The sequence below is a fragment of the Paracoccus sp. J56 genome, from assembly GCF_019633685.1.
Taxonomy (GTDB): domain Bacteria; phylum Pseudomonadota; class Alphaproteobacteria; order Rhodobacterales; family Rhodobacteraceae; genus Paracoccus; species Paracoccus kondratievae.
On record NZ_JAFL01000001.1, the window covers coordinates 1 to 115,343 of the forward strand.

Sequence of the window (115,343 nt, forward strand, 5' to 3'; positions counted from 1 at the left end):
CAGAACATATGTCCTGACCGTCGCTATAACACTCATCGTCGCAGGGCTCGCACTGCTCGAAAAAAAACACAAAAAATTACTCGAACGCTAAAGAAAAAGCGGTATATCCGCTCCAGACCGGCGGAATGCCGCAAGGGCTGTGGATTGACCCTAGACCTTCGCTCATCTTGCTGACATGAGCCATGGCGCACAGCAGGAAATCGGGAAAAGACAATGAAGATACTCCTTGTGGGCGCAGGTCTGTCTGGCGCAGTGATCGGACGTCAATTGGCCGAAGCAGGCCATGATTGCCGCATCATCGACAGCCGTTCGCATATCGGCGGCAACTGCCATACCGAACGGGACAGCGAAACCGGCGTCATGCTGCACGTCTATGGGCCGCATATCTTCCATACCGACGACGAAGGCGTCTGGAACTATGTCAACCGCTTTGCCGAGTTCATGCCGTTCCAGAACCGGGTCAAGACCACCTCACAGGATGCGGTCTATTCCCTGCCGGTGAACCTGCACACCATCAACCAGTTCTTCGGCAAGACCCTGCGCCCGGACGAGGCGCGCGCCTTTATCGAAAGCAAGGCCGACAGCTCGATCACCGATCCGCAGACATTCGAGGAACAGGCGCTGCGCTTTGTCGGTCGCGAACTCTATGAGGCGTTTTTCAAGGGCTATACCGAAAAACAATGGGGCTGCTCGCCTCAGGATCTGCCTGCGAGCATCCTCAAGCGCTTGCCGGTTCGCTTTAACTATGACGACAACTATTTCTTCCACCGTTTCCAGGGCATGCCGCGCGAAGGCTATACGGCGCTGATCGCCGGGATTCTTGACCATCCGCGCATCACAGTCGAGCTTGAGACCACCTTTACGCCTGCTATGGCCGAAGAGGCCGACCACGTCTTCTGGTCGGGGCCGCTTGACGGTTATTTCGACTATAGCCTTGGCCGGCTGGGCTATCGCACGCTGGACTTTGAGCGTTTCACCTATCAGGGCGACTATCAGGGCTGCGCAGTGATGAACTATGGCGACCGAGAGGTGCCATGGACCCGTATCACCGAGCACAAGCACTTCTCGCCTTGGGAAAGCCACGTGGGCAGCACCTGCTACCGCGAATATTCGCGTGCAGCTGAGCCAGAAGACATCCCCTATTACCCGATCCGGCTGGTCGAAGAGAAATCGCTGCTGGAAGAGTATGTAAGGCTGGCCGAGGCCCAGAAGAGCGTAACCTTTGTGGGCCGACTTGGCACCTATCGCTATCTCGATATGGATGTGACCATCCGCGAGGCGCTGGACACGGCCGAGACATTCCTTACCTCAGCGCAGACGGGGCAGCAGATGCCAACCTTTGCCAAGTCTCCGCTGTAAATCGCTGCAAATCATAAGGTGCGGCTGAAAAGCCGCGCCCTTTTCAAGCTGAGCCGCCCCTCATTGCGCGCAATCCTGCCCAGGCATCCAGCCAGATTGTGCCTTGCTGAACCTCGCGCCCCAGTTCAGCGGCCCCCCCTATTGTACTTGGCTTGGTGGGGTACTCCTACCTCGGGTGATGCGGCTACCCGCATTGCGTAAGCTGACGAATATCGCTCTGGAGTTCAGATCCCGGAATCACGGCCCGGGCACGGAGATGGTGGGACACGATCGCCTACGGGCGAGCAGGAAGTCTCTGTCTTGGGCCGCCCACGCCATGTCGGAACGAACAGGGAGCAAAGAATGAAGGTGGGACGCCGATTCTACCGGGGGGATCAGAGACCGCGACCAGCCGCAGAAAGTCAAGCGATCTCAATTGGTACCCGAGGTCGGACTCGAACCGACATGCCTTGCGGCGGCGGATTTTGAATCCGCTGCGTCTACCATTCCGCCACTCGGGCAAACTATTGCCTGTCGGGGATTTAGAACAGAACCCGTATCCGGCGCAAGGGGCGCTCTCAATATGTCTCTCAACATTCTTGCTCTGTGCGTGTTCCGTTCCACGCCCCACCGCCAAAGATCATGGCCTGCGTGATCAGGTTCTCGCAGAGCGGTTATAAATGATCCAACCCGATGTCGGTCATTTAACGCAAATAAGCCACCAACCACGGGATGCCATCGTGCCAGTTTACGGCGCACACATCAGGCACCTGAAACCGGCCCTATAATAGCGTCGGGAAACCGTCCTCGCCGCCGCAGCCCAAGAAAAACCACCATAGCAATCCGTCACCGGAAAGGCTCAGAAAGACGTCGCCCGGACGCGCAGCAGCGAGACCGGGGCGACGCGTCATTCACAGATTCGCGCTTAGGCGTTGCTGAATTTGGCCAGCCGCGCATCGCGCAGCTGCGCGAAATCGTCACCGGCATGATAGGACGAACGGGTCAGCGGCGTGGCCGAAACCATCAGGAAACCTTTGCCGTAAGCCGCCTTTTCATAGCTTTTGAACTCGTCGGGCGTAACGAACCGGTCCACCCGATGGTGCTTGGAGGTCGGCTGCAGATACTGGCCGATGGTAATGAAATCGACATCGGCAGCGCGCATATCATCCATAACCTGCAGCACAGCCTGGCGATCCTCACCCAGCCCCACCATGATCCCCGATTTGGTGAACATGGTCGGATCAAGCTCTTTCACCCGCTGCAACAGGCGCAGACTGTGGAAATAGCGTGCGCCGGGCCGGACCGAGGGGTAAAGCCCCGGCACAGTCTCAAGATTGTGGTTAAAGACGTCGGGCCGTGCTGCGACCACGGTCTCAAGCGCACCCGGTTTCGACTTCAGAAAGTCAGGCGTCAGTACCTCGATCGTCGAATTGGGCGAGCGATGACGGATGGCCCGGATGGTCTGGGCGAAATGCTCGGCCCCGCCATCATCCAGATCGTCACGGTCGACCGAGGTAATGACGACGTGCTTCAGCCCCAGCTTCTGCACGGCATGGGCAACGCGGCCAGGCTCAAACGCGTCCAGCGCATTCGGCTTGCCGGTCATCACATTGCAGAAGGAACAGCCACGGGTGCAGATCTCGCCCATGATCATCATGGTGGCGTGACCCTGGCTCCAACATTCGCCGACGTTCGGACAGCCGGCCTCTTCGCAGACGGTCGAAAGGCGGTTGTTGCGCAGGATGTCACGGGTATCCTTGTAACCCTGACTGGTCGGTGCCTTGACCCGGATCCAGTCCGGTTTCTTCGGCTGGGGCTGGTCGGGACGGTGGGCCTTTTCGGGGTGGCGCAGAACCGGGGGCATATCCGCCATGTCGGCATCCTTTGCTGTAGGTCAGCCAAACTTACGGTTTTTTCAGCCCTTGATCAACGCCAATACAGGGTGCATCTATACGCCCCGATGCCGCATCGCAGCATCACAGAATAAGAGGGAGGAGCCGATGACGAAAGGACGAAAGGACAAAAGATGAAACCAGGCGATCAGCTTCCCCAAGTGACCTTCAGGACCCGGGTACGCGACGAATCCGTCGGCGGGCCGAACCCCTATCGCTGGCAGGACATGACCACCGACGATTACTTCAAGGGTAAGCGCGTGGTGCTGTTCTCGTTGCCCGGGGCCTTTACGCCCACCTGCTCAACCTACCAGCTGCCGGGCTTTGAGAAAGCCGCTGCCGAGATGGCCGAACTGGGGATCGAGGCGATCTATTGCCTGTCGGTCAATGACAGCTTTGTCATGAACCAATGGGCCAAGGCGCAGGACCTGAAAAACGTCAAGGTCATCCCCGATGGCTCGGGCGAGTTCACCGAAAAAGTCGGCATGCTGGTGCGCAAGGATAACCTTGGCTTCGGCGCCCGTAGCTGGCGCTATGCCGCAGTCGTCAACAACGGCCAGATCGAAGCCTGGTTCGAAGAGCCCGGCCGCATGGACGATTGCCCCGAGGATCCCTATGGTGTCAGTTCGCCGGAAACGGTTCTCGACTGGCTGCGCGCCAATCCGGCCAAAGTTGCCGCCTGAACGCACCACCTCATTTCAGCACGTGAAAAGGGCGCCATTACGGCGCCCTTTTTCCCCCTGCGGTCCATACCTGCCATCCCCGGCCCAATGATCAGCCGATCAGCGGTGCTCCGGGACCGTATGTTTCGCGGTAGTGACGTTCGAGCCGCATCAGGGCAAGCCGCAGCACGATCTTGCCTGACCGGGCCGACCAGCCAAGCCGCCGCTCGGTCATCTCGATCCCTTCGAGAAAGCAGCAGACACGCAGGCACATATCGCCCAGCCCCGGCCCAAGTTCACGCAAGGCTGCCGCAACGCGGTTGCGCGCGCCCTCCGATCCGCCGCTATACCCCACGGACTGGCGCGAGACATCAGCCCCGGCAGTCAGAAAGCGATCCCAGTTCTGGGTAACTCGCGGCCCCATCTGCGCAAGCTCAAAGTCCTCACGCAGACGCTCGCCCGCTGCGACCTGTTCAGAGGACAGAAAGGGTAGCCCATCAGAACCGCGCCGGCGTGCCAGCACTAACAGCGGGCTGTCGGCGATATTGATCCGGGTCCGGCGACGGCGGCCATCCTCGGGATCGGTGATCTCTCGTTCTTCCCACTGCCGATGTTGATCGGCATGGCTGGAATCGGCCTCTGTCGCAGGACGAACCGGGGTCGCCAGCACGAAATCCTCACCCGTCGGCAAAGCGGTGCCGCGCCGTGCCGAGACGATGGCCCGCAGAACCTCGCGCCCCTCGGCAGAGAGGACATAACGGTTGACCCTGCCCTGCCCCTGCAACTGGACCCATGCGCGGATCGCCATATGCTCGGCCAGTTCGCGGTCAAGGATCGCTGTACGGATATCGTCACGAATAACAATGGCCTTGTCCATGCCCTCGGCCACCACCAGTTGCGCACCCGGCTCGGCAAGCCGGCGCAGAATGCGCGCGATCTGCCGCATGCCTGTCCTGCCCGGCGCAACCATAGGCCTGCCCTCAGGGCCCGCCGCCACCCGCTCGACCGCACGATCAACCAAGGGATCATCCCTTCGCGCCTCGAAACGACGGATGCGGCGCAGGATGGTCGAGGCATGGCAGCCTGCCTCGCGCGCCAGTGATCGGATCGTCTCCCCCCCTTCGACATGGCGCAGATATAGCTGCAGATCAGCGTCTTTGGCCGGTTGGCCATGTTGGGGTTCGGACGGATTTCGAGCCGTGGCGTCGACGCCGGCGGGTATGGCGGCAACCAAGGCGTCCGGGGCGAAATCTCCCGTCACAATCGTCATGGTCATTCCTTCGCTTCCTGCAGACAAGCGGGCATCTGCTCATCCATGGGTTGTTTTCTCATCCCTGTCCCTTGGAACCGGGTCAGGCGGAGATGCGGCAATATTTGCTAATAATTCCTAAAGAATTCTTGCCGCTGCGTGCGCACGACAGCACCCAACCGCAACACGCGTCAAAATTGCAGATGATCACGGCGAGTTTGACGGGCCGAGGGAAACCCCATGACAATGATGAGCAATGTGATCGCTTTTGTGCCGCGCCGCGAGACGCCGACCTTGCGTCGGCCACGCCCCCTCGTGCGGGCAGCGCAAGCCGGGCTTAAGAGCTGGAACCGAAGACGCGATCTGCGGCGCCTTCTGAAATGCGACAACCTGCCGTCGCCGGGCACCGCCATGACCCGTTTACTGGCCGAAGAGAACCGGATCGACCAGTTTCGCCGCACGGGGCAGGCAGGATATGACCCGCATCGCCATATCCTGCTGCTGATTGCCATTCTGGCTGAATGCGCTGAGGCCGCACCGCGTCCCCTGGCGCAAGCACTCATTTGCCCCTGAAAAGGCTCCCCAGAACCCCGCGCACCAATGCCTGGCCGGTCTTGGTGCCCAATTGCCGCGCAAGGCTTTTGCCAAAGGTCACGGCAATCGAGTCGCTGTTCGATCTGGAACCAGAGCTTGCGCGGGGCCGGGGTTTGTCGGGGATCTGAAGGCCGGGGTTATAGCGACGCCCGCGATTATGTTCGCGGCCCATCTGCCACAGATCATCATCGTCGCTGCGGCCCGCACCAGCGGTAGCCCCTGCCCCTGCGCTATCCACAGCCGCAGCCTCGGCGCGTTTAGCCAGCAGTTCGGCCGCTGATTCCCGGTCAAGCGATTTACCGTATTTCAGCGCCATTGGCGATTGAGTGTTGATCGCAGCGCGCTCGGCATCTTCGATCGGGCCAAGCTGCGACAGAGGCGGGCGGATCAGGGTGCGCTGGACAATGCCGGGCACGCCCTTGGCCTCAAGAAACGAGGTCACGGCCTCGCCCGTCCCGACAGATTGGATCGCCTCGGAAGTATCGAATTCAGGGTTTGGGCGATAGTTCTGGGCAGCCAGCCGCAAAGCCTTCTGATCCTTTGCGGTAAAGGCACGCAAGGCGTGCTGCACCCGGTTGCCCAGTTGGCCCAGCACCGATTCGGGCAGGTCAGCGGGATTCTGACTGATGAACCACAGGCTGACCCCCTTGGAGCGGATCAGCCGCGCCACCTGCTCGATCTTGTCGATCAGCGCGGGCGGGGCATCGTCAAACAGCAGATGCGCCTCATCAAAGAAAAAGGCAATGCGCGGTTTGTCGGGGTCGCCCACTTCCGGCAACTGCTCGAACAGTTCGGACATCAGCCACAAAAGGAACGTCGCATACAGACGCGGCGCATTCATCAGCCTTTCAGCCGAAAGAATATTGATCATCCCCTTGCCCGAGGCATCGGGCCGCATCAGATCGGCCAGTTCAAGCGCCGGCTCTCCGAACAGCAGATCGCCGCCTTCGTTCTGCAAAACCATCAGAGCGCGTTGAATCGCCCCAACCGAGGCGGTCGAGACATTGCCGTATTTCAGGCTCAGCTCTTTGGCGTTCTGGCCTACCCAGACCAGCATCGCCTGCAGGTCCTTCATGTCGAGAAGCGCCAGCCCCTCTTCATCGGCGACACGAAAGGCGATGTTCATCACCCCCTCTTGCGCGTCGGTCAGCCCCATCAGCCGCGACAAAAGCAGGGGGCCCATCTCGGCCGGAGTGGTGCGGACCGGGTGACCACGTTTGCCCCAGATATCCCAGAATGTGACCGGGAATTCCTGATAATCCAGCTCGACCCCGATCTGTTCGGCACGTTTCTGGAAACTTTCGTGCAGCTTGCCTTCCGCCCGGCCAGGTTTGGCAATACCGGCAAGGTCGCCTTTTACGTCCGCAAGAAACACCGGTACCCCGGCACGGGAAAAGGATTCGGCCAGGGTTTGCAGCGTCACCGTCTTTCCGGTCCCGGTCGCCCCCGCAATCAGCCCGTGGCGATTGGCGTATTTCAACAGCAGCTGTTGCGGCTCGGCATGATTCGCGCCACCACCGCCCACGAATACCGTTCCGGCCTCCAGATCGACGATTTCGGTCATTCTTCCTCCATGTGGATCGGCAGAAAAGTGCAACACACGACGAAAGGACAATACCTTGCCGACGATTTTGTGCCAGTCTGTTCCTTGCCGGACCATGCAAATGCGCATGATCCGGCTTCCTCCCTGTTGGACTGCCGCGCCTTAGGGCGCGGCTTTTTTCATCGCCGTTGCCTGCGATTTTGCCAGATAATGCCCCCGTCATAACTCTGTCACAGCTTGTCTATTAGGATAGTTGACGCCATTGCGCGCGCCCTCTAGCTTTCCGCACAATGATGACCGGCCAGTCCGGCAGGGAAGGTAAGTATCGGGACCCCGGAATGCAGGGATGACCTGCGTTCCGGGGTCCTTGCCTTCCCGGGTCTGTCTGCGAAACCTCCTGCAAATCCAGCATTTCTGGCATTGCCAACGCAAAGGTGACGTGACGGGATGCGATGTGCCCTGACAATCCCGGACACAAATGCTAGGAGCAAGTCCGATGCATGGACCAAAGGAAGAGAACATGGTCAACAGGACATCCGCGACCCTGACCGCCGCCCTTCTTGCCATGGCGGTTTCCGCCTCTGGCGTGATGGCGCAAGACGCGAGCACCGAGACCCCGGCCCAGCCCGCTGCCGAAGCCCCCGCGGCCGAAGCACCCGCCCCTGCCGCCTCTGGCTCGGAAACGCCTGCCGCTGAGGCCCCTGCCGCAGCTCCGGCTGCTGAGGCTCCTGCCGCGCAGGCGCCCACACTGGCCGAACCGCCGACTGAAGAGAATGCTCAGGTCGGCCAGCCCTATGCCAAATCGACCCATGGCGACTGGACGCTGCGCTGCATGAAGACGCAAGAGGGCAAGGATCCCTGCGAGCTTTACCAACTGCTCAAGGATCAGGAAGGCGCCCCGGTGGCGGAGGCGTCGATCATTCCGATGACCGGCAATGTCCAGGCCGTGATCACCTTTATCGCGCCGCTGGAGACCGACCTGCAGGCGGGTCTGGGAATGCAGATCGATGCCGGCAAAGAGGCGCGCTATCCCTTCATGCTGTGCGCCCGCGTCGGCTGCATCTCGCGTATCGGTCTGGCCGATGGCGAGCTTGCTCCGATGAAACGCGGCAAGGCGGCGACCATCAGCGTCCTGCCCTTTGGCGCCCCGAAAGAACAGCTGGTCAAGCTGCCCATGTCGCTTTCGGGCTTTACCGCTGGCATGACCGCTCTGGCCGAAGCGAACAAGGATATCGCCGCGCCGGCCGCCGCGCCTCAGCAGTAATCCGAATAAGGAAAGGGGCGCCAGAACGGCGCCCCTTTTTGCAATGGGCCGGGGATTTCCCGGCCCTTTTTCATATGCTTATTCCACCGGCAGGGCGACAAAGCGCGGCTCACCCGCACGACGCACCATGACGAGGATCGACTTGCGACCGGCCTCGCGCGCCTCTTTGATGCGCGCCTCAAGATCAGCAAGCGCAGCGACAGGCTGCTGACCGGCCTCGGTGATCACATCGCCCGCGACCAGCCCCTTATCGGCGGCTGCGCCCGAAGGATCGACCGATTGCACAACCAGCCCTTTCATGTCACGCGACATGCCAAGCTCGGCGGCGATCTCCGGCGTCAGCGGTGCCAGCGTCATGCCCATCACATCGCTGGTCGCCTCGGCCGCGCTGTCCACCTTGCCACTGCCTGTGCCTTCGGCCAGCTCACGACGGCCAAGGGTCACCTTCAGATCAACGGGTTCGCCACCACGCTGAACGACGACATCAACCGCTTCTCCGACCGGGGCGTCGGCAACGCGGCGCACCAGATCACGCGGATCCTTGACCTCGCCACCGTCAAAGCTGGTGATCACATCGCCCGCCTTCATGCCCGCATCTGCTGCCGGGCCGGGCGGCACATCGGTCACCATCGCGCCCTTGGCCTCGGACAGGCCCAGCGATTCGGCGATGTCATCGGTCACCGGCTGAATCTTGACGCCCAGCCAGCCGCGACGGGTCTCGCCGAACTCTTCAAGCTGCTCCACGACCTTGCTGACCACATTCGACGCCATCGAGAAGCCGATCCCGATCGAGCCCCCGTTCGGAGACAGGATCGCGGTGTTCACCCCGATCACCTCGCCAGCCATATTGAACAGCGGCCCACCCGAGTTGCCGCGGTTGATAGCGGCGTCGGTCTGGATAAAGTCGTCATAGGTGCCCGACAGCGCGCGATTGCGGGCCGAGACGATCCCGGTCGAGGCCGAGAACCCCTGCCCCAGCGGATTGCCAAGCGCCAGCACCCAGTCACCGACCCGCATCTTGTCGCTATCGCCGAACTTGACGAAGGGCAGCGGCTCCGGGCTTTCAACCTTGAGGACGGCGATATCGGTCTTGTCGTCCTTGCCGATCACCTTGGCCGGCAGGGTCTTGCCCGAGAAGAATTCGACTTCGATCTCATCCGCGCCGTCGATGACGTGGTTGTTGGTAACGATCAGCCCCTCGGACGAGACGACAAAACCCGAACCAAGCGCGTTCGAGCGCTGCTCGGTCTGCGGGCCGCCGTCAAAGGGGCTTTCACCCTGCGGGAAACCGGGAAAGCCGAATTCGCGGAACAGGTCGCGGAAGGGGCTGCCTTCGGGCAGTTGCAGCCCGCGGCCAAGCGGCGCCGAAACTGTTGCGGTCGTGGTGATATTCACCACCGCAGGGCTGACCTGTTCGACCAGATCGGCAAAGCTTTCCGGCATGACCCGGTCCTTGCGGGCCTGGCTGTCGGGCGCGGTCAGCGGCTGGTTTTCATTGGCGGCCTGCTGCGCAGCCTCTGCCCCGGGGGTCGCGGCCTCCTGCGCGAATGCCGGCGACAATGCCATGATCAGCGCAAGGCCGGATGCAGTCAGGAAATGGCGGGAAAAGGGTCTGTTCATCTGGATCATCTCCATTCCGTGCCGGGACGGCACATCAGGCGCCCTGGCAATATGTTCATGTTCAAGGGGATTTTCGCTCCCGGTGCAAATGAACCACGCTCGCAAAGAATGAACTGATCGTGACTTGCCCGCAATGGCAGGCGCAGACACCCGAATAAAAAAGGTTCCGCGCCCAAAAGACGCGGAACAGGTGCCATCGCAGCGATGATTCCTAGTTCAGCAGCGGCGCTTCGCCCGCGCAAAGCAGGGTTACGGTCGTCGAATTGCCGTGCATTTCAATTTCCGTCACCTCTAACGGGCGCAGGTCCATTCCGCAGCCCAGCATCTCGACCTGGGCCGGACCCTGAAAGGTCAGGTCCAGGAGCGCGAGCAGCGCATCGGCCCGCAGATCGGCCTGAAACCCGCCCGCGATGCGCCGCACGGCGGTCGGTGCGACGCGGCGGGTACCGAAGATCAGCTCAATCCCGGAAGCCGCGCCCGGTGACAGCGGACCTTTGCGGACAGGCCCGGCAGCGGATGACAGGGATACGATACGCGCCATCAGCTGCACCCGCTTGTCGCGCCGCAGGTGTTGCACTTCATGCAGGTCCCGTTGCGGACCAGCGTATAATTGCCACACTCGCCGCAGGGATCGCCCTCATAGCCCTGCATCCGCGCCTTGGTCCGCGCATCCATCGTGGCGACCCCGGCCGAGGCAATCGCCACGCCCTCGGCCGCCGTCACCGCCGTGACCGAAACACCGCTTTGCAGCATCATCAGATCCTGCGGCAGGCGCTTGCGCAGATAACCAGTCGAGCTGATCTGCTTGAGCATCTCAAGCGAGCGCGAAGCGCCTTCGCTGACCGGGGTGACGTTCGGCTGGCTTTCCGCCTCACCGCTGCCCAGATCATCAAAGCGCGCGCCCTGCGGCTTTACATGCGCCAGATCGGTACGGTCGAGATAGCTGATCGCCAGTTCGCGGAACACATAGTCAAGGATCGAGGTCGCGTTCTTGATGCTGTCATTGCCCTGCACCATCCCTGCCGGCTCGAACCGGGTAAAGGTAAAGGCGTCGACAAACTCTTCCAGCGGCACGCCATATTGCAGGCCGACCGACACGGCGATGGCGAAATTGTTCATCATCGCCCGGAAGCCCGCACCTTCCTTGTGCATGTCGATGAAGATCTCGCCCAGCTTGCCGTCGTCATATTCGCCGGTGCGCAGATAGACCTTATGCCCGCCGACAGTCGCCTTCTGGGTATAGCCCTTGCGGCGATGGGGCAGCTTTTCACGATGGCTTCGCACGGCCTCTTTGACGATGATCTTTTCGACCACCTTTTCAGCCAGAACGGCGGCCTTTTCCTGCGGATTGCCCGAGGCCAGGACCTCTTCAGCCTCCTCATCATCCTCGACCAGCGCCGAGGCCAGCGGCTGCGACAGTTTCGAACCGTCACGGTAAAGCGCATTGGCCTTGATGCCCAGGGACCAGCTCAGCTCATAGGCGGCCAGCGCATCGGCGATCGTAGCGTTGTTCGGCATGTTGATGGTCTTGGAGATCGCGCCCGAGATAAAGCTCTGCGCCGCCGCCATCATGCGGATATGGCTTTCCACCGAAAGATAACGCTGCCCCTTCTTGCCGCAGGGGTTGGCGCAGTCGAAGACCGGGTAATGTTCGGGCTTCAGATGCGGCGCACCTTCCAGCGTCATGGTGCCGCAGACATGGTCATTGGCGGCCTCGATCTGCGCACGGGTAAAGCCAAGGTGGCGCAGCAGATCAAATGTCGGATCGTTCAGCTTTTCGGCCGGAATACCCAGCGTCTCGCGGCAGAAATCCTCGCCCAGCGTCCATTGGTTAAAGACAAAGCGGATATCAAAGGCCGAGGCCAGCGCCGCGTCGATCTTTTCCAGTTCGCGCGGGCCAAAACCATGGCCGACAAGGCTGGCATGATTGATGCCGGGGCAATTGCCAAGGCTGGCATGGCCGACGGCATAGGCGATGATCTCTTCGATCTGGGCCGAGCTGTAGCCAAGCCCGTCAAGCGCCGCAGGGACCGAGCGGTTGATGATCTTGAAGTAACCGCCGCCGGCCAGCTTCTTGAACTTTACCAGCGCGAAATCGGGCTCGATGCCGGTGGTGTCGCAATCCATCACCAGACCGATGGTTCCTGTCGGGGCGATAACGGTGGCCTGCGCGTTGCGATAGCCATGGGCCTCGCCCAGGGTCAGCGCCTCATCCCAGGCACCCTGCGCCAGCGCGACCAGGCGCTGATCAGGGCAGTTCGCGGCGTCAAGTTCGACCGGGCGAACATTCACGCCGTCATAGCTGCCGGTGCCATAGGCCGCAGCGCGGTGGTTGCGGATCACCCGCAGCATGGCCGCCGAGTTCTTCTTATAGCGCGGGAACGGGCCCAGCTCTGCCGCCATCTCGGCCGAGGTGGCATAGGCTACACCGGTCATGATCGCACTCAGCGCCCCGCACAGCGCGCGGCCCTGATCGCTGTCATAGCCAAGGCCCATGTTCATCAGCAGCCCGCCGATATTGGCATAGCCAAGCCCAAGGGTGCGATAGTCATAGCTGCGCTGCGCAATCTCCTTGCTGGGGAACTGCGCCATCAGGACCGAAATTTCCAGCGTGACGGTCCACAGCCGGCTGGCATGAACATAGCCATCTGCGTCGAACTCTTTGCCGGTCCAGAAGCTCAGCAGGTTCATCGACGCCAGGTTGCAGGCCGTGTCATCCAGGAACATGTATTCGCTGCACGGGTTCGAGGCGCGGATCTGACCATCCTCGGGGCAGGTGTGCCAGGCGTTGATCGTGTCATGAAACTGCACGCCCGGATCGGCGCAGGCCCAGGCAGCATGGCCGATCTGGTCCCACAGCTCGCGCGCCGAGACGGTCTTGGCCACCTTGCCGTCGGTCCTGCGGACCAGCTCCCACGGCAGATCCTCCCGGACCGCGCGCAGGAACGCGTCAGTCACGCGCACCGAGTTGTTCGAGTTCTGGCCCGAGACGCTGATATAAGCCTCAGAGTCCCAGTCGGTGTCGTAGGTCGGAAACTCGATCGAATCAAAGCCTTGGCGGGCATATTGAAGAACCCGGTTGATATAGGTCTCCGGGATCATCACGCGCTTGGCTGAACGGATCGCCGTCTTCAGCGCGGCGTTGCGGACCGGGTCGGTCGCGTCCTCGACGCTGCCGTCCCATTCCCGGATCGCGGCAAAGATGGCGTTCAGCTTTTGCTCATGCATCTTGGAGCCAGCCACCAGAGAGGCGACCTTCTGCTCTTCGATAACCTTCCAGTTGATGAACTGCTCGATGTCGGGGTGATCCATGTCGCAGATCACCATCTTTGCCGCGCGCCGGGTCGTCCCGCCCGATTTGATTGCGCCGGCTGCGCGGTCCCCGATCTTCAGAAAGCCCATAAGCCCCGAAGATTTCCCGCCGCCCGACAGTTTCTCGCCCTCCCCTCGCAGGGACGAAAAATTGGTGCCCGTACCCGAGCCGTATTTGAACAGCCGCGCCTCGCGGACCCACAGGTCCATGATGCCGCCCTCATTCACCAGATCGTCGGCGACGGACTGGATAAAGCAGGCATGGGGCTGAGGATGTTCATAGGCGCTGTCCGACCGGACCAGCTTACCCGTCTTGTAATCAACATAGAAATGGCCCTGACCGGGACCGTCGATCCCATATGCCCAATGCAGCCCGGTGTTGAACCACTGCGGGCTGTTCGGCGCGCCCATCTGGGTCGCCAGCATATAGCGCATCTCGTCGTAATAGGCGCGTGCGTCTTCCTCGGTCGAGAAATAGCCGCCCTTCCAGCCCCAATAAGCCCAGGCACCTGCCAGACGGTCAAAGACCTGACGGGCGCTCGTCTCACCGCCAAAGCGTTCCTCGGCAGGCAGTTTCGCCAGCGCCTCTTCGTCAGGGACCGAGCGCCAAAGGAATTCCGGTACGCCCTTTTCCTTGACGCGCTTAAGCCGCGCCGGCACCCCGGCCTTGCGGAAATATTTCTGGGCGATGACGTCCGAGGCGACCTGGCTCCAGCCCTGAGGCACCTCGACCGACTCATTGCGGAAGACGACCTTGCCGTCGGGGTTGCGGATTTCGCTGGTGGTGGTGGTAAACGAAAGCGCGCCGTAAGCTCCGCTCTCGGCCGTGGTAAAGCGCCGTTCGATCCGCATGCCCTGACTGTCCCCTCGTTTCTTCGGGGATGCACGCGCGACCCTCCCATCCGGCGCGACAGCGCACCGGTCAGGCGGCCGGATCGTCCGACACCCCGAAAGTTTTGTTTCTGATCACTGTCGCTTGCGCCGAAACCCCGATTACAGGCCACAAAAGGACACTAGATCTGGTGGCGCGACCAGCTTCGAACACAAGATGACCCGAGATGCGACTCAATTCAATCAATTTTTTCTGTGGACACCGGGCCGTTTTTAGGCCTGCCCCAACGAGTCGAATCCTGCTGCGATTGCAATGTTAACAAAGGGCGGAAAACCCGTGTGACCGGTAAATTCCGAAGGAAGCTAGAGGCTTCCCGCAATCGGTTCACCTGTTTTCCACAGGGTTTTCCCCAGCAGTGCCCCCTCAGGATTACGATTTTGTTCCGTCAGGATTGACCTGTGAATTTTGCGGCTGCGGCAGAATGACACCCTGATCCGTGACGATCATATCCAGCGACTGATCGGTAGGCTCGACTGGGATCGAGCGAATCTCCTGCACCGCATAGGCCAGACCGATGGCGACCACCGGGCCGGAAGTCCGCAGAATCTCCAGCGTCCGATCATAAAATCCGCCGCCATATCCCAGCCGATGACCTTCGCGGTCAAATCCTGCCAGAGGGACGATCAGCACCTGGGGCTGCATAACAGGCGAATCAGCTGGCGGATGGCTGGTGCCAAAGGATCCGGCCTCTAACCGGCCGTCGAACGCGCGAAACTCCAATGGACGCGCCGGGCCGGTGACCACAGGCAGACAGACAGGACCGTCATGAGCCGAGATCGCAGGGCGCGGATCGGCCTCGTCCCGCATCGGCCAATAGCCAGCCAGCACTTTCCCACGGTGGGGGACCAGCACCTCTAGCAGATGACGCGTCACCGCCTCATCATCGCCACCCTGCCCGCGCGCGGCCAGCGCCTGCTGGCGCAACTGCTTTTTCAAACCAGAAACCATGAGGCCAGCCCCAGAAATGCAAAGAAACCCATCATATCGGTCATGGTGGTGACGAAAGTCCCCGAAGCCAGTGCCGGATCAAGCCCCAGCCTGCTAAGCCCCAATGGCACCAGCACACCGCCCATGGCCGCCACGATCTGGTTGGCGATCATCGCCGCACCCAGAACCAGTCCGATCTCCAGACTGCCCAAAAAGAACACGCCGGCCATGATCAGGATCACCGCAAGGCCGACACCGTTAAGCAGCCCCGCCCCCAATTCGCGGAGGATGACGCGCCGCGCATTTGCGCTGGTCAGTTCGCGCGTGGCAAGCGCCCGCACCGCCACGGCCAGGGACTGCGTTCCCGCAATCCCTCCGGTCGAGGCGACGATCGGCATCAGCGCCGCCAGAATGACCAGCTGGGCCAGCGTCGATTCAAAGCGCGAGATGACCAGCGCCGAAAGCGATGCGGTACAGAGGTTGATCACCAGCCACGGCAGGCGCTGACGCACGGTCTGGAAAGGCCCGTCTGAAACGTGGCTCTCGTCCGAGACGCGGGCCATGCGCAGAAAGTCCTCTTCATGCTCTTCGTCCAGCACCGACATGGCGTCGTCGATGGTGATGACACCAACCAGACGATCATCGTCATCGACCACCGGTGCCGAGATCAGGTGATATTTGTTGAAAGCATAGGCGACGTCACCTTCGTCCTGACGGGCCGAGATGGTGCGGAAACTATCCTCGGTAATGTCGCGCAAGGGCGTGGCCCGGCGAGAGGCCAACAGCTTACCCAGCGTGACATAACCCGTCGGATGACGGCGTGGATCGACCAGCACGACATGATAGAACTGGTCGGGCAGCCATTCTTCAGCGCGCAGAAAGTCGATGGCCTCGCCCACGGTCCAATGTTCGGGCGCAGTCACGACCTCGGATTGCATCAGACGACCGGCCGAATATTCGGGCCAGGTCAGCGAACGCTCGACTGCGGCACGGTCGGAATCGTCCAGCGCAGCAAGGATGGCCTGCTGTTCGGGCGCCTCCATGTCCTCGATCAGGTCAACGACGTCGTCGCTGTCCATTTCGCGCACGGCTTCGGTCAGTACCTCATGGGGCAGCTGCTCGATCACCTCTTCGCGGATCGATTCATCGATCTCGGACAGGATCTCGCCGTCAATCTCGCCTGAATAGAGCTGCAGGAACGCGCGCCGGCGCGCCGGCGTCAGTTGCTCAATCAGGTCGGCAACGTCGGCGGCGTGCATCGACTCAAGCAACTCGTCCAGCGCCTGCCCGTCCTGCTCATCTATCGCCCGGTTGATCGGGTCGAGATTCTGCCGGCTCAGCTGGAATTCGGCTTCCGAGGTATCGGTCTCGGTCTCGCGCGGCTCGGTCATCGGCAGACGGCCTCCTTGCTGGACTTTCGTGTGGTGACGAGGATTGGGGTCTGGTGCTGTCGGACAGCGCTATCAGTCGGCGGCACCATAGGGGCCTTGCGGCGGGGGCTCAATCACCCTTTAGAAGGGTCAGCGCCTCGGCGTGCAATTCTGCCGATCCGGCGGCAAGGATCGTGCCGCCGTTATGGGCAGGCCCACCCTGCCAATCGGTCACCACACCCCCTGCGGCCCGTATCACGGCAATCGGCGCAACAACGTCATATGGCTGAAGCCCGGCCTCGATCACCAGATCGACGTGACCGGCGGCAAGCAGCGCATAGGCGTAGCAATCAAGCCCATAGCGAACCAGACGCGCCCGCGAGGCAACGCGGGAAAATGCAGCATGTTCGGCGGGACTTCCGACCTCGGGATAGGTGCTCATCAGCGTTGCCTGCGCCAGGGCGACCCCCCGGCGCGCGCCAAGCGGGACCGAACCCGCGCGCGATATCAGTTGGGCGCGGCCAAAACCGCCCTCGAAACGCTCATCAAGATGGGGCTGATCAACAATGCCATAAATCGGCCCCCGCGCATCGCTGACGCCGATCAGGACGCCCCAGCTAGGCGCCCCGGCCATAAAGGCGCGGGTGCCATCTATGGGGTCCAGCACCCAGGTCAGACCGCTTTGCCCGCTTTGCCCGCCATATTCTTCGCCCAAAATGCCATCTTCTGGACACTCGGCGGCCAGAATGGCACGCATGGCACGCTCGCTTGCGCGGTCAGCCTGGGTCACCGGATCAAAGCCGGTGGTGGATTTATTGTCAGGTCGCAGCAACGGGCTGCGAAACAGGCTCAGCGTCTCGGTCCGGGCAGCATCGGCAAGACGATGCGCCAAGGCCATGATCCGTTCAGCCCGCTCAGGAGTGATCTCGTTCGCACTCGTCATGGCCTGCCCCCGTGGTAATGCCTTGGGCGCAGGTTTAGCCGCAGAGTTCTTTGAACGAAAGCCTTGGAGCTACGACCTGCCGTTGTCAGGCCGCGTCCGACAGGACACGGGCGAGTTCAAAGATCTGGCGACGCTGCGCTTCGGGCATGGCGTAATATGCACGCACCAGTTGCAGCGCCTCTTTATCGGCCAGAATATCCCCCTCGATCGTGCTGTGGGTGTGGCCATCTTCGAGACCCTCGAAGAAAAAGCTGACCGGCACCTCTACCGCCTGCGCGATATCCCAAAGCCGGGACGCCGAAACACGGTTCATCCCGGTTTCATATTTTTGAATTTGTTGAAACTTGATACCAACTTTTTCAGCAAGCTGTTGCTGCGTCATACCGATCATCCAACGGCGATGGCGGATGCGCTTACCAACGTGAACGTCTACATTATGCTTCATAGTAACAACCTCACTCAATCTGAACGGGCGCTACAACAGATTGTCGTATTTTTCGAGTTCCATGTTATCCACTTGTCCAAAAAGACAATCGTTTGCAGTGGGCAATAATCACTCGAAGACAGCCCTCATGATCAACAGAAAAAACGCGCGCAATGACATGATGCAATTGGGAGGAAATGTGCAAAAACGCTGGAAAACAATGCAAATCAAGAAAATACCCGGCACCCCCGTTCCTGCCGATGTGACACTTGCGCCACCAGGTCCGGGTGATGTGCTGGTAAGGCTGCGGGCCGCAGCGCTGAATTTCGCCGATTTGCTTATGACGCAAGGTCACTATCAGGAAACGCCCTCTCCGCCCTTCATTCCGGGCCTCGAAGGCGCCGGAGAGGTGATTGCGACCGGCCCGGATGTATTGATTCCCCCCGGTACCCGCGTTGCGGTATTGAGCCAGGGCACTGTAGCGCAGGCGAACCTGTTTCCCGCCGCAAGCTGCCACCCGATCCCCAATGGGATGAGCTTTGAAGAGGCCGCCGGTTTTCTGATCGCCTATGGCACCAGCCATTTTGCCCTGACCCGGCGTGCCGGGTTGCGGCAGGGTGAAACGCTGGCGGTTCTGGGCGCGGCAGGCGGTGTCGGACTAACTGCTGTCGAAATCGGCGCGGCCCTTGGGGCGCGAGTCATTGCCGTGGCGCGGGGCGAGGACAAACTTACTGTCGCCCGGGCGGCCGGGGCCACCGATTGCATCGACAGTGCCGCCTGCCCTGATCTCAGGGCCGCACTGCGTGAGCTGGGCGGTGCCGATATCGTCTATGACCCGGTCGGCGACAAACCGGGCGAGGCTGCCTTTGGCGCGCTGAGACCGGGCGGACGCTTTCTCATCATCGGCTTCGCGGGGGGCCGGCCTCCGGCGTTGCCGCTGAACCACGCGCTGGTCAAGAACATCGCAATCCACGGGTTCTACTGGGGGGGTTATCAGAAGCTCGACCCCGCGCTTTTGCGCCAGGATATCGCCGCCCTTTTTGCACTATATGACCAAGGCAGGCTGCGCCCACATGTCGGCGCCACCCTTCCGCTGGAGCGGCTGGACGAAGGATATGAGCTGTTGCGCAGCCGCCGCTCGACCGGGAAAGTCATCATCAGTTTATGAAATTTATGTCAGATTGGCGAGAAACCGTTCGCTTTGCATTGAAAAAACCTCAGTTATCGCCAATATCTTCCCCGATGGTGGGCCGTCCGGGCCGCACCGCGATTTCTGACCGGGGAGAACTTATGGCAGATCACTATTCTATCCGCACGGCCGGGACCGCGACGCGCTCGGCTGCCGTGGATGAGGGCCTGCGCGCCTATATGAACAAGGTCTATGGCCTGATGGCCGTGGGCATGCTGGTGACCGCTGGCGCTGCCTGGGGTATGGCCGGGCTGACCCTGTCCGACACCCCCACGCAATGGATGCTGGGCAACGGCAAATACCTGACCGATCTTGGCAAGACCCTGTATCTGTCGCCGGTGAAATGGGCAGTAACCTTTGCGCCGCTGCTGATGGTGTTTGCCTTTGGCGCCGCGCTGAATCGCCTGTCGGTGCAGGGTGCGACGACGCTGTTCTACGCCTTCGCCGCGGTGATGGGCGTATCAATCAGCTGGATTTTTGCCGCCTACACCTCTTTCTCGATCGTGCAGACCTTCCTGATCACCGCGATCGCCTTTGCCGGGCTGTCGCTCTGGGGCTACACCACCAAGCGTAACCTCTCGGGGATGGGCACTTTCCTGATGATGGGCCTGATCGGCCTGATCGTCGCGTCGATCGTGAACATTTTCCTGAAATCCGGCGCCATGCAATTCGCCATCTCGGCGATCGGCGTGCTGATCTTTGCCGGGCTGACTGCCTTTGACACGCAGAACATCAAGAACACCTATCTGCAACTGGCAGAGTCGGATCAGGAATTCCTGGGCAAATCCGCGATCATGGGTGCGCTGCAGCTGTATCTGGACTTCCTGAACCTGTTCATGTTCCTGCTGCAGTTCCTTGGCAACCGCGAGTGATCGCTCAATAACCAAGGCAAACACAAAGGGCCGGGCCATTCGCCCGGCCCTTTCGTTTTTCCGATCAGTCAGACCGGCAGGATTGGCTGTCTGAGAGTTGATTATCGAATGGCTCACGGCGATTTTTCGCAGACATCACAATCGATCCGGGCATTTCGCTCTTTCATGTGATGCAATAGGCGTCTGCTTTGTTGCACCCGGATATTCCGGGAATATCTGCCGCCAATTCGCCGCCGTGGCAGGCGCCATAGCAGCATCCGAATCATTTGGGTTTTTGTCGGGTTGATCCGGGCTTTACGACACAAGAAAAGCCCAGAAACACCACACAACTATTCGTCAGTACCGATCTGCACTGCGGCTTGCCATCGCAGTAACCAGGATGCCCGGAATCAGCTTAACACATTGAATTCATTGGCGGGCCCGGAAGGGCTCGAACCCTCAACCTTGGACTTAGAAGGTCCCTGCTCTATCCAGTTGAGCTACGGGCCCGCACGGCCGCAGTCATGGCGCAGGATTGCGGCTGAATCAACCGTTCAATCCCGATCTGAAAGCGCAATTGTCATGAAGACACTGTTCGGATCGGGCTGGTAGTCGCCAAAGGGCAGGCATTCGACGAAACCCGCCCGCGCATAAAGCCCGCGCGCAGCGATAAAGGTCGGCTGTACCCCGGTCTCAAGGCTGAGCCGCGCCATGCCCTCTGCCCGGGCGTAGGCAATCAGCGCCTCAAGCATGCGCCGCGAATGGCCACGGCCACGCGCCTCGGTCAGCACATGCATGGATTTGATTTCGCCATGATCTGGACCGATGCGCTTGACCGCACCCATGGCCAGCGGCACCCCCCCTTCGCGCAGCACAAAAAAGGCGATCTCTGGCCGCTCAAGCTCGGCGCGGGGCAACATATGGATCGATTCCGGCGGGGTATCAGCGTGCATATCCGCGGTGTGCCGCTCAAAAAGCAGCGCCAGATCTTCGCCCAACGGGCTTTCCTGACCGATCACCGGATCGCCGACACTCATGGTTTTGCTTCCCTTTTGCACTGCGCGGCGGGCTTAGCAGCACCTGTGCAGGTTGCAAAGCGTCGGTGCAGCAGGCCGCATGAAAAATAAGGAAGAATGCGCTTGGCAGCAGGCCAGAGGCCGGATGCTTTCCGCCCGCAGGCGACAGGACGGGAACCAATGAGCTTTGGCCCCGGCAGGCGTGGGAAAACGTTCGCGACAGCCCAAGGTGTCAAGGGCTTGCGCCGCTTGTCCGGTCCCCAGCCGACCGCTACCTCTGCTTTTGAAACGGAGGCGCCCATGTCCATCGTCATCGAGCACATGACCAAAAGCTTCGACGGCACATCGGTGCTGCGGGGCATCGACCTGACCATCGAATCGGGCGAGCTGGTGGCATTGCTGGGCCCCTCGGGGTCGGGCAAGACGACGCTGCTAAAGATCATCGCCGGGCTTGACTGGCCCGATGCCGGGGGCTTGCGCGTTCATGGTGCCGACTGGCTGCATCTGGCGGCACAGGACCGCCGCATCGGCTTTGTCTTTCAGCATTATGCGCTGTTTCCGCACATGACCGTGCGCGACAACATCGCTTTTGGCCTGACCGTGCGCCCGCGGGCCGAACGACCGGGCAAGGCGGTGATTGCAGCCAAGGTGAACCAGCTGCTTGAGTTCCTGCAGATCGGCCACCTGGGCGACCGCTATCCGACACAGCTGTCGGGCGGACAGCGCCAGCGTGTCGCACTTGGCCGGGCGTTGGCCATTGAACCGACGGTGCTGCTGCTTGATGAGCCCTTTGGCGCGCTCGACGCTGCGGTGCGCCGCGACCTGCGCGCCTGGCTGCGCGAGGTGCATGACGAAACCGGCTCGACCACCATCTTTGTCACCCACGATCAGGAAGAGGCTTTCGAGCTTGCAGATCGCGTCGTGGTGATGGGCGAAGGCCGGATTGAACAGATCGGCAATGCCGACCAGATCCACGACCATCCTGCCAGTCCCTTTGTCGCCCGGTTCATGGGCGCGACGATCGAGCTGCCGGTAATGCTGAACGCCGGCCGGACCGAGGCACAGGGACTCGACGCCAGTCGTCTGCAGCGCCGCGCCCTGCCCGACGGGCCCGGAACCCTGTTTCTGCGCCCTGCCGATGTCACGCCGCTCGCCGATCCCTCGGGACGCTGGCAGATCGTACGGCGCACCAGCAATGGTGCGCTGTTGCGGCTTGAGCTGACAGATGGAGCGCAGCACTTTGGCATCGACCTGCCCCGACGTGCACCCGAGGCACAGGGTCTCTCCCCCGGTGCGCGCGTGAACCTGCGCCCCGAGGCAGGCACGATCTTTCCCGGCCCCCGCACCAGCCAGCCGCAGACCGCCACAACCGAATTCCCCCGCAAGGAGAAAAGCCTATGATTATCCGCAAGCTTCACGTCGCCGCATTGGCGCTGCTTCTGGGCGCAGGCCCGGCGCTGGCTCAGGACAAGATCCTGAACGTCAGCTATGATATCGCCCGCGAACTGTTCGAGGCGCTGAACCCCGAGTTTCAGGCCTACTGGAAGGACAAAACCGGCCGCGACGTGACTGTCGACCAAAGCCACGGCGGTTCATCGAAACAGGCCCGCGCCATTCTTGAAGGGCTGCCGGCGGATGTGGTGACCTTCAACCAGGAAACCGATGTGGACGTGCTGGCCAAGAACGGCCTCGTGGCCGAGGACTGGCGCGAGGCGCTGCCGAACGGCGCGTCGCCCTATTACTCGCTGCCCGCCTTCCTGGTGCGCAAGGGCAACCCGAAAGGCATCAAGGACTGGTCCGATCTTGCCCGGGACGACGTGCAGGCGGTGTTCCCTAACCCCAAGACCAGCGGCAATGGCCGTTATACCTATCTGGCCGCCTATGCCTATGCGCTGACCCAAGAGGGCGGCTCGCCCGAAAAGGCGCAGGAATTCGTCGGCAAGATCTTTGCCAATGTGCCGGTCTTTGACACCGGTGGCCGCGCAGCCACCCAGACCTTTGCCGAACGCGGCATCGGCGATGTGCTGATCACCTTTGAGGCTGAAACCAAGGGTATCGCCCGCCAATATGAGGCGGAGGGTTTTGAGGCCGTGACCCCGGCAACCAGCCTGTTTGCCGCCTTCCCGGTGGCGGTGGTCACCGAAAACGCCGAAAAGAACGGCTCGACCGAGGTTTCGACCGAATACCTCAAGTGGCTTTACACGCCCGAGGCCCAGGAAACCCTGGCCGGGAACCACTATCGCGTCACCGATCAAGAGGTCGCGGCCAAACACGCCGCCGACTTCCCCGAGGTCAAGTTGCTGACCGTGGACGAAGTCTTTGGCGGCTGGGACAAGATCAATACCGAGCATCTGGCCGAGGGCGGGATTCTCGACAAGGTCTTTGTTAACCAATGACGGCGGCTGCGGCCATCAAGCCGAAACGGGTTCTGCCGGGGTTCTCTCTGAGCCTCGGCACGACCCTGCTTTATGTCGCCCTGGTGATCCTGATCCCGGTGATTGCACTGATCCTCAAAGGGGCCGAGATCGGCCCCGCACGGTTCTGGGCCATCATCGCCGCGCCGCGTACGCTGGCGGCGCTGCGGGTGACGCTGACCGCTGCGGCACTGGCCACCGTATTCAACGCTTTCTACGGGTTGCTCATGGCATGGGTCCTGACCCGCTATGACTTTCCGGGCAAGCGCATTCTTGATGCGCTGATGGATATTCCCTTTGCGCTGCCGACGGCGGTGGCCGGTATCTCGCTGACCGCGCTTTATTCGGCGAACGGCTGGTTCGGCGCACCCCTGACCGGTGCGGGGATCAATGTCGTCTATACGCTGGGCGGCGTGATCCTTGCCATGACCTTCACCTCGATCCCTTTCGTGGTGCGCGCGATCCAGCCGGTGCTGGAGGATCTGGACCCGGCGATGGAGCAGGCCGCGATGACACTGGGGGCGCGGCCCTTTGCGATCTTCCGCCGGGTCGTCCTGCCCGCGATCCTGCCTGCATGGCTTGCCGGCTCGACGGTCGCCTTTGCCCGCTCTTTGGGTGAGTTCGGGGCAGTGGTGTTCATCGCCGGCAACCTGCCGTTCAAGACCGAAATCGCGGCACTGCTCGCCTTTATCCGGCTTGAGGAATACGATTATCAGGGCGCAGCCGCCATTGCGCTGGTGCTGTTGCTGTTCGCGCTGATCCTGCTCATGATCTCAAACCTGATCCAGTTCCGCGCCGCCCGCCATCTGGAGGCCCGGTAATGTCCACGCTCGCGCTTTCCCATGCACCCGGCCAAAGCCGCCGCATGCCGCAGTTGTTGATCGGGCTTGCCTTTGTGCTGACGGCGATTTTTGTCGTGGCACCGCTGGCCTTTATCTTCTGGCGCGCCTTTGCCGGGGGCTGGGCGGTTTACCTGGCCAATATCACCGACCCGCTGGTCCTGCATGCGATCTGGCTGACGACGCTGGTCGCAGTGATTGTTGTGCCGGTGAACGTCGCTTTTGGAATCGCCGCCGCCTGGGCCATTGCCCGGTTTCGCTTTCCCGGGCGCAAGCTGCTGATGGTGCTGATCGAGATTCCCTTTTCGATCTCGCCGATCATCGCGGGGATCTGCTATCTGCTGCTCTATGGTCGGCAAGGCCTGCTGGGACCGTGGCTTGCCGCGCATGATCTGAAAATCATGTTCGCCCTGCCCGGTATTCTGCTTGTCACCATGTTCGTGACCGCACCTTTCGTCGCGCGTGAGGTTCTGCCGCTGATGCAGGCGCAGGGCTCGGAACAAGAGCAGGCGGCAGTCACGCTGGGCGCGCGCGGCTGGCAGGTCTTTTCCCGCGTCACGCTGCCGAATATCCGCTGGGCGCTGCTTTACGGCGCAGTGCTGTGCACCGCACGTGCGGTCGGGGAATTCGGCGGGGTTTCGGTCGTTTCAGGTTCGATCCGGGGCCAAACGAACACCTTGCCCCTGCAAATCGAGCTGATGTTCAACGATCTTAACACCACAGGCGCATTCGCCGCAGCCTCGACCCTGACCGTTATCGCGCTGGTCGTGCTGGTCATCAAGGCCGTGTTGGAAAGCCGCAGGTAACACATTGTAACTGGCAGGAATGTCAGTGGACTTGGGCTCTCGCCCCCCATAGGCTGCAGGCCATGGAAGCCGCGATCAAAGATCAGAAACACTGCTGCCCCGAACTGCCAAAGCCGCGCAGCTTTTGGCAGCGCATCGCCGACCGGCTGGCGGCGCTGGTCGCCACACACCGACCGGCGACCCCACCCGAGAAATCGGTTGCTTTCACCATCGCGGTGATCGCGCTGGGGGCGAAACTTGCCAAGGCCGACGGCACGGTCGCGCGATCCGAAGTGGCGGCCTTTCGTCGCGTCTTTATCATTCCGCGATCCGAGGAAAAGAACGCCGCCCGGGTCTTTGATCTTGCGCGACAGGATGTGGCCGGGTTCGACGCCTGGGCACGGCGGATCGCCCGCATGTTCCCGCCCGGTGACCCGGTGCTGGCCGATGTGGTCGAGGGGCTGTTCATCATCGCCGTCGCCGATACCGACCTGCACGAGGCCGAAATCGTCTTTATTGACGAGGTCGCGCGTATCTTTGGCCTGCCGCCCGAACAGGTGGCGACAATCCGTGCCCGCCACGACCGCAGGCAGGGTTGCCCCTCTTGCGAAGTGCTGGGGATCACGCCCGACACGCCTTTGCCCGAGGCACGGCGGCGATGGCGCGAGCTGGTGCGCGAAAATCACCCGGATCGCGCCCTGGCCCGCGGCCTGCCGCCCGAGGCGATCCGTCTGGCCGAGGCCCGCACCCGCGCACTGAACGAGGCTTGGGATAATTTTCGCAATATGCACAAGGCGTACCCGGCCTGATGGAACCCGGGCGCCGCCCTTCCCGTTTTCTTTCAGAACAGCCAAAGGACCGGGCCATGCGCATCATTATTATTCCCTCGATCATGTGGATGCTGGCCGCACCCGTTGCCCTTGCGCAGGGTTACGAGCCCCCGCTGGCTGACAACCCAGCACCCGAGACCACGCCAGAAGAGGCCCCCCGCACGCTGGAGGAGGGGCTGGAAAACTTTATGCGCAACATGCTGAACGACGCTGAGCCGCTGCTGGATCAGCTGGGCCGGGATATGGGCGATACGTTAAGTGCGGTCACCCCGGTTCTGAAAGATATCGGCAAGCTGATGGATGACGTGCGCAACTATCAGGCCCCCGAACGGCTTGAGAATGGCGATATTCTGATCCGCCGCCGCGCTGATGCGCCGCCGCCTCCGCCAGTTGGCGACGCCCTGCGCGACATGCTGCGCCCCGCGCCCGAAAACGATCCGCGCCTGAACCCGCGCGGCGATGATCCCTTGCGCGCGCCCGAGGTTCCGCCTTTTCCCGAACTGAACCCCGACAGCGAAATCTCGCTTTAAGGCGCGAAGCTCTCGACCCAGTCGATCAGTGCCGGCAGGCTGTGGCGGTGCAGGTCGTAGCCTTGCAAGATCGTCTTGCGCGCCGCTATCTTCAGCCGTTCTGCCTCGGGGTCACCGGCAAGACCGCGGATCAGCGCCGCCTCAAGCGCGGGTTGATCAAAGAAGGGCACCAATCGGCCATTCTCGCCATCACGGATCAGTTCACGCACCGGTTCGGTATCCGAACCGACGATATAACAGCCCGCCGACATCGCTTCGGTCAACGACCAGCTAAGCACAAAGGGATAGGTCAGGTAGCAATGTACCCGGCTGACCTGCAACAGCGCCAGATATTGCAGATAGGGCACGCGGCCAAGAAAATGGATGCGGCTAAGATCAAGCTGGCCATCAAGCTCGGCCAGCAGCTTTTCCTTCCACCCGGGCGCGTCCTTGGGCAGGCCACCGTAGCTGACACCATCCCCACCGACCAGCAGCACCTGCGCCTCGGGGCGCGCGCGCATCACCTCGGGCAGCGTCCGCATAAAGCGGTGAAAGCCACGATACGGCTCAAGCGAGCGGGACACATAGGTCAGCACCTCGTCACCCGCCCGCAGTTCGCGCCCATCAGGCAGCCGGAATTTCGCCTGCGGATCGGGGCGAACCTTCTCCGTGTTGATACCGTCGTGGATCACCTGCAATTTCTGGCGCAGCTCGGGCGGGAATGAGTTGGCCTGATATTCGGTCGGCGACAGCCCCGCATCCGCCTGCACCAACCCCTGAATCAGATGGGCAGAGCGCGCAATCGTGGTCACCCGGCCTTCATCGCTGCCTGGGCTGATTTCAGGATCAAAGCCGACATCATGGCCACGGGTGCGATACAACAGCTCGGCATAGACAAGCAGTTTGGTTTCGGGCCAGATCTCACGCAGAAACAACGTCTCACCCCAACCGCTGTGGCCGAATATCACATCGGGGGTATAGTGGTGCTGATCCCGCAGCGCCCGGCAGGCGCGCGCGGTCAGCCAGCCGCGATCGGCCATCTCACTGAAGGTCCGGCCCAGCATGGGGGGCAATTTCAAGTCGGCCGGCGCCTTGTAGCGCACAACCTTGACCGGAGAAGCTCGCTGGTTCTTTTCATCCGTCAGGGCCAGCACATGATGGCCACGCGCCGCCAGCGCCGGCGCAAGGTGCAAAAACTGGCCCGGAAAGTTCTGATGGATGAACAGGATTTTCATGCAAGCGCTCTCAGAAAGGCGGCATCAATCAGACGGCGCGTATACTCGTTATGCGGGTTATCAAACACCGCCTCGGTCGTACCCTGTTCGATCACCTCACCGGCGCGCATGACCATGATCTGATGGGACATCGCACGCACAACACGCAAATCATGACTGATAAACAGGTAAGCAAGCCCATGCTTGCGCTGAAGACGGCGCAAAAGCTCGACGATCTGCACCTGCACGGTCATGTCCAGCGCGCTGGTCGGCTCGTCCAGCACCACAAGCTTGGGATTGAGGATCATGGCGCGGGCAATCGCAATCCGCTGACGCTGCCCGCCGCTGAATTCATGCGGATAGCGATGCATGGTCGCGGGGTCCAGCCCGACCTCTCGCATGATGGCGTCCACCATCTCGCGCCTGTCGCGGCCCGGCTCGATTCCGTGAACGCCCAGCCCCTCAGAGATGATCTGCTCGATCGTCATCCGGGGCGAAAGACTGCCAAAGGGATCCTGGAACACGATCTGCATGTCGCGACGCAGGCCCCGCAGCGCCCGGCCCGGTAAGGCAGAAATATCGCGCCCCATGTAAAGGATCGGCCCATCGCTTTCGATCAGCCGCATGATTGCCAGCGCAAGCGTGGTCTTGCCGCTGCCCGATTCACCGACGATCCCCAGCGTTTCGCCCGCACGAACCGACAGGGTAGCACCGTTCACCGCCTTCACGTGCCCGACGGTGCGGCGCAGGAAACCACGCTGGATCGGGAACCAGACCTTAAGATCACGGGTCGCCACCACCTCGGGCGGGTCCCCGACCAAAGGCTCGGCCCGGCCCTGAGGCTCGGCCGCAAGCAGCATGCGGGTATATTCGTGCTGGGGATTGGCAAAGATTTCCTCGACCGGCCCCTGCTCGACAATCTCGCCGCCCTTCATCACGCAAACCCGGTCAGCGATGCGGCGCACAAGGCCGAGATCATGGCTGATGAACAGCATCGACAGCCCTTCGGCCGCCTTGAGCTCGGCCAACAGCTCCATGATCTGGGCCTGGATCGTCACGTCCAGCGCCGTGGTCGGTTCATCAGCTATCAAAAGTTCGGGGCCATTCGCCAAGGCCATGGCGATCATCACCCGCTGACGTTGCCCACCTGAAAGCTGATGCGGATAATCGGCAAGCCGGGTTTCGGGGTCACGAATGCCAACCCGGGTCAAAAGCTCGATGATCCGCGCGCGCGCTTCGGCCCCTTTCAGGCTCTGGTGCAGCGCCAGACTTTCTCCAAGCTGCCGCTCAAGCGTATGCAGCGGGTTCAGCGAGGTCATCGGCTCTTGGAAAACAAAGCTGATGTCATTGCCCCGCACCCGGCGCAGCTCAGCCTCAGAAGCGCCCAGCAGCTCGCGTCCCTCATAACGGACCGAACCCGCGACCTCGGCCGCGTCACCAAGCAACCGCACCGTCGAAAGCGCTGTCACCGACTTGCCCGAACCGGATTCGCCGACCAGCGCGACCGTCTCGCCCCGGTTGACGGTAAAGCTCACGCCCTTGACGGCGGGGGTCAGTTGCCCGTCCTGCCGGAATCCCACCCGCAGATCTGTGACTTCCAGAACCGGGGTCATCGGAAGGTCTTTCTTGGGTCAAAGGCGTCGCGCACGCCCTCAAAGATGAACACCAGCAGCGAAAGCATGATCGCAAAGCTGAAAAAGGCGGTAAAACCCAGCCACGGCGCCTGCAGGTTCTGTTTGGCCTGCAAGGCCAGTTCGCCCAGTGAGGGGGCGGAAGTCGGCAGCCCGTAGCCAAGATAGTCGAGCGCGGCCAGAGACGAGATCGTACCAGTGACGACAAAGGGCATCATCGTCAGCGTCGCCACCATGGCATTGGGCAGGATATGGCGGAACATGATCGTGCGGTCATTGACCCCCAACGCCCGCGCCGCCCGGACATATTCAAAGTTGCGCGCCCGCAGAAACTCGGCCCGGACCACGCCGACCAACGCCGGCCAGCCAAACAGGATCGAGACAAAAACCAAAAGCCAGAAGCTGCGCCCAAGGATCGCAAACAGAATAATAATCACGTAAAGCGAAGGCGTTGAACTCCATATTTCAAGTAATCTCTGAAATACGAGGTCCGTACGCCCACCAAAATATCCCTGCACCGCCCCCGCAGCGATTCCCAAAAGTGAGGCGACGACGGTCACGATCATCGTGAACAGGATCGACAGGCGGAAACCATATATGACCCGCGCCAGGACATCGCGCGAGGTGTCATCCGTACCAAGCCAATGCTCGGCATCGGGCGCGCTTGGGGCGGTGCCGACATTGTTGATGGTGCGGTAATGATAGGGGATCAGCGGCCACAACATCCAGCCACGTTCGATCGCCTCACCGGCAACTTGCCCGGTTTCGCGGGCCTCTTTCTCGGTCGCCTCGGGATCGTCCCAGCACTCTTGTCGCCCACCGGTCCGGATCAGGCATTGCACCCCCGGATCGGTATAGATCGCTTCGGTCCCGAAATCGCCGCCAAAAGCGGTCTCGGGGTAAAAGCGATAGACCGGGAAATACAGCCCGCCCTTGTAGCTGACGAGGATCGGCTTGTCGTTGGCGATAAGCTCAGCAAAAAGCGAGGCCACAAACAGCACTGTAAAGATGATCAGCGACCAGAAAGCGCGTGAATTGCGGCGGAAATTGCGCAGGCGGCGACGGGTCAGTTCAGTCATTGCCATCAGCCGGCCCTCCGCTCGAAGTCGATACGCGGATCAACCAGCACATACATCAGGTCCGACAGGATACCGACCAGAAGGCCCAGCATGCCAAAGACATAAAGCGTGCCAAAGATCACCGGATAATCGCGTTGCACAGCAGCCTCGAACCCCAGCCGCCCGAGCCCATCGAGCGAGAAGATCGTCTCGATCAGGATTGAAGAGCCAAAGAACACACCCAGAAACATCGCGGGAAAGCCGGCGATCACGATCAGCATGGCATTGCGAAAGACATGGCCGTAAAGAACGCGCCCCTCGGTCAGGCCCTTGGCACGGGCGGTCATCACATATTGCTTGTTGATCTCATCCAGAAAGCTGTTCTTGGTCAGCAGCGTCAGCGTGGCAAAGCTTGAGATCGTCGTTGCCGTCACCGGTAGCGCGATGTGCCACAGGTAATCCTTGACCTTGCCCCACAAGCTCAGATCCGCCCAGTTGTCCGAGGTCAGCCCGCGCAGAGGGAATATCTGCCAGTAGCTGCCGCCCGCGAACAGGACCATCAACAACACTGCGAACAAAAAGGCCGGGATGGCATAGCCGACGATGATCGCGCCCGATGTCCATGTGTCGAAAGGCGTGCCGTTGCGGACCGCCTTGCGGATACCCAGCGGGATCGAGATCAGATAGGCGATCAGCGTCGACCATAGCCCCAGCGTGATCGAGACCGGCATTTTTTCCAGCACCAGATCAATCACCGAGATTGAGCGGAAAAAACTGGTCCCGAAATCAAACCGGACATAATTGCCCATCATCACCAGAAAGCGTTCGGCCGCCCCGATCTTTTCTTTGCTGCATTCGGGGGATTTCAGATCCGGTTCGCCCTGATGGGCCGGCGAGCAGGTGATACGGGCAAAGCCCATCTGAACCTCAAGCTGGTCCAAAAGCTCGGGCGGGATACCGCGGGCACCAGCATATTCGCTGCTTTGCGCTGCCTCACCCCCGCCGCCGGTAATGTTGCGCAGCGCATCGCCCTCGCCCTGAACGCGGGCAATGATCTGTTCGATCGGGCCGCCCGGAACGAATTGCGTCAGGGTAAAGTTGACCAGCATGATGCCGATCAGCGTGGGTATGATCAGCAACAAGCGCCGCAGGATATAGGCTGCCATCCGTCCCCTTGCTCCGCCTGATCCGCGCCAGCCCTTGCGGGCCCTAGCGCAGCACGCCGGATTGTTTCAGCTTTGCTGCCTTATCCGCGTCATACCACCAGAAATCAAGCTCACCCAACGCATGGGGCGGCAGGGTGTCGGGGTGACCAAAGATATCATAATAGGCGACGGTATGGGCAGCCTTGTACCATTGCGGCACCCAAAAGCGCAACGCGCGCAGGCTGCGGTCCAGCGCATGGGCGACGGTGATCATCTCGTCCTGCGTGGTCGCCTCGATCCCTTTCTGGATCAGCGTATCTATGGCCGGGTTGGCCAGCCCCATCAGGTTGAACACATCGCCCACGTTTTCCGAACCAAAGGTCTGCTCGGTATCGCCGCTAAGAAAATAGCCCTGCGCCATATGGGTGGTCGCAAGGTCAAAGTCATGGCTGCGGGTACGCGCCGTCAGCTGGGCGTCATCAACACGCAGGTTCACCGCATCAATGCCGATGGCGCGCAGGTTCCGGACATAGGGGTTGATCACGCGGTCAAAGGTGGCGCTGTCGTTCAGGAACTCAAGCCGCAGCACCTCGCCCTTGGCATTGCGTCGCATTCCGTCGCTGCCGACCGTCCAGCCAGCCTCATCCAGCAGCTTTGCCGCCTGCCGCATGTTCCTGCGGTCAAGCTGGGTCTTACCCGAAACCGGCTGGACCACCGCATCATCGGTCAGCACGCCAGGCGGCAGGTCCTTGGCCAGTGGCTCAAGCAGCGCCAGTTCGGCAGGAGCAGGCTTGCCCTGCGCCATCAATGGGCTGTTGTCCCAAGGCGAGTTCACCCGCGTGTAAAGCCCGTAGAACAGCGTCTCATTCGACCATTCAAAATTGAACATCAGCGCGATGGCCTCACGCACGCGGATGTCCTGAAACTTGGGTCGACGCAGGTTAAAGACCCACCCCTGACCGTTGGAGATATCGCCGTTCGCCAGTTCTTCCTTTTTGACAGCCCCGGACTGAAAGTTCGGAAAATCATAGCGCGTCGCCCAGTGGATCGAGCTTGCCTCGTTGCGGAAAGTATAGACCCCGGCCTTGAATGCCTCAAAGGCGCTGTCGTAATCGCTGAAGTATTCGATGCGGATGCGGTCAAAGTTGTGCCGCCCGACATTGATCGGCAGGTCTTTGCCCCAATAGTCAGGATTGCGCCTGAAGGTGATTGAGCGCCCCATATCCGCCCGGTCGAACATATAGGGGCCCGAGCCGACAAAGGGGATGGTGCTCGACTGTTCGATGTCGCGCTTGTTCTTGCGGAAATCCTCGCGCGAAAAGACGATCTGACCGCCGACCGACTGGATCACGTCACGGCGCGGATAGCCGGGCTGAAAGATGAACTTGATCGTGTGATCGTCAATCACCTCGGCCTTGGCGACGATCTTGGCGATGACCGTGCGATAAGATGACAGGCCCTTGTCGCGCAACAGTTCGAACGAAAACAGCACGTCATGGGCGGTCAAAGGCGTACCGTCGGAAAATTTGGCCTCGGGTCGCAGATGAAAGATCACCCAGTCGCGGCTTTCGGGATATTCGATCGTCTCGCAAAGCAGGCAATAGGCGGTGCCGATCTCATCCGCCACGCCCTCCATCAACGGCTCCAGCATGGCGTTCGACAAAAGCGCCGCCCGGCCGCGATGGGTATAGGGGTTGTAACTGTCAAACCCGCCCGAGAACCATTCCGAGATCTCGCCCCCCTTGGGCGCATCCGGGTTCACATAACGCAGATGCTTGAAATCGGCAGGAAGCTCGGGCTCACCGAAAACCGAAATGCCGTGCGAAACGATGGTTCCAGAGGCCTGCGGCTCTTGGGCAAGGGACCAGCCGGGCATCAGCGCCAGGGCCAGTGCAACCATCGGGGCATGTCGCAGAATGGGCATTTTCATCGGGTCTTGGTGATCCTTGTTTTGGCTTGCTCGGGCATGTCGCCACCTTTGCACCAAGGCTAGCAGTCCGCGTGCACGGTTCAACATGCAAATGCGTGAGCGGGCGACCATATGCCGCAACAGGCAAGCAAAAAGGGCGCCCCGCGGGACGCCCTGCACTGTGATCCAGCTTGTCTGACGCTTACTGCTGGGACTGCAGATAGGCAATCAGGTTGGCGCGATCCTGAACCTTGGGCAGACCGGCGAAAGCCATCTTGGTGCCTTTGACTACCGATTTGGGGTTGGTCAGGAATTCCTGCAACGCCTCGGGGGTCCAGTCCCCGCCATGCGCCTTCATCCCGTCCGAATAGTTAAAGCCCGAGATGCTGGCCACCGCACGACCAACCACACCGTTCAGGTGCGGGCCGGTGCCATCGGTGCCGTCGAGCTTGTGGCAGGCCTTGCATTTGCCAAAGACCTTTTCACCAGCCGCAGCATCGGCCGAGGCCAGAACGGTTGCGAAATCGGGACCTTCCTCGGCTGCCGGCTCGGATTCGCCGCCGGTCTCTTCAACGGGGATAGTATAGGCCTGAGCGTGCTCCCCTTCACCACCGTGACCCGAGGACGCGATGTTATAGATGCTCGAAGCCGCCCAGTTCATCAGCAAAAGGAACAGAAGAGCGCCGATGAGCGCACCGGCGGCCTTGGTGACGGTCATGGTATCGAACATGTCTGCGGATCCCTTGGGTCTGTCCGTGGATTTGGGCGTATCTACCCGCTTTTGTTTCGCCGGTTCAAGGTATAGTTGTCGCTTGCGCAGCACAAATCAGGCGGAATGACCGCCCGGACACAGGGTCCACGCGACGGCCCTGCAAGCGAAGGTGTGACAGATGACCCAGGCAACAACCCAGAACGTAATCGCATTCCAGGGCGAGCCGGGCGCCTATAGCCATCAGGCTTGCCGCCATTATCGCCCGCAGATGGAGGCACTTCCCTGCCGCACCTTTGAGGACACGATCGAGGCGGTACGCAGCGGCCGCGCCGAACTGGCGATGCTGCCGGTCGAGAACTCGACCTATGGCCGGGTCGCAGACATCCATCACCTGCTGCCCGAAAGCGGGCTGCATATCATCGACGAAGGCTTTGTTCGGGTGCAGATCAGCCTGCTGGCGGTGCCGGGCACGAAGCTTGCCCAGGTCACCGATGCGATGAGCCATCCGGTTCTGCTGGGCCAATGCCGTGGATTTCTGCGTCGTCACAGCATCCATGGTGTGGTCGGCGCTGATACCGCAGGCTCGGCCCATGAGGTCGCGCGCCGGGGAGAGCCCTCGCTTGCCGCGCTCGCCTCGCCGCTCGCAGGCGAAATCTACGGGCTTGAAGAGCTGGCCTCGGGAATCGAAGACCGCCAGAACAACACCACCCGCTTTCTGATCATGTCGCGCTCACCCGATTTCTCCCGCCGCGCGAACAGCCAGGGCGGGACAACCATGGTCACCAGCTTTGTCTTTCGGGTGCGCAACATCCCCGCCGCGCTTTACAAAGCTCTTGGCGGCTTTGCGACCAACGGCGTCAACATGACCAAGCTGGAAAGCTATATGGTGGACGGCATTTTCACCGCCACCCAGTTCTACGCAGATATCGAAGGGCACCCCGAGGATCCGCCTGTCGCCCGCGCGCTGGAAGAGCTTGATTATTTTACCTCCAGCCTGAACATCCTTGGGGTCTATCCTGCCGATCCGTTGCGCGCGACACAGACTCAAGCGGCTGAGTGACCGCGCCTAAGCGAGCCCAAAGCAGGGCCGGCAGATTCAGCCGACCCTAGGTATTCGCGATCAGATAGGTGACCAGATCGCCCACATGACGGGCGAATTTGCGATCCAGCTGAGACTTGCCCAGCTTGGCGGTTTGCAACAGGATGCGCGCCTTCATGCCACGCGGCTGGGCCTCGGTTTCAAACAGCAGCCGTGACTTTGTCCGGGTCAACGCCACGACTGTCATGCGGATGGACAGGTTGAACTGATCCGAGCTCCCCTCAAGTGTCAGCGCTTCAGGCGGATCAAACTGCGTCAGTTCAAGCACCATCTCGCGGTGATGGGCGCGCCAGTCGAACCCCAGTTGCCAGCGCATGCCAACAGCCGTCCCGGCAAGCCTGTCCTGCCGACGCAGATCAACGCCACGACGAACCAAAAGCCGCTCGATGGCCTTGAAGTTGCTGACGGCGCGAAACAGATCCTCCGCAGCAAGGTCCATGTCTTGTCGGGTAGAAAATTTCATTGGCGATCCGGTCAGGCAGCTGGAATGTTGCTAACAGATTCATTCCATGCTGCGCCATGGCATGCAAGACCACCCAATGGGACATCCGTTTAAATTTATTACAATCTTAGGTTGTATTAATTTGATATTGTCTACATCCATGCGGCATGACGCGCCACAGCCCCCCACCCGATCCACCGCCTGCCACCGGTACCATATCCGTGCGCGTGATGGCGACGACGGATCTGCATATGCACCTGTTCGGATACGATTATTTAGCTGATCGTCCCTCGGGCAAGATCGGGCTTTCCCGGGTTGCGGCGCTGATCTGGCAAGCTCGGCGTGAAGCGGCCAATTGTCTGCTTTTCGACAATGGCGACAGCCTGCAAGGTAACCCGCTGGGCGATTATCTGGCCGAGACCGGAACGATCAGCCCACGTCACCTTCACCCTGCTATCGAAACGCTCAATGCGCTGCAATATGACGCGGCGACACTTGGCAATCACGACTTCGCCTTTGGCACCGATTTCCTGCGCCGCGTGCTTGAGGGCGCCAGTTTCCCCTTTGTCGCCAGCAATATGCGGGCGAGGCGAGCCCTGCCGATTCTCCCCCACCTTTTGCTGAACCGCAGCTTTCGCGATGACTTGGGCAAGCTGCACCAACTGCGCATAGGGGTCCTGGGCTTTCTGCCACCGCAAACCGTCGCATGGGAACCGGCGCTGCAATCGGAAATCACTGTCGAGGATATCCTGACAGCAGCCCAATCGGGCACTGCCGTGCTGCAGCAGCAAGGCGCGGATCTGATCGTGGCGCTGGCGCACAGCGGTATCGGCGCGCTGGCACCAAATCCGATGATGGAGAATGCGGCCACCGCACTCGCTGCCATGCCAGGAATAGATGTGGTGATCGCGGGGCATACGCATCGCGTTTTTCCCTCACCCGATCATCCGCAGGGGCCGGGGATCGATAGCGTCAGGGGCACGCTTGCCGGAAAGCCTGCTGTCATGCCGGGCTTTTGGGGTTCGCATCTGGGGCTGATTGATTTGCGGCTGAAACGCTGTGATCAGGGCTGGCACATCGCCGATTTCACCTGCCACGCCCAGCCGGTCGGACCAGAGGATGATCATCACTCTGTCACTGCGCCTGCACTGTCGGCCCATCACCAGACCCTGCGCCACCTGCACCGCCGCATCGGCCGCACCAGCCAACCGCTCAGCAGCTACTTTGCCCTGATCGGAGAGGACCCCGGCCTGCGTCTTGTCACCATGGCACAGCGCTGGCATGTGCGCCGTGCGCTTGCCGGTACGCCATGGCAGGATCTGCCGATCCTGTCAGCGGCCGCACCCTTTCGCGCCGGTGGTCGGGGCGGGCCACAGCATTACACCGATGTTCCGGCAGGACAGCTGACCCTGCGCAGCATTGCTGATCTATATCTGTTTCCGAATCGGATCTGCGCGCTCAGGCTGACCGGGGCCGAACTTATCGACTGGCTGGAACGTTCGGCGAGCCTTTTCCTGCAGGTCCAGCCGGGATTGCCGGACCAGCCACTGATCGACCCTGATTTCCCTAGCTATAATTTCGATGTCGTCGACGGGCTCGACTGGCAGATCGATCTGAGCCAGCCGCCTCGCTACGCGCCGGACGGCCGGCTTGCCCATCCCGATTCGCAGCGCATCTCGGGGCTGCGTCATCGTGGCCAGCCGGTTGCGCCCGACCAGCCGTTCATTCTGGCGACGAACAGCTTTCGACTGTCGGATTGCGGGCTTTTCGCCGGGGTGGCAGCGGGACGGCCGGTGTTGCTGGACAGCGGCGCACGCACCCGCGAGGTGCTGCGCCGCTATGTCGCGCTGCAAAAGGTGCTGACGCTTGACCCGCAAAACGGGTGGAGCTTTCGCGCCCTGCCCGGCACCTCGGTCCTGTTCGAGACAGGCCCCGCTGCCGCGCAACATCTGGACGGACTGTCACGGCAGGTCGAGATTGTGGGATTGGGTCCTGATGGTTTCCTGCAGCTGCGCCTGCACCTTTGACTGGCAAGCCGCTTGCATCCCGCCGCGCCCGCGCCTATCTAGGCGGCGAGAGGTTGGCGCGGGCGAGCGCCTCGCCAACCCGGTCAGGTCCGGAAGGAAGCAGCCGTAACGAGTCCCGCTTGGGTCGCTGTCCAGCCTCTCACCCTCTTTCCCCTTCCCCCGCAAGTCGTTAGCTTCCGCCGCGCAACTGTCCGAAGGCCGGCCCATGACCATCCCCCCCCGCATTCTTTGCCTCGGCGCGATGCTGTGGGATGTGATCGGCCATAGTGCCACCAGAATTGAGCCGGGCGACGACCTGCCCGGCCGGATCACCCGACAGCCGGGCGGCGTGGCGCTGAATGTGGCGCTGGCGCTGGCGCGGCAAGGGCTAGCCCCCGCCATGCTGGCCGCCATCGGCCGGGATGCGCCCGGCGATGCACTGATCGTTGAGGCACAAGAGCGCGGTGTCGACACACGCTGGCTTTACCGCGATGATGGCTTTGAAACCGATAGCTATATCGCCATTGAAAGCCCCGACGGGCTGGTCGCGGCGATTGCCGATGCCCGCGCGCTTGAGACTGCGGGCGGTGCTATTCTTGCCCCTCTGCGCGATGGCCGGCTGGGCGATGTCGCACGGCCATGGCAGGGAACATTGGTCATTGACGGCAATCTGACTGCCGAGATTCTGGCCGGGATCGCAGATGATCGCTGCCTCGCCGGGGCCGATCTGCGCATCGTGCCAGCAAGCCCCGACAAAGCCCCAAGATTGCAACAGCTGATCACCCATCCGCGTGTCACCTTCCATCTGAACCGCGCCGAAGCCGAGATGCTGGCCGGACGTACCTTTGACCATGCACTGGATGCAGCCGAAGCCGTCGTCGCGCTGGGTGCGCGTCGCGTGCTCGTCACCGATGGCCCCCGTCCCGCCGCCGATGCCACTCGCGGGGAACCGGGTCTTAGCAAGGCCCCGCCCCCGCTTGCCACCCGCCGCGTTACCGGCGCAGGCGACACATTTCTTGCCGCCCATCTGGCCGCTGAATTGCGCGGCGCCGACCGGGCCAAAGCCCTGGAGTGCGCGCTATCCGCCGCCTCTGCCCATGTTTCAGGAAAGGACCTGCCATGAAGTCGCTGATCGCGCTTTCTCCCGAAGTTTCGCAAGCTCTGGCCGACAACCGCCCGATCGTCGCGCTGGAATCGACCATCATCACCCATGGCATGCCCTATCCGCAAAACCTTGAGGTCGCGCAGAAGGTCGAGGCCGTGGTGCGCGAATCGGGCGCCGTACCCGCCACCATCGCAGTGATGGGCGGGCGCATCCGCATCGGACTGGATGCCGAGGCGCTGGAGGCGCTGGCCTCGACCCCGTCGGCCGATGTGATGAAACTGTCCCGCGCTGATCTGGCCGCCTGCCTTGCGCTGGGACGGACCGGTGCGACCACCGTGGCCGCGACGATGATCTGCGCCCATCTTGCAGGAATTCGCGTCTTTGCCACCGGCGGCATCGGCGGGGTCCATCGCGGTGCCGAAAGCAGCTTTGACATCTCGGCAGACCTGCAAGAACTGGCGCAAAGCCCGGTCACAGTCGTCGCCGCAGGGGCAAAGGCCATCCTTGATCTGCCCAAAACGCTGGAGGTTCTTGAAACCCTGGGCGTGCCGGTCATCGCTTATGGCCAAGATCAGCTTCCAGCGTTCTGGTCGCGCGAATCGGGACTGGCTGCACCACTGCGCATCGACGACCCCGCCCAGATCGCCGCGGCCGCCCGTCTGCGCGGTGAACTGGGCCTTGACGGCGGTCAGCTGGTCGTGAACCCGATCCCTGCCGAAGCAGAGATCCCGCGCGCCGAAATGATTCCCGTCGTCGAACAGGCCCTTGCCGAAGCCGAGACCCAGGGCATCGCCGCCAAAGAGGTCACGCCCTTCCTGCTGCAACGCATTTTTGAGCTGACCGATGGCCGGTCGCTTGACGCAAATATTGCGCTGGTGCTGAATAACGCGCGGCTGGCCTCGCAAATCGCCGCGGCCATGGCCGGCTAACGGCGACCGAAAATCTGAGACAGATCGTAAGAGTCGCGCTCGCCAATACAGGCCGCATCGCTGGCAAGAAAGCGATCGGCCGCCTGAACCCCGGCGTCATGCAATTGCTGCAAGAGGCCGGGCTGCGGGATCAGCTTGGTACTCGCGGACAGCGAATTCATCAGCTCTTCGTCCATGATGCTATGCAACAGGACGTTCTTCATCGGGCGTCCGGTCAGCCGGTCCTCAGCGAACAGACGCTTGACGAAGTTGATCGCGCGCAGCTCGGCCAATAGCGAGGCGTTAAAGCTGATCTCGTTCACACGGTCCTGAATCTCGGCAGGTGTCTTGGGGATCGCATCACGCAGCATGGGATTGATATTAACGATGACAATGTCGCGCGGCAGGTCCGGGCGATAAAGCGGGAACAGCGCCGGATTACCCGAATAGCCGCCGTCCCAATAGGCTTCGCGCCGGCCAGTAGCGGGGTCGTCAATCTCGACCGCGCGGAACAGTTCAGGCAGACAGGCCGAGGCCAAAATCGTCTGCACCGTCACCTCGGCCCCGCCAAAGACCCGCACCAGACCCGTGCGCACATTGGTGGCGGTGACAAAGAACGCGGGGCCCTCTTCGCGTCCCAGACGGGGGTGGGGCATGCCGCACAGGATGGATTCAAGCGGGTTGGAATAGAACGGCCCGCTGTCATAGGGGCTGAATACCCGTGTCAGAGACTCAAGCCAGGCGATGGGCGAGAAAAGCTCGGTCAGCCGCTGCCATGCACGCGGGACGGGGAACATCGAATAAAGCCAGCGCACCATCGAGTTGTCGCTGACCTGCGCGACCTGCGACCAGACATAGGCAAGGTTTTGCCGCGCCGCCTCGCGTCCGCGTTTGCCCGGACCACAGGACAGCCCCGCAGCCAGCGCCGCACCGTTCAGCGCCCCGGCCGAAGTGCCGCTGATGCCACGAATCTCGATCCCCGGCTCATCCAGTAGCCGGTCGAGTACGCCCCAGGAAAAAGCACCGTGTGCGCCGCCACCCTGTAGCGCAAGATTAATCCGCTTAACGTCCATCTTTACCCCACATTCCATGCCCGCAGCAGATCATGCCGCAGCGCAGCACCAGACTGCGGCATTTCCGGGCAGAAAGAAAGCCTGGGGCGTGGAGCGCGGGAATGCGCGGCTTGCAGGTGGTTATCGGGCCAGGCCGGGCGGGTCAGTCGTCAGCCTGAGCCTGAGCCCGCGATTTACCCGCCACATCCAGCGCCAGCGTAGCCGCCATGAAGGCGTCCAGATCACCGTCAAGCACCCCTTGCGTATCCGAGGTCTCGTAACTGGTGCGCAGATCTTTCACCATCTGATAGGGATGCAGCACATAAGAGCGGATCTGGTTGCCCCAGCCCGCATCCCCCTTTGCCTCGTGCTGGGCGTTGATCGCGGCGTTGCGCTTATCAAGTTCAAGCTGATACAGCCGCGCCTTCAGGGCCGCCATGGCATTGGCGCGGTTCTGGTGTTGCGACTTTTCCGAGCTGGTCACAACGATGCCCGTCGGCAGGTGGGTGATACGCACCGCCGAATCGGTGGTGTTGACGTGCTGACCACCGGCCCCGGAGGACCGATAGGTGTCGATGCGGATTTCGTTATCGGGAATCACGATCTCGATATTGTCATCGACTACCGGATAAACCCAGACCGAGCTGAACGAGGTATGCCGCCGTGCCGCCGAATCATAGGGCGAAATGCGCACAAGCCGGTGCACACCCGATTCCGACTTGAGCCAGCCATAGGCATTCGGTCCTGAGATCTTATAAGCAGCCGAACGAATGCCCGCCTCTTCGCCAGGCGTTTCGGACAAAAGCTCGACGTTATAGCCTTTCTTCTCGGCCCAGCGGACATACATCCGTGCCAGCATCGAGGCCCAGTCCGCGCTCTCGGTGCCGCCTGCCCCGGCGTTGATTTCCAGGAAGGTATCGTTGCCGTCAGCCTCACCGTTCAGCAGCGCCTCAAGTTCTTTCTGCTGGGCCAGTTCGACCAGCTCTTTCAGCGCGGTTTCGGCGTCCGTGACAACCTCGGTATCGCCCTCGGCCTCGCCAAGTTCGATCAGTTCGATGTTGTCCTTAAGCTCGGTCTCGATACAGCGATAGGTCTCGACCGCGTCAGACAGCATCTGGCGGTCACGCATGAGCTTTTGCGCACGGGCGGGGTCGGACCAGATATCGCCCGCCTCGATCATGGCGTTCAGCTCTTCCAGCCGATGTGGCGCGGTCTCCCAGTCCATACGCTGACCTAGCAGTTTCAGCGATTTGCGGATCGCCTCGATGGTGGCTTGGGTTTCGGCGCGCATCAGCACTCTCTGGGTTCGGTTTTCAGGTCAGGGCAGGACAAATAACGCGGGCAGCGTCCGGCGGCAAGCACCGGACCTAATAGAGCCCGCCCGAGGACAGCGTGCCGAAATCGGCTTTTTTCGGGATCACCTTTTTCTTGCCGGTCGAGGTGGTCACCGCCTGCCCGCTGTCGCGGCCAGAGGTAAAGAGCGGCAGCGTGGCCGGGTCGGCGCGACCAAAGCCGCCGTCGATCATGGCGATGCCGGTCAGGTCCTGACCATCGCGGAAATATTCGGCAATCACGTTGTCGCCCTTGGCATCCGGGCCAAGGATCGCACCGGTGAAGCGGTCGATGTTGACGAAGTGGCCGCCCGGAGGAACCTTGAAGGCGGTGCCGCCAAATTCCTTGACCGCCTCTTTCATGAACTCGTTGAAGACTGGCACGCAAAGCGTACCGCCATAGGCATTCGAACCCAGCGTACGCGGCTGGTCATAGCCAAGGTAGCAGCCGGCAACGATGTTCGAGGTAAAGCCAATAAACCACACATCCTTGGCGTCATTGGTGGTCCCGGTCTTGCCCGCAACCGGCACCGGCAGGCTGACGCCACGCCCCGAACCGCGCTTGACGACGCCTTCCAGCATCGAGGTCAGCTGATAGGCGGTAATCGCGTCCATCACCCGTTCGCGGTTCGACCGGATCTCGGGCGCCGCACCCGGAGGCAGGTTCGGCTGGCCACAGGTCACGCATTCGCGGTGATCATGGCGATAAATCGTGCGACCGCGACGGTCCTGCACACGGTCGACCAGCGTCGGCTCCACCCGCTCACCACCGTTAGCGAACATGGCATAGGCGGCAACCATCTTGAACAGAGTCGTTTCCTGCGCGCCAAGGCTGTTGGCAAGAAAATGACCAAGGTGGTCATAGACCCCGAATTTCTCGGCATATTTCGCCACCGTATCCATCCCGATATCCTGGGCGATACGGATGGTCATCAGGTTGCGCGACTGTTCGATCCCGGTGCGCATCGGCGTCGGGCCATAGAACCTGCCACTGGCGTTCTTGGGCGTCCACAGACCTTGCGGCGTGTTCACGGTGATCGGCTCGTCCACGACGATGGTCGCGGGGTTGAACCCCGAATCCAGCGCCGCCGCATAGACAAAAGGCTTAAAGCTTGACCCCGGCTGGCGCAGTGCCTGCGTGGCACGGTTAAAGACCGAACTTTGATAGCTGAAGCCACCCTGCATCGCGATAACGCGGCCGGTATTGACGTCCATGGCCATGAAACCGCCCTGCACCTCGGGCACCTGCCGCAGGGTCCAGCGGATAAAGCTGCCATCGCTGTCGCTGGTCATCTGGCGGACCAGCACCACATCGCCAACCTCAAGCAGGTCCGAGGCGACCCGCGCCTTTGGCCCCAGCTTGCCGTCCGCCAGCCGCTTGCGCGCCCATTGGACGTCCTTGGCGGGAATGGTGGCCGTGCCCTCGTGATCCTCGATGCCGATCGTGGCGTCGGTATCGCCCAAAGACAGGACAACGGCGGGGAACCAGCCCTCAATATCGCGCGGCACGCGGGCATCACCCAAAGCCTCGCGCCATTGCTGTTCGCTGCCCAACTGCCCGGCCGGGATCCTGACGCGGGTGCCGCGCCAGACGCCGCGGCCACGGTCGTATTTCTCAAGCGCCTGCTGCAGCGCACGTGCAGCTACCTTTTGCAGCCTGGGATCGACGGTTGCCCGGATGGCCAGACCGCCGCCAAAAAACTCATCCTCACCGAATTGCGCAGAAAGCTGGCGGCGAATCTCGTCGGTGAAATAATCCCGCGACGGCAATTGCTGCTGGAAGGCCGGGAAATCACCGTTCTGAACCGAGCGCAACGGCAGTTTCGATTCCGATTCGTAAGTCGCTTGATCTATATAGCCGTTCTGCCACATCTCGCGCAGGACATAGTTGCGCCGCTCGGTAAGCGCCTCTTTGGCACGGACAGGATGATAGCGTCCGGGCGCCTTGGGCATAGCAGCAAGCGTCGCCGCCTCATGCGGGGCAAGCTCGGTAAGGGGCTTGTTGAAATAGCTTTGCGCCGCCGCCGCGACACCAAAGCTGTTCTGGCCCAGAAAGATCTCGTTCAGATAAAGCTCAAGGATCTGGTCCTTGGTCAGCGTCGATTCCAGCCGCGTGGCGAGAATCAGCTCCTTGATCTTGCGCTCGACGCTGCGGTCGCTGGAAAGCAGAAAGTTCTTCATCACCTGCTGGGTGATGGTCGAGGCGCCGCGCAGGTTGCGCCCGCCCGAGCTGATCGCATCCAGCAAAGCCTTGCCCATCCCCATCGGGTCAAAGCCGTGATGGCTATAGAAATGTTTGTCCTCGGCACTGATGAAGGCCTGCTTCACCAGCGACGGAATCTCGTCAATCGGCACAAAGATGCGGCGTTCTTCGGCGAATTCGTCGATCAGCCTGCCCTCGGCGGAATAAATCCGGCTGATGGTCTTGGGCGCATATTGCGCCAATTGCTCATGACTCGGCAGGTCGCGGGAATACATCCAGAACACCGCCCCGACAGTCAGGGCGATGAAGAAAACGGCGGTCACGAGCCAGGAAAAGATCGCACCGATAAAAGACAGCAGGAAGCGCAGCAATGGGCAAGCCTCTGGGGATAACGAGCGTCTCTATAGACAGGCGGGCCGCGCCCGTCAAAGCAACCTTGCGCTATTGACGCGACAGCGCGGCACGGGCGGCATCATCTTGCGCCCACAGCCCGACCGCGCGGGCCAAAGCCTGCGCCGTGCGCGCACGCCAGTCCGGGTCAAACAGATTGGCACGGTCACCCGCATCGGTCAGAAACCCCAGTTCGACCAGAACCGAGGGAATATCGGGTGATTTCAGTACCGAAAATGCCGCCCCCCGCACCGGACGGCGGTGCATGGCGATGCCCGCGCGGTTCAGTTCCGAGACAGCGAATTTCGCAAAAGCTTCTGATCGCGGATGGGTTTCGGTCCGCGCCAGATCCATCAGCACAGCGGCAACCTGATCATCGGTCCCAGCCAGATCCAGCCCCGCCAGCAGATCGGTGCGGTCATGCCGCATCGCCAATTCGCGCGATGCGCGATCATCGGCCTGCGGGTTCCAGGTATAAATCGACAGCCCCGCCGCCTCGCCCGCCGGCAGCGCATCGGCATGAAGCGAGATGAACAGATCGGCCTGTGCCGCCCGGGCCAGCGTCATGCGCCTCTCCAGCGGAATGAAACTGTCGTCCTGCCGCGTAGCGACCACCTCAAATCCGGCACGGGTCAGGATCTCGGTCAGTTCGCGCGCAAAGCTCAGCATCAGAGCCGCCTCGCTGATCGCACCGACCTGAGCGCCGGGGTCATGGCCGCCGTGGCCGGGATCAAGCGCCACCCGCAACGGCTTGTCGCCCGTCCGGCGCGGTGGCAGCGGCGTCACCGCAGCGGGGGCAGGCAAGTCCCAAAGTGCGGAAAGCGCGTTGCCACGAGTGACGAAATCCTTTTGTCCGACCGGTTCGATGCGCAATTGAACCAACGCACCCCTGGCCCCACCCTCGGCCGGGCGCTGAATGGCAGTGCGCAGCGCGTAGGGGCCGGGCAGTTCCATCACCAGCCGCGACCAGCCCGGGCGAAAACGCCCCCAGCGCAGCGCAGGCACCAGTTCACGCCCCGGCAGATCCCCGGCCCGGGTGCCGGAAAAGTCGATCTCGCGAAAATCAACTACCAGTCGCGGCGGCCCGTCGAGAAAATAGACCCGATAAGGCACCGGCTGGCTGATGGTCAGCCTCAGGTCCATGGGTCGCGGTCGCCCGCGATCCCGCCCTTCGGCCGACAGCGCGGAATGTGCCAGATCGACCGTGGCCAGCGCCGAACGCTGACCGTCTTCGGCCAGTGCCGGCAGTGCCAGCAGAAACAGCAAAAGGACCCAAAGCCGTCTCATCGTGCCGCCATAAAGGCCGCCAGCCGGTCCAGCCCCTCAGCGATCTCGGCCGTTGAGGCGGCATAGCTAAACCGCAGGGTCTGCGCCCCGCGATGGGGGTCGAAATCAAGCCCCGGCGTTACCGCAACGCCAGCTTTTTCAAGAATTTCCGCCGCAAAGTTCAGGCTGTTTCCAGTTAATTCAGAGACGTCGGCATAGATATAAAACGCCCCTTCGGGCGGTGCGATACGGTCAAACCCGATCCTGGGCAGCCGTTCAAGCATCAGCCGGCGGTTCTCGGCATAGACGGCAAGATTGGCCTCGGCCTCATCGACACAATCAAGCGCCGCCAGAGCCGCAACCTGGCTTGCGTGCGGGGGGCAGATGAACATGTTCTGCGCGATCCGCTCGACAGTGCGAATCATATCCTCGGGCACCACCATCCAGCCAACGCGCCAGCCGGTCATGCTGAAATATTTCGAGAAGCTGTTGATGACAAAGACATCATCCGTCACCTCCAGCGCCGAATGGAACCCGGCACCGTAGTCTAACCCGTGATAGATCTCGTCCGAGATGACGTTCATACCCAGTTCGGCAGCCTTTGCCGTCAACCCAGCCAGTTCCTCACGCCGCAAAACGGTACCTGACGGGTTGCCGGGCGAGGCAAGGATCAACCCCTGCGCATCGGCTGGCAGATCCTGCGGGCGGGGCTGATAGCGATCATCGACCCGGGTCTGGATGCCAACCGGCGTCAGCGACATCGCACGCAGGATCTGGCGATAGCTGGGATAGCCCGGCTCGCCCAAAGCGACGCGGTCTCCTGCGTCAAACAGAGCTGAAAAAGCCAGGATAAAGGCCCCTGACGAGCCCGGCGTCACCACCACCCGAGCAGGATCAAGGTCGATACCGTACCAGCGCTGATAAAGCGCGGCGATGCCCTGACGCAGCTCGGGCAGTCCCAGCGCCACGGTATAGCCCAGCGGCCGGTCCAGAGCGGCCGCAAGCGCCCGGCGCGCGCCCTCGGGTGCGGGGGTCGAGGGTTGACCGACCTCCATATGGATGATGTGCCACCCCTTCGCTTCTGCCTTGCGGGCGGCCTCCATGACGTCCATCACGATGAAGGGATCGACCTGCCCACGGCGGGATTGTCTCATGTCTGCCTGCCTCATGGTTATGGCCGGGGTATCACGCCTGTGGCGGGGCCGGTCAAGCCCACGTGAGACGGGGGCCGATAGCTTGCAACGGCTGGCGAGACGGGCCAAGCTGCCTGCAACTGGAAAGGACCCCTGTATGAAAGCCCTTCTGACCGCCGCCGTCCTGACGGCGACCGCCCTGCCCGCCGCCCCGGTCCTTGCCTTTGACCTGGCCAATATGACCGAGGACGAAAAGGCTGCCTTCGGCGAGGCTGTCCGCGAATATCTGATGGAAAATCCCGAGGTTCTGATCGAATCGATCAACGTCCTTGAGGAACGCCGCGCCGCCGATGAGGTCAAGAACGACCAGTTGCTGGTCGAGAATAACCGCGAGGCTATCTTCAACGACGGCCACAGCTGGATCGGCGGCAACCCCGAAGGCGACGTCACGCTGGTCGAATTCATCGACTATCGCTGCGGCGTCTGCAAACGCGTCAACCCGGATCTGGAAAAGCTGATCTCGGCTGACGGCAACATCCGCTGGATCCTCAAAGAATTCCCGATTCTGACGCAGGAAAGCGATATGGCCGCGCGCTTTGCCATCTCGGTCCAGCAGATCGCGGGGGCCGATGCCTATAAAAAGGCCCATGACATACTGATGGAATCGCGCGGCCCGGTCAATCTGGAAAGCCTGACCAAGCTTGCCGGTGATCTGGGTGTTGACAGTGAACAGGTCATCACCCGCATGAACACCGAGGAGGTGTCGTCCGTGCTGCGCAAAAACCAGCAGCTGGCCGAACAGATGCGCATCATGGGCACGCCCACCTTTATCATCAACGGCGAGATGCTGCGGGGCGTACCCGCTGATGGGCTAGAGGGTGCAGTCGCCCGCGCCCGCGCCGCCAAGGGCTAAAGCCAGCGCCCGCAACGCGGCGATGGTCGGCGTTGCGGGCTTATTCTGCGGCAGAGGGCGTAGCCTCGATCTCGGCCGCGCGCTTTTCGACCAGTTCGACGATATGGTCGATCATCTGATCATTCGACATCTTATGATTCTGCTTGCCAGCCAGATAGACCATCCCGGACCCGGCACCGCCGCCGGTAAAGCCGATATCGGTCATCAGCGCCTCACCCGGACCATTCACCACACAGCCGATGATCGACAGGCTCATCGGGGTCTTGATGTGCTCAAGCCGCTTTTCAAGGATCTCGACCGTCTTGATGACGTCAAAGCCCTGACGCGCGCAGCTGGGGCATGAGATGATCTGTACGCCACGGGTGCGCAGGCCCAGAGACTTGAGTATCTCGAATCCGACCTTCACCTCCTCGACCGGATCGGCCGAGAGGCTGACGCGGATCGTGTCGCCGATCCCCATCCATAATAGGTTGCCAAGGCCGATAGCGGATTTGACCGTGCCAGACATCAGCCCGCCGGCCTCGGTAATGCCCAGATGGATCGGCGCATCGGTCGCCTCGGCCAGTTGCTGATAGGCGGCAGCAGCCAGAAAGACGTCGCTGGCCTTTACGCTGATCTTGAATTCGTGAAAATCGTTGTCCTGAAGGATGCGGATGTGATCCAGCCCGGATTCCACCATCGCATCGGGACAAGGTTCACCATATTTCTCAAGCAAATGCTTCTCAAGGCTGCCTGCGTTCACACCGATACGGATCGAACATCCGTGATCGCGCGCAGCCTTGATAACCTCGCGCACGCGATTGGCATCACCGATGTTGCCGGGGTTGATGCGCAGGCATGCTGCCCCTGCCTCGGCCGCTTCAATGGCGCGGCGATAGTGGAAATGGATATCTGCCACGATCGGCACCGGACTTTCCCGGCAGATTTCGCGCAGCGCCCGGGTCGAGGCCTCGTCCGGGGTCGAGACGCGCACGATATCAGCACCGACATCCGCCGCACGGATGATCTGGTCCAGCGTCGCGCGCACGTCCGAAGTGTCCGTATTGGTCATGGTCTGGACGCTGATCGGTGCATCACCCCCGACCGGCACATTCCCAACCATGATCCGGCGCGACTTACGCCGGTCAATATTGCGCCACGGGCGAATCGGATTATGCGACATGGCTAAAGCCTTTTCCTGCGCAGAGGGCGGATTGACCCGTCACAGATAGGCCGATGCGGCCGGACGGACAAGCCGTCCGCCCCCTGCCCGGTCCAAGATGCCGGATCCGTGACCGGCATCCTGCGTCTGGGTTACTCCTGTTCAGCGGGTTTTTCTGGCTGATCAGCCGAAGCCAAAGATACCATTTCGGCCAGCCTCGGATCCTTGGCCAGATCGGCTGCGGCGAATTTGGCTGTTACCGCCGTCGGCGACAGCTCGACATTCTTGACCACCTTGGCACCCGGCGCGGCGGGGCCATAGGTGCGGCCGTTAACTGCGAAATAGACCGCGCCAGAGTTGCCCGCGCGCAAGATCGGCGGGGCCTCAAGCTTAGGCAGCGCGAAACGTTCGCCCGCGTCCATGATCTTTTCAAGCAGCACCGTACCGTCAGCCGAGGTGACGCGCACCCAGGCCGGCTGGGTAACAAGGATCTCGACCTCGGGCGCATCGGGTGCAACGGTGCGTACCGCTGCCTGCTCTTGCGGCATGGGGGGGCCATAGACCTGCTGATCCTGAACCGATGCGGTGCGCACAACAGCCTCGCCATCGTCGGGCTGCATCGCCGGCGCATCCAGACCCGGATCAATCGCGGCAATCGGCCCGTCACGGGCAACCAGCACCGGCACCTCCAGCGCCTGCGGGCGATAGGTACGGTCCAGCCCTTCGGGCCGCGGCAGGTTAACCTGAGCCGATTCAATCGTCTCAGGCTCGGCCGCTTCCTGCACCGGATCAAGCGCCGCGATCACGCCCGGCGCCTGATCGCCGGGCGTCAGGTTGACCTTTTGCACCTCCTGCAGCACCGCCCAGCCACCGTAGCCGAGGCCACAGGCCAGGACGATCATCACAAAGAGCGAACCGATGGCGCGCGGCTCGAACGAACTCCAGATGCTTTCCTGCTTGGGCAGAAAGATCGGATGCGGATTAGCCAGAGCCTCGGCCGGATCCGCAGGCCGCCGCTGAGGCTTTGGCCCCGAGGCGGCGGGTGCCATGCCATGCGGGGGCTGAAAGCCCGACTCAAGACAAAAACGGCGGAAGGTCCATTCCGGGTCCATACCCAGATAACGGGCATAAGAGCGCACATAGCCAGCGATAAAGCTGGGCGTATCAAAAGCAGAGGTATCGCAATTCTCGATCGCCGCAACGTAAGATGCGCGAATGCGCAACTCGCGCTGAACATCCAGCAGCGACTTGCCCAGCGTGGCGCGTTCGCCCCGCATCAGGTCGCCAAGACGAATGTCCGGATCGTCAAAGCCCGGCGGCAAAGCCACCGGCTCATCATGCGACGGAGGATTCCCCCTCAGCCCGATCATCGCGCCTGCCTCATTCTTGCTGCTCGCCCTCCCGAATCGGAAGAAACTACAAATTGATTAAAGCAAGGTTATCACGGGTGCGAGAGGTCTTCACCCCGAAACCGTTCAGGCAGCAGAAGTAGAACGGTTCAGTTTACATTGCGACCACAGGTTATCCATGGCGCGCACGAGGTGATCAATCTGCCGGGAATCATGCACCGGAGAAGGGGTAAAGCGCAGCCGCTCGGTCCCACGCGGAACGGTGGGGAAGTTAATCGGCTGCACATAGATGCCAAAGTCGCGCAGCAACATATCCGACAAGGCCTTGCAATGTACGGGATTTCCGACATGCACGGGCACGATATGGCTGCCGTGATCCATGATCGGCATGCCCAGGCCGCGCAGGCGCATCTTAAGGATACGGGCATTGAGCTGCTGACGGTCGCGCAGCAACTGCCCCTCGGCCGTCTTCAGGAAGGCAATCGAGGCAGCCGCCCCTGCCGCCACCGCAGGCGGCAGCGAGGTGGTGAAAATAAAGCCTGGCGCATACGAGCGAATCGCATCCACCATCTTGGCAGTCGCAGCGATATAGCCGCCAAAGACACCAAAGGCTTTGCCAAGCGTGCCGTTAAAGATGTCGATGCGATCCATCAGCCCGTCGCGCTCAGCGACACCGCCGCCGCGGGGACCGTACATGCCAACCGCATGAACCTCATCAAGGTAGGTCAGCGCATTGAATTCATCGGCCAGATCACAAATCGCGGCGATGGGGCCAAAATCGCCATCCATCGAATAGATTGATTCAAAGGCGATCAGTTTCGGGGCGGAGGGATCGTCAGCCTCAAGCAATTCGCGCAGATGCGCGACATCATTGTGGCGGAAAATGCGCTTGGCACCGTCGAAACGCTTGATCCCCTCGATCATCGAGGCGTGGTTCAGTTGATCCGAATAGATGATCAGCCCCGGAAACAGCTTGCGCAGGGTCGAAAGCGTCGCGTCATTGGCGATATAGGCGCTGGAAAAAACCAGTGCCGCCTCTTTGCCGTGCAGATCGGCCAGCTCGACCTCAAGCTGTTTGTGATAGATCGTGGTGCCCGAGATATTGCGCGTGCCGCCTGAACCGGCACCGGTCGCATCCAGCGCCTCATGCATCGCGGCCAGGACGACGGGATGCTGCCCCATGCCAAGATAGTCGTTGCCGCACCAGACGGTGATCTCGGTCTCGCTGCCATCGGGACGGGTCCAGACCGCCTGCGGATAGGCCCCCTTGCGGCGTTCGATGTCGATGAAGGTCCGATAACGGCCTTCCTCGTGCAGCTTGCCGATGGCCTGATCGAGGGCGGCTGAATAGTCCATTACAGATCCCTTGCCTTGCTTGAACTTGCTCGCTTGGGGGATCATGTTGCGATCCCGCGGGTGACCCTTTGATAAGTGCCGGAACCGGGAAAATACAGCGTAAAAATGTCGCACCACTACTAAGATAGCAGGGATTTTCTCTGAGGAAATCAATCAGGAAAGGCGAAAAATGGCGGACAATTCCAAAATCGACGAAGTACTTTCAACCCTTGATGAAAATCTGCCGCAATCGCTGGACCGGCTGATGGAATTCCTGCGCATTCCGTCGATTTCGACCGACCCGGCCTATAAAGACCGCGTCCGGCAGGCGGCGGACTGGCTGTGCGCGGAACTGGCATCTTTGGGCTTCGAAGCCTCGGTGCGCGACACGCCCAGCCATCCTATGGTTGTGGCTCATTCGCAAAAAGGCGACCGCCGACCGGCGCTGTTTTACGGACATTACGACGTTCAACCCGTCGATCCGCTGGAGCTGTGGGATCGCCCGCCCTTTGAACCCGAAATTCAGGACACGCCTAATGGCAAGGTGATCCGCGGTCGCGGTTCGTCCGACGACAAGGGCCAGCTTATGACCTTTGTCGAGGCAGCACGCGCCTGGAAAGAGATCCATGGCAGCCTGCCCTCGGATCTGGTGCTGCTGTTTGAGGGTGAAGAGGAATCCGGTTCTCCGAGCTTGCGTCCCTTTCTGCGTGAAAATGCCGCAGAGCTGCGCGCCGGGATCGCGATGATCTGCGACACCAGCCTGTATGCCGATGGCCGCCCGGCCATCACCACCCAGCTGCGCGGCCTGTACGGGGATGAGATCATCCTGCGCGGCGCGGACCGCGACCTGCATTCGGGCGGCTTTGGCGGGCTTGCGGCCAACCCGCTGCAAGTGCTGGTCGATATCCTGTCGGGCATCAAGGACGCTGATGGGCGTATCACCCTGCCCGGCTTTTACGACGGGGTCGAGGAACTGACCGAAGGGCTGCGCGCCGATTGGGAGGCGCTTGGCTTCGACGCCGGCGAATTCCTCTCGCGCGTTGGGCTGAAACATCCGATCGGAGAGCGTGGACGTACCGGGCTTGAGATGGTCTGGAACCGCCCCACCTTCGAGATCAATGGCATCACCGGCGGCTATACCGGCGAAGGCTTCAAAACCGTTCTGCCGGCCGAGGCCCGCGCCAAAGTCAGCTTTCGCCTGACCGGCGCCCAGAACCCCGGAAAAATCCGCGACAGCTTCCGCGCCTATGTGCGCGCCCGTGTGCCTGCCGATTGCGCGGTCGAGTTCCAGGATCACGGCGCAAGTCCCGCAAGCCGCATGGATATCTCGGACCCGGCTTTTGCAGCAGCCAAGGCGGCCCTGACAGAGGAATGGGGGCGCGAGGCGGCCTATATCGGTGCCGGAGGCTCGATTCCGATCGCCGGGGATTTCAAAGAAATCCTGGGCATGGATACCATGCTGATCGGCTTTGCCCGCGATGACGACCGCATCCACTCCCCGAACGAGAAATATGACCTGGAAAGCTTTGCCAAAGGGGCGCGCAGTTGGGTGCGCATCCTTGCCGCACTGTCATAAGGCCAGCGCCGGGCGGCAGTGCTGCCCGGCACGCTTTGGCGGAAATGAAAAAGGGCGCCCGGTCGGGCGCCCTTTTTCATGACATATGCTTGCGCTTAGGCTGCGCGGGCAGTCAGGACCGCATCGACCTTTTTCTGCGCGCCTGCTTCGTCCATGCCGCTGACGGCGGCGACTTCGCGGGTCAGACGGTCCAGAGCGGCTTCGTAAAGCTGACGCTCGGAATAGGATTGCTCGCGCTGATCGTCGTTGCGATGCAGGTCGCGAACCACTTCGGCAATCGACATCAGATCGCCCGAGTTGATCTTTTGCTCATATTCCTGCGCACGGCGCGACCACATCGCGCGCTTGACGCGGGCCTTGCCCTTAAGAGTGTCCAAAGCACGCTCGACCAGGTCGGGGGTCGAAAGGCCCCTCATGCCAATCTCGGTCGCACGGGCGGTCGGCACACGCAGGGTCATCTTGTCCTTTTCAAAGGAGATGACGAACATTTCGAGTCGCAGCCCTGCGACTTCCTGCTCTTCAATTGATACGATCCGACCCACGCCGTGAGTCGGATACACCACAAAATCATCGGGGCGGAATTCGGTCTTCTTGGCTTTCGACATTGGGCTTCCTTCGCAGTTGCGCCACGGCGCGGCACAAAAGGCCCAAAAGGAGGGAGAGTCCCTCCTTACAGGCCGGGATTATTATTCTTGCGCTTCCGATCGGGCAGACGATCAGGACAGGCAGCGGCGCCGGACGGGCTACGAAAAGCAACCCATCCGGCGCGGGATGGCCGCACCATAACACATAATTCGCCTTGTTTCAAAGGCTCGCTGCAAAGCAGCGTCCGACCTGTTCGATGCGAAAAAACCTTGGAAACTCAGATACTCGCAACCCAACACACCAAAAGGGCCGGGACATGATCCAAGACGAATCATCTGCGCCCATCACGAGACTGAACTAGCCCTTCGACCTGGATGTTGCCAGCACGACACAGGTGAAAAGCCCCATTGGTGCATAATGATCACAGTCGCCAAGCACCGCAAACGGACAACATGCCCCAAAAAACGGGCATCAATCGCCTTCGCCAGGGGCTTCCGAAAAATATTTTTCCAGCTTGCCGGCCTGACCATCCATTTCCTGATAGCCGGGCATCGGGTCTTTCTTGCGGGTAATCACCGGCCAGAGTTCGGCATATTTGCGGTTGAACTCGACCCAGGTTTCCATCCCCGGCTCGGTATCGGGGCGGATGGCGTCGGCCGGGCATTCAGGTTCGCAAACACCGCAGTCGATGCATTCGTCGGGATGGATGACCAGCGTATTTTCGCCCTCATAGAAACAGTCTACCGGGCAAACCTCGACGCAGTCGGTGTATTTGCACATGATGCAGTTTTCGGTAACGACATAGGTCATGGCGCGATATTCCTGTTTCCTGATCGGCTAGTTACGCCCGCGGCCGGCATCAATCAAGGCCGGGACTAAGGAAAAGACGGGGATACAGCCCGGGACCGGCCGGCACGGGATGTCATTCCGTCACGGGCCGCAGGGGCAGAACCGGGTTCCTGACCGCCCCACCCCAAGGCAAACGGCTAGGATTCGATTTCCTCATATAACAGCGCGGCCTCGCTTGCCGGGCCGCGCCGCTCACCCAAAAGCAGGACCCGCAGCACCCGCACCCGCCCATGGGCCGAGACGGTGACAGTGTCACCGCCCCGCACCACCTGCGCCGGTTTACGGCAAGGCTGGCCATTCACCCGGATGCCGCCCGCGCCGATTGCATCGGCAGCGAGCGTCCGGGTACGAAACAGCCGCGCATGGTGCAGCCAACGGTCAAGCCGGATTGCTCCGCTGTCGCCTGCGCTCACGTTTTATTCTTGAGCGCGGCCAGAATGGCGAAGGGGCTGTCGGGATCGGCCTGCTTTTCAGCGCGCGGAGGACGCGCCTCAAAATTCTTGGGCCCATCGTGGCGCGGCTTGCCCCGAGGCTTACCCTTGGGTCCACGTTCACCCGACTCGCCGCGACGCTTACCCTCAAAGGGCTTACCCTCACGCTTGCCACCCTCGGCCCCGTTCTCACGGTCACGGCGCGGGCCACGCTCACCTTGCGGACGGCCCTGCCCTTGCTGACCCTGCGGCCGCTCACCCCGCTCAGGGCGGCGATTGCGCGGACGCGGAGCCCAGGTGAAGGTATAAAACACCTCAACCTCAGCCTCTTCGCCAGAAGCAGCAGGTTCAGCCCCTTCAGCGCCCGAGGCTGCCTCTTCCTCGGCCTTGCGGGCGGCCTGCTCGGCCTCCCACTGCGCGCGGGTTTCAGCTGCGAGAACGCTTTCCTCTTCGGTCAGCGGGTTGGCATGCTCTCCGGCCTCGGGCGCGGGATCAGCCACCGGCTCGGCCGCAGCGCGAACCTTGGGACGTTCACCACGCTCGGCGCGATAGCCCAAACCACGCATCAGGCCCGAGAACTGCTCTAGCGTCATGCCGGTGATCGACAGCATGTCCGGCGTCGCCTCAAAACCGCCACGGCTGTCCTGAGTGCGCAGCATATCAGCCAGCCGTTCGAGCATGTCGATACGGATCGCCCGTTCGCCCGCCGGATGATAGCCCGAAAGCGTGTAATAGCCCTTGGGCACATCGGGCAGGTTCGGAATGGTCACAAGGCCCGGAGGCGGGTTTTCAGGAAATTCGCTCAGCCCCTGATCAAGGCCCCAGAGCACCAGCCGCAGCCGCGTAGGCGCCGGTTTCAGCAGGGCTGGCTGGAAGATGGTGAACTGGCCAAAGCGCACGCCATGTTTGCGCAACATCCCGCGCGCGTCCTGGTCAAGCTCCTTGACCTCAGATGCGACGCCTTCGCGCGGCAGAACGCCCAGTGCCTCGACAAGGCGGAAGGCAAAGCCGCGGGCAAGGCCCGACAGCGTTTCGTCATTACGCAACGCCAGCAGCGGCTCAAACAGCGTCGCGATCTTGCGGTCGATGAAATGCTGCAGACGGCGGCGCACCTTTTCGGTGATCTCGGGGCCTGCTTCTTCGTCAACGAAGGCTTCGACTCCCGGTTTCAGCGCCTCGCCCCCCTTGACGAGCTTGCCCACCGCCGAGCTGCCCCACATCAGGCCGCCCTGTTCGGTGAAGTCCAGCTCGGTATCCGGCGCGTTGTAGAACCGGTCGGCGCGCAGATGGAACTCGGGCCGCAGCGCCTCATAGGCAGCACGCTGCAGCATCCGCGCCTCGTCTCCGGTCGCGTTTGGATCGGCGTGGAAGCGGAAGCCCTCCAGACGGCCGGCAAATTCGCCCTCAACCGTCACTTCGCCCTTGTCATTCACCTCGGCCAAAAGGCTCTCCTTCTGTTTGAGCCGGCGCAGCAGCACTGATGTGCGCCGGTCCACGAATCTTTGTGTCAGGGCCGCGTGTAACGCGTCCGACAATCGATCTTCTACCGCGCGCGTCTCGGCACGCCAATGACTTTCATCCGAAACCCAGCCGGATCGTTGGGCAACATAAGTCCAGGTCCGGATATATGCCAAGCGTTTCGACAATGTGTCGATATCGCCTTGTGCGCGATCTATGCGCCGGATCTGGCCGGCCAGCCAGTCCCCGGGCACGCCACCTTCACGCAGGAAACCAAAGATGCGCGCCAGCAAGGTCGCATGCTCTGCCGGAGAAATGGCGCGAAAATCGGGAATACGACAGACGTCCCACAATAGCCGCACATCGCGGGGATGCGTCACCTTGTCGCGAATCTCGGGCATCGCGGAAAGCGCCTTCAGCGCCCGCAGGTCGTCAGCTTCGCGCCCCCGCACCAGCCATTCCGATTGCGAGGATGCCTCAAGGCTTTGCTGCAACCGCTCGACCGAACCATATTCAAGCGCCCCGTTGCGCCAGCTTAGCCTTTGAATCGGGGCGAACCGGTGGTTCTCGATAGCCTCGATCAACCCTTCTTCCAAAGGGGCGGCATCGCCGGTGACGCCAAAAGTCCCCGGCTCGGTATGGCGACCGGCGCGGCCAGCGATCTGGCCAAGCTCATGGGGGAAAAGCTGGCGAAAGCGGCGGCCGTCGAATTTCTCGGTCGCTGAAAAGGCGATATGGCGGATGTCGAGGTTCAGCCCCATACCGATGGCATCGGTGGCGACCAGATAATCCACCTCGCCATTCTGATACATGGCGACCTGAGCGTTGCGGGTGCGCGGGCTCAAGGCCCCCATGACCACTGCGCAGCCGCCCTTTTGACGGCGGATCAGTTCAGCCGTGGCATAAACCTCATCGACCGAGAAACAGACGATAGCCGAGCGTGGCGGCATACGGCTGATCTTTTTCGAGCCAGCCCAGGACAGGGTCGAGAATCGTTCACGCCGCATGAACTGTGTCTGCGGCACCAGCGCGGCAATCGCCGGACGCATGGTGTCACTGCCTAAAAGCAGCGTCTCGTGCAGGCCGCGCATGTGCAAAAGCCGGTCGGTAAAGACATGCCCACGCTCAGGGTCGGCACAAAGCTGGATCTCGTCGATGGCAACGAAATCAGCCCCGACCTCGGGCATGGCCTCGGTGGTGGCGACCCAATATTGCACCCGCTCGGGCACGATGCGCTCTTCGCCCGTGACCAGCGCCACGACCGAAGGACCCCGCGCCTTGACGATGCGGTCATAGACCTCGCGCGCAAGCAGCCGCAGCGGCAGGCCGATGACCCCCGTGCGATGTGCGAGCATCCGTTCTATGGCGTAATGGGTCTTGCCGGTATTAGTCGGGCCAAGGACGGCCGTGACCCGGGATTTATCGTTCATCAGGCGTCCATGCCTTGCAATTTCTGTTCAAGCCGCCGGACCGCGTCCTGCGCATCCTGCTGATGGGGGTGGATCTGCAGGCTGCGGCGATAGGCGGCGAGCGCCTTTCCGTCATCGCCCAGCTCTTCCAGAATCGTGCCAAGCTGGGTCAGAGCGTTGAAATGGCGCGGTTCAAGGCGCAGCACCTGCTCAAGATCGGCAAGGGCAGGCCCGAAATCCGCATCAAGATAAAGCGCGACCGAACGCAGATACCAGCCCGCGGCGAAATCCGGTGCGTGATCGGTCAGCGCCGTCAGGTGGCCGATAGCGGTGACCGTGTCGCCTGCGTCCAGCGCCGCCTCACCGCGCTTGTAAAGCAAATCCATCGCTGCCGAGCCCGAACGGGACCATATCCGCAGGATATCGGTTTCTGCGCGCGCCCAGGTCTCGCCCTCGGGCTGGGCCAGTTCGACGAAAAGCAGGTCCAGATCCTCACGCTCGCGCAAGCGTGCCTCGGATGTGGGCTCGGCTGGTGCAGCGGGTTCGGACAGTGGCTCCGCAGCACCCGAATCGCTTTCATTTTCAGGAGAATTTTCTTGCGGGGCCACTCCCTGTACGGGTATCTGATGAACCGGCAACCCTGGGGCCTGCCAGGCATACGAACTGCCCGCCAGCCCCAGAAGAAGCACTGTCGCTACGGCACGGTGGAAATGAGGGACTGGCGCAAGCATACTCACCATGTAACTTTCCCTACCGTCTAATTCCAGACACGAGAACAGGAGATCGAGAATGAGCAAAGTGGTCGATGCTGCCGTGGCCGCACTGGACGAAAAGGCCAAAGGCTTCGACGGCACCGCGAAATTCGTCATCGAGGGCGAAGGCTCGGTCTATATCGACACCAATGGCGCCCGCGCCGCCGATGACGAAGCCGATGTGACACTGACCGCCAGCCGCGAAACCTTTGAAGGGCTGCTTGCGGGCGATGTGAACCCAACCACCGCCTTTATGACCGGCAAGCTGCGGGTCGATGGCTCGATGGGCACGGCGATGAAACTGGGGGCCCTGCTCTCCTGAAACATGAAGCCTGCGCCCTTTAACACCCTGCCCGGCGATCCCCTTCCCACGGCCCGCCCCTTCTGGGTCCGCGCCGAGGATGGGGTACGCCTCAGACTGGCACATTGGGCAGCGGGCAACGCCCTGGGAACAGTGCTGCTGTTCCCGGGCCGCACCGAATATATCGAGAAATATGCCGAAGTTGCCGCTGATCTGAATGCGGCAGGCTTTGACGTACTGGCCATAGACTGGCGCGGACAGGGCATGTCCGACCGGCTGCAGCCAGACAAACGGCCCGGCCATATCGAGGATTTCGCCGATTACCAGCGCGACGTGGTCGAAATGGTTGTCGCCGCGCAGGAACTGGACCTGCCGCAGCCCTGGCATCTGTTGGCTCACTCCATGGGCGGCACCATCGGCCTTGCCGCACTTGAAGCCGGGCTGCCGGTGCAAACAGTGGTCTTCTCGGCCCCGATGTGGGGTATCAATCTGCGCCGCGTGCCGGAGCCTTTGGCGCTGGCGCTTGCCGGCCTTGCCCGCCGTCTGGGCCGCGGCGAACGCCCGGCCCCTGCCACAGGTGGTGACGAAAACTTCGTCCTTCTCGATTCCTTCCGCCGCAATCTGCTGACCGGGGACGGACGCCGCTGGGGCCGGCTGGTCGCCGAAGCCGCGACCTGGCCTGATATCGCTATCGGCGGGCCAAGCTACAGCTGGCTGCGCGCAGCAATCCTGGAATGCCGCCGCCTTGCCGCCCGACCTTTGCCGGCGCTGCCCGCGCTGATCGCGCTTGGCGCCCGCGAAGGGATCGTTTCGCCCCGCGCCATCCGCAGCCGCACCGCCGATTGGCCCGGAGCCACCCTGCTGGAACTGACCGACAGCCTCCACGAACCGATGATGGAGCGTGACGCCATCCGCAATCGTTTTCTTGGGGCAGCCATCGCCCATTTCCACGCCGCCGCCACAGTTTGACACCGGTGGAATTGATGCGGGACGGGTTGCAGCCCGGCCATTCAGAGGTCACATCTTGGTCATACGAAAGGACCGAAAATGATGATATCAGCCTGCACCTTCGTGAACCGTATCCTGCCGCGTGACGAGAATGCCCTGCCTGTCGCAGCCGAGGCCCCTGACCTGGGCAAGCTGCCGGAATGGGACCTGAGCGACCTCTACCCCGCTCCGGACTCACCCGAACTCGCCCGCGATCTTGAGACGGTGGAACAGGCCTGCAGCGACTTTGCCCACGATTACGAAGGCAAGCTGGCCTCGCTTGATGCCGAAAAGATGCTTGACTGTATCGAACGGTATCAGCAGATCGACATCCTCGCCGGCCGGATCATGTCCTATGCGGGGTTGCGCTATTATCAGAACACCACTGATTCCGAACGCGCCAAGCTGATGGGCGACCTGCAGGATCGCATCACGACGGCGACGACAAGGCTCGTGTTCTTCAGCCTCGAATTCAACAGCATTCCCGACACCTGCTATGAGGACATCTTTGCCGCGCCAAACGGTCCTGCACGCTACAAGCCGGTGTTTGACCGCATGCGCGCTATGCGCCCCTATCAACTGTCAAATGAGCTTGAACGTTTCCTTCACGACAATTCCGTCGTCGGGGCAGCGGCCTGGAACCGGCTTTTTGACGAAACCACCGCAGCTCTGACCTTCCAGGTGGATGGCGAGGAACTGGGGCTCGAAGCGACGCTGAACCTGCTTACCGACCACGACCGTGCACGACGCGAAGCCGGTGCCCGTGCGTTGGCCGAGGTCTTTGGCCGAAATATCAAGCTCTTTACCCGCATCCACAACACGCTGGCCAAGGAAAAGGCCATCGAGGATAAATGGCGCAAGATGCCAACGCCGCAAACAGCGCGGCACTTGTCGAACCATGTCGAACCCGAGGTGGTCGAGGCGCTGCGCAACGCCGTGACCGCCGCCTATCCGCGCCTGTCGCATCGCTATTACCGGCTTAAGGCGCGCTGGCTCGGCCTCGACAAATTGCAGATATGGGACCGCAACGCGCCGCTACCCTCGGAAAGCCCGCGACTGATCACATGGGGCGAGGCCCGCGATACGGTCCTTGGCGCCTATGCCGGTTTCTCACCGAAACTGGCCGATCTCGCCCAGCCCTTTTTCGATCGCGGCTGGATCGACGCTGGCGTCAAGCCCGGCAAGGCCCCCGGTGCCTTCGCGCACCCGACCGTCACCACGGTTCACCCCTATGTGCTGCTGAACTATCTTGGCAAACCACGCGATGTCATGACCCTTGCCCATGAACTGGGTCACGGCGTCCACCAACGGCTTGCAGCTGCGCAGGGGGAGTTGCTGGCCTCAACCCCGTTGACGCTTGCTGAAACCGCCTCGGTCTTTGGCGAAATGCTGACCTTCCGCGCACTTCTGACCAAGACTACGGACAAGGCGCAGCGCAAGGCACTTCTGGCTGGCAAGGTCGAGGACATGATCAACACGGTCGTCCGCCAGATCGCCTTCTATGACTTCGAATGCAAACTGCACGCCGCCCGTGCCAAAGGTGAACTGACGCCCGAGGATATCAACGCCCTGTGGATGTCGGTACAGGCGGAGTCGCTGGGCGATGCCTTCGAATTCATGCCGGGCTATGAAAGTTTCTGGACCTATGTGCCGCATTTCGTCCACTCGCCCTTCTATGTCTACGCCTATGCATTCGGCGATGGGCTGGTGAACGCACTCTACGCCGCCTATGAGGATGGCCTGCCAGACTTCCAGGCAAAGTATTTCGACATGCTGGCAGCCGGGGGATCGCGCCACCACAAGGAACTGCTCGCCCCCTTTGGCCTCGACGCCTCAGACCCCGCGTTCTGGGACAAGGGCCTGTCGATGATCGAAGGTTTCATCGACGAACTTGAGGCGATGGAGGCCTGATCCGACCCCCCGGGGTCACACGAAACAAGCTCTAACCCCTTCTTTCGTGTTAAAATATCCCGGGGAATCCCGAAGGGATGGGGCAGAGCCCCTTCCCCGGCGGCAGCCGGGACAGTTTTTCATCGCCTGTCCCGGACACCTGTCCTATGCTGCCCGCAAACAAGGAAAGGGGACAGCATGATCCGCAGACTTCGGCGCATCATCCTTTGGCTTCTGGCGCTGGCGGCTCTCGCAGCCACTGCCGTGGCAATCTGGGGCCCGGCCTTTGTCGAACAAAGACTGAACCCGATCACCATGCCCGAGGCCGGCTGGCCGGTGACGCCACAAGCCGAGGCCCTGCATCAAAAGCTTGTCATCGGCGACTGGCATTCCGACGCGCTTCTGTGGGACCGTGACCTGCTCGAACGCGTTGACCGCGGCCATGTCGACATTCCCCGGCTGATCGAAGGCAATGTCGCGGTACAGGTTTTTACTACTGTTACCAAAAGCCCGCGCGGCCAGAACTACAGCCAGAACTCGGCTGAAGCCCCCGATAACATTACCCCCCTTTTTATCGGCCAGCTCCGCCCCCTGCCCAGCTGGTTCAGCCTTAAGGAACGGGCGCTCGTTCAGGCGGCGGCTCTGCGCGATGCCGCCGAACGCGCACCTGATCAGGTCATGCTGATCCGCTCGGCCGAGGATCTCCAGACCCTGCTCGAAGCGCGGCAGAACGGCGCAAAAACCGTCGGCGCCATCCTCGGGACCGAAGGTGCCCATCCCCTCGAAGGCAATATCGGCAATCTGCAGGTGCTTTATGGTGCGGGCTTCCGCCTGGTCGGGCTGACGCATTTCTTTGACAACGAACTCGGCGGCAGCCTGCATGGACAAGGCAATGACAACTCGGGGCTGACCCCATTTGGCCGCCAGGTTGTCGAAGAGATGATCGCCAAACGCATGATAGTCGATCTTGCCCACGCAAGCCCACAGGTGGTGCGCGACGTGCTGACCATTCCCGGCGTGCGGCCGATCCTGTCTCATACCGGGATCCATGGCCAATGCCCGAGCCCGCGCAACCTTGATGACGAATTGCTGCAAAAGATCGCGGAAAAGGGCGGCCTGATCGGCATCGGCTACTGGGCCGATGTTGTCTGCGGCCGCACCCCGGCCGACATTGCCAATGCAATCACGGCGGCAATCAAGCTTGTGGGCGAAGATCACGTCTCACTCGGATCGGATTACGACGGCTCGGTCGATGCTCCATTTGATGCGGCTCATCTGGTTGCGCTGACCCAGGCGCTGATGGATGCTGACCTGAACGACGAACAGATAGCTAAGGTCATGGGCGGAAATATGATGCGCTATCTTGCGCAGGTGCTTTAACCGCGCAACACCAAAGCCATGATCAGGAGAAACCCATGCTGACCATCCATGGCGTCACCCGCTCGCGTGCCTCGCGCATCATCTGGCTTTGTCATGAACTTGACCTGCCCTTCAAACAGGTGCCGGTGATTCAGGCCTATCGCCTGGCAAATCCCGATGCGCCTGATGCGCCCCTGAACACTCATTCGGAAAGCTTTCTGAAACTGTCCCCCGCAGGGGCAATCCCGGTGCTGCAAGATGGCGATCTGGTGCTGTCTGAATCCTTTGCCTGCACGCTGCATCTGGCGCGCAAATACGGTCAGCCCCTTGGCCCCGGAGATGCGATCGAGGATGCGCTGATCCTGCAATGGAGCTTTTACGCCGCCACCTCGATCGAAGAAGACGCATTGACGATTCTGTCCAACCTCGGCAAAGGCTCGCCACGGCCACCCGAGGCCGAGAAGGCGATTTCCCAGGCTGCCGAACGCCTGCTGCGCCCGTTCAAGGTGCTTGACGACCACATTGCCCGCCACGGCCATATGGTCGGCGGCCGCTTTACCGTCGCCGATCTGAACCTGGCCGAGGTGGTCCGCTATGCTCAGGGACATGCCGGGCTGATGGGCCGTTTCCCTGCCCTGAAGGTCTGGCTTGAGGCTTGCCAGTCCCGTCCGGCTTTTCAGAAAATGTGGCAGGCGCGGCTGGATGAGCCCGCTTGAAATGCCATCTGATCGGGGCCCGGAAACGACAATCCCTAGCGGGCAGCCGCCCCGCGATCCACTTTCCCTTGCCCCCGGACCGCAGGACATGAGATAACGCCTGCTCAGAAGAACAAGACGAGCAGGTGCCATGGCTGACGATCTCTTTCCCGCCGCGGATAAGGCTGCCGAAAGCTATTCGGCCTCCTCCATCGAGGTGCTCGAAGGACTCGAGCCGGTGCGCAAACGCCCGGGCATGTATATTGGCGGCACCGACGAACGGGCGCTGCACCATCTGGTGGCTGAAATCCTAGACAACTCGATGGACGAGGCTGTTGCTGGTCACGCCAGCCGTATCGAGGTCGAGCTTCTGGCCGATTACTCGGTCACAATCCGCGACAACGGCCGCGGCATTCCAATTGACCCGCATCCGAAATTCCCCGGAAAATCGGCGCTTGAGGTGATCCTTTGCACGCTGCATGCCGGTGGCAAATTCTCAGGCGACGCCTATCAGACATCGGGGGGCCTGCATGGCGTCGGTGCCTCGGTCGTCAACGCGCTTTCTGACAGCATGGTGGTGCAGGTCGCCCGCAACCGGGAACTTTACGAACAACGCTTCTCGCGCGGCTTGCCGTTGGGTCCGGTCGAAAAGGTGGGTGCGGCACCGAACCGGCGCGGCACCACCGTAACCTTCCACCCGGATGAGCAGATCTTCGGGCACCACCGCTTCAAACCGGCGCGGCTGGTTCGCATGGTTAAATCCAAGGCCTATTTGTTCTCAGGCGTCGAAATCCGCTGGAAATCAGAAATCGACGACGGTGAAACGCCGCTGGAGGCGACCTTTCACTTCCCGGGTGGCCTTGCCGATTACCTCACCGAGGTGCTGGGCAATTCCTCGACCTATGCCGACCGTCCCTTTTCGGGCAGCGTCGATTTCAAGGAAAAATTCAACACCCCCGGCAAGGTCGATTGGGCAATCAACTGGACGCCCTCGCGCGATGGTTTCATCCAGTCCTATTGTAACACCGTGCCTACGCCCGAGGGTGGCACCCATGAGGCTGGCTTCTGGTCCGCAATCCTGCGCGGCATCCGCGCCTATGGCGAGCGGGTGAGCAACAAGAAGGCGGCGCAGATCACCCGCGACGACCTTCTGACCGGCGGCTGCGCGCTGGTGTCCTGTTTTATCCGAGAGCCGGAATTTGTCGGCCAGACCAAGGACCGCCTTGCCACGACCGAAGCGCAGCGACTGGTCGAAGGCGCGGTGCGCGACCATTTCGATAACTGGCTGGCGTCTGACACGAAATCAGCGGGCGCGATCCTTGATTTTCTGGTGCTGCGTGCCGAGGAACGGCTGCGCCGCAGGCAGGAAAAGGAAACCGCCCGCAAATCGGCCACGAAAAAACTGCGCCTGCCCGGCAAGCTGGTCGACTGCTCGGCCACCAACCGCGAGGGGACCGAGCTGTTCATCGTCGAAGGCGACTCGGCCGGCGGCAGCGCCAAGATGGCGCGTGAACGCACCACTCAGGCACTGTTGCCCCTGCGCGGCAAGATCCTGAACGTGCTGGGCGCAGCTTCGTCCAAGCTGGGCTCGAACCAGGAAATCGCCGATCTTTGCCAGGCGCTTGGGGTCGGCATGGGCTCGCGGTTCAACATCGACGATCTGCGCTATGACAAGATCATCATCATGACGGATGCCGATGTGGATGGGGCTCATATCGCCAGCCTGTTGATGACCTTTTTCTTTACTCAGATGCGGCCGCTGATCGACAAGGGGCATCTTTATCTGGCCTGCCCGCCGCTTTACCGGCTGACGCAAGGTGCATATCGCATCTATGTCGCCGATGACGCCGAGAAAGAGCACTGGCTTGCCAAGGGTCTGGGCGGCAAGGGAAAAATCGACGTGCAGCGTTTCAAGGGTCTGGGCGAGATGGACGCCAAGGACCTGAAAGACACCACCATGAACCCCAAGACCCGCAAGCTGATCCGTGTCTCGATCGACGAGGACGAAGGCGGTGAGACTGGCGATCTGGTCGAACGGCTGATGGGCAAAAAACCCGAGCTGCGCTTTCAGTTCATTCAGGAAAACGCGCAGTTCGCGGACACTGAAGAGCTGGACGTGTGACGCTGGCTGCGCCGATTGCGCTGTACGTTCTTGCGGCGCTGGCCGAGATCGCGGGCTGTTTTGCTTTCTGGGGATGGCTAAGGCTGGGCAAGTCCCCTTTGTGGCTGGTGCCGGGCGTGATCTCGCTGGCTCTGTTTGCCTGGCTGCTGACACGGGTGGACACGGATTTCGCCGGCCGCGCCTATGCGGCCTATGGCGGGATCTATGTCATCGCCTCGCTCGGCTGGCTTTGGCTGACCGAAGGGCAGGTGCCGACGCGCTGGGATCTGATTGGCGGGACGCTTTGCGTTCTGGGCGCAATCATGATCCTGGTCGGATCACGGGCAGCCTAGGCGCAACGGCCCCCTGCCCCGCACCTGGCAGGTCGAAGGCACACCCCTTTGCCACGACTTTCTGCCAGTCCGCGCCAAGCGTTTCCGGCGCCGAAAGGGCATTCCCAGCCTCGGGCGAGCCATCTGAGACCATTCTGATCACCATTCCCCGGGAATAGTTTTGTTGGAATCCGACAATGATATCGCCCTGCCCCGCGCGGTCACTTTGATCGCCGAGGACGACGAATTTGTCGCCGCCCTTGCGGATCACCTCGATCGCAGCGGATTTGAAGGCGACGTTACGCGCGCCTGCCGGACCACAGGCCGGGGCAGCATGGGTCGCAACCTTGAACGTATCCTTGCTCATCGGCTGGATCTGAGTCTGGGCGCAGGCTGCAAGCATAAGCAGCAGCGCCGTCATTCCCGACATGACAAAAACCCCATCTGAAACCCCGCCTGAAGAACGCCCGCCCCGCTTACACAAAGCAGGCGTGGACCCTCGAATGGGGTTATCCTGGCGCTAAAACCTTGAGAAATGATTGATCAGAACCGCATGCCGACAGAAAAACTGGCACCTTCGCTGCCGATGCCAAAGCTGGCTGCACCAAAGCTGAATCCGACAAGCGCCCCGGTCCAGACCTGCTCGGGCGTATGCTCTCCGGCGTGAACCCTGCTCCAGCCGGTCAGGCCGGCGGCACCGTAGGCCAGCGCACCAGCCTCGGGTTGGTCATCGAAACATTTCCCGGCAAGATCCGCAGCGCCGAAAAAGGCGGCAGCGGTATGACCCGAGGGGAAGCCTTTCCCCTCACCCGAGGGCCGGCGCGAGATTGGCTGGCCGTCAAAGAACTCTTTCATTCCCCAGACCAGCGCAGCTTGCAGCAGCCCCCGGACAGCGAAATCCTCAAACCGGCCCTGATCGGCGGCGCAGACAGCGGCGGCTAGCGGCAGGCCATATTTCATGGCCGTCCCGAATTGTTCGAACGGATCGGCTGCCACTGGTGCAGAAACCGCCAGGGAACAGGCGCAAAGCGCAGCCGCCAATCTCATGAGCACCTCCTTTGCCTCAACCGCCCAGACGGATTACCCGATCCATGCGCTGTGCGAGGTCAAGGTTATGGGTGGCGATCAGTGCCGCAAGGCCCGTCTCGCGCACCAAAGCCATCAGCACGTCAAAAACCTTGTCCGAGGTCGCCGGATCAAGGTTCCCCGTCGGCTCATCCCCCAACAGCAGCGATGGCTGGTTTGCCAGTGCCCGGCAGAAAGCAACGCGCTGCTGTTCGCCCCCCGAAAGCTGCGCCGGACGATGATCAGCGCGATGGCTCAGCCCGACGCGGCCCAACAGATCCAGCGCCCGGGCGCGCGCGGCCCCTTCGGCCACACCATTCGCAAGCTGCGGCAGGATGACGTTTTCCGCCGCCGAGAACTCGGGCAGCAGATGGTGGAACTGATAAACAAATCCCAACTGTTCACGCCGGGCCTCGGTCCGGGTCCGGTCGTTCTGCCCGCTCATGTCGCGGCCATTTAGCAGCACGCGACCACTGTCGGCGGTATCAAGCAGCCCCGCGATATGCAAAAGCGTCGATTTCCCGGCCCCCGAGGGCGCGACCAGCGCCACCACCTCGCCCTGCGCGACCGACAGTGACAGGTCCGACAGCACCGGAACCGGGGCGGGCCCGGCCAGTCCGTAAGTTTTTGAGATGCCTTCCAGAACCAGAACGTCACTCATAGCGCAGCGCCTCGACCGGGTTCATGCGCGCGGCGCGGCGCGCAGGAAAGATGGTGACGATGAAAGACAGGCCTAGCGACAGAACCGCAGCACGGAAAATGTCCCAGGCCCTCAGATCGGCAGTAAGCTGGTAGATGCCGCGCACCTCGGGCTGCCATGCGCCGCCCCCGGTCAGTGCGTTCAGCGCCGCCATGATGTGATCGACGTTCAGCGACAGGACCACCCCCAGCACGACCCCGGCAATGGTGCCGATTACGCCGGTGAACGCCCCGCAAAGGAAAAAGACCCGCAGCACCGCACCTTCGGTCAGGCCCATGGTGCGCAGGATACCGATGTCACGCCCCTTGTTCTTGACCAGCATGATCAGGCCCGACGTGATATTCATCGAAGCGATCAGCACGAGGATCGAGAGGATGAGGAACATCACGTCATCCTCCATATCAAGCGCGGCAAGAAACGAACCTGAGGCATCGCGCCAGGTCCAGACCTGCGACCGCTCACCTGCCACCTGCAGCAAAGGCAGCGTCCAGTCGTCGATCCGTTCGGGGTTATCCACAAAGACCCCGATTTCGTCCGCCACACCCTCGCGGTTGAAAAAGCTCTGCGCCTCGGCAAGTGGCATATAGATCCGCGTCTGGTCCACATCGTAGCGGCCGGCCGAAAAGATAAAGACCACCTCAAAGGATTCCACCCGCGGCGTAGTGCCAAAAGGCGTCCTGGCACCGTCGGGGGCCACAAGCTGCAACCGGTCGCCCAGCCCGATGCCAAGGTCGCGTGCCATGCCGATACCAATGGCGATGCCCTGATCAAAGGCATCAATGTCACCTGCCGATCGTTCGGAATCAACGATCCCGGACATCGCCTTGAGCGACTCGGCCGTCACGCCATAGACATCGCCCAAGGCGGCCGCATCGCCCTGCCGCGCCATGACCTGCGCCCGCACCGCCGGGACCGCGCGGGTCACGCCGGGGATCTGGGCGATGCTGGCGGCGACGGCCTCATAATCCTCGACCCGGCCGGGGGTGACATAGGTTTCCTCGGTCAGCTCATTATAGATCTGTGTCGGCGCGTAATAGACCGTGCTATGTGCATTGGCACCCAGGATCGTATCGACGAAATCGGACCTGAACCCGGCGCGCACCGCAAGGGTGGTGATCAGCGCCATCACCCCAAGGGTAATGCCGATCAGGCTGATCCAGGTCATCACGCTGACCCCGCCCTCGGCGCGGCGTGCGCGCAGATAGCGCCAGGCAATCAGGAATTCATATCGAGAAAACGGGGCGGGACTGGCCATCGCTCACCTGTCTGTTGGCTCGCGTCTGATTGACCTGTCCCCGCCCGCAATGCAAGCCAACAAGGCCGTGACCGGCAAACGATGCATCAGGGCTTGGGCCGGTCGTCCCATTCGGTGCTGAGGATCCGCTCGGCGTCGCCCTTTGGGTCCTCATATTGCCGGCCGCGCAGCGCCCAGATGAAGGCAATAAGCCCCAGCCCGCCAAGCGCGAGCGAGACCGGGATCAAAAGGCCAAGAATCTCCATCCCGTTCCCCTTTCCTCAGCGCCGCAGCCGCAGCGCGTTCAGCGTCACGCTGATCGAGCTCAGCGACATGGCAAGCGCCGCCATCAGCGGGGTGGCAAAACCGGCAATGGCAATGGGCACAGCGACGATATTGTAAAGAAACGAGATGGCGAAATTCTCTTTGATGCGCGAACGCGCCTGCCGGGCCAGCGTCAGTGACTGTGCAACCGGGGAAAGGTCGCTGCCGACCAGCACGATATCCGAGGCGGTACGCGCCGCATCAAGCGCCGAGGCGGGTGAGATCGAAACATGCGCCTCGGTCAGTGCGGCGGTATCATTGAGCCCATCGCCGACCATCAGCACATGCAGCCCCTGTTCGCGCAGATCATGCACGGCCGTGGCCTTTTCGACCGGAGTAACGCCAGCCCGCCATTCGGCGATGCCAAGACGGGTCGCCAGATCCTCGACCACCGGCGCGGCATCGCCGGACAGCAGGAGCACTCGCCGCCCCGAGGCAAGGATCGCCGAGACGCATTCCCCGGCCCCCGGACGCAGCCTGTCCGAAAACTCCAGCCGGATCGGCGCACCCTGACCAAGCGACAGCCAGCTGGCCGAAAGACGGGCATCGCCATGTTCGGCACCTAGCCAGTCGGCACGGCCAAGCCGGACCTCGCGCCCCTGCCAGTTGCCCGCAATACCATAGCCCGGCACTTCACGCAGATCAGCAAGGGGTGCAGGTACAGTACCCGCCCCAACCAGTGCCTGCGCCAGCGCCTGTGACAGCGGATGGCCCGAGCCCTGCGCCAGCGCCAGCGCGACAGGCCGCGCCTCAACCGGGATGACATTGATCGAAACAAGCTGCGGCACACCCATGGTCAGGGTACCGGTCTTGTCGAAAACCACGGTATCGACATCAGCCAGCCGCTCAAGCGCAGTGCCCTCTTTGATCAGCATGCAGCGGCGGAACAGCCGCCCCGACGCTGTGGTGATCACTGCCGGGACAGCAAGGCCAAGCGCACAGGGGCAGGTGATGATCAGGACCGCCGCCGCGATGTTTACCGCCAGCCGCAGGTCATGGGTGGCCAGATACCAGCCAAGAAAGCTGCAAAAGGCCATAAGGTGCACCAGCGGCGAATATAGCCGCGAGGCGCGGTCGGCAAGACTGGTATAATGGCCGCGCGCCGATTCAGCCGCGGCGACCAGTGCCGTCAGCCGCGCCAGTGAGCTGTCGCGCCCGGCTGCCGTCACCCGCAGGACCAGGGGACCGGTCAGGTTCACCTCGCCCGCCGAAAGCGCAAGGCCCGGGGCGGCGGCGACCGGAATGCTCTCGCCCGTTAAAAGCGAGCGGTCGATTTCGCTCATCCCGTCGATGATCTCTCCATCGGCGGGGACGCGGGCGCCGGGGCGGATGCGGATCAGATCGCCCGGTACGAGTTCGGATACCGGCACGGGCTCATCGCCGGCAGCAGTGATACGAAAGGCGCGCGGCACCTCAAGCGCGGTCAGCTCTTCGGCAGCAGAACGGGCGACGGCGCGGGTGCGATAGTCCAGATAGCGCCCGATCAGCAGAAAGAAGCACAGCATCACCGCCGCATCGAAATAGGCGTGCCGGCCCGAGTTCAGCGTTTCATAGACCGAGATGGAACTTGCCAGGATCAGCGCCAGCGAGATCGGCACATCCATCCCCAGCCGCCCATGGCTGATCGCCCGCCAGGCGCTGGAAAAGAAAGGCCGGCCAGCAAAGGCAACAGTCGGCAGGGCAATGGCCCCGGAAATCCAGTGGAACATGTCCCGCGTCGCGGCCTCGGCCCCTGACCAGACTGCAACCGACAGGATCATGATATTCATCATCGCAAAACCCGATACGCCAATGCGCATCAGGATATCGCGGCCCTGCCGGTCGGCGGCGCTGGCGCTAAGCGCAGCGGGGTCAAGCTCATGCGCCTCATAGCCGATGCTTTCAACGACGGGAATCAGCTCTTCGGCACTCATGCCCGGCGCGTCCACGGTGACGCGGCGCAGGGTCAGGTTAACCCGCGCGGCCTTGACCCCGGGATGACGGTTCAGCACCCCCTCAACATCGGTGATACAGGTTGCGCAATGGATGGTCGGCAGCGACAGGATGATATCCGCCTGCGCCCCTTTGGCCGACGCAATGCGCGAAGCCAGCGGCGCAGCATCGCAAGCCGGACAAGCCGAAAGCCGGGCGTCGTGGTCGTGCAGCGTGGCGTCCGACATCTCACTGCACCCGGTTGCCGTTGTAGTGGTCGATACGCTGGCGGAACACTGTGCCGTCTGGCGCGGTGGCGGTCAGGTGGATGTTCCATTGTCCCGGCGCAAGAACAAGCGGCGCGCGAAAGAGGCCGCCAGAGTAAGTGAACTCGGGCCGCTGGTCGTCGCGCACATGGGTGGGGCGACCAACGGTGACCTCAAGCGTGCTGACAGGTGCGGGATTGCCCTGACCGTCACGGATCACCAGCACCATTTCGCGCCCGTCATAATCCGGGGTCACGGTCCAGTTCAGCGCCTCTTGTGCATTGCGATCACGGTCAAAGCGTTGCGAGGCAACATAGCTGTTCTTGACCTCAAGCCCAGGAAAGGTGCCGACGGCTTTCACGGCCATAAAGACATTGACCGCGATGATAATGCCAAAGGCCCCCAGGGTGATCAGCAACACATGGCGGCCAGTCAGTTCGCGCGGCATCACTCACTCCTTCCATGGAAGACCGTGCCGATCCGGGACTTGTTCCCATCGGTGGCATCTTCGACCCACAGCGTCAACTCGCTTTGCTCACTGCCGGCAAGGGCCGAGCCCTTTTCGGCGGTGATATAGACGCGTTGGGTATGGGTACTATTCGCAGATACGCTGACGCGGGTGTCAGGCAGACCCTCAAGCGTCACGGTGACGCCCTGCGGCAGGGTACCATCTGCGCCAAGGACCGAAACGGTAAATTCACGCTCGTCCCCCTGCTTGTTGCGCAGGCGCAGCGCATAGGTGTTGCGGATCGCACCATCGGCCATGGTGACGTAAAGCGGGTTCCTGACCGGTGTCACGTTCAGATCGAACGGAGAGCGCAGGAACAGCGCAACCAGCAGCGCAACCCCGATCCCGGCCCAGAGCGTAAAGTACAGCACCGTGCGCGGACGCAGGATATGTTTCAGCAGCGGTTTCGGGGTCTCGCCCGCACGCTCGGCTGCCTCGTCCCGCAGCGCCATATAGTCGATCAGGCCGCGCGGTTTGCCGATCTTGCCCATCACCTCGTCGCAGGCGTCGATGCACAGCGCGCAGGTGATGCACTCCAGCTGCTGGCCGTCACGAATGTCGATGCCCATGGGGCAAACGTTCACGCAAGCCATGCAGTCGATGCAATCACCCTTGGGGCCGCCTTCGGATCTGGTCGCCTCCCCCCGGTGCAGTTTGCCACGCGGCTCACCCCGCCATTCGCGATAGGCGACGGTCAGGGTATCCTCATCCATCATCGCGGCCTGAATGCGCGGCCATGGGCAGGCATAAATACAGATCTGCTCACGCGCGAAACCGCCAAACAGGAAGGTCGTCGCGGTCAGAATCCCCATGGTGATATAGGCGACCGGATGGGCGTCCCCGGTAAAGAGATTGCGAAGCAGCGTCGGCGCGTCGGTGAAATAAAAGATCCAGGCCCCGCCCGTCGCCACGGCGATCAGCAGCCAGATCGCCCATTTCGTCAGTCGCAGCCTCAGCTTGCGGGCATCCCACGGCGCGTTCCACAGCCGGACACGAGCGTTCCGGTCGCCCTCGACCCAACGCTCTGTCAGGATGAAAAGATCGGTCCATACCGTCTGCGGGCAGGCATAGCCGCACCAGACCCGCCCCAGCGCCGAGGTGAACAGAAACAACCCCAGCCCCGCCATGACCAAAAGGCCGGCAACGAAATAGAATTCATGCGGCCAGATCTCGATCCAGAAGAAATAGAAGCGGCGGTTGGCCAGATCGATCAGCACCGCCTGATCGGGCAGGCTTGGTCCCCGGTCCCAGCGGATCCACGGCGTGATGTAATAGATCGCCAGCGTTACCGCCATGATGATCCATTTCAGGTTGCGAAACCAGCCATGGACACGGCGGGGAAAGATCGGCTCTCGGGCGGCATATAGACGTGGCGGGTCGATGTCGGGGTTCGACATGATTAGCTCCTGTTGCGCGTGGCCCGATCATAGCGGGCCGGGCCGCACCGGCGCATTGATCTGCATCAAGCGCGGGTCCGCTGGCTTATAGCGATGGAACAAGGTGCGGGGCATGGGCCGCTTTGTCGCATGCGCCAAAGACCTGCCTCGGAGAAAAACACGCGAACCGGCTTGCGCCGGCCGCAGGGATTGACGTTTGATAAGCGCACCGGCCCCCTTGGAAACGCGCGAACAGGACAGGGGGCCGGTGCCTCCCCGGCCGGTTACCCGGCCAGGGATCCCGGTGTTTTGTTATTCGCCGCCGCCAAGGCTGTGGACATAGGCGGCAACGGCGCGAATGTCGGCCTCGGACAGACGGCCCGTCCAGGCGGGCATGACGCCAAAGGGTCCGTCATGCACAATACGTGTGATCGTTGCCGGGTCCGAACCATATAGCCAGACCGCATCCGTCAGGTCCGGGGCACCCTGGCTGCGGTCGCCGGTGCCGTCCTCGCCATGGCACGAGACGCAGTTATCGGCAAAGACCGCCTCACCTTCGGTCGCCAGCGCCGCGTCATGCGGCAGGCCGCCAAGCGCAAGCACATGGTTTACGACCTGACGGATCTGAGTGTTGTCCAACATCTCGTCCGTGCCAAAACGCGGCATTTCCGAATAGCGTGTATCATCGTTCTGCGGATCGCGGATACCGTGGGTCACGGTGGTGTGGATATCCTCCAGCGAGCCGCCCCACAGCCAGTCATTATCCAGCAGCGAAGGGTAGCCCGTCGCACCGCCCGCCCCGGAACCGTGACACTGCGCACACCAGGTGCGGAAGATCGCGGCACCGGCATTGGCGGTATAGTTCGCCAGTTCCGGATCGGCGGCGATTTCCTCAAGCGGGGTTTCTACCAGCTTGGCCTGGATGGGCGCATTCGCGTCCTTGAATCGCTGGATCTCGGCCGCCACGTCCGAGCGATAGTTCTGGCCCAGCACCCCTTGTGTCGATCCGTTCAAAAGCGGGATCGCAGGATAGGCGATGACATAGGCCACCGACCAGATGATGGTGGCGTAAAAGGTCCACAGCCACCAGCGCGGCAGCGGATTGTCATATTCCTCGATCCCGTCCCAGGAATGCCCGGTCGAGGGCACCTCGATCACCCGGCGCGCGCCCTTGCGGTCGCGCACGACCCGGGTTGCACCGGGGCGCGGGCTGACCGGCTGACCCTCGGAGGATTGGGCAAGGGTCTGGTCCTTCTGAGCCTTGTCGGCGGCCTGGCGTTCCAGCTCGGCCCGGTTATCGGGGCTCTGCGGGCTGGTGTGCTCGTCGTCGGTATCGGCCATCACTCGACCTCCTTCTCGCCCGCCGGGGCGGGCCTCATCTCATTGCGGAAGATGCTTTCGGCTGCGTCACGGTGCATCGGCCGCGAACCCGGCCTGAAGGCAAAGACCACCACGCCCAGAAAAAAGATCACCAGCGCCAGAAGCACCCAGCTATCGGCCAGTTCGCGCAGGAAAGAATATCTGTCCATGACGCACCTCAGCGATTTGGATCAGGTTCGAAGGTCGAGAAATCGACCATCGTGCCCAGCACCTGCAAATAGGCCACCAGAGCATCCATTTCAGACACGCCGGGGCGGCGGTCGAAATTGCGCTGCTGGGCACCCGGATAGCGTTCCTCAAGGCCCGAGGCATCCGCATCAGGATCGGCCTGCGCCAGGAAGTCGGCCCGACCGGCGGCGATCATCTCGTCGCTATAGGGCACGCCGACCAGCGCATCGGTGCGCAAGCGTTGCTCGATGTTCGAGGGGTCGATCTTGCGATCCAGAAGGAAGCCGTATTTCGGCATGATCGATTCCGGCACCACCCCTTGCGGGTTCACCAGGTGGTCGATGTGCCATTCGTCCGAATAGCGTCCCCCGACCCGGGCAAGGTCCGGCCCGGTACGTTTCGAGCCCCACTGGAACGGATGATCATACATCGACTCGGCAGCAAGGCTGTAATGGCCATAACGCTCGACCTCGTCGCGCATCGGGCGGATCATCTGGCTATGGCAGACATAGCAGCCTTCGCGCACATAGATGTCGCGCCCCTTCAGTTCCAGCGGCGTATAGGGCCGCATCCCCTCGACCTTCTCAATGGTGTTCTGCAGATAGAACAACGGCGCAATCTCAACGATGCCCCCGATGGTCACCACCAGAAAGGAAAAGACCAGCAGCAGCGTTGCGTTCTTTTCCAGAACCTTATGCTTATCAAGAATTGCCATGATCCGTCCTCACTCTGCCGGGACCGCAATAGTGGTCGGCTGGGTCTTGGGCTGGCGCGCGACCGTGGCCCAAAGGTTGTAGCACATGATCAGCGCACCGCCGAGGTACAGCACCCCACCAAGCGCACGCACCACGTTCATCGGGAACTTCGCGGCAACCGTGTCGGCGAAGGCGTTGACCAGGAAGCCCTGGGAATCGACCTCGCGCCACATCAGCCCTTCCATGATGCCCGAGACCCACATCGAGGCGGCGTAAAGCACCAGGCCGATGGTCGCGAGCCAGAAGTGCCAGCTGACCAGAGAGAGCGAATAGAGCCGTTCACGACCCCACAGACGCGGCACCAGATAGTAAAGCGCGCCAAAGGTGATCATGCCGTTCCAGCCCAAAGCGCCGGAGTGGACGTGACCGATGGTCCAGTCAGTATAGTGCGACAGCGAGTTCACGGCCTTGATCGACATCATCGGACCTTCAAAGGTCGCCATGCCGTAGAAGCCGACCGCAACAACCATCATGCGGATGATGGGATCGGTGCGCAGCTTGTCCCATGCGCCAGAAAGCGTCATCAGACCGTTGATCATACCGCCCCAGGAAGGCATCCACAGCATGATCGAGAACACCATGCCCAGCGTCGAGGCCCAGTCGGGCAGCGCGGTATAGTGCAGGTGGTGCGGACCGGCCCAGATGTACAGAAAGATCAGCGCCCAGAAGTGGATGATCGACAGCTTGTAGCTATAGACCGGACGCTCGGCCTGTTTGGGGATGAAGTAATACATCATCCCCAGGAAGCCGGCGGTCAGGAAAAAGCCCACGGCGTTATGTCCGTACCACCATTGCGTCATCGCATCCTGCACGCCCGAGAACAGCTGCACCGACTTTGAGCCGAATACGCTGACCGGGATCGCCAGGTTGTTGACGATATGCAGCATGGCGATGGTGACGATGAAGGACAGATAGAACCAGTTCGCCACATAGATATGCGGCTCTTTCCGCTTCAGGATCGTGCCCAGGAACACGGCCAGATAGACGACCCAGACCAGCGTCAGCCACCAGTCAACGTACCATTCGGGTTCAGCGTATTCCTTGGACTGCGTGGCACCAAGAATATAGCCGGTCGCGGCCAGAACGATGAAAAGCTGATAGCCCCAGAACACGAACCAGGCCGCATTGCCGCCCCAAAGCCGTGCGGCCGAGGTGCGCTGCACGACATAGAACGACGTGGCGATCAGCGCGTTGCCACCAAAGGCAAAGATCACCGCCGAGGTATGCAGCGGGCGCAGCTTGCCAAAGTTCGTATAGCCCATGGTGATGTCGCTGAGGTTCAGCACCGGAAAGGCCAGCTGCAGGGCGATGACCACCCCGACCAGAAAGCCCACGGCCCCCCAGAATGCGGTGGCGATGACGCCGGCCCGCACCACCCCGTCCATATATTCGGTCTCAGGGTGGGGCTCGAGGGAGGGTTGCTCGTTCCCCATCTGGCGCAGCACCCGCACGAACATGACACCCGCCACCAGCATGACGATCAAGGCGTTCACTAGGTAGGCGGGATCATCGGGCCGCGCATAGTTGGCCGCGATCGCGGCCAGAACCGCAATCGAGCCAAGCGCGATCAGCTTGATGGTGTCCAACATGAATTTCTGTCCTTCATCCAGCGGCGAGACCACCCGGGACATCAAAAGACGCTGCCGGGTGGGGCTTCGACAGATCCTTTTATCTCTGCACAGTTTCGTGAGACTTTGATCTGCATCAATCAGGATACACGGGACAGGTGTAAAATCGTTAAATATCCGGACAGGATGTCGCAGTTGGCTAAGGCGAGCGATTGCGATTCCCCCCGGAAAGGGGCAAGAATCGCCCTGAACCGTGAAAGGAGAGCCCATGGGCTACAAGACAATCCTGACCGTTCTTACCAACACCAATCAGCACAAGCAGCTTGATTCGGCCATCGCCATGGCCCGGCGCGAGGATGCGCATCTTGATGTATTCTGCCTTGGTGTCGATCACACCCAAAGCGGATATTACTACGCCGGTGCCTCGGCCTATGTGTTCCAGGAATCCATCGACAAGGCCATGGCCGCAGCAAGCGAGCTTGAAGAAAAGGTCCGCGAGCGGCTGAACCCCGAGGATATCCGCTGGTCGGTCGATTCGGCCGTGGCACAGGTCGGCGGGCTGTCAACGCTGGTCGGGATGCGCGCGCGTTATGCCGATCTTGTGGTGCTGAGCCGCCCCTATTGCGAAGGCGCGCCCACCGACGCCGAGGCAGTGACCGAGGCCGCCTTGTTCGAGGGCACCGCCCCGGTTCTGATCGTCCCCGAAGAGCTGAAATCGCCCTTTGGCAAAAAGATCATGATCGCCTGGAACCAGTCGAACGAGGCGATGGCCGCCGTTCGGCGCGCGCTGCCCCTGCTGATCGCAGCGGATAGTGTCGAAATCACCATCATCGCTCCCTCGCCCACCGGCCCCGAGCGTTCGGACCCCGGCGGTGCGCTATGCCAGATGCTCACTCGCCATGGCGTCAAGGCCGAGATCGCGGTTCTGGCCAAGACGCAGCCATTGGTCAGCGATATTTTGAATCGTCGCGCGACCGAGATCGGCGCCGATATGCTGGTCATGGGCGCCTATGGCCATTCGCGTTTCCGCGAGGCAATCCTGGGCGGGGCCACCCGCAACATGCTGGAAAAGGCGCAGGTCCCTGTGCTGATGACGCACTGATCAGACATGAAAAACCCCGCGGCGAATGCCGCGGGGCATAACCCGGGACAGGCAGGCTGCCCGATTGGCTTTAGCTCAACGGTCCGCCATCGGAATCATCTCCGCTTTCCAGCACCAGGTCCTGGAACGAAGGCACGATCACCCGGCGCTTGCCTTCAAGCTCGATCACCCCTTCACGCTTCAGCGCGCTCATCTGCCGGCTGACGGTTTCCAGCGTCAGGCCAAGATAATCTGCCATCGCTTCACGCGTCAGCGGTAGTTCGACGGCAATGCGCCCCTCGGGCCGACGCTTGATCAGTGCCGCCTCGCGCCGGGCAAGGATAACCAGCAGCGAGGCGATCTTTTCACGCGCCGATTTGCGCCCAAGCAGCAAAAGCCAGTCGCGCACGGCGTCCAGTTCGTCCAGCGTCATCTCAAGCAGGCGGCTTGCGATGCGGGGATTGTCAATGAGCAACCGCTCAAAGGGCTTGCGACGAAAGCAGCACAGCAACAGATCGCTGGTCGCGGTGACGGTATAGGCGGCTGACTCACGACCCGGCCGGCCCAGAAAATCGCTGGGCAGCAACAGGCCGACCATCTGGGTGCGCCCATCCTCAAGCTGCTGGGTCAGCCCCGCCATGCCAGCCACGACCGAGGCCACGAAATCCATCCGGTCGCCAGCCCAGACCACCACCTGCCCCGCCTCAAACCGGCGATAGAATTTCATGCTTTCCAGTTCAGCCAGTTCATCGCCTTCGCAATGTGCACAAACAGCCCGATAGCGGATGGGACAGATTTCGCAGGGCTGCTGCGTCGCGCAAAGGGCGGCATCATGTGGCATTTGATTTGTATCAAGGTCCTGGCGCGAGTTAGGCCAATAATAGCAGTATGGAACAGCAATCGCAACTTGAGCGCCTGGGATTGTTTGACGCACGTGTGCCGCGTTACACGAGCTATCCCACCGCGCCGCATTTCACCGCCGCAATAGGTGAGCCCGTCTTTCGCGAATGGCTGGGCGCGATCCCGGCGGGCGCCTCGATCTCATTGTACATGCATGTGCCCTTCTGCCGGCGGCTATGCTGGTTCTGCGCCTGCCGCACCCAGGGTACGCAATCCGAGGAACCGGTCCGCGCTTATGCCGAGGCCCTTCTGACCGAACTTGAGATGCTGAAGGCCGCTCTTGCACCGGGCGTCCGGTTGTCGCGACTGCATTGGGGCGGCGGCACACCGACCTTGATGCCGGCCGAGATGATGCGCCGCGTTGCGGGTGCCGTACTTGATACCTTCCCGCTGGCTGAAGGCGCGGAATTCTCGGTCGAGATCGACCCCAATGAGATCGATGATGCACGGATGGACGCGCTGGCCGATGCGGGGTTGAACCGTGCCTCGATAGGCGTGCAGGACTTTGACCCCGAAATCCAAAAGATCATCGGCCGCGAGCAAAGCTTTGAAACTACCCGGCGCGCTGTCGACATGATCCGCGACCGCGGCATTGCCAGTCTCAACACCGACATTCTTTACGGCCTGCCCGATCAGACCCCCCATCGCATCTCGGAATCGGTGCAAAAGCTCTTGGCGCTATCGCCCGACCGGGTCGCCCTTTACGGTTATGCCCATGTGCCATGGATGGCCAAGCGCCAGGTAATGCTGCCGTCTGACCGGTTGCCTGACCCCCATGGGCGGCTGAAGCTGTTTGAGACTGCGCGTGCCCTGTTTCTGGCCGACGGCTACGAAGAAATCGGCATCGACCATTTCGCCCGTCCGGGAGACGGGCTTGCGCAGGCACAAAAGACGGGCCTTTTGCGGCGCAATTTCCAGGGCTACACCGACGACCGGGCCGAAGTGCTGATCGGGCTTGGCGCCTCGTCAATCTCGCGTTTCCCACAGGGCTATGCGCAGAACGCACCTGCGACCGGCGCACATCTGGGCCATATCCGCGAAGGCCGCTTTTCGACCGTGCGCGGCCACAGGTTCAGTGCCGAGGACAAATGGCGCGCCCGCATGATCGAGGCGCTGATGTGCGATTTCGAGATCCGCGCCGAAGAATTCACCCGCGACTATGGCTTTGACGCAGAAAGCCTTGATCAGCTATTTGCACCCGTCAGAGCCCATTTCGGTGAGATGGTCGAATGCGACAGCACGGGCCTGCGCATCACCACGCAGGGCCGGCCGCTGACCCGGATGATCGCACGGATGTTTGACGGCTATGACATGGCTGCCTCGGGACATTCGGCCGCGATCTAGTGATGGTGATCGTGGCTACCGTGATCGTCATGGCCATGGTGATGACGGGAGTCACTACAGGGTGCGCCCTCGCGCTCGGTCTCGATAGTGGCATGATCAATGCCGAAATCTTGCCGCAGTAGCGCCTTGACACGCTGAACGGCCAGACCCTGATCGGCGCCATCGCGCATCACCAGATGGGCGGACAGCGCGTTGCGACGCTCATCAATCTGCCACAGATGCAGATGATGGGCGCTGGCAACGCCCTCGACCCCGGTAACCGTACGGATCAGGGCCTGATGGTCGATACCCGGGGGCGCGGCAAGCATCAGCATACGCATGACCGGCCCGATCTCTTGCCCGACATGCCACAGGATGACGGCCGAGATCAGCAGCGTCAGCAGCGGGTCGGCGATCTGCCAGCCAAAGGCCCAGATCAGCAGCCCGCCAAGGATCACCGCCAACGAGACCGCCGCATCTGCAAGGTTGTGCAGGAAAGCCGCGCGGATATTGACGCTTTCGCGCGATGCCCGCCAGACCAGCGCCGCCGTGGCGATATCGACGATCAGGGCAAAGCCCGCCAGTGCCATCACCAGCCCGGCCCCGACCTGAGGGGGTGAGGCCAGCCTGCCCAGCGCCTCGATCGCAAGCCAGACCGAAATGGCAATCAGCGCCACATAATTGACAAAGGCCGCGACGATCTCGGCCCTACCCCACCCATAGCTCATCTCAGGGGTGGCGGGCCGGCGGGCAAGACGCCGCGCGCCAAAGGCCAGCACCAGCGCCAAAGCGTCCGAAAGATTATGCACCCCGTCCGCGATCAGAGCGGTTGAGTCGGCGATATAGCCACCAAGGATCTGCGCCCCGGTCAGCGCAAGGTTGACCACCACCGCGACCAGAATGGTGCCATCCCCCGCCCCGCCCGGCAGATGCGAATGACCGTGCCCGTCATGGATGTGCGAATGGCCCATTACACCCTCTCATTGCCTGGTGCTGCTGACCGGAGACATGCCCGCTTAATGCGCCTCGGCCCAGTTCAGGCCCTGCCCCGCCTCGACGATCAGCGGCACATCCAGCTGAACAGCGGGATCTGCCGCGCCCTGCATCACATCGCGCGCCACCTCGATCAGTTCGGGCACCGCTGTTTCCTCAACCTCAAAGACCAGTTCGTCATGCACCTGCAGCAGCATCCGGGCCGGCAAATGCCTGATTGCATCGGGCATACGGATCATGGCGCGACGGATGATATCGGCGGCCGCACCCTGAATTGGCGCATTGATCGCCGCGCGACGCGCCCCGCCCGCTGCCGGACCGGACTGGTTGATGCCAGGTGTCATGATCCGGCGCCCAAAGAGGGTGCGCACGAAACCGTCCTGCTTGGCCTCGGCCACCACGCGATCCATATAGGCGCGGATTTCGGGAAAGCGCTCAAAATAGGTGTCGATAAAGCTTTGCGCCTCGGCGCGCGGAATGCGCAGGTTGCGCGCCAGACCAAAGCCAGAGATGCCATAGATCACGCCAAAGTTGATCGCCTTGGCGCGGCGGCGGATCATCGGGTCCATCCCCTCGACCGGCACGCCGAACATCTGGCTTGCGGTCATGGCGTGAATGTCGATCCCGTCGCGGAACGCCTGTTTCAACGCCGGGATCCGGGCGACATGGGCAAGGATGCGCAACTCGATCTGGCTGTAGTCAAGGCTGACAAGCCGCATCCCCGGCCCGGCAATAAAGGCTTCGCGGATACGGCGCCCCTCTTCGGTCCTGACCGGGATGTTTTGCAGGTTGGGATCGGTCGAGGCCAGCCGTCCGGTCTGCGCCCCGGCAATCGAATAGCTGGTGTGGACGCGGCCGGTTTCGGGGTTCACGTGCTGAGGCAGCGCATCGGTATAGGTCGACTTCAGTTTGGACAGCGCCCGCCAGTCCAGCACCCGCGCAGGAAGCTCATGCCCCTCGGCGGCAAGATCCTCAAGCACCTCGGCGCTGGTCGAAAACGCCCCGGTCTTGCCCTGCTTGCCGCCTTGCAGGCCCATACGTTCAAACAGGATTTCACCCAGCTGCTTGGGGCTGCCGACGTTGAAAGGGCCGCCGGCGAGGGTATGAATTTCTGCTTCCAGCGCCGCCATCTTCTGCGCAAAGGCGCTGGACATCCTCCGCAGATGTTCAGCGTCGATGCGGATGCCCGTCATCTCCATATCAGCAAGGACGGGCACCATGGGACGTTCCAGCCTCTCATAGGCGGTAGTGACATGGTTAGGGGCAAGTTTCGGACGTAAATGGTCCCAAAGCCGCCATGTCACCTCGGCATCCTCGGCGGCATATTCACTGGCCTTGTCAACCGGCACCTCGGCAAAGCTGATCTGGGTCCGGCCCGTCCCGATCAACTCTTTGATCGGCACGCAGCGATGGCCAAGATACAGCTCGGCCAGTTCATCCATGCCGTGGTTATGCGCCCCGGCATTCTGCGCATAAGACAGCAACATGGTGTCGTCGATGGGCACCATCCGGATGCCGTGGCGGGCCAGAACCTTCCAGTCATATTTGATGTTCTGGCCGATCTTCAGCACCGCCGGGTCCTCAAGCACCGGCTTGAGCAATTCAAGCGCACGCTCGACCGGCATCTGCCCCTCGACCAATGCACCAGAACCCAAAAGGTCGGCCGTGCCCTCGACATGGCCAAGCGGCAGATAGGCGGCCCGCCCCGGTCCGGTGCAGAGCGAAATCCCGACCAGCCCGGCCTGCATCTCATCAAGGCCGGTCGTTTCGGTATCAATGGCGACAATGCCTTTCTCGGCAATCTCGGTCAGCCATTCAGCCAACACCGCCTCATCGCGGATGGTGACGTAAAGGCTGCGGTCGATGGGTGGCAGTTCGGCAACCGGCGCGGCGGGACTGGCGGCAGCAGTGATCGGGGCCGAGGGCTGTTCGCTAACCACAGGAGGCTCAACCTCGAAACGGTCGGCAACCCGCCGGGCAAGGGTGCGCAACTCAAGCCGGGTCAGAAACTCCAGCAGCGGCTCAGGCTCGGGTTCGCGGATCGAGAGGCTTTGAAGCTCCATCTCCAGAGGAGTCTCGCAGTCAAGTTCGACCAGCCGTTTCGAGATGCGGATCTGTTCGGCATTGTCGATCAGCGTCTGGCGACGCTTGGGCTGCTTGATCTCTTCGGCCCGGGCAAGCAGCGTTTCCAGATCGCCGTATTCCTGAATAAGCTGGGCGGCGGTCTTGATGCCAATGCCGGGCGCACCGGGCACGTTATCGACGGAATCGCCTGCAAGCGCCTGCACATCAACCACCCGCTCGGGGCCGACGCCGAATTTCTCGAACACTTCGTCGGGGCCGATGGGCTTGTTCTTGATCGGGTCCATCATTTCGACCCCGCCGCCGACAAGCTGCATCAGGTCCTTGTCCGAACTGATGATGGTCACACGCCCGCCCGCATCCCGCGCCCGACAAGCCAGAGTGGCAATGATATCGTCAGCCTCATACCCCTCGGTCTCGATACAGGCGATGTTGAAGGCTCGGGTCGCCTCACGCGTCAGCGGGAATTGCGGGCGCAGATCTTCGGGCGGCTCGGGGCGGTTGGCCTTGTAGAGAGGATAGATCTCGTTGCGGAACGTGCGCGACGAATGGTCAAAGATCACCGCCGCATGGGTCGGCTGGTCCGAACCCTTGCCGTCCTGCAGATATTTCCACAGCATATTGCAAAAGCCGGCAACCGCGCCCATCGGCAGCCCGTCACTGCGCCGGGTCAGCGGCGGCAGCGCGTGATAGGCGCGAAAGATAAAGGCCGAGCCGTCGATCAGATGCAGGTGGTGGCCTTTGCCGAAAGCCTCATTGTCGGTTGCCTCACCCATCTGCGCATCCTCCTGCCTGTCGTTTCGGCCTTCTTACTGCCACGAAGCGCCCGGCGGGCCAAGAGCAAGCACCGGCCCCCAGCCTGCCCGCAGCGTCCGCCACGCATAGGCCATCAGGCGGCAGGCATGATGCCGCCGCCCTGTCATTTCAGGCTAAAGCCAGGATCAGTGGTCGTCGTGCGCGTGTTCGCGGTCGATGACGAAACGCTTGTCGCAATAGCCGCATTCGACCCAGCCGGTATCCCGCGGGATGGCCAGCCAGACGCGCGGATGACCCAATCCCCGCTTTTCGTCTCCGTCGCAGGCAATCTTCCAGGAGGTGACGGTTTGTATCTCGGGGGCCGGAATGGTCATGGCGGTTCCTTGAGCTCTGACAACAAACAGGTTTAAACCGGTCGCGATATTAATGAACGTGGTGAGCCGATGCCAGCCCCCGCAAGCAATCCCAACGCTATCGAAATCAGCGGTCTGACCAAGACCTATGCCGGGGCGGGCAAACAGCCGGAAAAGCACGCTCTGAAAGGGCTGGATCTGGCGATTCCTGCCGGATCGATCTTTGGCCTTCTGGGGCCAAACGGGGCGGGAAAGTCGACCACGATCAACATCCTTGCCGGTCTGGTGCGCAAAACCTCGGGCAAGGTGACGATCTGGGGCTTTGATCAGGACGTAAACCCGCGCCAGTCCCGCGCCGCCATCGGTGTGATGCCGCAAGAGTTGAACATCGACCCGTTCCTGACCCCGCGTGCCAGCCTTGAGGTGCAGGCGGGCCTGTACGGCGTACCCAGACGTGAACGCTGGACCGATGAGCTGTTAGCGCTTGTGGGGCTGACCGAACAGGCCGAAAGCTATTCTCGCCACCTATCAGGCGGAATGAAGCGTCGCCTGTTGCTTGCCAAGGCGCTGGTCCACCGCCCCCAGATCCTGGTTCTGGACGAGCCGACGGCAGGCGTCGATATCCAGCTGCGTGAAATGTTATGGCGTAACGTCCGGCGGCTAAACGAACAGGGGATGACCATCATCCTGACCACCCACTATCTGGAAGAAGCCGAAGAGATGTGCGACCGCATCGCCATCATCGACCACGGCGAGCTGGTGCTTTGCGAGGATACCTCGGCCCTGCTTGGCCGCGCGGATTCCAAAACGTTGGTTGTCGATACGGGGGATGCCCGTACCCTGCCCCACTTGCCCGAGGCAGCCCGTGCCGAACGGCGCGCAGATGGCCGTCTTGCACTCAGCTATGCGCCCTCACGGGTAACGGCGGACCGGCTGATCGACGCGCTGCGCGCAGCGGGCCTGCCGATCCGCGATGTCACGGTCGAGGCGCCCGATCTTGAGGATGTCTTTGTCCAGCTGACCGCGCGCCCGCGCCCCTAATCGGGCTGAACCATCCGCCCCATCGGGCGACCGCCAAGGATGTGCAGGTGGAAATGCGGAACCTCCTGCACGCCATGGGCACCGGCATTGGTAATGGCACGGAAACCCTGTCCGCTGTCCAGCGACACACCCAGATCGCGCGTCACCCGCGCCACCGCCCGGTGGAAATCCACGATCTCGGCATCCGAGGCATTGGCCGAAAAGTCGTCATAGCTGACATAGGCGCCTTTTGGGATCACCAGCACATGCACCGGCGCCTGCGGACGGATGTCACGAAAGACCAGCGTATGTCCGGTCTCCAGCACGGTGTCGTTCGGGATCTCTCCACGCAGGATGCGGGCAAATATGTTGTTGTCGTCATAGGCGGGCATCCGCTCTCTCCTCAGTCACTGAACAGGTCCGGGGTTCTGGCAAGCATCAGCGCCGTTCTGGCCGGAACTTCAAGGAAGCGCGCAAGCTGCGCGGCATTCTCTTCGGCCGAGCGCCAGGGCGCAATGGCATGGAAAGCAGCGAATTCCATATCACGCAACCGCTCGGCCTCATGCTCAAGATCCGCGCGCACCAGAGGCAGCAGCCGATCGACCACGCCGGGCGCAGTCTCGGCCCCGGCCAGCCCCACGCGGGCGATATGGCCACGCAGGTAGTCGTCGTCAAACTGCGAATCAATCATCAGGACGCGCGTATCCGCCTTGTCCGAGGTCAGGTCCTGAATCAGATAAAGCTCGGACGGGTCCAGACACAGGATCAACCGGTTCGATTCAAAGTGTTGAAACAGCAGCCGGATCAGCGCGCGCCGGTGACGGTGACGCTTTTCGACCGTAGTTTCGACCCCGCCAAGATCAGGCAACCCCGCCTCAAGTTCGTTAAAGGCGAAATCGACTGCCGGGATCTTGGTATGCTGCCGAATCGAGGCCGTCAGCCGTTTCGCGACATGCCATTTCTTGGAAGCCACCAGAAGCAATGTGTTTGAGCGGCCAAGACTGCCCTCGGCCTCCCAGAAACGCTGGCCAAAGCGCCGCCCGACCCGGCCCCGCCCGGTCAGAAAACGAAACAGCCCCGTTGCCTCGTTCGAGATCGGAAAATGCACATCTTTGGCTGTCCAAAGCGCGCCAAGCCGCTCACGCAGGCGGATCGCCTCGGGGCTGATCTTGCGGGCAAACAGGTAGTTCTGCCCCATGAGCAGATCATAGTGGTCGTTGTAAAAGGTGACCGGCATGCCGTAATCGGTAAAGATCAGATAGGTCAGCGTGCGCGCCCGGATCTCTTTTCCCGGCACGACGTGGGGCACGATGGTCTGAAAGAAGGTCTCGTCCGGAATCCATGTGGTGGCGAAAAAGCGCATTACGTCGGGACGGTTGGCGCAGAACTCAAGCACCTTCTCGACGGTCTGACGGCGCAGACACCACCATTGCGAACCGATCATGACCTGAATGTCGGCAGGCACCTTGCGAGTCAGACCAAACCGTTTCTGCAGGTTGTAGCTGGTGTAGAAGAGCCACTTTTGGGTACGTTCGTTGAACCAGTGACGATAGATCAGCCGCTCTTCCTTGAAGCCGGTCTTGATCCAGCCCGATTCGAAAAAGTCGAAACTTTCGATATAGTCGCAGTCTTCTGCATCCAGAAAGGCATGGGCATATTCGGCCGATTTGATCGGCATGCAATCGCCGGAAAGCATGTAAAAATGCGTCGCCTGTGGAAATGCGACAATTGCGGCACGCACGGCCTCAAGCGTGGCGGCCACAAGGGACCATTCGCCCCAGCCGCATTTCCAGCGCCGCTGGACAAAAGTCACCGACGGGTTGCCCCCCAACGCCCCGCGAATTTGCTCGTAATCCCGAGGGTTAGCGCGCGCATCAAAGTGAATTGAGACATAATCACCCGATGCAGCAAGGCGACGCGCCTGCGCGATAACGCCTTTGGGATCCTTGTGGCAAAGGAGAATGAAGGCAATTCGTGCCATCTATTATAAACCTATCCCATCAACATGAAGGAGGAACGCGTTACAGCAGGTTGAATTTTCTCCTGCGATTTGCTTTTTGTCCTTACCGATTTTGGCCGGATGGGCAACCCGGCGGGTCGCTTACTCCGACCAAGAGCAGCTTCGTGAAGGATAATAGTAGAATGGGTTTTCCTGGAACCTGGATGACGGAAAGCGAAAGCATGGTCTATCGGGTGGTGCCGAAATGCGCCTGCTCCTCGATCGGACAGATCATGTTCTATTCCGACCATGGGCGGTACTTCGATGGTGACATCCACGATTCCACCAGCGGACTGCACAAGTGGAACCAGCCTGACAGCCAACCGCTCATCGAGGCGAATGTGCAGGCGCACAAGGCGCTGACGTTCACCTGCGTGCGCAACCCCTACGCACGTATCCTGTCCTCGTTTTTCGACAAGATTGCCGGCATCCAGCGCAATGGCAAACGCTACCGCGGCAACCTCGTGCCGCAGCTGATGCAGCGCTACGGCGTCGATGTCGGCAGCCCCGAAAACGGCTTCGAGTTCGATCAGATCAAGAGCTTCCGCCGGTTTCTGCTGTTTGCGCGCGACACCATTCGCTGGCGCCGCCCGATGGAGCCCGACATCCACTGGTCTGCCATGTCCGGTCATATCGCCACCTTCATCGTGAACGGCGGGCGCTATGATCAGATCTTCTTTACCGAAAAGTTCAACGAAGGCATGCAAAAGGTGCTGGATGCCTCACCGACCCCGGTAAAGCTCGACGTGAACGATGTGCCAAAGTTCAACGAATCAGAGGGGCACGGCCCCAAGCGCGCGCATAAGGTCAGCGATTATTTCGACGACCTGTCGCGCCATCTCGTCTGGGAGGTCTATAAAAAGGACTTCCAGCTCTTCCGTTACGACTTTGACAATCCCGACAACAAGATGCCCAAGGGCGAGGTTGATCTGGACGAGGTACACGCCAAGCTTGGCCGCTAAAGCGGTCCTGGCAGGAGCGGTTTCCCGTCTAAAAACGCAATCTGAAGAGGCGGCGCATCAGCGCCGCTTTTTCATTACTGGCCCGAAAAGCTTTTTCAAAGATTTCCCTTGCGAAATGCAAAAATGGCGCTATTTTCCCGCGTTCATTCGACCGGCGGGGGAACCCCGGACCGCGACCCCCGCTTAGCGACCAGTTTTGGCGACTTGCGGTCAGCGTTCCGGTAGCCTATGCCCGCGCCAGACCCGAACACCGAATCCGGGGCCGCCCTGCCGGGTTGCCCCCCGAACCAGTTGAGGTTGTGACATGGCCGTCCCTCAGAACCGAGTTACCCGCTCCCGCCGCAACATGCGTCGCTCGCATGACGCGCTCGTCGCCGGCAACCCGAATGAATGCCCGAACTGCGGTGAGCTGAAGCGCCCGCATCACGTCTGCCCCTCCTGCGGCCATTATGCCGACCGCGAGGTGGTCGCGCAGGCCAATGAGGTCGATCTGGACGAAGACGCGGCCTAAGCGGACCCACCGCGGATATGGCTTCGGCAGAAACCAGTTCCCTGCCTCGCGTCTCTGGTGACGGGGGCGGCGTGGTGATCTCGGTCGATGCGATGGGCGGCGATCGCGGTCCGGCGACGGTGATCGCTGGCGTCGCTGAAAGCGCCCAGAAGAACCCGCATATCCGCTTTGTCGTCCACGGCCCGAAAGCCGAGCTTGAGCGGCTGATCAGCCGCCGCAGCGGCCTGGCCGGGCGTTGCGACATCCGCGACGCCAGCGGTGTGGTCACCATGGATGACAAGCCCAGTCAGGTGCTTCGCAAAGGCGAAGGCACCTCGATGTGGTCTGCCATCGAATCGGTGCGTCAGGGCGAAGCGACTGCCGCAGTCTCTTGCGGCAATACCGGGGCGCTGATGGCGCTGTCGATGATGCGGCTGCGCAAGCTGCCCGGCGTCAACCGGCCTGCCATCGCCTGCCTCTGGCCGTCGCGAAATCCGCAGGGCTTCAATGTCATGCTGGATGTCGGCGCCGATATCCGGGCCGATGCCCAGGATCTGCTGACTTATGCGCTGATGGGGGCGTCCTACGCCCGTAACGGCTTCGGACTGGAAAGCCCGCGCGTCGGTCTTTTGAACGTCGGCACCGAAGAGCATAAGGGCAGGCCCGAGCTGAAACAGGCCCATGAACTGATCCCCACCATCGCGCAGGCTGCGAACTTTCGCTATGTCGGCTTTGTCGAAGGCGGCGACCTGCCATCGGATCGGGTGGATGTGATCGTGACCGACGGCTTTACCGGCAATGTCGCGCTGAAAACCGGCGAAGGCACGGCAAAGCTGGTCGGCGATTTCCTTAAGGAAGCATTCGGAAAATCGGTGCTGTCCAAATTCGCGGCCCTGCTGGCGATGGGCTCACTCCGCCGGCTGCAAAAGCGCATCGACCCGCGCCGCGTCAACGGCGGCGTCTTTCTGGGACTGAACGGAACCGTGGTGAAATCGCACGGCTCGTCCGATGCGACCGGCGTTTCCGCAGCAATCAAGCTGGCCTTCCGGCTGGCCCAATCCGGTTTTCAGGAACGGCTGGCCGCCCGCGTAGCGCAATCCGTCGCGGCAGCCAGCCAAATCAACGGCAGCAAGGAAAGCGAGGCGTCCTGATGCGGCGTGCGATCGTCCGGGGAACCGGTCACTACCTGCCTGAGCGCGTGGTCGAGAATACTTGGTTCGAGGACAAGCTGGACACCAGCGACGAATGGATCCGCACCCGCACCGGTATCGAGCGGCGCCATTTTGCCGCCGATGACCAGCGCACCAGCGATCTGGGCATCCACGCTGCGCAGGCTGCGCTGGCCAATGCCGGGATCACCGCCGATCAGATAGATGCGGTAATCGTCGCAACCTCGACGCCCGATCTGACTTTTCCTTCGGTTGCGACCATGGTGCAGGCCGGTATTGGGATGCGCAGCGGCTTTGCCTATGATGTACAGGCGGTCTGCGCGGGCTTCATCTATGCGCTCGCCAATGCCGACGCCATGATCCGCGCTGGCCTTGCGGATCGCATCCTGCTGATCGGGGCCGAGACCTTCAGCCGGATCATGGACTGGACCGACCGCTCAACCTGCGTGCTTTTTGGCGACGGTGCCGGGGCGGTGGTGCTTGAGGCCGCCGATGGTGCGGGCGATTCTTCGGATCGCGGCATCCTTGCGACAGATCTGAACAGCGACGGGCAGTATCGCGACCTGCTCTATGTCGATGGCGGCGTCGCCTCAACCGGTACGGCAGGGCATCTGCGCATGCAGGGCAACCTGGTCTTCCGTCACGCTGTTGAGAAACTTGCCGATACCGCACATCGCGCGCTCGACAAGGCAGGCCTTGCGCCGCAAGAGGTTGATTGGCTGGTGCCGCACCAGGCCAACCTGCGCATTATCGAAGCGACCGCCAGGCGGATGCAGCTGCCGATGGAGAAAGTCGTGCTGACGGTGGCCGATCACGGCAATACCTCGGCAGCTTCGATCCCGCTTGCAATGTCGGTAGCCAATTCCGAAGGCCGTTTCCAATCCGGTGATATTCTGGTGGCCGAGGCTATCGGCGGCGGCCTTGCCTGGGGCTCGGTCGTCCTGCGTTGGTAAGCACTATTTCAGCTGCGAATCCTTTGAGCCGCGCCGGTTGATACCTGCGGCCGGCTTCCAGGCTTTATCGCGGCCGGACTGGCAATCAACGCATAGCCGGACGCCAGGAATAGCCTGCCGGCGCGCCTCAGGAATCGGCTCATCGCATTCGTCGCAGAACCCGGCGCTTTCACGGGCAACGCGCTGCGCATTACGCAGCCGCATGCGCTCGATCGCCTCTTGCGTCGAGACCTCGATCTGCTCGTTCACCGCATCATCATGCGCCCAGCCACCCGCCATGAGATTTGCTCCATCCAATCCCTTTCCTTTTCAAGATAGGGTTGAATCTCTGTGCTTCCAAGCTGCCCAGCAGGATGTCTACTACGCATTGTGGTGGTAAGGCGCGAATAATGCGAAACAAAATCAAGGAATGATGGAACGGAATCCGGTCGCAGTTGTTGACTCGACGCTTTAAAGAAATCATCCTTCACAGCATTCAAGAGGTTTCCGAGATGAGCGACTCCACCTTGACCCGCATGGATCTGGCAGAAGCCGTGTTCCGTGAGGTGGGACTGTCCCGCCACGAATCGGCTCAGCTTGTCGAGAGCGTGCTTGGCCATATCTCGGACGCGCTGGTGCGCGGCGAGCAGGTCAAGATCTCGTCCTTTGGCACCTTCTCAGTCCGCGACAAGAATGAACGCGTCGGCCGCAACCCCAAGACCGGCGAAGAAGTGCCGATCACGCCACGCCGGGTTCTGTCCTTCCGTCCGTCGCATCTGATGAAGGATCGTGTTGCAGCCGGGAACAGGCGCAAGGGCTGATGAGCAAATCCCCCGACGCCTTCAGATCCATCGGAGAGGTCTCGCGCCTCGTTGGCGTCGCGCCGCATGTCCTGCGATATTGGGAAACGCAATTTTCACAATTGGCTCCGGTAAAGCGTGCGGATGGGCGTCGCTATTACCGGCCTGATGACGTCCGCCTCGTCGCCGGCCTCTATCAGGTCATGCGCGAGGAAGGCCTCAGCATCCGCGGCGCCAAGCGTCTTATCGCCGCCGACCGTGGTGCAGGTTTGCGCGAAATCGGCGCTGCAAGGCTGGGCGAAACCAGGGAAGATGCTGCAACAGCTCAACCAGCCGCCCCGGCAGTGCGCCTTGCCGTGCCCGAACCAGCGCCTGCTGCACTGCAACCACCAGCGCGACCGGTCAGAATCTCACGCGTCACATCACGCGAACCCGAATCATTGCCATTGTTTGCCGGGCTGGAACCTGCGGCAGCGCCCGCCCAGCCTTCTGTTCCCTCGCCAACGCCTGATTGGCTCTCGCGGTTGGCCGCAACTGCGCTCACGCTTCGTCAGCACGAATGGCAGGATCGCACTCTTCCAGCCACGGCAAAAGCCCTGCACGACGCCCTGCAGAATCTTTGTCAGCGCGCATGATTGCCTGCAGCCGCGCGCCGCATGGGATCTTATCCCCAGCAATCGAAAATCTTGGTGAAAATTCCACCCTTGGCCTCTTGTGCTGGGCGCCCGCTTCGCTCTATATGCCCCTCGTCGGGCCGTGGCGCAGCCTGGTTAGCGCGTCCGTCTGGGGGGCGGAAGGCCGCGAGTTCGAATCTCGCCGGCCCGACCATTCCGAAAACGCCCATCCCCACCCGGGGATGGGCGTTTCCTTTTGCCAAAGGGGTTTTGCGTGAACGGAGTCCTTCCCGATACCGCCCTGCGCCAGCTGATCGAAAGCGGGGCGATCTCGGCTGACCAGCCGATCCTGCCCGAACAGATTCAGCCCGCAAGCCTTGATCTGCGCCTGGGCAGCACCGCATGGCGGCTGCGCGCTTCATTCCTTGCTGGACGCGGACGCAAGGTCAGCGACCGGCTCGCGGATTTCGAAATGCACCGCATGGACCTGACCGGCGGTGCAGTGCTTGAAAAAGGCTGCGTCTATCTGGTCCCGCTGATGGAGCGGCTGTCCCTGCCCCAAGGTCTCGATGCCGTCGCCAATGCGAAAAGCTCAACCGGGCGGCTCGATCTGCTGACGCGGCTCGTCACTGACGAAGGCACCGAATTTGATCGCCTTGCCGAAGGCTATGACGGCCCCCTTTACGCCGAAATCTGCCCGCGCAGCTTCTCGGTACTGGTTCGGCCGGGCATGCGCCTGAACCAGCTGCGATTGCGACAGGGCCAGGCGGTTCTTTCCGATACCGAATTGCATCACCTGCACAGGCAGGAGCCGCTGGTAACGGGTGAGGCACTGATCGACGACGGTCTCGGCTTCTCGGTAGATCTGCGGCCCACCCAAGGCGATCTCGTCGGATATCGCGCCCGCCCCCACAGCGGTGTCATCGACCTTGACCGCATCGGTGCCTATCAAGCACGCGATTTCTGGGATGAATTGCACACCACAGACGGCCAGCTGATCCTCGACCCCGGTGCCTTCTACATCCTCGTCAGCCGTGAGGCAGTGGCGATCCCGCCCGATTATGCCGCCGAAATGGCCCCTTATCTGGCCATGGTGGGTGAATTCCGGGTTCATTATGCAGGGTTCTTCGACCCCGGCTTCGGCCACGGCGCTGCTGGCAAAGGCGCGCGCGGCGTGCTCGAGGTACGCTGCCACGAAGCACCCTTTGCGCTCGAGCACGGTCAGGTCGTCGGCCGCCTGGTCTATGAACGCATGGCAGCGCGCCCCGAACGCCTTTACGGCACCGGAATCGCATCGAACTACCAAGGCCAGGGCCTTAAGCTGGCCAAGCAGTTCGCTTGACTTCCCCGACGCCCGAATGCGCCTCTGCTTCTTTCGTGCCCCAATATCCCGGTGGAGTCGCGCGGCTGACAGGTGACAAGAGGTTTGAGACTCTGCGATTTACCGAGCGTGTAAAATCAATGGGTTGCAAGGGTGAGTGTCAAAAAGTTTGAGCCTTTCGGCACGCAAGTCGCCTTTTTCGTGGAATCGTGTATATTCTGGCGACGAAAAATCAATAGGTTAGCTGAAAAGGTGCGCACGGTTTTACGCAGATCTATCGTTAAGCGGAAACTCAACGGTTAACGATAGATCTGCTTTATCGTGGATGATCGCACGGTGGCAAAGACCGATGGCAGCGCCACCCGCTCGCCCGCCGGGGTGGTCGAGGACGTGGATTCCTCGGGTGTATGGGTTCGCCTGGACGAAGCCTTGACGCGGGCGCTGGCATGAGCCGTCCTATCGAATTCGCCGTTGACCTGACGCTGACCGCCGAAGGCCAGGCCCCGGAATGAGTTCATCTCTTGCCGCTTGGCCACTTCGCCGCACGCGACGGGCGGGTGTTCGACAACTCGGACCCCGCCACGCTGTCCCGCCGCATCCCCCCGCGAAGCCATGGCTTGCCGCCCATTCCCATGCGCAGGGTCTGTCCATTGCCCGGATCGCCCACAAGCTGCGCATTTCCGATGTCTCGGTCCGCACCTATCTGCGCCGAGAACCGCGAACGACTGCGCGCCGACGCCGAACGCCGAAGATCACGCCTCCCTGCCCGCAATCCTCTGCAATCGGTTATTCCCAGCTGATGCCACGAAAAACAGGCTCAGATCTTTTGACACCGGTTTTGACACATGACAGCGGCGGGGGCAGAGCCCCAGCTACCGCATCCGCCGCAGGATCCGCGTTACCTGTTGAAAGCGCTTCGTTGTCTCACGCGCAGCCTTGTCACGGCGACGCTGCTCAGCGGTACGCTTTTCACCTGGTTTCGGCGCATTCATCCGCCGGACGCCCCAGTTCAGTAAACGGTTGCCAAACATGCGCGTCAGCATATTGATAAGTTGGTTCCAATTCATAAAGTTACCCTAAACATCTCACTCATCCTCGAATAAATCTTCGGCCAGAACCTCGGCATCATCCTCAGGCTCGGTGTCGAAAAGTCCCGGCGCCCCGGCCTCGCCGGGCGGGCGCGAATCCAGCAAACCTGCGGCGCGCAGCTCAGCCAGCCCCGGCAGGTCACGGGCGCTTTCCAATCCGAAATGGTCCAGAAAGCTTTCGGTCACAACAAAAGTCACCGGCCTGCCCGGAGTCTGACGACGGCGGCCGATGCGAACCCAGCCAAGTTCAATCAACTGGTCCAGAGTGCCCCGACTGACTGCGACGCCGCGAATCTCTTCGATCTCGGCCCGGGTGACGGGCTGGTGATAGGCGATGATGGCAAGGGTTTCGGTCGCAGCACGGGACAGACGACGACTTTCAACCACATTGTCCTGCATCAGAAAGCCCAGATCGGCGGCGGTGCGAAACGCCCAGGAATCGCCGACGCGCGCCAACTGCACCCCCCGCCCTTCATAGCGCGTTCGAAGTGCCTGCAGGGCCTCGCCTGCGTCACAGCCCGCGGGCAGGCGCGTCGAAATCTCGCGCTGGCTCATCGGCTCGGCCGAGGCAAAAAGGATCGCTTCGACCATACGCTCCTGCTCGGCAAGTGGAGGTGGCGGAAAACGCTTCTGATCTGGGTCTTGATCGTCCTGACTCATTGGGGACGCCTGCGGATAGTGATTGGGGCAAAAGTGTCGGACTGGCTGATCTCCAGCGCGCCCTGGCGGGCAAGCTCCAGCGTCGCGGCAAATGTTGCGGCGGTGGCCGAGCGGCGGCGCTGTGGATCGGCGTCCCACCCTGCTGGCAAAAAGGCAGCAAGCTCTGTCCAGTCACCGGCAAAGCCAATCAGCCCACGCACACGGTCAAGAGCCTGTTCCATCGTCAGAACATCGCGGCGGTCAAACGCATAGGGGCGGAACTCGTCACGGGTGCGCAGCCGTGCATAGGCGCGCATCAGGTCAATCAGCCCGGCCTGCCAGGTGACCCGTCGCTTTTGCACCACGGTCTCGGGGGCTCCGCGCGGGAAACGGTCCTGACCCAGCCGATCGCGGGTCATCAGCCGCGCCGCTGCCTCGCGCATCGCATTCAGCCGCTCAAGCTGAAAGGCCAGATGCGCGGCCATTTCCTCAGCGCTCGGACCCTCGGCCTCGGGATCAGGGGGTAGCAGAAGGCGAGATTTCAGATAGGCAAGCCATGCGGCCATGACCAGATAATCAGCCGCCAGTTCTATACGCAGCGCCCGGGCCCGATCGACAAAGGACAGATATTGGTTGGCCAGCTCCAGAACCGAGATCTGCATCAGATCGACCTTTTGCGTCCGTGACAGGGTCAGCAAAAGATCAAGCGGCCCTTCAAAGCCCGAGACATCAACGACCAGCACCTCTTCGGCACGGCGCTCGGCCACGGCCTGCGGCTCAAGCCCCGGCAGATGTGGTGCCGGCCCGGGATCAGGGTCGGGCACAGGGGTCAGATAGGGCACCTTGGTCATGACGCTTCCGGGTAAGGAACCCGTGCAGAATCCGTCATGGGCCTGCCTTAGTCAACCAATCAGGCCGCAAGCCCGCCAAGCGCGGTCAGTTCCGCGCGAAGCGCAGCGATATCCTGATCGGCAGGTGCGTGCCGCAAGGCCAGCGCAACCTCGCCGCATTCAATGGCACGATGGGACATCGCCCCGGCAGCCGCGACGATCTGCTCCATCTGCTCAAGCGTCTCGTTGCAGGACAGGACCAGATCGCAACCGGCGGCCATAGCCGCAGCGGCACGCCCGGCCAGCGTGCCCGACAGCGCCTGCATCCCGATATCATCAGACATGAGCAGACCGGCAAAGCCGATCTCGCGCCGGATCACCTCGATCACCGGTGCAGAGGCAGTGGCGGGCGCATCGTCGATGGTTGTAAACCGGATATGCGCGGTCATTGCCATCGGCAGGTCGGCAAGGGCGCGGAAGGGCGCAAAATCAGTCTGGCGCAGCTCGTCCAGAGGCGCCTCGACCACCGGCAGGTCCTTGTGGCTATCGACCCGAGCCCGACCGTGACCCGGCATATGTTTGACGACCGGCAACACCCCGGCGGCCAGCATGGCCGAGGCAGCCGTCCGGCCCAGCCGGATCACCGTATCGGCATCCGTACCAAGACAGCGGTTTTTAAGGAAAGGATGTGTATCCTCGCGCGCAATGTCCAGGACCGGGGCGCAATCGGCATCAATACCGACGGCACGCAGCTCCTGTGCCAGCAGATAATGATGCAGCCAGATCGCGCGTTCTCCCCGACCTGCCTGATCCAGGGGCGCGGGCCATTCGGTCCAGTGCGGGGCCCGCAGACGCTGGACGCGGCCGCCCTCTTGATCAATCAGGACCGGGGCATCACGCCCCACGGCCTCGCGCAGATCTGCCGTCAGCCGGCGCAAGCGGTCCGGCGTATCGACATTGCGCGCAAACAGAATAAAGCCCCAAGGGTTCGCTGCGCGGAAAAAATCGCGCTCGGCCCGGCTCAGGTCCGGGCCGGCGATACCGCCAAGGATGGTGGCTCCCGGCATCTGCTTACTTCGCCGAGGCAGGGATACAGTCCACGCCCTCGGCAATCAGAGCGGCGCAGAAACGCCGTGCCTCGTCTCGCGAGGCAAAGCCCGCGGCGCGCAGACGCCAGAAGGTGCGGCCATTGGCCTTATGCTCCTGCACGACCATGCCCTTGCCGGCAAAGAGTGCCGAGAGCTTGCCCGAGACGCGGTTCCATTCGCCACGCGCCAGCGCATCACTGTCAAAAGCGCCGATCTGCACAAGCGGCGCACCCGAGGCAACCTTGACCGGGGCTGCAGCAGGGGTCTGCGGCTGCTCGGCCGGACGGCTTTCCACAGCAGCGGCAGCCGGGGCGGCGTCGCTGGCGACAACCGGGGCCGCCGCAGCCACGCGGCGCGGACGCGGCGCAGGCCGGGCAGATTGCGCGATGGCACCGGCGGACGGCGCAGCAGAGGCCTCGGCCAATGCAGTAGTAATGGCGATATCGCGCGGTTCATTCCCGGCCAGATCGGTCACAGCCTCATTCACCGGCGCGTCGGCAGCCGGAGCGTCCGAGATAACCGCATTGGCGACAGCGTTGGCCGCAGCCTCTTCGGCAACTTCGCCGTCGGGACGCGCAATAACGCGGCTCGGCTCATCAACGAGCGGCAAATCAAGAGGATGCGAGGGCTCTTGCGCGGTCGCGCCCAGTTCGCCCATCGGCACGTCCTGACCGCCAAGCGGGGTCGAGGACGGCGCGATCGCCACCTGGTCCACCTGTCCCGGCTCGGTCCCGGCTGCAACCGTGTTGACGGCCAGCCCGATGCGGTCAGTCAGCTCGCCACCCGGATTATCGGGCGCGGTACGGGCCTCGCCTTCGATGGCGCGGATCACCGGCACGCCGGACACATCGCGCACCACCAGCTTATACCCCCAGACCACCAGCATCACGATCAGCCCGACCGAGACGAGGGCGCCCAGATAATGGGTCAGCCGTGAAATGCGTCCAACAAGTGTCGGAGCTTCGACCAGCGAATCGGCCTCGGTCTGGTAACGATGATCATCCCAGCCCTCATCCTGCCAGTCGTCCTGATAACCCTGATGCCCGTCGGCATAGGTATGGTCATGCGACAGCCCGCGAGGCTGCGCCCCTTCAAACCCGCCCGAGGAGCGGAAATCTACCACCGTCATTCCTGCCTGCCTGCCGGTTTTTCCGACGCTGCTCGTTTATCTTTACGTCCCCGGCCGGGCGCCTGTGTCAGCGCATTTCCTTGGCCGGAGTCACTCCTAAGATACCAAGGCCGGCCGAAATGACAACGCCGACAGACCGTACAAGGGCAATTTTCGCGGCGGTCGCCTGCGAATCCCCGTCCTGCAGAAAGCGCAGGGCCGGTTCGTCATTGCCGCGGTTCCACAGCGAATGCAGCGCAGAGGCGATATCGTAGAGGAAGAAAGCGACCCGATGCGGCTCATGCGCCCGGGCGGCGATTTCGACCGTGCGTGGCCATTCTGCAACTTTCCGGGCCAGATCCAGCTCGGCCGGATGCGAAATTTGCGCCAGATCCGCCTTCGAAAGCGCCGCGTCCGAGGTATCGACGCCCATTTCGCCCGCCTTGTTCAGGACCGAGTTCACCCGGGCGCTGGCATATTGAACGTACCAGACCGGGTTGTCCTTGGACTGCTCAAGCACCTTGTCAAAGTCGAAATCCAGCGCCGCATCGTTCTTGCGCGTCAGCATGTGGAAACGGGTGACATCCGAGCCGGCCTGCTCGACCACATCGCGCAGGGTGACAAAGGTCCCGGCGCGCTTGGACATCTTGAAGGGCTCGCCGTTCTTGAACAGCCGCACAAGCTGGATCAGCTTGACATCCAGCGGCACCCGGCCATTCGACAGCGCCTTGACGGCAGCGGTCATACGCTTGACATAACCGCCATGGTCGGCGCCGAACACGTCGATCAGCGCGTCAAATCCGCGGTCGATCTTGTCCCAGTGATAGGCAATGTCCGGGGCGAAATAGGTCCAGCTGCCGTCCGATTTCTTGACCGGGCGATCCACATCGTCACCATGCGCGGTCGAGCGGAACAGAGTTTGTTCGCGCGGCTCCCAATCCTCGGGGGTCTTGCCCTTTGGCGGCTCAAGCACGCCCTCATAGATCAGGCCGGCTTCGCGCAGCCGCGCGATTGCAGCCTCGATCCGGCCAGTGCCGTAAAGCGCCTTTTCGCTTGAGAACACATCCATATGGACATTGAGCAGCGCCAGATCCTCGCGGATCATCTGCATCATCGCGTCGGTAGCGAATTCACGCACCTCGGCCAGCCATTCGGATTCCGGCTTGTCGAGCAGGCTTGTGCCGTATTTCTCTTTCAGCGCCTCGCCGACCGCGATCAGATAGTCGCCGGGGTAAAGTCCGTCGCGGATCTCGGGCTCAAGGCCGTTCGCCTCGCGGTAACGCTCATAGGCCGAACGCGCCAGCACATCGACCTGTGCCCCGCCATCATTGATATAGTATTCGCGCGTGACATCATGTCCCGAGAAATCCAGCAGCGCCGCCAGCGCATCACCAAAGACCGCGCCACGGGTATGGCCGACGTGCATCGGCCCGGTCGGGTTGGCGCTGACGAATTCGACGTTGATCCGTTTGCCCTTACCCATGTCCGAGCGGCCGTAATCCGCCCCGACCTTCAGCGCGGCGCGGATCACACCCTGCCATTCAGAGGGCGCAAGGCGCAGGTTCAAAAATCCCGGCCCAGCCACCTCGGCCGAGGTAATGCGCGGATCGGCACCCAGACGCGCGGCCAGCGTTTCGGCGATCTCGCGCGGCTTTTTTCCGGCGGGCTTGGCCAGCACCATGGCAGCGTTCGTGGCCATATCGCCATGGGCCGGGTCCCGAGGCGGCTCGACCGTCACGTTCGCGGTGTCGAGGCCCGAAGGCAGCTCGCCCGCCTGTTCCATCTGTGCCAGCGCATCAAGGACCAGCGCGCGGATATCCGAGAATAGGTTCATGGCTTCCATCCATAAGTCCGGGCCGGGATAACGCTTGGTTATGGGGGCCGTCAACCGGGCCAGAGCCCGGGACAAGGCAGCTACGCATGACCGAAAAACCGGCATCAGATTGACGAAGGGCAGGTTTTCAGCTAGGCCCGCGCTGTCTGCATCCGGCAGGCAAGGCGAGGGGCGTGCGGAAATTGCGTCCCGAACGGCTGATCATCCCGGTGACCGGGTGGGCGGCAATGGACGCAAAGGACGGCGCGGCATGGTCCGCGCATTGATACGAAAGCCCTGAATGACCAAATTTTCTGATCTGAAGCTTGACCCCAAGGTTCTGAAAGCCATTGCCGAGGCAGGCTATGAGGCCCCGACGCCGATTCAGGCCGGGGCGATTCCCCCTGCGCTCGAAGGGCGGGACGTGCTGGGCATTGCTCAGACCGGCACCGGCAAGACCGCAAGCTTCACTTTGCCGACGATCACCCGCCTTGGCCGTGGCCGGGCGCGGGCGCGTATGCCGCGCAGTCTGGTTCTGTGCCCGACGCGCGAACTGGCCGCGCAGGTGGCCGAGAACTTTGACATCTATGCCAAATACACCCGGCTGACCAAAGCCCTGCTGATCGGCGGTGTTTCGTTTGCGGAACAGGACCGGCTGATCGACCGCGGCGTGGACGTGCTGATCGCCACCCCTGGCCGCCTGCTTGATCATTTTGAGCGTGGCAAGCTGTTGCTTACGGGCGTCGAGATCATGGTCGTCGATGAGGCCGACCGGATGCTCGACATGGGCTTCATCCCCGATATCGAGCGTATCTTCCAGCTGACGCCCTTTACCCGGCAGACGCTGTTTTTCAGCGCCACCATGGCGCCCGAAATCGAGCGTATCACCGACACCTTCCTGCATCTGCCCGAGCGGATCGAGGTTGCGCGCCAGGCAACCACCAGCGAGACGATCACCCAAAAGCTCGTCGAACTGACGCCCACCCGCCGCGATCAGACCGCCAAGCAAAAGCGCGAGTTGCTGCGCGCCCTGATCCACGCCGAAGGCGAGGGGCTCAAGAACGCGATCATCTTCTGCAACCGCAAGACTGACGTGGATATTGTCGCCAAATCGCTCAAGGTGCACGGCTTTGACGCTGCGCCTATCCATGGCGATCTGGACCAGCGTCACCGCATGGCGACACTCGATGGCTTCCGCGACGGCACTTTGCGTTTCCTCGTCGCCTCGGATGTGGCGGCGCGCGGGCTTGATATTCCGGCAGTCAGCCACGTCTTTAATTTTGACCTGCCGAGCCATGCCGAGGACTACGTCCACCGCATCGGCCGAACTGGCCGGGCCGGCCGTCAGGGCACCGCGATCTCGATTTCGACGCCTGCGGATGAAAAGCTGCTTGGTGCGATTGAGGCACTTGTCAAACAGGCCCTGCCGCGCGCGTCCCTGCCCGAAGGCTTTACGCTTTCCGCAGCCGCACAGGCTCCGGCACGTCCGGCGCGTGAAAATGGTCGCAAGGATCGTGGCCGCGACCGTGATCGCGACCGCCGCGGCCGTCGTGACGACAGCGAACAGCGTCCCCCCGCCCCGGTCGAAGAGGTGCAGGTTGTGGCCCATCCCGTCGAACCCGTCGAGCGTCGCCATGACCGGCGTGAACGTCATGGAGAACGTCACGACCGCCATGACCGTCACGACCGGCGCACGGACCGTCATCCGGTAGTCGGGATGGGGGATCATATCCCGGACTTCCTGACCCGTATTTTCCGCCCTGCCTTCCGCGACCCGATCGACGCGCAGGTCGAGCAGGTCGAGGCCACCCCGGCCGAAACCGTCGCACCGGTGAGCCATGGCAAGGTCGAAACCGCTCCGATGGCTGAGACACCTGCCCCCGAGGCTACGGCCCCAGCCCCGACGCCGCTTTCGGCAGAGGAAGCCGCTACCACCGCCGAAGCCACCCCCCCTGAGGCCGAGGTCCCTGCCCCTGCCAAACCGGCCCGCAAGCGCAAACCGCGCGCGCCCAAGGCCGAGGCCAAGGCAGAGCCTGCGCCCGAAGCAGCCGCCGAAGTGCAGGGGGCCGAAACAGTTTCGCCCGAACCGGCGACCGATGTAGCTGCCGAGACCGTCCCCGAGACGGCACCGGCGGCAGCGCCCAAGCGCAAGCGCAAGACGGCGCCCAAGGCAGCTGACAAGACTGAGGAACAATCCGGGGCGAAACCTGCGACCAAAGCACCCGCCAAGCCGCGCGCGCCGCGCAAGCCCCGCACCCAGCCGGCAAGCGCCCCCGAGACCGGGACTGACGCTGGGGCCAAGGCGGAACCTGCCGAAGCCACCGCGCCGAACCCGGACGATACGGCAACCACGACCTGATCCAAATCATGGCCCGTCCGGCCCTCATGTCCTCGCCACGACGCGCGTTCTGGGCCGCTCTTGCCGCCAACGCAGGCCTTGGCGCGCTTGCGGCACTGGGTCAGGCGCCGTGGGAATTGTGGCCGCTGACGGTCATCGCATTGGCCCTTGTCTGCCGGCAGGTCGCAACGGCAGACACCGCGCGATGGGCCGCCTTGCAGGTCTTTGCAGCCGGGCTTGGGCACTTTGCCCTTGCCATGTTCTGGATCATCGAACCCTTTCTCGTTGAACCCGAGGTCTATGGCTGGATGGCCCCCTTTGCCTTGCTGTTCATGGCGGCAGGCGCTGCACTTTTCTGGACCATTCCTGCATGGCTTGCAGTGCGGATTGCCCCCGGCTTTCCCCGTCAGGGGGTGGCCTTTGCCGCGCTGATGGTCCTGTCGGACTGGCTGCGGGGCTGGATATTCACCGGTCTGCCCTGGGCGCTGACCGGCCATATCTGGATCAATACTCCGGCTGCGCAGATCGCAGCCACATTTGGCTCAATCGGCCTGTCGGCCCTGACCATGCTTGCCGCCGCCCTGCCGCTGATCTTTCATCGCCCGGGCCGGTTTGCAGCTCTGCCGGGCTGGGTCCTGTCGATCCTCGTCATCGCCACGGCATGGAGCGCGGGTCTCGCCCGCCTTGCCCAGCCACTGCCACCTGATACCGGGCTGCACCTGCGGCTGGTCCAACCTAATGCCACGCAGGCACTGAAATGGGATCCCGTGTGGTCCGAGGTCTTTTTCGGCCGCCTGCTTGAGCTTTCGGCGGCCCGCGACCCCGGCAAGCCCGCACCCGATGTGATGATCTGGCCGGAAACGGCGGTGAACTTCCTGCTGAACCAATCGGGAACTGCGGCGCAGGACATCTCGGCCTATGTTGGCGCGCCGGTCATTCTGGGCATCCAGCGCAGCGAAGGCAGCCGCTATTTCAACAGCCTGACCCAGTTTTCAGACGCTGGTATCGGTCCGGTCTATGACAAGTTTCACCTCGTCCCCTTTGGCGAATATACGCCATGGGGCGATGTGATGGCCCGTTTCGGCATCCGCGCCTTTGCCGCGCAGCATGGCTTTGGCTATTCTGCGGGTCCCGGCCCACAGGTCATGCGCCTGCCCGGCCTGCCTGCGATGCAGCCGCTGATCTGCTATGAGGCCGTCTTTTCGCGGCATCTGATTTCAGGCGAGGATCGGCCTGACTGGCTGTTACAGGTCACGAATGACGGGTGGTTCGGACAGATATCGGGACCGTGGCAACATCTGGCGCAGGCGCGGCTGCGCACTATCGAGTCAGGCCTGCCACTTATGCGGGCGGCAAATACCGGCGTCTCGGCAGTGATTGATGCACGCGGCGGGATCCGGGCCAGTCTGGGACTGAACCTTACCGGGCGGATTGACGCACCCCTGCCCGGCGCGCTGCCCCCGACCCCTTGGTCACGCTGGGGTGACGGGCCGGCGGTGGCAGTGACGCTGGCAGTGCTTTTGTTTTGCCTGCGACGTGGGCGGGCCTCGCTGCGCTGTTGACGGCAAGGGGTCCGTCCTCTAACGCTTCGTCTTGACCGTCACAACGGCTTCCTGGCGTGACGGCGTCATTTTAACGGAGCAATTTCATGGCCAGACAGAACTATGTGTTCACCTCGGAATCGGTGTCCGAGGGCCATCCCGACAAGTTATGCGATCAGATCTCGGATGCGGTGCTTGACGCGCTGCTGGCCGAGGATCCGGCCGCGCGCGTCGCATGTGAGGCTTTTGCCACCACCGGAACCGTGGTCATCGGCGGAGAGATCGGGCTGAGCGATAAAAAGAAGCTTGGCGAATACATGGGGCACATCAGTCAGATCGCCCGTGATACGATCCGCGATATTGGCTATGAACAGGAAAAGTTCCATTGGAACACCTGCCATGTGCACAATTACCTGCACGAACAGTCGGCCCATATCAGTCAGGGCGTGGACCGCGACGGTGCCGGCGATCAGGGTATCATGTTCGGCTATGCCGTCGATGAAACCCCCGAGTTGATGCCCGCGCCGATTCAATATGCGCATGCGATCCTGCGTCGTCTGGCCGAGGCCCGCAGATCGGGCGCCGAGCCGATGCTGGGGCCAGACGCGAAGTCCCAGCTGAGCCTGCGTTACGAAAACGGCAAACCGGTCGAGATCACCAGCCTTGTGCTGTCGCATCAGCACAAGGATGAGGCCCAGACCTCGGATGATATCCGCGCCATCGTTGAACCCTATATCCGCGAGGTATTGCCCTCGGAATGGCTGACTGAGCGGACAGAATGGTGGGTGAACCCGACCGGGACTTTCGTCATCGGCGGGCCGGACGGCGACGCAGGTCTGACCGGGCGCAAGATTATCGTCGACACCTATGGCGGCGCCGCCCCGCATGGTGGCGGTGCTTTCTCGGGCAAGGACCCGACCAAGGTCGACCGCTCGGCCGCCTATGCCGCACGCTATCTGGCCAAGAACGTGGTCGCCGCGGGGCTGGCAAAGCGCTGCACCATCCAGCTGTCCTATGCCATCGGCGTGGCAAAGCCGCTGTCGATCTATGCCGATACTTTCGGGACCAGCGAAATCCCCGAGGCCGAGATCGAACGCGCCATCTCACGCGCCATGGATCTGACACCGCGCGGGATCCGCGAGCATCTGGATCTGTGCCGCCCGATCTATCGCCGCACCGCTGCCTATGGCCACTTTGGCCGGGCGCCGGAAGCTGATGGTGGATTCTCGTGGGAGCGGACGGATCTGGCTGAGGCCATCAGGCGGGAATTGTAAGGCAATGGGGGGCTTTGCCCCCGCGCGTTCCGCGCTCCCCCAGGATATTTGGACACGAAAGAAGCCAAGGGTGGGTTGCCCTTGGCTTTTTTCGGTCAGTCCTTGAAGCTGCGGCTGTCCTTGATCTGGTCCCAGGCCCAGACCACCTCTTGCAAGCGTTCTTCGTCTGAGCGGTCACCACCGTTCATATCAGGATGAAGATCCTTGACCAGGGATTTGTATTGCTTGCGGATTTCTCCGCGGGTCCAGGTTTCCTTGGCCTCAAGGATTTCAAGGGCGCGGCGTTCTGTCGGCGGCAGTTTACGGGCCGTCTGGGTGCGGACTTCGGGATTGGTGCCGTTCGCGCCCAGAATCTCGAGCGGGTCGTCAATGCCGTGACGCGCCCATTTACGTTCTTGCGTGGCGCGGCCAAAGGGTTTGGTCGGACGCTCCCACACCGTGGCATTGTCCAGAAACTCCTGGAATTCGGCCTCGGACTGACCTTGGAAATAATTCCAGTTCAGGTTGTATTCGCGGACGTGTTCCTTGCAGAACCAGTAGTAATCATCAAGTGCACGCGGCGATTTGGGTGCACGATACTGGCCCGGCTCGGTGCAGCCGGCCTTGTCGCACCGCCGGGTCGAGGTCTCGAACGCACCCGACATGCCACGCCGGCCCTTTGCCCGGCGCTTTTTGTCCGCAGCTGCGGAAATATCGAATCCGAACGGGTCGCTGTTGCTCATTTGCCTGCCTTGTCCTGAACGGGACAGGCAGTTTAGGCTATTTCGCAGGACATGAAAGGGGGGCAAGCGAATGATCGCCAAAGAAATGCACAAAAGACTGGCCGCGCTGGAGCCCTCGCGTCTGGAAATCATTGACGAAAGCGAAAGCCATCGCGGCCATGGCGGCTGGCGCGAGGGCGGAGAGACCCATTTCCGCATCCGCATGGCAAGCCCGCAATTCGCCGGGCTGAACCATGTCGCACGTCACCGGCTGGTGCATCGCACCCTGGGCGATATTGTGCCGCGTATTCACGCTTTGGCGCTGGAACTGGCGGAAAACTGACCCGTTAGCGCACGCAGGCTTGCCCGTTCCGGAGCCGGGGCGTAGAAGCCCCGAAAAGCAGAAATCACAAGGAATTTTCGGATGAGCTCGCCCAAGGATTTCAACGATCGCATGCTGTCGCTTGGCCTTGCCCGCGTCAGCGAGGCGGCCGCCCATGCCTCGGCGCGGCTGATCGGCCGCGGTGACGAGAAGGCAGCCGACCAGGCCGCCGTGAATGCGATGCGCGAACAGCTGAACATGCTGGACATCAAGGGCGTCGTCGTTATCGGCGAAGGCGAGCGGGACGAGGCCCCGATGCTGTTTATCGGCGAAGAGGTCGGCTCGGGTCAGGGGCCCGAAGTGGATATCGCGCTGGACCCGCTGGAGGGCACCACGCTGACCGCCAAGGACATGCCGAACGCCCTGACCGTGATCGCCATGGCGCCGCGCGGCACCCTGTTGCATGCGCCCGACGTTTACATGGAAAAGCTGGCCATCGGGCCGGGCTATCCCAAGGATATCGTCAGCCTCGACATGTCCCCGGCCGAGCGAGTGCGCGCGCTGGCCAAGTCCCGTGGCGTCAAGGACGGCGATATCACCGTCTGCATCCTTGAGCGTCCGCGCCATGAGAATCTGATCGCCGAAGTCCGCTCGACCGGGGCGGCCATCCGCCTGATCACCGATGGCGATGTTGCCGGTGTGATCCATTGCGCCGAGGCCGAACTGACCGGCATCGACATGTATATGGGTTCGGGCGGCGCGCCCGAAGGAGTTCTGGCTGCCTCGGCGCTGAAATGCATGGGCGGGCAGATGTGGGGCAAGCTGTTGTTCCGCAACGAGGATGAAAAGGCCCGCGCCGCCAAGGCCGGCATCACCGATCTTGACCGTATTTATTCGCGCGATGAGATGGTGACCGCCGATGTGATCTTTGCCGCGACCGGCGTCACCAACGGCTCGATCGTGGCCGGCGTGAAGCGTGAGCCGCATTATCTGCAGACCGAAACCATTCTCATGCGTTCGAAAACCGGCTCGGTGCGGCGCATGATCTATCGCAATCCGATCCGCTAAGCACGGGACAGGGTTGAACAGCAGGCGGTCATGGGGGATGAAGCCCACATGACCGCCTTTCTTTCCGTCACCTCTTCTTTGACCGGCCGGCTGTGGCGTGGCCCCGAGGCTGCGCTGGAGCGCACTGCCGAAGCACTGGCGCAGGACAGCCGCCTGCCCCTGCCCGTCTGCCGGATCCTGGCTGCTCGCGGTGTGCCCGCAAATGAAGCGCCGCTTTATCTTGATCCCAAGCTGCGTGATCTGCTGCCCGACCCCTCGCAACTGCGCGACATGGACAAGGCAGCCGACCGGTTGGTGGCGGCGGTTCTGAGTAAGCAGCGCATTGCTATATTTGCCGATTACGACGTGGACGGGGGCGCCTCAGCAGCACTGCTTCTTGACTGGCTACGTCGGCAGGGACGCGATGCAAGCCTATATATCCCGGACCGTATCGACGAAGGCTATGGACCAAACGCCCCCGCCATCGCGGCGCTGTCGCGCGATCACGACCTGATTATCTGCGTCGATTGCGGCACGCTTAGTCATGAGGCTCTGGCGGCAGCCAGCTGCGATGTCATCGTGCTGGACCACCACCAGGGAGGGGAGACCCTGCCCCCCGTTCTGGCTGTGGTGAACCCGAATCGCGCCGATGAGGACGGCAGCCTTGGCCATCTTTGCGCCGCAGGTGTGGTGTTTCTGGCACTGGTGCGCTGCAATAGCCTGCTGCGTCAGGGTGGTCATCCCCAGCCCGACCTGATTCCCATGCTGGATCTGGTGGCGCTGGCGACGGTCGCGGATGTGGCGCCCTTGATTGGGGTGAACCGTGCCTTTGTCCGACAGGGGCTGCTGATCATGGCGCGGCGCGAACGACCGGGCCTTGTGGCGCTGTCTGATGCAGCGCGGCTTGATTCGGCACCGAATACCTTTCACCTCGGCTTTCTGCTGGGACCGCGCATCAATGCCGGTGGCCGGGTCGGCAAGGCCGATCTGGGCGCGCTCTGCCTATCCTGCACCGATAGCCGACAGGCCGGACGGCTGGCGGCCGAGCTGGACGCGCTGAACCGCGACCGCCGCGCCATCGAATCTGCGGTACGTGACGAAGCATTGGCCCAGGTCGAGGCGCGTGCTCAGGCTACTGGCGATACGGGCTGTGTCGCCTGGGCGGCAGGCGAAGGCTGGCATCCCGGCGTTGTCGGCATTGTCGCCGCGCGGGTGAAAGAGGCGACCGGCCTGCCCTCGGTGGTGGTCGGGATTGAAAATGGCATCGGCAAAGGCTCGGCACGATCCGTGCCCGGCGTAGATCTGGGCCGCGCCATTCAGCGCCTTACGGCCGAGGGGCTGCTGCTTAAAGGTGGTGGTCATGCGATGGCGGCGGGCCTGACGGTCGAAGAGGCAAAGATCCCCGCCGCTATGGAGCGGCTTTCGCAGCTTTTGGCACGAGAGATGTCTGACCGCCCCGGCGCGGGTGAACTGCGCATCTCGGGCCTTTTGGACCCTGCCGGCGCGACCATCGAGCTGATGCAGATGCTGGAACGGGCCGGCCCCTTTGGTCAGGCGGCACCAGCGCCACGCTTTGCCTTTGCCGCGCAGCTGATCGACAGCGCCGCAACCATGGGCGACAGCCATTTACGCCTGCGTTTCCGCAGCCCCGGCAGTCCGGTTCTGGAAGCCGTCGGTTGGGGTGCGATGAGCGGCCCTCTGGGTCCCGCGCTTTTGGGTGCCAAGGGGCGACGCTTTCATCTGGCGGGCAAGCTTGAGCTGTCGCAATGGGGCGGGCGTGAACGCGTGCGGCTGCGCCTTGATGATGCTGCACCGGTCGAGTGAGCCCGGCAAGTGTCTGGCAGAAAAACTTTGCAGCCAGACGATTTTTCCGCTTGCAGCCTTGGGACAGAGGACCTAAATACCGCCCCACACCGCAGGGCAGCGCCCGGTGGAACAAGAAAGTGGCCCGTTCGTCTATCGGTTAGGACGTCAGGTTTTCAACCTGAAAAGAGGGGTTCGACTCCCCTACGGGCTGCCATTTTTCAATGTATTCTATTGAAATTGTAGCGTAATTTGCGCAAGTCCGGGTCATAGCTACCCACTAGCTGTCATGCGCTTAGGCCGTTGGTCTGCCTTTCAGTTTTGCGCCTGCGAGGGCGGCCTGAACCTTGATCCGGTCGCACTGCGCCTTGTTGTAGTTTTCCATCTTGCGGGGCAGCATCTTCAGTTCCGGGCCGGTCATGTCCACCCCGCGCTGGTGCTCAAGCCGGTCCACTGCCTCTAGAATCTTCTTGGCGATCACTCAGCTCGTTGTTGCGCTGGTTGCTGACGCCGCAGCCCTTGGTGTCATCGTCCCGCCCATAGTATGCTGGGGTGGCTGTGGTCTTGATGGCCCCCGTGGGGGTGACGTGGCTGCTCAGGTAGAGCTTCATAGACCGTTCACCGTATATCCGTCCGCCAGTATGAAGCACAACCGGCGATACGGGCCAGGTTACGCGACTGCGTGACATTTGCATGACCTCTTGCTTGGGTCGTCGCCCTGAACGTTTCCGCCGCGCTTTTGTCGTCGACAGCAAAGATACGCTGCCCGACAAGGCTAAGCAGACGTTACGCGTGCGGAAGCCGTAGGCTGGTGGCAGCAACGCATGGCGAAGTTGGCGCAGGGCAGCCAGCGCCATCGTGCGCTGGTCCAGAAGATCAGTGCCGGTCACGTCAGCCAACGACAGGCCGCTTTCACAAGGGGGCGATCCTGTTTTCTCGCGATTGACGAATCTGCGGGGCGCGCGCTAAGAACAAAACAGAAACATATGGCTAAACCATGTCCGCACGCCCTTTCCCTATCGGGGTGGCGCCTTTCGGACGGGCGCCAGTCCCCGTGGTGCCCTCTCTGACCGCACCAATCCTGTCCGAAGCCTTTGGCACCCGCCCCCTGACCGGGGCTGCACCGGGATTCGTGCTGGCCACACTGCCGCCAGGGCTGGTGCTTTGGGTGCAAGACCGGCTGAGCCGGACCGAATTCGGCGCACCCTTCCTGCCCGGTATGGGCCGCGACTTGTTAAGGCTGGACCTGACGCGCCCTGCCGATGTGCTGGCCGCGCTGGAAGACGGGCTGCAAAGCCGGGCGCTTGCGGCCGTGGTGGGCGAGATTCATGGCCATGCCCCGGCGCTAAGCTTTACCGCCAGCCGACGGCTGGCGCTGCGGGCCGAGGCGGCGGGACTGCCCTGCTGGCTGATCCGTCATGCCGCGCGCCCCGAGGCCAGCGCAGCGCGGATGCGCTGGCGGCTGGCACCCCTGCCCTCGGCCACCGATCCCGACGACCCGTATGCGCCCGGCGATCCGCTGTGGCTGGCCGAGCTGTTCCGGGCGCGTGGTCAGCCCCCCTCGACCTGGCTGGTGCGCCATGACCGGGCGGCGGATCGTCTCGATTTCTCTGCCCCGGCTGGCGATCGAAAGCTGGCTGAGCCGCGCCGCAAAGCGGGGTGACGACTGGCCCGAGACAGTCCCGCTGGCGCTTTCGGTTCCCGGCACGCATGGCCCTGTCATTCATGCAGTGAACCGCGCCGCCGAAGAGGCCGGAGCTCGCATCGGGGCCCGCGCTGTGGACAGCCGCGCCATCTGCCCCGCGCTGCGCATTGAGCAGGCCGAACCTGAACAGGATGCGGCAAGGCTGGCACGGCTTGCCTTTTGGGCGAGGCGCTGGGGACCGTGGAGCACGCCGGACGGTGATGACGGCATCCTTATCGACACCACAGGCACCGCCCATCTGTTCGGGGGCGAGGCCGCAATGCTGGCCCGTATACAGGCGCATTTTGCCCGCGCAGGGCTGACAGCAAAGCTGGCGCTGGCACCCACGCGCGGCACGGCATGGGCGCTGGCTCGCTTTGGTCCAGAACGTGCGATTTGCACTGACCCTCTGCCGGCGCTGGCACCCCTGCCGGTCGCCGGGCTGCGACTGTCGGATGAAACGCAGCTGTTGTTACGGCGGCTTGGGCTAAAGACCATCGGTGATCTGGCGGCTATCCCGCGCCTGTCGCTGATGCGCCGCTTTGCCCGCGCAGGCGCGCAGGACAACCCGCTGATCCGGCTGGATCAGGCGCTGGGACGCGCGGCCGAGCCGCTGGGTGCGCCCGAACCCGCGCCAGAGTTCGCCGCCGAGGCGCGGCTGGCCGAACCGGTCGTCGACCCTTCGGACTGGTTGCCGGAACTGCTTGAACGGCTTTGTGCGCAGCTTGCGGCGGCGGATCGCGGCTGTCGGCGGCTGTGCCTTTCAGTATTTCGCATTGATGGTGAACGGCGCGATATCCGTGTCTCGATGGCCGCCCCCACGCGCGAAGCCGCGCATCTGCTGCGCCTTTTTGACGGCCGGTCAGAGCGGCTGGACCCCGGCTATGGTTTCGACCTGATCCGCCTTGCCGCCGAGGCGGTCGAGCCGCTGACCGCCGCCCAGCCCGGCCTTGATGGTGCCGCGCCTTCGGGCCTTGCACTCGCGCGGCTGGTGGACAGGCTGGCGGCTCGCTTTGGCCCAACCGCAATCAGCCGCCCCTTGCCACACGAAAGCCACATCCCCGAACGGGCCGAAATCCCCGGCCCGCCGCTTGCAGCCATTCCCGCCCCGCCTGCACGCGCGGACCGGCCGATCCGGCTCTTGTCTCCAGCCGAGGAAATCCGCGTCCTCTACGTCATTCCCGAGGGGCCGCCCGCGCAATTCATCTGGCGCCGCCAGACCCTGCGCGTCGCCCGCCATGCCGGACCCGAAAGGATCGCGCCGGAGTGGTGGCGCGACCGTCCCGGCACCCGGCTGCGCGACTATTTCCGCATCGAGGATGACACTGGCCTGCGCCTGTGGATCTATCGCGAGGGGCTCATCCATGACGGCCGTGGCGGCGCTCCGCGATGGTTCCTGCACGGGATTTTTGCCTGATGCCCGAACATCACGCCCGTCCCCAGATCCCGCTGCCCGAGGTCAAGCGCCCGAACCCGCCCTCTGATTACATCGAACTGGCGGTGACCAGTGCCTTTAGCTTTCTGCATGGTGCCTCGCATCCCCATGAACTGGCGCTGACGGCCTGTCATCTGGGCTATGACGCGCTGGGGATAGCCGATCTGAACAGCCTTGCCGGAGTGGTACGCCTGCATGCGGCGGCAAAACAATTGCACCTGCGTCCGGTAATCGGGGCGCGGATCGTATTGGCCGATGGCAGCGCCTTTCTGGCCTATCCGACCGACCGCGCAGCTTACGGCCGCCTTGCGTCACTGATCACCAAGGGACGACGGCATGATCTTGACGGGCACTGGCAAGGAAAGGGTCGCTGTGATCTGAACCTTGACGATCTTGCCAGCCACGCCCAAGGCATGCGCCTGATCTGGCTGCCGGGCAATGACCTGACGTCCCTGCCCCGGCTTGCCGAACGCCTGCCGCAGCTGTCCCATGTCGCGGCAAGCTGGCTGTATCGCGGCGACGACCGGTCCCGTATCAACCGCCTTGACCGGGCAGCGCGGGCAGCTGGCCTGTCAATCGTCGCGGTGAACGATGTCCATTACCACGCGCCCGAGCGGCGTCCGCTGCAGGATGTCATGACCTGCATCCGCGAGGGCACCACCATCGACCGCGCGGGCCTGCTGCTTGCCCAAAACGCCGAGCGGCACCTGAAGAGCCCGGCCGCAATGGTGCGGCTGTTCTCGGACTGGCCGCACGCCATCCGCGCGACGCGCGAGATCGCCGAAAGCTGCACCTTTTCGCTGGACGAACTGCAATATGAATACCCGCGCGAAAGCGTGCCTCCCGGTCTTACCCCGCAAGAGCATCTTGAAAACCTGACCTGGCAAGGCGCGGCCTGGCGCTATCCCGAAGGTGTGCCCGAAAAGGTTCGCGCGACTCTGGTCAAGGAACTGGCCGTGATCGGCAAGAAAAACATCGCGCAATATTTCCTGACCATTCACGACATCATCCGCTACGCCAAGGCGCAGGGTATTCTGTATCAGGGGCGCGGATCGGCAGCGAATTCAGCGGTCTGTTTCGTGCTTGGCATCACTCCGGTCGATCCGGCCCGGCATGAGCTGTTGTTTGAGCGTTTCATCAGCGAGACCCGCACCGAGCCGCCCGATATCGACGTCGATTTCGAGCATGAGCGGCGCGAAGAGATCATCCAGCACATCTATCAGCGCCATGGCCGCGACCGTGCCGGGCTATGCGCCACGGTGATCCATTACCGCCCCCGCAGCGCCATACGCGAGGTTGGCAAGGTCATGGGCCTGTCCGAGGATGTGACCTCGGCACTGGCCAATACCGTCTGGGGCAGCTGGGGCAAGGATATGAGCGCAGCCTCGACCGATCAGGCGGGGCTTGATCTGCACGACCCAGTCCTGCGCCGGACGGTCCGGCTGGCAGATGAAATGATCGGTATGCCTCGCCACCTGTCCCAGCATGTCGGGGGCTTTGTGCTGACCGAGGGGCCCCTGTCCGAAACCGTGCCCATCGGCAATGCCGCCATGCCGGATCGCAGCTTTATCGAATGGGACAAGGACGACATTGATGAGCTTGGCATCCTTAAGGTCGATGTGCTGGCGCTGGGGATGCTGACCTGCATCCGCAAATGCTTTGCCCTGATCAGGGCGCATCATGGCAAGACCCTGACGCTTTCGGATTTCGACCATGACGATCAACCTACCTATGAGATGCTGCAAAGAGGTGACAGCATTGGCACCTTTCAGGTCGAAAGCCGCGCACAGATGGCAATGCTGCCGCGACTGAAGCCCAGGACGTTTTATGATCTGGTCATTCAGGTCGCCATCGTCCGGCCAGGCCCGATTCAGGGCAATATGGTCCATCCGTATCTGCGGCGTCGCAGCGGGCAGGAGGATGTCGAATATCCCGGCCCCCGCGACGGCGATCCCGATGAGCTGAAAAACATCCTGTCACGCACCAAGGGCGTGCCGATCTTTCAGGAACAGGCGATGAAGATTGCCATGGTCGCAGCGCAGTTCTCCCCCG

The 115,343-nt window shown here is 62.1% G+C and carries 102 protein-coding genes, 4 tRNA genes, 1 other RNA gene and 1 riboswitch (1 of these 108 running past the window's edge); of the genes, 47 read left to right on the plus strand and 60 right to left on the minus strand.

The window, feature by feature from the left end; all coding sequences use genetic code 11:
- Positions 1-213: 213 nt before the first annotated feature.
- On the plus strand, positions 214-1,359 hold the full coding sequence (gene glf / locus M511_RS00005) for a UDP-galactopyranose mutase (protein WP_085501054.1): 1,146 nt from the start codon (positions 214-216) through the stop codon (positions 1,357-1,359).
- 416 nt (positions 1,360-1,775) lie between these two features.
- Here glf and M511_RS00010 read toward each other — a convergent pair.
- Positions 1,776-1,859 (minus strand) — tRNA-Leu (locus M511_RS00010).
- Between the two features lie 404 nt (positions 1,860-2,263).
- The gene (lipA, locus tag M511_RS00015) at positions 2,264-3,211 is read right to left on the minus strand and encodes a lipoyl synthase (RefSeq protein WP_010392269.1); all 948 of its coding nucleotides are present in this window, start codon (positions 3,209-3,211) and stop codon (positions 2,264-2,266) included.
- A 153-nt stretch (positions 3,212-3,364) separates the two neighbouring features.
- On the opposite strand from lipA, the gene M511_RS00020 reads away from it, so the two are divergent.
- On the plus strand, positions 3,365-3,913 hold the full coding sequence (locus M511_RS00020; RefSeq protein WP_010392270.1) for a peroxiredoxin: 549 nt from the start codon (positions 3,365-3,367) through the stop codon (positions 3,911-3,913).
- Between the two features lie 91 nt (positions 3,914-4,004).
- Here M511_RS00020 and M511_RS00025 read toward each other — a convergent pair whose 3' ends face one another.
- Positions 4,005-5,168 carry a DUF6456 domain-containing protein gene (locus M511_RS00025; protein WP_010392272.1) on the minus strand — a complete coding sequence of 388 codons (1,164 nt, stop codon included), beginning with the start codon at positions 5,166-5,168 and terminating at the stop codon, positions 4,005-4,007.
- A gap of 213 nt (positions 5,169-5,381) precedes the next feature.
- On the opposite strand from M511_RS00025, the gene M511_RS00030 reads away from it, so the two are divergent.
- Positions 5,382-5,714 carry a DUF6477 family protein gene (locus M511_RS00030; protein WP_227493344.1) on the plus strand — a complete coding sequence of 111 codons (333 nt, stop codon included), beginning with the start codon at positions 5,382-5,384 and terminating at the stop codon, positions 5,712-5,714.
- Here M511_RS00030 and M511_RS00035 read toward each other — a convergent pair.
- Complete coding sequence (locus M511_RS00035; protein WP_085501055.1) at positions 5,701-7,299, minus strand: helicase HerA-like domain-containing protein; 1,599 nt, start codon at positions 7,297-7,299, stop codon at positions 5,701-5,703. The two genes, M511_RS00030 and M511_RS00035, sit on opposite strands and share 14 nt — an antisense overlap.
- 499 nt (positions 7,300-7,798) lie before the next feature.
- On the opposite strand from M511_RS00035, the gene M511_RS00040 reads away from it, so the two are divergent.
- Positions 7,799-8,542, plus strand: coding sequence for an invasion associated locus B family protein (locus M511_RS00040; protein ID WP_237701475.1), 744 nt, complete (start codon positions 7,799-7,801; stop codon positions 8,540-8,542).
- Between the two features lie 78 nt (positions 8,543-8,620).
- Here M511_RS00040 and M511_RS00045 read toward each other — a convergent pair whose 3' ends face one another.
- The 7 genes from M511_RS00045 to M511_RS00075 all read right to left on the minus strand — a co-directional run bounded on the left by M511_RS00045 (position 8,621) and on the right by M511_RS00075 (position 18,051).
- A complete protein-coding gene (locus M511_RS00045) occupies positions 8,621-10,162 on the minus strand; it encodes a DegQ family serine endoprotease (protein ID WP_040601632.1) in 1,542 nt (513 codons plus the stop codon).
- A gap of 211 nt (positions 10,163-10,373) precedes the next feature.
- Positions 10,374-10,703, minus strand: a complete 330-nt coding sequence (locus tag M511_RS00050) for a hypothetical protein (protein WP_085501164.1) — start codon at positions 10,701-10,703, stop codon at positions 10,374-10,376.
- Positions 10,703-14,326: a vitamin B12-dependent ribonucleotide reductase gene (locus M511_RS00055; RefSeq protein ID WP_085501056.1), complete on the minus strand. Its 3,624-nt coding sequence runs from the start codon at positions 14,324-14,326 to the stop codon at positions 10,703-10,705. The genes M511_RS00050 and M511_RS00055 overlap by 1 nt, the downstream gene beginning before the upstream one ends.
- Positions 14,327-14,735: 409 nt before the next feature.
- A complete protein-coding gene (locus M511_RS00060; RefSeq protein WP_010392285.1) occupies positions 14,736-15,314 on the minus strand; it encodes a 5-formyltetrahydrofolate cyclo-ligase in 579 nt (192 codons plus the stop codon).
- Positions 15,299-16,684, minus strand: a complete 1,386-nt coding sequence (gene mgtE, locus M511_RS00065) for a magnesium transporter (protein ID WP_085501057.1) — start codon at positions 16,682-16,684, stop codon at positions 15,299-15,301. Before mgtE ends, M511_RS00060 begins: the two co-directional genes overlap by 16 nt.
- A 109-nt stretch (positions 16,685-16,793) precedes the next feature.
- A complete protein-coding gene (locus M511_RS00070) occupies positions 16,794-17,606 on the minus strand; it encodes an inositol monophosphatase family protein (protein WP_085501058.1) in 813 nt (270 codons plus the stop codon).
- An 85-nt stretch (positions 17,607-17,691) separates the two neighbouring features.
- Positions 17,692-18,051 (minus strand): helix-turn-helix domain-containing protein, encoded by a 360-nt coding sequence (locus tag M511_RS00075; protein ID WP_010392290.1) that lies wholly within the window; start codon positions 18,049-18,051, stop codon positions 17,692-17,694.
- Positions 18,052-18,250: 199 nt separating this feature from the next.
- Here M511_RS00075 and M511_RS00080 point away from each other — a divergent pair, with 199 nt between their 5' ends.
- Together M511_RS00080 and M511_RS00085 are read left to right on the plus strand one after the other, a co-directional pair.
- On the plus strand, positions 18,251-19,198 hold the full coding sequence (locus M511_RS00080; RefSeq protein WP_227493346.1) for an NADPH:quinone oxidoreductase family protein: 948 nt from the start codon (positions 18,251-18,253) through the stop codon (positions 19,196-19,198).
- A gap of 122 nt (positions 19,199-19,320) precedes the next feature.
- Positions 19,321-20,091, plus strand: coding sequence for a Bax inhibitor-1/YccA family protein (locus M511_RS00085; protein WP_085501165.1), 771 nt, complete (start codon positions 19,321-19,323; stop codon positions 20,089-20,091).
- A gap of 412 nt (positions 20,092-20,503) precedes the next feature.
- On the opposite strand, the gene M511_RS00090 is transcribed toward M511_RS00085, so the two are convergent.
- Positions 20,504-20,580, minus strand: a tRNA-Arg gene (locus tag M511_RS00090).
- A gap of 44 nt (positions 20,581-20,624) precedes the next feature.
- Entirely contained in the window at positions 20,625-21,107 is a 483-nt protein-coding gene (locus tag M511_RS00095) for a GNAT family N-acetyltransferase (RefSeq protein ID WP_010392295.1), read from the minus strand.
- Between the two features lie 279 nt (positions 21,108-21,386).
- Here M511_RS00095 and M511_RS00100 point away from each other — a divergent pair, with 279 nt between their 5' ends.
- The 6 genes from M511_RS00100 (at position 21,387) to M511_RS00125 (ending at position 26,484) form a co-directional block, all read left to right on the plus strand.
- Positions 21,387-22,487: a sulfate/molybdate ABC transporter ATP-binding protein gene (locus M511_RS00100; RefSeq protein ID WP_085501166.1), complete on the plus strand. Its 1,101-nt coding sequence runs from the start codon at positions 21,387-21,389 to the stop codon at positions 22,485-22,487.
- The gene (locus tag M511_RS00105) at positions 22,484-23,482 is read left to right on the plus strand and encodes a sulfate ABC transporter substrate-binding protein (protein ID WP_010392300.1); all 999 of its coding nucleotides are present in this window, start codon (positions 22,484-22,486) and stop codon (positions 23,480-23,482) included. Before M511_RS00100 ends, M511_RS00105 begins: the two co-directional genes overlap by 4 nt.
- Positions 23,479-24,321: a sulfate ABC transporter permease subunit CysT gene (gene cysT, locus M511_RS00110; protein ID WP_085501060.1), complete on the plus strand. Its 843-nt coding sequence runs from the start codon at positions 23,479-23,481 to the stop codon at positions 24,319-24,321. Before M511_RS00105 ends, cysT begins: the two co-directional genes overlap by 4 nt.
- The gene (cysW, locus tag M511_RS00115) at positions 24,321-25,145 is read left to right on the plus strand and encodes a sulfate ABC transporter permease subunit CysW (RefSeq protein WP_010392302.1); all 825 of its coding nucleotides are present in this window, start codon (positions 24,321-24,323) and stop codon (positions 25,143-25,145) included. The genes cysT and cysW overlap by 1 nt, the downstream gene beginning before the upstream one ends.
- A 62-nt stretch (positions 25,146-25,207) precedes the next feature.
- Complete coding sequence (locus tag M511_RS00120) at positions 25,208-25,933, plus strand: molecular chaperone DjiA (protein WP_010392303.1); 726 nt, start codon at positions 25,208-25,210, stop codon at positions 25,931-25,933.
- 56 nt (positions 25,934-25,989) lie between these two features.
- Entirely contained in the window at positions 25,990-26,484 is a 495-nt protein-coding gene (locus M511_RS00125) for a hypothetical protein (protein WP_138918260.1), read from the plus strand.
- Here M511_RS00125 and M511_RS00130 read toward each other — a convergent pair.
- From M511_RS00130 to M511_RS00155, 6 genes are all read right to left on the minus strand, one after another.
- Positions 26,481-27,698, minus strand: coding sequence for a glycosyltransferase (locus M511_RS00130; RefSeq protein WP_085501061.1), 1,218 nt, complete (start codon positions 27,696-27,698; stop codon positions 26,481-26,483). The genes M511_RS00125 and M511_RS00130 overlap by 4 nt on opposite strands.
- Positions 27,695-29,290: an ABC transporter ATP-binding protein gene (locus tag M511_RS00135; RefSeq protein WP_085501062.1), complete on the minus strand. Its 1,596-nt coding sequence runs from the start codon at positions 29,288-29,290 to the stop codon at positions 27,695-27,697. Before M511_RS00135 ends, M511_RS00130 begins: the two co-directional genes overlap by 4 nt.
- Entirely contained in the window at positions 29,287-30,393 is a 1,107-nt protein-coding gene (locus M511_RS00140) for an ABC transporter permease (protein ID WP_085501063.1), read from the minus strand. The genes M511_RS00135 and M511_RS00140 overlap by 4 nt, the downstream gene beginning before the upstream one ends.
- Entirely contained in the window at positions 30,393-31,532 is a 1,140-nt protein-coding gene (locus tag M511_RS00145; protein WP_010392308.1) for a microcin C ABC transporter permease YejB, read from the minus strand. The genes M511_RS00140 and M511_RS00145 overlap by 1 nt, the downstream gene beginning before the upstream one ends.
- A 43-nt stretch (positions 31,533-31,575) precedes the next feature.
- Positions 31,576-33,441 (minus strand): extracellular solute-binding protein, encoded by a 1,866-nt coding sequence (locus M511_RS00150; protein ID WP_010392309.1) that lies wholly within the window; start codon positions 33,439-33,441, stop codon positions 31,576-31,578.
- A 181-nt stretch (positions 33,442-33,622) separates the two neighbouring features.
- Positions 33,623-34,150: a c-type cytochrome gene (locus tag M511_RS00155; RefSeq protein WP_010392310.1), complete on the minus strand. Its 528-nt coding sequence runs from the start codon at positions 34,148-34,150 to the stop codon at positions 33,623-33,625.
- 160 nt (positions 34,151-34,310) lie between these two features.
- Here M511_RS00155 and M511_RS00160 point away from each other — a divergent pair, with 160 nt between their 5' ends.
- A complete protein-coding gene (locus M511_RS00160) occupies positions 34,311-35,192 on the plus strand; it encodes a prephenate dehydratase (RefSeq protein WP_010392311.1) in 882 nt (293 codons plus the stop codon).
- Between the two features lie 46 nt (positions 35,193-35,238).
- Here the strand turns inward: M511_RS00160 and M511_RS00165 are convergent, their stop codons facing one another.
- Positions 35,239-35,694: a hypothetical protein gene (locus tag M511_RS00165; protein ID WP_040601626.1), complete on the minus strand. Its 456-nt coding sequence runs from the start codon at positions 35,692-35,694 to the stop codon at positions 35,239-35,241.
- Positions 35,695-35,840: 146 nt separating this feature from the next.
- Here M511_RS00165 and M511_RS00170 point away from each other — a divergent pair, with 146 nt between their 5' ends.
- The 4 genes from M511_RS00170 to M511_RS00185 all read left to right on the plus strand — a co-directional run bounded on the left by M511_RS00170 (position 35,841) and on the right by M511_RS00185 (position 39,713).
- On the plus strand, positions 35,841-37,700 hold the full coding sequence (locus M511_RS00170; RefSeq protein ID WP_029371270.1) for a bifunctional 2',3'-cyclic-nucleotide 2'-phosphodiesterase/3'-nucleotidase: 1,860 nt from the start codon (positions 35,841-35,843) through the stop codon (positions 37,698-37,700).
- A 47-nt stretch (positions 37,701-37,747) separates the two neighbouring features.
- Positions 37,748-37,844: signal recognition particle sRNA small type (gene ffs, locus M511_RS00175), an RNA gene on the plus strand.
- 61 nt (positions 37,845-37,905) lie between these two features.
- Positions 37,906-38,802, plus strand: coding sequence for a PfkB family carbohydrate kinase (locus tag M511_RS00180; RefSeq protein ID WP_085501064.1), 897 nt, complete (start codon positions 37,906-37,908; stop codon positions 38,800-38,802).
- Positions 38,799-39,713, plus strand: a complete 915-nt coding sequence (locus tag M511_RS00185) for a pseudouridine-5'-phosphate glycosidase (RefSeq protein ID WP_085501065.1) — start codon at positions 38,799-38,801, stop codon at positions 39,711-39,713. The genes M511_RS00180 and M511_RS00185 overlap by 4 nt, the downstream gene beginning before the upstream one ends.
- On the opposite strand, the gene M511_RS00190 is transcribed toward M511_RS00185, so the two are convergent.
- The 5 genes from M511_RS00190 to M511_RS00210 form a co-directional block, all read right to left on the minus strand.
- Positions 39,710-40,765, minus strand: coding sequence for a patatin-like phospholipase family protein (locus M511_RS00190; RefSeq protein WP_010392321.1), 1,056 nt, complete (start codon positions 40,763-40,765; stop codon positions 39,710-39,712). The genes M511_RS00185 and M511_RS00190 overlap by 4 nt on opposite strands.
- 142 nt (positions 40,766-40,907) lie before the next feature.
- Entirely contained in the window at positions 40,908-42,035 is a 1,128-nt protein-coding gene (prfB, locus tag M511_RS00195; RefSeq protein ID WP_085501066.1) for a peptide chain release factor 2, read from the minus strand.
- A gap of 76 nt (positions 42,036-42,111) precedes the next feature.
- Positions 42,112-44,649, minus strand: a complete 2,538-nt coding sequence (locus tag M511_RS00200; protein ID WP_010392325.1) for a penicillin-binding protein 1A — start codon at positions 44,647-44,649, stop codon at positions 42,112-42,114.
- 70 nt (positions 44,650-44,719) lie between these two features.
- Positions 44,720-45,955 carry an N-acetylmuramoyl-L-alanine amidase gene (locus M511_RS00205; RefSeq protein ID WP_029371272.1) on the minus strand — a complete coding sequence of 412 codons (1,236 nt, stop codon included), beginning with the start codon at positions 45,953-45,955 and terminating at the stop codon, positions 44,720-44,722.
- Positions 45,952-47,088, minus strand: coding sequence for a pyridoxal phosphate-dependent aminotransferase (locus M511_RS00210; RefSeq protein WP_085501067.1), 1,137 nt, complete (start codon positions 47,086-47,088; stop codon positions 45,952-45,954). Before M511_RS00210 ends, M511_RS00205 begins: the two co-directional genes overlap by 4 nt.
- A gap of 136 nt (positions 47,089-47,224) precedes the next feature.
- Here M511_RS00210 and M511_RS00215 point away from each other — a divergent pair, with 136 nt between their 5' ends.
- Complete coding sequence (locus M511_RS00215) at positions 47,225-47,980, plus strand: DsbA family protein (protein ID WP_085501068.1); 756 nt, start codon at positions 47,225-47,227, stop codon at positions 47,978-47,980.
- A gap of 40 nt (positions 47,981-48,020) precedes the next feature.
- On the opposite strand, the gene ispG is transcribed toward M511_RS00215, so the two are convergent.
- The 3 genes from ispG to hemA all read right to left on the minus strand — a co-directional run bounded on the left by ispG (position 48,021) and on the right by hemA (position 51,826).
- Complete coding sequence (gene ispG / locus M511_RS00220; protein ID WP_010392330.1) at positions 48,021-49,142, minus strand: flavodoxin-dependent (E)-4-hydroxy-3-methylbut-2-enyl-diphosphate synthase; 1,122 nt, start codon at positions 49,140-49,142, stop codon at positions 48,021-48,023.
- A gap of 131 nt (positions 49,143-49,273) precedes the next feature.
- The gene (locus M511_RS00225) at positions 49,274-50,491 is read right to left on the minus strand and encodes a helix-turn-helix domain-containing protein (protein ID WP_085501069.1); all 1,218 of its coding nucleotides are present in this window, start codon (positions 50,489-50,491) and stop codon (positions 49,274-49,276) included.
- 105 nt (positions 50,492-50,596) lie between these two features.
- The gene (hemA, locus tag M511_RS00230; RefSeq protein WP_010392335.1) at positions 50,597-51,826 is read right to left on the minus strand and encodes a 5-aminolevulinate synthase; all 1,230 of its coding nucleotides are present in this window, start codon (positions 51,824-51,826) and stop codon (positions 50,597-50,599) included.
- Between the two features lie 169 nt (positions 51,827-51,995).
- On the opposite strand from hemA, the gene M511_RS00235 reads away from it, so the two are divergent.
- A complete protein-coding gene (locus M511_RS00235) occupies positions 51,996-53,381 on the plus strand; it encodes a M20/M25/M40 family metallo-hydrolase (RefSeq protein WP_085501070.1) in 1,386 nt (461 codons plus the stop codon).
- Positions 53,382-53,476: 95 nt separating this feature from the next.
- Here M511_RS00235 and M511_RS00240 read toward each other — a convergent pair whose 3' ends face one another.
- The 5 genes from M511_RS00240 to M511_RS00260 all read right to left on the minus strand — a co-directional run bounded on the left by M511_RS00240 (position 53,477) and on the right by M511_RS00260 (position 58,853).
- On the minus strand, positions 53,477-53,986 hold the full coding sequence (locus tag M511_RS00240) for a CarD family transcriptional regulator (RefSeq protein ID WP_010392337.1): 510 nt from the start codon (positions 53,984-53,986) through the stop codon (positions 53,477-53,479).
- Between the two features lie 451 nt (positions 53,987-54,437).
- Positions 54,438-54,776 carry a ferredoxin FdxA gene (fdxA, locus tag M511_RS00245; protein ID WP_010392338.1) on the minus strand — a complete coding sequence of 113 codons (339 nt, stop codon included), beginning with the start codon at positions 54,774-54,776 and terminating at the stop codon, positions 54,438-54,440.
- A gap of 176 nt (positions 54,777-54,952) precedes the next feature.
- Entirely contained in the window at positions 54,953-55,228 is a 276-nt protein-coding gene (locus M511_RS00250) for an RNA-binding S4 domain-containing protein (RefSeq protein WP_010392340.1), read from the minus strand.
- Positions 55,225-58,134, minus strand: a complete 2,910-nt coding sequence (locus M511_RS00255; protein ID WP_010392342.1) for a helicase-related protein — start codon at positions 58,132-58,134, stop codon at positions 55,225-55,227. The genes M511_RS00250 and M511_RS00255 overlap by 4 nt, the downstream gene beginning before the upstream one ends.
- On the minus strand, positions 58,134-58,853 hold the full coding sequence (locus tag M511_RS00260) for a tetratricopeptide repeat protein (protein ID WP_029371275.1): 720 nt from the start codon (positions 58,851-58,853) through the stop codon (positions 58,134-58,136). The genes M511_RS00255 and M511_RS00260 overlap by 1 nt, the downstream gene beginning before the upstream one ends.
- Before the next feature lie 49 nt (positions 58,854-58,902).
- Between M511_RS00260 and M511_RS00265 the strand changes: the two genes are divergently transcribed.
- From M511_RS00265 to M511_RS00295, 7 genes are all read left to right on the plus strand, one after another.
- Complete coding sequence (locus tag M511_RS00265) at positions 58,903-59,187, plus strand: SCP2 sterol-binding domain-containing protein (protein ID WP_010392346.1); 285 nt, start codon at positions 58,903-58,905, stop codon at positions 59,185-59,187.
- Between the two features lie 3 nt (positions 59,188-59,190).
- Positions 59,191-60,135 (plus strand): alpha/beta fold hydrolase, encoded by a 945-nt coding sequence (locus tag M511_RS00270; protein ID WP_010392349.1) that lies wholly within the window; start codon positions 59,191-59,193, stop codon positions 60,133-60,135.
- Between the two features lie 78 nt (positions 60,136-60,213).
- The gene (locus M511_RS00275) at positions 60,214-62,064 is read left to right on the plus strand and encodes a M3 family oligoendopeptidase (protein ID WP_010392350.1); all 1,851 of its coding nucleotides are present in this window, start codon (positions 60,214-60,216) and stop codon (positions 62,062-62,064) included.
- A gap of 177 nt (positions 62,065-62,241) precedes the next feature.
- Entirely contained in the window at positions 62,242-63,423 is a 1,182-nt protein-coding gene (locus M511_RS00280) for a dipeptidase (protein ID WP_085501071.1), read from the plus strand.
- Between the two features lie 35 nt (positions 63,424-63,458).
- Entirely contained in the window at positions 63,459-64,118 is a 660-nt protein-coding gene (locus tag M511_RS00285; RefSeq protein WP_085501072.1) for a glutathione S-transferase family protein, read from the plus strand.
- A 130-nt stretch (positions 64,119-64,248) separates the two neighbouring features.
- The gene (gene parE / locus M511_RS00290) at positions 64,249-66,219 is read left to right on the plus strand and encodes a DNA topoisomerase IV subunit B (RefSeq protein ID WP_010392356.1); all 1,971 of its coding nucleotides are present in this window, start codon (positions 64,249-64,251) and stop codon (positions 66,217-66,219) included.
- Positions 66,216-66,551: a YnfA family protein gene (locus M511_RS00295; protein ID WP_085501073.1), complete on the plus strand. Its 336-nt coding sequence runs from the start codon at positions 66,216-66,218 to the stop codon at positions 66,549-66,551. Before parE ends, M511_RS00295 begins: the two co-directional genes overlap by 4 nt.
- Here M511_RS00295 and M511_RS00300 read toward each other — a convergent pair.
- The 12 genes from M511_RS00300 to ccoN form a co-directional block, all read right to left on the minus strand.
- Positions 66,520-66,960, minus strand: coding sequence for a hypothetical protein (locus tag M511_RS00300; RefSeq protein WP_176224494.1), 441 nt, complete (start codon positions 66,958-66,960; stop codon positions 66,520-66,522). The genes M511_RS00295 and M511_RS00300 overlap by 32 nt on opposite strands.
- Positions 66,961-67,073: 113 nt before the next feature.
- Positions 67,074-67,577, minus strand: coding sequence for a phosphatase PAP2 family protein (locus M511_RS00305; protein ID WP_010392363.1), 504 nt, complete (start codon positions 67,575-67,577; stop codon positions 67,074-67,076).
- Positions 67,578-67,593: 16 nt separating this feature from the next.
- Positions 67,594-68,256, minus strand: a complete 663-nt coding sequence (locus M511_RS00310; protein ID WP_010392365.1) for an ABC transporter ATP-binding protein — start codon at positions 68,254-68,256, stop codon at positions 67,594-67,596.
- Positions 68,249-69,550 (minus strand): ABC transporter permease, encoded by a 1,302-nt coding sequence (locus tag M511_RS00315; protein WP_085501074.1) that lies wholly within the window; start codon positions 69,548-69,550, stop codon positions 68,249-68,251. The genes M511_RS00310 and M511_RS00315 overlap by 8 nt, the downstream gene beginning before the upstream one ends.
- 86 nt (positions 69,551-69,636) lie before the next feature.
- Positions 69,637-69,795, minus strand: a complete 159-nt coding sequence (gene ccoS / locus M511_RS00320) for a cbb3-type cytochrome oxidase assembly protein CcoS (RefSeq protein WP_010392371.1) — start codon at positions 69,793-69,795, stop codon at positions 69,637-69,639.
- A gap of 15 nt (positions 69,796-69,810) precedes the next feature.
- Complete coding sequence (locus M511_RS00325; protein WP_085501075.1) at positions 69,811-72,012, minus strand: heavy metal translocating P-type ATPase; 2,202 nt, start codon at positions 72,010-72,012, stop codon at positions 69,811-69,813.
- Position 72,013: 1 nt separating this feature from the next.
- Complete coding sequence (locus M511_RS00330) at positions 72,014-72,478, minus strand: FixH family protein (RefSeq protein ID WP_010392375.1); 465 nt, start codon at positions 72,476-72,478, stop codon at positions 72,014-72,016.
- A complete protein-coding gene (ccoG, locus tag M511_RS00335) occupies positions 72,478-73,935 on the minus strand; it encodes a cytochrome c oxidase accessory protein CcoG (RefSeq protein WP_085501076.1) in 1,458 nt (485 codons plus the stop codon). The genes M511_RS00330 and ccoG overlap by 1 nt, the downstream gene beginning before the upstream one ends.
- A gap of 291 nt (positions 73,936-74,226) precedes the next feature.
- Positions 74,227-75,255 (minus strand): cytochrome-c oxidase, cbb3-type subunit III, encoded by a 1,029-nt coding sequence (gene ccoP, locus M511_RS00340; RefSeq protein ID WP_010392378.1) that lies wholly within the window; start codon positions 75,253-75,255, stop codon positions 74,227-74,229.
- Positions 75,255-75,443: a CcoQ/FixQ family Cbb3-type cytochrome c oxidase assembly chaperone gene (locus M511_RS00345; protein WP_010392381.1), complete on the minus strand. Its 189-nt coding sequence runs from the start codon at positions 75,441-75,443 to the stop codon at positions 75,255-75,257. The genes ccoP and M511_RS00345 overlap by 1 nt, the downstream gene beginning before the upstream one ends.
- A gap of 8 nt (positions 75,444-75,451) precedes the next feature.
- Positions 75,452-76,177: a cytochrome-c oxidase, cbb3-type subunit II gene (gene ccoO / locus M511_RS00350; RefSeq protein ID WP_010392383.1), complete on the minus strand. Its 726-nt coding sequence runs from the start codon at positions 76,175-76,177 to the stop codon at positions 75,452-75,454.
- A 9-nt stretch (positions 76,178-76,186) separates the two neighbouring features.
- Positions 76,187-77,806 (minus strand): cytochrome-c oxidase, cbb3-type subunit I, encoded by a 1,620-nt coding sequence (gene ccoN / locus M511_RS00355; protein WP_029371287.1) that lies wholly within the window; start codon positions 77,804-77,806, stop codon positions 76,187-76,189.
- A gap of 247 nt (positions 77,807-78,053) precedes the next feature.
- On the opposite strand from ccoN, the gene M511_RS00360 reads away from it, so the two are divergent.
- On the plus strand, positions 78,054-78,887 hold the full coding sequence (locus tag M511_RS00360; RefSeq protein WP_010392386.1) for a universal stress protein: 834 nt from the start codon (positions 78,054-78,056) through the stop codon (positions 78,885-78,887).
- A gap of 70 nt (positions 78,888-78,957) precedes the next feature.
- On the opposite strand, the gene fnrL is transcribed toward M511_RS00360, so the two are convergent.
- Positions 78,958-79,707 (minus strand): transcriptional regulator FnrL, encoded by a 750-nt coding sequence (gene fnrL, locus M511_RS00365; protein ID WP_010392388.1) that lies wholly within the window; start codon positions 79,705-79,707, stop codon positions 78,958-78,960.
- 47 nt (positions 79,708-79,754) lie between these two features.
- On the opposite strand from fnrL, the gene hemN reads away from it, so the two are divergent.
- Positions 79,755-81,110 carry an oxygen-independent coproporphyrinogen III oxidase gene (hemN, locus tag M511_RS00370; RefSeq protein WP_085501077.1) on the plus strand — a complete coding sequence of 452 codons (1,356 nt, stop codon included), beginning with the start codon at positions 79,755-79,757 and terminating at the stop codon, positions 81,108-81,110.
- Here the strand turns inward: hemN and M511_RS00375 are convergent.
- From M511_RS00375 to M511_RS00385, 3 genes are all read right to left on the minus strand, one after another.
- On the minus strand, positions 81,107-82,060 hold the full coding sequence (locus M511_RS00375; protein ID WP_010392394.1) for a cation diffusion facilitator family transporter: 954 nt from the start codon (positions 82,058-82,060) through the stop codon (positions 81,107-81,109). The two genes, hemN and M511_RS00375, sit on opposite strands and share 4 nt — an antisense overlap.
- A 45-nt stretch (positions 82,061-82,105) precedes the next feature.
- Positions 82,106-84,940, minus strand: a complete 2,835-nt coding sequence (gene polA / locus M511_RS00380) for a DNA polymerase I (protein WP_085501078.1) — start codon at positions 84,938-84,940, stop codon at positions 82,106-82,108.
- A gap of 165 nt (positions 84,941-85,105) precedes the next feature.
- On the minus strand, positions 85,106-85,294 hold the full coding sequence (locus M511_RS00385; protein ID WP_010392399.1) for a zinc-finger domain-containing protein: 189 nt from the start codon (positions 85,292-85,294) through the stop codon (positions 85,106-85,108).
- 69 nt (positions 85,295-85,363) lie between these two features.
- On the opposite strand from M511_RS00385, the gene M511_RS00390 reads away from it, so the two are divergent.
- Positions 85,364-86,314 (plus strand): ABC transporter ATP-binding protein, encoded by a 951-nt coding sequence (locus M511_RS00390; protein WP_010392400.1) that lies wholly within the window; start codon positions 85,364-85,366, stop codon positions 86,312-86,314.
- Here the strand turns inward: M511_RS00390 and M511_RS00395 are convergent.
- Both M511_RS00395 and M511_RS00400 read right to left on the minus strand, forming a co-directional pair.
- On the minus strand, positions 86,311-86,685 hold the full coding sequence (locus tag M511_RS00395; protein WP_010392402.1) for a histidine triad nucleotide-binding protein: 375 nt from the start codon (positions 86,683-86,685) through the stop codon (positions 86,311-86,313). The two genes, M511_RS00390 and M511_RS00395, sit on opposite strands and share 4 nt — an antisense overlap.
- Positions 86,686-86,696: 11 nt before the next feature.
- Positions 86,697-88,274 carry a DUF5928 domain-containing protein gene (locus M511_RS00400; protein ID WP_085501079.1) on the minus strand — a complete coding sequence of 526 codons (1,578 nt, stop codon included), beginning with the start codon at positions 88,272-88,274 and terminating at the stop codon, positions 86,697-86,699.
- A gap of 161 nt (positions 88,275-88,435) precedes the next feature.
- Here M511_RS00400 and M511_RS00405 point away from each other — a divergent pair, with 161 nt between their 5' ends.
- The 4 genes from M511_RS00405 to M511_RS00420 all read left to right on the plus strand — a co-directional run bounded on the left by M511_RS00405 (position 88,436) and on the right by M511_RS00420 (position 91,866).
- On the plus strand, positions 88,436-89,254 hold the full coding sequence (locus tag M511_RS00405) for a sulfotransferase family protein (protein WP_010392405.1): 819 nt from the start codon (positions 88,436-88,438) through the stop codon (positions 89,252-89,254).
- 304 nt (positions 89,255-89,558) lie between these two features.
- A complete protein-coding gene (gene rpmF / locus M511_RS00410; RefSeq protein ID WP_010392407.1) occupies positions 89,559-89,765 on the plus strand; it encodes a 50S ribosomal protein L32 in 207 nt (68 codons plus the stop codon).
- Between the two features lie 17 nt (positions 89,766-89,782).
- Positions 89,783-90,895 (plus strand): phosphate acyltransferase PlsX, encoded by a 1,113-nt coding sequence (gene plsX / locus M511_RS00415; protein WP_010392409.1) that lies wholly within the window; start codon positions 89,783-89,785, stop codon positions 90,893-90,895.
- Positions 90,895-91,866: a beta-ketoacyl-ACP synthase III gene (locus tag M511_RS00420; protein ID WP_010392410.1), complete on the plus strand. Its 972-nt coding sequence runs from the start codon at positions 90,895-90,897 to the stop codon at positions 91,864-91,866. The genes plsX and M511_RS00420 overlap by 1 nt, the downstream gene beginning before the upstream one ends.
- Before the next feature lie 3 nt (positions 91,867-91,869).
- Here M511_RS00420 and M511_RS00425 read toward each other — a convergent pair whose 3' ends face one another.
- Complete coding sequence (locus tag M511_RS00425) at positions 91,870-92,145, minus strand: DksA/TraR family C4-type zinc finger protein (protein ID WP_010392412.1); 276 nt, start codon at positions 92,143-92,145, stop codon at positions 91,870-91,872.
- Positions 92,146-92,357: 212 nt separating this feature from the next.
- Here M511_RS00425 and ihfA point away from each other — a divergent pair, with 212 nt between their 5' ends.
- The 4 genes from ihfA to M511_RS00445 all read left to right on the plus strand — a co-directional run bounded on the left by ihfA (position 92,358) and on the right by M511_RS00445 (position 94,601).
- On the plus strand, positions 92,358-92,666 hold the full coding sequence (gene ihfA, locus M511_RS00430; RefSeq protein WP_010392413.1) for an integration host factor subunit alpha: 309 nt from the start codon (positions 92,358-92,360) through the stop codon (positions 92,664-92,666).
- Entirely contained in the window at positions 92,666-93,280 is a 615-nt protein-coding gene (locus M511_RS00435; RefSeq protein WP_085501080.1) for a MerR family transcriptional regulator, read from the plus strand. Before ihfA ends, M511_RS00435 begins: the two co-directional genes overlap by 1 nt.
- A 115-nt stretch (positions 93,281-93,395) precedes the next feature.
- Positions 93,396-93,473, plus strand: a tRNA-Pro gene (locus M511_RS00440).
- 60 nt (positions 93,474-93,533) lie between these two features.
- A complete protein-coding gene (locus M511_RS00445; protein ID WP_010392417.1) occupies positions 93,534-94,601 on the plus strand; it encodes a 2'-deoxycytidine 5'-triphosphate deaminase in 1,068 nt (355 codons plus the stop codon).
- Between the two features lie 278 nt (positions 94,602-94,879).
- Here the strand turns inward: M511_RS00445 and M511_RS00450 are convergent, their stop codons facing one another.
- The 6 genes from M511_RS00450 to argS all read right to left on the minus strand — a co-directional run bounded on the left by M511_RS00450 (position 94,880) and on the right by argS (position 101,167).
- Positions 94,880-95,098, minus strand: a complete 219-nt coding sequence (locus M511_RS00450; RefSeq protein ID WP_221397284.1) for a hypothetical protein — start codon at positions 95,096-95,098, stop codon at positions 94,880-94,882.
- Between the two features lie 567 nt (positions 95,099-95,665).
- Positions 95,666-96,328, minus strand: coding sequence for an SMC-Scp complex subunit ScpB (scpB, locus tag M511_RS00455; RefSeq protein ID WP_085501081.1), 663 nt, complete (start codon positions 96,326-96,328; stop codon positions 95,666-95,668).
- Positions 96,325-97,158 carry a segregation and condensation protein A gene (locus M511_RS00460; RefSeq protein ID WP_085501082.1) on the minus strand — a complete coding sequence of 278 codons (834 nt, stop codon included), beginning with the start codon at positions 97,156-97,158 and terminating at the stop codon, positions 96,325-96,327. The genes scpB and M511_RS00460 overlap by 4 nt, the downstream gene beginning before the upstream one ends.
- Positions 97,159-97,217: 59 nt before the next feature.
- Positions 97,218-98,204 (minus strand): beta-N-acetylhexosaminidase, encoded by a 987-nt coding sequence (gene nagZ / locus M511_RS00465; protein ID WP_085501083.1) that lies wholly within the window; start codon positions 98,202-98,204, stop codon positions 97,218-97,220.
- A gap of 4 nt (positions 98,205-98,208) precedes the next feature.
- Positions 98,209-99,354, minus strand: coding sequence for an SPOR domain-containing protein (locus M511_RS00470; protein ID WP_085501084.1), 1,146 nt, complete (start codon positions 99,352-99,354; stop codon positions 98,209-98,211).
- Between the two features lie 67 nt (positions 99,355-99,421).
- The gene (gene argS, locus M511_RS00475) at positions 99,422-101,167 is read right to left on the minus strand and encodes an arginine--tRNA ligase (RefSeq protein WP_010392435.1); all 1,746 of its coding nucleotides are present in this window, start codon (positions 101,165-101,167) and stop codon (positions 99,422-99,424) included.
- 280 nt (positions 101,168-101,447) lie between these two features.
- Between argS and M511_RS00480 the strand changes: the two genes are divergently transcribed.
- The 3 genes from M511_RS00480 (at position 101,448) to metK (ending at position 106,299) form a co-directional block, all read left to right on the plus strand.
- On the plus strand, positions 101,448-103,505 hold the full coding sequence (locus M511_RS00480; protein WP_085501085.1) for a DEAD/DEAH box helicase: 2,058 nt from the start codon (positions 101,448-101,450) through the stop codon (positions 103,503-103,505).
- An 8-nt stretch (positions 103,506-103,513) separates the two neighbouring features.
- Complete coding sequence (lnt, locus tag M511_RS00485) at positions 103,514-105,046, plus strand: apolipoprotein N-acyltransferase (protein ID WP_085501086.1); 1,533 nt, start codon at positions 103,514-103,516, stop codon at positions 105,044-105,046.
- A 32-nt stretch (positions 105,047-105,078) separates the two neighbouring features.
- Positions 105,079-105,127: riboswitch (SAM-SAH riboswitch) on the plus strand.
- A gap of 5 nt (positions 105,128-105,132) precedes the next feature.
- Complete coding sequence (gene metK, locus M511_RS00490) at positions 105,133-106,299, plus strand: methionine adenosyltransferase (RefSeq protein WP_085501087.1); 1,167 nt, start codon at positions 105,133-105,135, stop codon at positions 106,297-106,299.
- Between the two features lie 95 nt (positions 106,300-106,394).
- On the opposite strand, the gene M511_RS00495 is transcribed toward metK, so the two are convergent.
- Positions 106,395-107,021 carry a J domain-containing protein gene (locus M511_RS00495; RefSeq protein ID WP_010392443.1) on the minus strand — a complete coding sequence of 209 codons (627 nt, stop codon included), beginning with the start codon at positions 107,019-107,021 and terminating at the stop codon, positions 106,395-106,397.
- 70 nt (positions 107,022-107,091) lie between these two features.
- On the opposite strand from M511_RS00495, the gene M511_RS00500 reads away from it, so the two are divergent.
- The 4 genes from M511_RS00500 (at position 107,092) to M511_RS00515 (ending at position 110,389) form a co-directional block, all read left to right on the plus strand.
- Entirely contained in the window at positions 107,092-107,343 is a 252-nt protein-coding gene (locus M511_RS00500; RefSeq protein ID WP_010392445.1) for a BolA family protein, read from the plus strand.
- Between the two features lie 81 nt (positions 107,344-107,424).
- A complete protein-coding gene (glpX, locus tag M511_RS00505) occupies positions 107,425-108,390 on the plus strand; it encodes a class II fructose-bisphosphatase (RefSeq protein ID WP_010392447.1) in 966 nt (321 codons plus the stop codon).
- 48 nt (positions 108,391-108,438) lie between these two features.
- Positions 108,439-110,193 carry a single-stranded-DNA-specific exonuclease RecJ gene (gene recJ, locus M511_RS00510; protein WP_085501088.1) on the plus strand — a complete coding sequence of 585 codons (1,755 nt, stop codon included), beginning with the start codon at positions 108,439-108,441 and terminating at the stop codon, positions 110,191-110,193.
- 121 nt (positions 110,194-110,314) lie between these two features.
- Positions 110,315-110,389, plus strand: a tRNA-Glu gene (locus M511_RS00515).
- 78 nt (positions 110,390-110,467) lie between these two features.
- Here the strand turns inward: M511_RS00515 and M511_RS00520 are convergent.
- Positions 110,468-110,653, minus strand: a complete 186-nt coding sequence (locus M511_RS00520) for a hypothetical protein (RefSeq protein ID WP_139824516.1) — start codon at positions 110,651-110,653, stop codon at positions 110,468-110,470.
- Between the two features lie 516 nt (positions 110,654-111,169).
- On the opposite strand from M511_RS00520, the gene M511_RS00525 reads away from it, so the two are divergent.
- The 3 genes in view from M511_RS00525 to M511_RS00535 are tightly spaced (each overlapping or abutting the next) and all read left to right on the plus strand, a layout consistent with a single transcriptional unit that may run on beyond the window.
- Entirely contained in the window at positions 111,170-111,835 is a 666-nt protein-coding gene (locus M511_RS00525) for an ImuA family protein (protein ID WP_085501089.1), read from the plus strand.
- Positions 111,753-113,273 (plus strand): Y-family DNA polymerase, encoded by a 1,521-nt coding sequence (locus M511_RS00530; RefSeq protein WP_085501090.1) that lies wholly within the window; start codon positions 111,753-111,755, stop codon positions 113,271-113,273. Before M511_RS00525 ends, M511_RS00530 begins: the two co-directional genes overlap by 83 nt.
- Positions 113,273-115,343: the 5' portion of an error-prone DNA polymerase gene (locus M511_RS00535; RefSeq protein ID WP_085501167.1), read on the plus strand. It continues 1,166 nt past the right edge of the window; 2,071 of the gene's 3,237 nt are visible here — the first part of the coding sequence; it begins with the start codon at positions 113,273-113,275; its stop codon lies beyond the right edge, outside the window. The genes M511_RS00530 and M511_RS00535 overlap by 1 nt, the downstream gene beginning before the upstream one ends.

Coding starts and splice junctions, on each gene's coding strand:
- M511_RS00495 (WP_010392443.1), bottom strand. CDS start 107,021: ATGAGCAACAGCGACCCGTTCGGATTCGATATTTCCGCAGCTGCGGAC.
- M511_RS00265 (WP_010392346.1), top strand. CDS start 58,903: ATGAGCAAAGTGGTCGATGCTGCCGTGGCCGCACTGGACGAAAAGGCC.
- M511_RS00390 (WP_010392400.1), top strand. CDS start 85,364: ATGCCAGCCCCCGCAAGCAATCCCAACGCTATCGAAATCAGCGGTCTG.
- M511_RS00300 (WP_176224494.1), bottom strand. CDS start 66,960: ATGTCGGGAATGACGGCGCTGCTGCTTATGCTTGCAGCCTGCGCCCAG.
- M511_RS00400 (WP_085501079.1), bottom strand. CDS start 88,274: ATGGCACGAATTGCCTTCATTCTCCTTTGCCACAAGGATCCCAAAGGC.
- M511_RS00130 (WP_085501061.1), bottom strand. CDS start 27,698: ATGAAAATCCTGTTCATCCATCAGAACTTTCCGGGCCAGTTTTTGCAC.
- M511_RS00165 (WP_040601626.1), bottom strand. CDS start 35,694: ATGAAATTTTCTACCCGACAAGACATGGACCTTGCTGCGGAGGATCTG.
- M511_RS00235 (WP_085501070.1), top strand. CDS start 51,996: ATGGCGGACAATTCCAAAATCGACGAAGTACTTTCAACCCTTGATGAA.
- metK (WP_085501087.1), top strand. CDS start 105,133: ATGGCCAGACAGAACTATGTGTTCACCTCGGAATCGGTGTCCGAGGGC.
- ccoG (WP_085501076.1), bottom strand. CDS start 73,935: ATGTCGAACCCCGACATCGACCCGCCACGTCTATATGCCGCCCGAGAG.
- M511_RS00305 (WP_010392363.1), bottom strand. CDS start 67,577: ATGAGATTGGCGGCTGCGCTTTGCGCCTGTTCCCTGGCGGTTTCTGCA.
- M511_RS00345 (WP_010392381.1), bottom strand. CDS start 75,443: ATGGACAGATATTCTTTCCTGCGCGAACTGGCCGATAGCTGGGTGCTT.
- M511_RS00055 (WP_085501056.1), bottom strand. CDS start 14,326: ATGCGGATCGAACGGCGCTTTACCACGGCCGAGAGCGGAGCTTACGGC.
- M511_RS00030 (WP_227493344.1), top strand. CDS start 5,382: ATGACAATGATGAGCAATGTGATCGCTTTTGTGCCGCGCCGCGAGACG.
- M511_RS00160 (WP_010392311.1), top strand. CDS start 34,311: ATGACCCAGGCAACAACCCAGAACGTAATCGCATTCCAGGGCGAGCCG.
- M511_RS00020 (WP_010392270.1), top strand. CDS start 3,365: ATGAAACCAGGCGATCAGCTTCCCCAAGTGACCTTCAGGACCCGGGTA.
- M511_RS00045 (WP_040601632.1), bottom strand. CDS start 10,162: ATGAACAGACCCTTTTCCCGCCATTTCCTGACTGCATCCGGCCTTGCG.
- ccoS (WP_010392371.1), bottom strand. CDS start 69,795: ATGGAGATTCTTGGCCTTTTGATCCCGGTCTCGCTCGCGCTTGGCGGG.
- M511_RS00425 (WP_010392412.1), bottom strand. CDS start 92,145: ATGGCGGGTGGCTGGGCGCATGATGATGCGGTGAACGAGCAGATCGAG.
- fdxA (WP_010392338.1), bottom strand. CDS start 54,776: ATGACCTATGTCGTTACCGAAAACTGCATCATGTGCAAATACACCGAC.
- polA (WP_085501078.1), bottom strand. CDS start 84,940: ATGGGTGAGGCAACCGACAATGAGGCTTTCGGCAAAGGCCACCACCTG.
- cysW (WP_010392302.1), top strand. CDS start 24,321: ATGTCCACGCTCGCGCTTTCCCATGCACCCGGCCAAAGCCGCCGCATG.
- M511_RS00480 (WP_085501085.1), top strand. CDS start 101,448: ATGACCAAATTTTCTGATCTGAAGCTTGACCCCAAGGTTCTGAAAGCC.
- M511_RS00470 (WP_085501084.1), bottom strand. CDS start 99,354: ATGACGGTGGTAGATTTCCGCTCCTCGGGCGGGTTTGAAGGGGCGCAG.
- M511_RS00145 (WP_010392308.1), bottom strand. CDS start 31,532: ATGGCAGCCTATATCCTGCGGCGCTTGTTGCTGATCATACCCACGCTG.
- M511_RS00375 (WP_010392394.1), bottom strand. CDS start 82,060: ATGGGCCATTCGCACATCCATGACGGGCACGGTCATTCGCATCTGCCG.
- lnt (WP_085501086.1), top strand. CDS start 103,514: ATGGCCCGTCCGGCCCTCATGTCCTCGCCACGACGCGCGTTCTGGGCC.
- M511_RS00040 (WP_237701475.1), top strand. CDS start 7,799: ATGGTCAACAGGACATCCGCGACCCTGACCGCCGCCCTTCTTGCCATG.
- M511_RS00330 (WP_010392375.1), bottom strand. CDS start 72,478: ATGCCGCGCGAACTGACTGGCCGCCATGTGTTGCTGATCACCCTGGGG.
- M511_RS00105 (WP_010392300.1), top strand. CDS start 22,484: ATGATTATCCGCAAGCTTCACGTCGCCGCATTGGCGCTGCTTCTGGGC.
- M511_RS00185 (WP_085501065.1), top strand. CDS start 38,799: ATGAAGTCGCTGATCGCGCTTTCTCCCGAAGTTTCGCAAGCTCTGGCC.
- M511_RS00240 (WP_010392337.1), bottom strand. CDS start 53,986: ATGTCGAAAGCCAAGAAGACCGAATTCCGCCCCGATGATTTTGTGGTG.
- parE (WP_010392356.1), top strand. CDS start 64,249: ATGGCTGACGATCTCTTTCCCGCCGCGGATAAGGCTGCCGAAAGCTAT.
- hemA (WP_010392335.1), bottom strand. CDS start 51,826: ATGGACTATTCAGCCGCCCTCGATCAGGCCATCGGCAAGCTGCACGAG.
- rpmF (WP_010392407.1), top strand. CDS start 89,559: ATGGCCGTCCCTCAGAACCGAGTTACCCGCTCCCGCCGCAACATGCGT.
- M511_RS00270 (WP_010392349.1), top strand. CDS start 59,191: ATGAAGCCTGCGCCCTTTAACACCCTGCCCGGCGATCCCCTTCCCACG.
- M511_RS00170 (WP_029371270.1), top strand. CDS start 35,841: ATGACGCGCCACAGCCCCCCACCCGATCCACCGCCTGCCACCGGTACC.
- M511_RS00285 (WP_085501072.1), top strand. CDS start 63,459: ATGCTGACCATCCATGGCGTCACCCGCTCGCGTGCCTCGCGCATCATC.
- M511_RS00095 (WP_010392295.1), bottom strand. CDS start 21,107: ATGAGTGTCGGCGATCCGGTGATCGGTCAGGAAAGCCCGTTGGGCGAA.
- M511_RS00150 (WP_010392309.1), bottom strand. CDS start 33,441: ATGAAAATGCCCATTCTGCGACATGCCCCGATGGTTGCACTGGCCCTG.
- M511_RS00135 (WP_085501062.1), bottom strand. CDS start 29,290: ATGACCCCGGTTCTGGAAGTCACAGATCTGCGGGTGGGATTCCGGCAG.
- lipA (WP_010392269.1), bottom strand. CDS start 3,211: ATGGCGGATATGCCCCCGGTTCTGCGCCACCCCGAAAAGGCCCACCGT.
- M511_RS00060 (WP_010392285.1), bottom strand. CDS start 15,314: ATGGTTTCTGGTTTGAAAAAGCAGTTGCGCCAGCAGGCGCTGGCCGCG.
- M511_RS00360 (WP_010392386.1), top strand. CDS start 78,054: ATGGGCTACAAGACAATCCTGACCGTTCTTACCAACACCAATCAGCAC.
- plsX (WP_010392409.1), top strand. CDS start 89,783: ATGGCTTCGGCAGAAACCAGTTCCCTGCCTCGCGTCTCTGGTGACGGG.
- M511_RS00395 (WP_010392402.1), bottom strand. CDS start 86,685: ATGCCCGCCTATGACGACAACAACATATTTGCCCGCATCCTGCGTGGA.
- M511_RS00120 (WP_010392303.1), top strand. CDS start 25,208: ATGGAAGCCGCGATCAAAGATCAGAAACACTGCTGCCCCGAACTGCCA.
- recJ (WP_085501088.1), top strand. CDS start 108,439: ATGACCGCCTTTCTTTCCGTCACCTCTTCTTTGACCGGCCGGCTGTGG.
- M511_RS00070 (WP_085501058.1), bottom strand. CDS start 17,606: ATGACGAGTGCGAACGAGATCACTCCTGAGCGGGCTGAACGGATCATG.
- M511_RS00155 (WP_010392310.1), bottom strand. CDS start 34,150: ATGTTCGATACCATGACCGTCACCAAGGCCGCCGGTGCGCTCATCGGC.
- M511_RS00205 (WP_029371272.1), bottom strand. CDS start 45,955: ATGAGACGGCTTTGGGTCCTTTTGCTGTTTCTGCTGGCACTGCCGGCA.
- M511_RS00140 (WP_085501063.1), bottom strand. CDS start 30,393: ATGGCAATGACTGAACTGACCCGTCGCCGCCTGCGCAATTTCCGCCGC.
- M511_RS00100 (WP_085501166.1), top strand. CDS start 21,387: ATGTCCATCGTCATCGAGCACATGACCAAAAGCTTCGACGGCACATCG.
- glpX (WP_010392447.1), top strand. CDS start 107,425: ATGAGCTCGCCCAAGGATTTCAACGATCGCATGCTGTCGCTTGGCCTT.
- mgtE (WP_085501057.1), bottom strand. CDS start 16,684: ATGACCGAGCCGCGCGAGACCGAGACCGATACCTCGGAAGCCGAATTC.
- nagZ (WP_085501083.1), bottom strand. CDS start 98,204: ATGCCGGGAGCCACCATCCTTGGCGGTATCGCCGGCCCGGACCTGAGC.
- prfB (WP_085501066.1), bottom strand. CDS start 42,035: ATGCGCGCCGAAACCCAAGCCACCATCGAGGCGATCCGCAAATCGCTG.
- M511_RS00420 (WP_010392410.1), top strand. CDS start 90,895: ATGCGGCGTGCGATCGTCCGGGGAACCGGTCACTACCTGCCTGAGCGC.
- glf (WP_085501054.1), top strand. CDS start 214: ATGAAGATACTCCTTGTGGGCGCAGGTCTGTCTGGCGCAGTGATCGGA.
- M511_RS00325 (WP_085501075.1), bottom strand. CDS start 72,012: ATGTCGGACGCCACGCTGCACGACCACGACGCCCGGCTTTCGGCTTGT.
- M511_RS00180 (WP_085501064.1), top strand. CDS start 37,906: ATGACCATCCCCCCCCGCATTCTTTGCCTCGGCGCGATGCTGTGGGAT.
- ccoP (WP_010392378.1), bottom strand. CDS start 75,255: ATGGCCGATACCGACGACGAGCACACCAGCCCGCAGAGCCCCGATAAC.
- M511_RS00310 (WP_010392365.1), bottom strand. CDS start 68,256: ATGAGTGACGTTCTGGTTCTGGAAGGCATCTCAAAAACTTACGGACTG.
- scpB (WP_085501081.1), bottom strand. CDS start 96,328: ATGAGTCAGGACGATCAAGACCCAGATCAGAAGCGTTTTCCGCCACCT.
- M511_RS00275 (WP_010392350.1), top strand. CDS start 60,214: ATGATGATATCAGCCTGCACCTTCGTGAACCGTATCCTGCCGCGTGAC.
- cysT (WP_085501060.1), top strand. CDS start 23,479: ATGACGGCGGCTGCGGCCATCAAGCCGAAACGGGTTCTGCCGGGGTTC.
- M511_RS00125 (WP_138918260.1), top strand. CDS start 25,990: ATGCGCATCATTATTATTCCCTCGATCATGTGGATGCTGGCCGCACCC.
- M511_RS00280 (WP_085501071.1), top strand. CDS start 62,242: ATGATCCGCAGACTTCGGCGCATCATCCTTTGGCTTCTGGCGCTGGCG.
- M511_RS00025 (WP_010392272.1), bottom strand. CDS start 5,168: ATGACCATGACGATTGTGACGGGAGATTTCGCCCCGGACGCCTTGGTT.
- M511_RS00435 (WP_085501080.1), top strand. CDS start 92,666: ATGAGCAAATCCCCCGACGCCTTCAGATCCATCGGAGAGGTCTCGCGC.
- fnrL (WP_010392388.1), bottom strand. CDS start 79,707: ATGCCACATGATGCCGCCCTTTGCGCGACGCAGCAGCCCTGCGAAATC.
- M511_RS00080 (WP_227493346.1), top strand. CDS start 18,251: ATGCAAATCAAGAAAATACCCGGCACCCCCGTTCCTGCCGATGTGACA.
- M511_RS00190 (WP_010392321.1), bottom strand. CDS start 40,765: ATGGACGTTAAGCGGATTAATCTTGCGCTACAGGGTGGCGGCGCACAC.
- M511_RS00225 (WP_085501069.1), bottom strand. CDS start 50,491: ATGATCGGGCTGAGGGGGAATCCTCCGTCGCATGATGAGCCGGTGGCT.
- ccoN (WP_029371287.1), bottom strand. CDS start 77,806: ATGTTGGACACCATCAAGCTGATCGCGCTTGGCTCGATTGCGGTTCTG.
- M511_RS00500 (WP_010392445.1), top strand. CDS start 107,092: ATGATCGCCAAAGAAATGCACAAAAGACTGGCCGCGCTGGAGCCCTCG.
- M511_RS00085 (WP_085501165.1), top strand. CDS start 19,321: ATGGCAGATCACTATTCTATCCGCACGGCCGGGACCGCGACGCGCTCG.
- M511_RS00035 (WP_085501055.1), bottom strand. CDS start 7,299: ATGACCGAAATCGTCGATCTGGAGGCCGGAACGGTATTCGTGGGCGGT.
- M511_RS00210 (WP_085501067.1), bottom strand. CDS start 47,088: ATGAGACAATCCCGCCGTGGGCAGGTCGATCCCTTCATCGTGATGGAC.
- M511_RS00460 (WP_085501082.1), bottom strand. CDS start 97,158: ATGACCAAGGTGCCCTATCTGACCCCTGTGCCCGACCCTGATCCCGGG.
- M511_RS00315 (WP_085501074.1), bottom strand. CDS start 69,550: ATGGCCAGTCCCGCCCCGTTTTCTCGATATGAATTCCTGATTGCCTGG.
- hemN (WP_085501077.1), top strand. CDS start 79,755: ATGGAACAGCAATCGCAACTTGAGCGCCTGGGATTGTTTGACGCACGT.
- ispG (WP_010392330.1), bottom strand. CDS start 49,142: ATGTCGCATAATCCGATTCGCCCGTGGCGCAATATTGACCGGCGTAAG.
- M511_RS00385 (WP_010392399.1), bottom strand. CDS start 85,294: ATGACCATTCCGGCCCCCGAGATACAAACCGTCACCTCCTGGAAGATT.
- M511_RS00450 (WP_221397284.1), bottom strand. CDS start 95,098: ATGAACTCATTCCGGGGCCTGGCCTTCGGCGGTCAGCGTCAGGTCAAC.
- M511_RS00405 (WP_010392405.1), top strand. CDS start 88,436: ATGGGTTTTCCTGGAACCTGGATGACGGAAAGCGAAAGCATGGTCTAT.
- M511_RS00525 (WP_085501089.1), top strand. CDS start 111,170: ATGTCCGCACGCCCTTTCCCTATCGGGGTGGCGCCTTTCGGACGGGCG.
- M511_RS00530 (WP_085501090.1), top strand. CDS start 111,753: ATGACCGGGCGGCGGATCGTCTCGATTTCTCTGCCCCGGCTGGCGATC.
- argS (WP_010392435.1), bottom strand. CDS start 101,167: ATGAACCTATTCTCGGATATCCGCGCGCTGGTCCTTGATGCGCTGGCA.
- M511_RS00260 (WP_029371275.1), bottom strand. CDS start 58,853: ATGGTGAGTATGCTTGCGCCAGTCCCTCATTTCCACCGTGCCGTAGCG.
- M511_RS00215 (WP_085501068.1), top strand. CDS start 47,225: ATGAAAGCCCTTCTGACCGCCGCCGTCCTGACGGCGACCGCCCTGCCC.
- ihfA (WP_010392413.1), top strand. CDS start 92,358: ATGAGCGACTCCACCTTGACCCGCATGGATCTGGCAGAAGCCGTGTTC.
- M511_RS00255 (WP_010392342.1), bottom strand. CDS start 58,134: ATGAACGATAAATCCCGGGTCACGGCCGTCCTTGGCCCGACTAATACC.
- ccoO (WP_010392383.1), bottom strand. CDS start 76,177: ATGGCAATTCTTGATAAGCATAAGGTTCTGGAAAAGAACGCAACGCTG.
- M511_RS00050 (WP_085501164.1), bottom strand. CDS start 10,703: ATGGCGCGTATCGTATCCCTGTCATCCGCTGCCGGGCCTGTCCGCAAA.
- M511_RS00075 (WP_010392290.1), bottom strand. CDS start 18,051: ATGAAGCATAATGTAGACGTTCACGTTGGTAAGCGCATCCGCCATCGC.